Origin of the sequence: Candidatus Thiodiazotropha endoloripes (assembly GCF_001708965.1) — a bacterium.
GTDB lineage: Bacteria > Pseudomonadota > Gammaproteobacteria > Chromatiales > Chromatiaceae > Thiodiazotropha > Thiodiazotropha endoloripes.
The window spans coordinates 861,791-976,245 of record NZ_LVJW01000006.1 but is presented as its reverse complement, the minus strand read 5'-3'; the positions used below and the strand labels follow the sequence as shown (position 1 = coordinate 976,245).

The window sequence follows — 114,455 nt, the reverse complement described above, 5'->3', positions numbered from 1 at the left end:
TACCTACCCGGTTCAAAGACGGTTATGGCCCGGTCGGTGCCTGGTTCATGCTGTTCAAGTCAAAAGCTACCAATGCTTTTGGTGAGGCCTACATGGACCGCAACAAGGAGATGCTGGATGACTACCCGCCTTACGGAAATGCCGCCGTTCCTGCTTCCTGTCTGCGTAATCACCTGCTGCTGAAAGAGCTGCGCGAAGGTCGCGGTCCGATTTGGATGGATACCATAACCGCGCTGGGAAATCTCAGTGAAACCCTCTCTCCTCGCGAGGTTAAACATCTGGAGGCTGAAGCCTGGGAAGACTTCCTCGATATGTGTGTCAGCCAATGCGGAATCTGGGCCGGTGAGAATATCGAGCCTGAAAAGAAGAATTCCGAGCTGATGCCCACCGAACCCTACCTGCTGGGTTCTCACTCAGGTTGCTGTGGAATCTGGACTTCCGGTCCGGATGATGTAGGTGCGCCGACCGACGAGACCGAAACCGGCGTACCGGATCACCTGCCTAAGGGCTGGCATTGGGGCTACCGCGGTATGACCACCGTTTCCGGCCTGTTTACTGCCGGTGACGGTGTGGGCGCTTCCGGTCACAAGTTCTCTTCCGGTTCACACGCTGAAGGCCGAATGGCAGCCAAGGCGATGGTCAAATACATCATCGACAACAAGGATTTCACTCCCAAGTTGGATACCGACGTCGATACCCTGGTCGAAGAGATCTACCGTCCGGTGCGTAACTTCCTTGAGCACAAGGACTACACCACGGCGATCGATGTTAATCCCCACTACATCACACCTCGTATGCTGCAGTTCCGCCTGCAGAAGGTTATGGATGAGTACGTTGCCGGTATTTCTACCTATTACACCACCAACGAGCAGATGCTCGCACTGGCTGAGCAGAAGCTGAATATGCTCAAAGAGGATGCGCTCAAGATGCGTGCGAAAGATCTCCATGAGCTACTGCGTGCCTGGGAGAACTACCATCGAATCCTGACTGCGGAAGCTCACATGAAACACATTCAGTTCCGTCAAGAGTCCCGTTATCCCGGTTTCTATTACCGCATGGATAAGAACTTTGTCGATGAAGAGAACTGGAAGTGTTTCGTCAACTCTGTCTACGACAAAGAGAGTAAGACCTACAAGTGTTTCAAGCGTGCCCATGTCGATCTCGTCGACAAGTCCAAGCTGTTTAAGTAACTGCGGATCGCCCTGGAGCTTTTTCTGTCTTTTTGGCGTGGGTCGTTAGGGTTGAGAAACCTCAAATCTCTTCTACCCAGACAATACGCCGCATTCCCGGATGGTCATTCGGCGAATCCGTCGATGCAAATATCGGAGATCCATGATGAGTGAAAAATTCGATATTCCCTACAAGAGCAGTTTCGTACCTGCGGTTCTGGAGCCAAGTGCGAAGATTAAATTCAATTGCCATAAGGGGATATCCTGCTTCAATGCCTGCTGTAAACATGCGGATATTCAACTCACACCTTACGATATATTGCGTCTGAAAGAGAATCTGGGGATCAGTGCCACAGAATTCCTCAAAAATCACACGGTTCCCTTCGAGATGGACAAGGATGGGGTACCGGGTGTGAAGTTGCGCACCGATCATGGCGGTGCCTGTCATTTCGTTAGCGACGAAGGTTGCAGCGTCTACAAGGATCGTCCAACTGCCTGCCGCTACTATCCGATCGGTCATATGGCGTTGAAGGAGGTGGATGCCCCAGAGGATGAGACCCGCTATTTTCTGATTCAGGAGGATCACTGCAAAGGTCACGGGGAAGCGTGTGAGATCGCCGTCGACGACTATCGGGATGAGCAGGAGACCGGGCTCTACGACCAGGTCAACCGGGAGTGGCTGCAGCTGATGCTGAAAAAGAGATCGGCCGGACCCACCATCGGTCGCCCCTCCGATACCAGTCTGCAGTTCTTCTTCATGTGTTGCTACGATCTGGATCGGTTGCGACGATTTGTGCTGGCTGACCCATTCAAAGCTTCATACGATATGGAAGACGCTTTCTATGAGACAGTTGAGAAAGAGGATCTGGCACTGATGCAGTTTGGCGTCAGGCTGTTGAAACAGGTGCTGTTCGGCGACGTCACCATTCCGCTCAAAGAGCGTGCCGTGGAGAAGCGTGTCAAACAGCGGAGAGATATCCTCGAAATGCGTAAAAAGGCGGAGATCGAGCTGTACAAGCGTAAGCAGGAGCAGCAGATGAAGGATGCCCTCTCCTGATCATCCGTTGATTCAGGTGTGGCTTGCCGCGCTTTAATTAATCTTTTGCCGCCTATCCACTATACAACTGGTCGGTTTTCGCCGCCATGATGAAATCGTTGCGGTGCAGGCCTTTGATCTTGTGCGACCACCAGGTGACCGTGGTCTTTCCCCATTCGGTCAGCAGGGCAGGGTGATGGCCCTCATCCTCGGCCAGAATTCCCACCTTGTTGGTGAAATCCAGTGCGGCTACAAAGGTTTTGAAGGGGAAGACCTTCTCCAACTGCATGATTCCGTCCCGAACCTCGATATTCCAATCCGGAATGGCGCGAATCAGCTCAGCAAGCTCCTGATCGCTGACTTTTGGTGCGTCAGCGCGACAGGCCTCACACTTTTCCTGTGTCAAGGTTTCCATAGGAATATTTCCTCTAATGGTTTATGTCGGATATAGTTGAGTAACGGAACCTCTGAACAAGTCTGAAGCGACATCTTGTTGCCAAAATGCACCGCTTCTGCATTGCAGATCTTCGCAATAGCGGGCTATTACGTGCGATCTGCGCCTTGAATCGGCACATTTTGATCGACAATCTGTTCGGTCCAGACTTATTCAGAGGTTCCTAAACGGGCCGACGTTCAAATCGTACGGCTTGTACTATGGATTATCATGTAGTTTGCCGAAATAGCATACCTAGAAACAACAGGGGAAAGGATTGGCGTCGTGACGGGATCTCAGACAAAAAAAGCACTCATTGTCGATGACTCGAAAACCGCTCGGCAAGTGCTCTCTAGCAAGCTGCAGAAGTATGGCATTACAGTGGACGCAAGAGAGTCTGCGGCGGCGGCCATCGACTATCTCTATGAGAATGCGCCGGATGCGATTTTCATGGATTATGAGATGCCTGGTATGGATGGCTTTCAGGCACTCAAGGTCATTAAATCCAATCCAAACACAGCGGTTATCCCGGTGATGATGTACACCTCCAAAGAGGGTGGGCTGGCGCTCAGTCAGGCGCGGGCGCTGGGTGCTGTCGGGGTACTGCCAAAACAGCTCGAAGCCCAGGATTTCGAGGATGTTCTCAGCAGCCTGCATCTGATGCCGGAACAGGACTCACTGGTGCACGACTTCAAAAATGAGGGGTTGGATTCAGTGCGTCGTCATGTGCGTACAGATAATGTCCACCCGATCAGCGACCATGAGCGTCATAAACCTGCCAAAGTGGAGATGGTCGGACTGCCTCTGGATAGCTTTCAGGAGAGTCTCTCAGCCGGAGAGTCACTGAAGCGCTTTTTCCGCCGTGAGCAGAGCATGTCGGAAGAGCGGATGCAGCAGAGACTCGATAAGCAGTTTGCCGAGTTGCACAGCGAAATGTATGAGCTGGAAGCCATGCAGGAGGAGCAGAGTGCGCGTGGCTCACGAGCTTTCATGGGTGGCATATTGGGCGGCGTGTCTGCCCTGGCAGCCGTTGCGCTGCTCTATCTGGGCCTCAACGGGCAGGAGTTGCCATCCTCTACCAGCGGCGACAAACAGTTGGTAGAGATGATTGCGCAACAGAATGACAGAATCGAGCAGCTGGCAGCCCAACTCAATGGGCCGCAACAAGCTCAGGAGGAGGAGACGCAGACGGAAATTGTGTTGCCGTTGAAACTGATCGAATGGACGGCCAATCAGGGGGCTGAATTTGCCTATGGAGAGCGTCCGTTTGATGATCAGCGGGCCCTCTGGTTGTCGGAGCTTGTGGGGCAACTGAAAGAGTCGGGTTTTCAGGGTACCCTGGAGCTGAGGGCAAACCACGGTAACTTCTGTCTACGCAAAAATGCGGCGGGTGAGATTGCAGTGGCGCCCCGTGAAATGGCATTGGGCGAGTGTGTCTATGCGATCGACAACCGGAGCAACAACGAGTGGCTGAATGATCAGTCCGTTGCTTTCGCCAACTACATCAATGTGGAGTTGGCCAGGAGTGGTGGCGCGGTTGAGATCATACTTTTCAGCAACGGTTTTGATGAACCGTTGATGCCCTATCCAGCAGCTTATGATGCCTCAACTGCTGGTGAGTGGAATGATGTGGCGGCACAAAACCAGCGAGTAGAAGTGAGCCTCTACAGTAACTGACAACTCATTTCTTCCGATTGGTTGGGCTTGAGGGCCGACTGACGCCCGACCCCCCCGATCAGTACATCGGGTTTCCATGCTTACTCTTCTGCGGTATTGGCTGAATGGAATCCCAGTGCTCGACGATCTTTCCTGCCTGATCGAAACGGAAGAAATCCATCGTGACATACTCCTGATCGCCAGGCCAGCTCTGATGGGTATGCAAGGCAACCAGGTCACCTTCAGCTACGGCTCTGACAAACTCGATGCTTTTCTCCGGATAGCTATCTGCCATTTCGGTGAAATAGTCGATGAAGGCCTGTTTGCCGTTACCGACCAACGGGTTGTGCTGTATATAGTGATCACCGACGTAGAGATCCACCGCTTTGGCAGGATTACCCAGGTAGGCCATGCGATAAAAACTGATGGCGTTGTCTTTGTTGGTCTGTAGTGTGTCGTTCATGGTGATAGTCAGGGTTTATTTGAGTCGTGACAATATTATGGAGCCTGGCTGGCAGTCAGGTCTTGAAACATGACCTTGAGATGATCAGGGTTTGAGTGCCGATCTGGATTTTTTCCGGATCATCTCGATCTCTGCCTGACTGATGCCGATGGATTCAAGGAAGTCCTGATGGGCCTCTGGTGAAGTGGCCTCAAACTCCCGATGCCAAAGCCACATGCCGGATTCATCGAGCCCGGCGGCGCTTAACATATCAACCCACCTCTCTTTTGTAACGATACGGGTTTTGCTTAGGTTGTCCCGGTTGCTGATCAGGTTGATGATGACCTGTTGCTGATTTCTTAGGGTCTGAATCTCTCTATTTATGGTTAAGAGACGACTCTCCAGGGCGTTTTCAATCTCATCGAAACTCTGATCGATTAAAAGAGAAATATCGGCCAGGGGCATACCTGCGTTTCTGAGCAGAATGATGCGCTCGAGTTTGTTGATATCCTCAGCTGAATAGACCCGGTAGTTGGCATGATTTCTACCGCTCGGTTTTAATACACCTTTGTTATCGTAATAGAGCAGTGTGCTCCTGGATAATTGAAATCGTTTTGCAACCTGTCCGACTGTAAGCATGAGTTTTTCCAATCAAGAGCACATGGAATGACAATTTTTCTTAACCTATTCCATGTGCAGAGTGAATTAGGCAGAACGGATCTTAGTGATCTCTTCAGCAGAAATATCAATCCATTCTAGAAATTCCTGATGACCGTCAGGATGTCTACGCTCGAATTCCTGGTGCCACTGTTGCATTTTGGAATCCGTGAGTCCAATGGCTTGAAAGATTTCAATCCAGATTTTTTTGCTAACGAAATTTGATTTCATAATGAGTATCTCCAAAAGTGAGTTTGCAAAGATGGTATTGAGCCATCAATGGAGAGTATCAACTATGAAGTTATAGACAGCTCAAGCTCTGATTTGAATTAACTGGCTCTTATCTGTAGTGCGTTTTTGGAGTGGATGAAGCTGGTTGCGATTCGGTCATATTTATGTTGACGATAGAGACCGAATGAGTCTGGATAAAAACAGCGTAATGGGCTTAGTCGACGAGATACGGAACGCCGCCACCATCTGTTGTAGCGATGCGGCCATGCTTGAGAGTTCCTCACCGGTGGCGGAGGTCTGCTGTGTGCCGCTGGCATTTTGTCAAAGGGTGTTTGGTCAGGAAGGATCATCCAAATGAATTGCTTGTTTGGAGATATGGAATCTAATACTTAGAGAATCGTAACAACTGCTTATGAAGGCGTATTGGATGATTTGTTTCAGAAGATTGTTCTGAGGGTTTTCAGTTTACCGTATCAACTAACCAGCGCCTGTTTTTGCCAGTTTCTTGGAGCGATACATCTCCTCGTCAGCCATTTGAAGCAGTTGCTCAGGGGTCATATAGTCATCCGGACCGGTCTGAGCATAGCCGATACTCAACTTGGGATTGTCTGGCTGTTGTTCCAGGGCTTCACTGAGTCTTTTTTCCCAGGCATTACTCGCTTCCTGTTTGATACAGTTCGGCATGATGATGCAAAACTCATCGCCACCGTAACGAAAACAGAAATCATCAGTCCGGCTACTGCTCTTCAGGCCTCTGCCGACTCTCTGGAGTATTTCGTCTCCTTGTCGATGGCCTTGTGTATCGTTGATGTTCTTGAAGTCATTGATGTCGACATAGGCGACGGTAAGCGGCTCATTTCGCCGTTGTGCGGCACGCAGTACCTGGGTCAATATTTCATCGAAATGCTGTCTGTTCAGCAGTCCGGTAAGAGGGTCGGTTCTTGATAGCAGTTCAAGTTGCTTGGTACGCTCTTTGACCTTCTCTTCAAGTGCACTGGCATATTGTTCGGATTTGTCTTTGGCGATTTCAATTTCAGAAATCAGGCTTCGTATATAGGTGTCAAATACCAGCGACACATCGAGCATCAATAATTTTTCCAGTGCTGTTATGACGGCACCCGGGTCATCTTCAGCTGGAACGCTATCTTTGATGTGAGTGATGAGCAGTTGTTTGAGGGTCAGAATGGCAGCCAGGTAGAGTTTGGGTTCCACGCCGATACGTTTGTGAACCATGCCGATTCGCAAGCGATTATTTACATATTCAATATCGTAATAGCCTGAAAACAGATCGGTGATGTAAGCCTTTTGTGCGTTATGCAGTCTACTCAATGTATCGGCATCACCAATCAGCAGGGCGATGTCGGGTACCTCGGTCTGGTACTTGTAAAAGGTTTCGACGATGGAGTTCAGGTCAGCCTCGATATAGGGCTTGGCTTTTTTAAGTCTCTCTGCATCTTTAGCAGAGATGGAGAACAGACTTTTGCGGCTGGTGATCTCAAAATCCGTAATCCTCATCTGTTGAATGAGCGATTTTTCTGTGTTTTTCATAGGCATCCCATTTGTATGAACACCATTCATCCTGCGCAATAAGTCAGAGTATGATGGGTCTGTTGTTGTGTTTATATAATATGCGCATATTCACCGCTTTGTAATGGAGGGAACCCCTATTTGGGTGATGGATTTAGTCTGGTGGTTCCCCTTGGTAAAAGTTATTTGCCCATCCGTTTTTGAATGGTCAATGTTTGAGCTGAATAGGCCAATGGTCCCTGCTTGTCTGGTTTGACGCCGGTTGGATACCCATCGAGAGAGATGGTGTAAATCGGGGTGATTTCGTTCTGTGGGGAATAGAGACGAATGTTCATATGGGAACTGGACACGTCCAACGGCTGTAATGATGGTTATCACTATGATGTGTATAGTGGCAAATAACCTTACATATTTTTAGGTTTAGGCAGTAGGTGCCTGTTAGGGCCTGTTAACACTAATCAAATACAGACCCTGCCCTTCGGGTTGCGCCTGAAAAAGCGCCACTCGGCGTTGCTTGTCACTCATTTGGAACAACCAAACTACGCTCCTCGCACCTTGATTGGCGCTTTTTCATGCACAACAGGGCGTATTGGATTAGTGTTAACAGGCCCTAAGTAAATCATTTGCGGGAGAGGGGGAGTATCCACAGCACGCTCAACACACACAATCCACATCAATAGGATTGATGAGTTAATGCGTCTTACTCTTTCAGTTGCATCAATCGCTTGATGATCACACTCTCCCTACAAGGGAGAGGGGCTATTACGTCAACAGGGCAAGATGTCTCTCTATACTATTCTATAGACCAGCGGGTTTATCTCTTATCCATTACCAGCCTTGGCTTGACGCCGATGGCAAAGGCGGTAGAGTTAAACTACAACCCACGGATTCAGATTAAGTCTCTTACATGGGGGATATCAGGCTTATGGCGATTGACGCGACAGAAGTACCCGACCTGGTCGAACAGATGCCTGCGTTTCCCCAGGGGGTGACCAAGGTGCTGGATCTGGCCTCCCGTCCCGATTGTGCCCCCAAAGCTTTGGTTCAGGTCATCGAGCACGATCCAGTGATGACCATGAAGGTGCTGAAACTGGTCAATTCCGCCTACTTTGGTCTGTCACGCCCGATCAACTCAATCAACCACGGTGTGGTTTATGTGGGGATCAACACCATCAAGAATCTGGCCCTGTCGATTGCCGCCATAGGCATGCTGCCCAAGAGTAACAAGGCAGGGTTGGATATGAATCAGTTTCTCGCCCATTCGCTGGGTGTGGCTTCGGTGGCCAAGTTGCTGGCGACACACCTGGGGGTTCCGGATAAGGATGCCACGGATTTCTTTGTGGCCGGATTGCTACACGATTTTGGTAAAGTCGTGCTGGCGCAGTTCAAATCCGATGAGTTCCGTCTCTGCCTGGATCAAGCGGCAGAGCAAGAACGTAGTTTGCATGAAGTAGAGCTGGAGAGCCAAGGGATAAGTCATGATGAGATTGGCGGACGCCTGGCTGAGGTATGGAAATTACCCCCAGCCTTGGCGCACGCCATTCATCATCACCATCACCCTGAGCATGGGGCTGAAGATCTCGGTGATGGTATGTGCGAGGCGGTATTTGCCGCCAACCAGATCGTTCGTACCCTGGGCTTCGGTGATGCCGGCAATCCAGTGATTGCGGAGTTTCCGCCCTTGGTGTCTGAGCGGTTTGGCAATGATCTATCGGGTCTGATGTCGGTATTGGGAGATCTCAGTGGAGAGATGGAAAAGGCCCGATTGTTCACACAGCTTTAATTGATGGATAGTGGTGCTTGCTTGGTATTAGGACGTGAGCAAGGCCTCTGTTTTGTATCAGTGGGAAAGGATAAGCAAAGTGCATTTTAAATTTTGGGGTGTGCGTGGGTCGATTCCGGCACCCGGACCCAAGACCGTTCATTATGGGGGCAATACCACCTGTATCGAGGTGCGTGGCGAGAATAACGAACTGCTGATTTTGGATGGTGGAACAGGTATTTTTCCTCTGGGTCAAAGTCTGATTCCCGAGTTTCCCCTCAAGGTCCATATCTTTATTACCCATACTCACTGGGATCATATTCAGGGCCTGCCGATGTTTTTACCTATTTTCGTACCGGGAAACGAGGTCACCATACATGGCGCTGCCGACCCCATTACCCAGCGGGATATCGGTGAGGTGTTGGCCAGACAGATGGAATATGCCTATTTTCCGGTACGTGAGGCCGAACTCAACGCCAGCATGAGCTATCTGAACATTCAAGAGGGTCAGAGCGTACAGGTCGGTGGGGTCAATGTACGTAGCATGTTGTTAAACCATCCGGTACTCAATTTCGGATATCGTCTGGAATGTGAGGGCAAGGTGTTTGTCTTTACCGGTGACCATGAGTGGCCGTATAACATCTATAACAAACAAGATCCGGACTACCCCGATTACCAGCAGATGGTGGATGAGCAACGGAGCAGGGTACTCGAATTTTTCAGTGATGCCGATGTTCTGGTGATCGATACGGCCTATACCGAAGCCGAGTATCCCAGTCGCAAAGGTTGGGGGCATGGCACCTTTGCCTCCAGTATTGAGGCTGCACGGGAGGCAGGGGTGAAGCGGGTATTCCTTACCCATCACGAACCAACCCGTAGTGATGCGGATCTGGAGGTGGCATTCGATGAAGCCAGACAGAGCCATGATGTGGGAAGGGAAGGGGATCCACATTTTGAATTAGCGCGAGAGGGGGTGATGGTAGAGATCTGAGAGATTTTCTCAGCTAACAGGAAATATCGTATCGATGTAAGACCAGACCAACAGATAGTTTCGCCTTCAGCACAGGGAGCGAAGAAAAAAGCCACAACAGCCCACCCCCCTCCTACAAGCTGTGGCCTCGGATCAACTGCGAGGTAGTCATAGACAAAACATTAACTCTTCTCAAGTCCGGGGTTTGGTCACCAGAGCCCTGAGGGCAGTGATGAGTTGCGGTAGTTAACCTGGATGCTCCTTTCCTGACTGCCGCCATCTAGCCTGTATACTTAAGAATAAGGGATTACATCAACTCTCAGATTGGTTTAGCTGGAATGATCTCTGGTATGATCGGTATCGAAGGGGTTAAGTGATTGATAAATCAAATAAATAAACTCTCTTTTTTTTGCTTTCTGGGTGTGCTCTTTTCAAGTCTGACAACGACTTTCGCTGATGCGGATCTCTCATCCGAGATGGCGAGCCCGGCTGCAGGTCTTCAGCTAACCTCAGCAGAAAGGAACTGGATTGACCGAAATCAAACAGTCAGATTCACGGGTGATCCCAACTGGTTACCTTATGAAGCCTTTGACGAGGATGGCAACTATATCGGGATGGTGGCCGATTACCTTCACGTCATCGAACGCGAGACTGGACTAAAGTTCGTCTCCCTTCCCGTTTCAAGCTGGACTGAATCCCTGGATAGCGCCGCGCAAGGTAAGGTTTCGGTTATTTCCGGCGATGCGGCTGATGCCATCCTCAATCAGCATTTCAATCCGGTTGAGACCTATAGCCGGAATCCGATCGTCATCATCATGGATTACCGGCAGAATTTTGTTGAAAGGCTTGAGGACATTGACGATCGCAATATCGCGATCATCAAGGATTACGGCTACACAGCGGATCTGTTCGAACGTTACCCGGATATAGGTTTTATTGAAGTGGAGAATATCCAGGAAGGCCTTGAAGGTGTCTCTCAGGGACGATTCGATGCCTTGCTTGCGACCATGGCCCTGGCCGGCTATCACATTGCTGAGATGGGGATGCATAACGTCAAGGTGGTGGGTAAGACGTCAGTTATCATGGATCTGACGCTGTTTGTCGATAAAGATAGTCCACTACTCTTTTCAATCATCAATAAGACACTCAAATCCATATCTCAAACTGAGAGGCAGGAGATCCAGCAGGCCTGGGTGCGTACAAAATATGTGGAGAAGACCGACTATGGCCTGGTCATACAGATATCTCTCGGCCTGGCGGTTCTAATTATGCTTGTGCTGGTGTGGAACAGGCAGTTACAACGTGAAATAGACCGGCGGCATGAGACAGAACAGTCCCTCAGGCGTAGTGAGAATCTGCTCAAGAATGTTATCGATCAATTACCCGACGTATTTGTACTTAAAGATGGTAAGGGGGACTTCCTGCTCTGTAACAAGGCTGTAGCGGACCTCTACGACACAAAACCGGAAGCGATGGTAGGTAAGTCGGATCATGATTTTGGTGTCCCGGCAGAGCTGGCCGAGAAAATGCGGGAGAATGTGTTAGACATCATGGCCAAGGGTGAAACAGAGATCGTCTACGAAGATAGCAGGGACGCTGTAACCGGTGAGATCCGTAATTACCGGTCGATCAAAAAGCCGCTGAAAGATCAGGATGGGGATAACCAGATACTTGTTATTGCTCAGGATATATCTGAAGTGGTCAGGGCCCGTAACCAGCTTGCCGAGAGCGAAGCAAAGTTTCGCAGGATATTTGAGTCTACCGACGCCATTGCCGTACAGGGCTATAACGAAGAGCGTAAAGTGATTTACTGGAACAAGGCCAGTGAGCAGCTCTATGGATACCCAGCTGAGCAGGCGTTGGGTCAACAGCTTGAAGAGTTGATTATCCCGGAACCAATGCGTACACAGGTTGTTAAAGAGACCCAGGCCTGGCTGCAAGGCGGCGAGGCTATCCCTTCAGCTGAATTAACTCTGCAAAGGGCTGACGGTTCGAAGGTTCCTGTCTTCTCCAGTCATGTTATGTTGCGTGGTAAGGATGGGTCACCGGAGATGTACTGTGTCGATGTGGACCTGACCCAGTTGAAAACAGCTCAGGCGCAGATTCATCTTCTGTCACAAGCCGTTGAGCAGAGCCCAGTGTCAGTGATGATTACGGATAAAAACGGCAAGATCGAGTACGTCAACACTACGTTACAGAAGATCAGCGGTTACAGTGCTGAAGAGCTGCGTGGACAAAAGCCCAGCATCCTTAAATCGAATCTGACGCCGAAGCTGCTCTACAATGAGCTCTGGGATGCCATTACGAGCGGACGGACTTGGCAGGGTGAGCTTCAGAATCGTAAGAAAAACGGTGAGATCTACTGGGAGCATGTTTATATCGCCCCGGTGACTGGTAGAGCTGGAGGTGATTTTCACTATCTCGCGATTAAAGAAGATATCACTCTACAGAAAAAGCAGGCTGAGAAGATCCTGCAGCAGGCCCATTTCGATGGCCTGACTTCACTGCCGAATCGATTTTTGAGTCTCGACAGGCTGGGGCAGTTGGTGAAAGAGGCTGACCGGAACGGCAGCCGGGTAGCTGTGCTTTTTATCGATCTGGATGACTTCAAGAAAGTTAATGACAGTCTTGGCCACGAGATGGGCGATACCCTTTTGATTCAGGCGGCAGAACGCCTTCAGCAATCCATTCGCCAGGGTGATACGGTCGGCAGGCTGGGAGGCGATGAGTTCATCATCATACTGGCCGGACTTGAAGATCCATTGGATGCCAACTCAGTGGTGAAGCATTTGATCGATGATTTCCGTCGACCATTCAGTATCGATAATAGGGAGCTACTATTGACCACCAGTGTCGGTATCGCTGTCTATCCTGATGATGGCAAGCAGCCTTCGGAACTGTTACGTAACGCCGATTCGGCCATGTATCACTCCAAAGCGTTGGGGCGGAACACCTATTCTTACTTTACCGACTCAATGAATCGAAACCTTTCACAGCGACTTCAGCTGGAGGAGCAACTTCATGGCGCTCTGGACCGCAAAGAGTTCAGCCTTGTCTATCAACCACAGGTCTCAATCAGTAATCGACAGGTGATTGGTGTGGAGGCGCTACTTCGCTGGAAGAACCCTAAGTTGGGTCAGGTGGGCCCAGAGGATTTCATTCCCGTTGCAGAGCAGACGGGTATGATTGTGCCTATTGGAGAGTTTGTAATCAGGGAGGCGCTAGCCAAGGCGGTCGAGTGGCGTCGCTTGGTCTCTGGGCCATTCACGGTTGCCATCAATTTGTCACCGCGACAATTCAGAGATCCGAATCTGGTGGCTTTTATACAGCAGGTAATCACTGATCTGAAAGTCGCTCCCGAAACCCTCGAATTGGAGATAACCGAAGGTGTCTTGATGAGTGGCCTCTCCTATGTGGATGAAGCGGTCACCGCAATCAGCAAATTGGGTATCAGTATCGCCATGGATGATTTCGGTACAGGCTACTCTTCCCTAAGTTACCTGCGCAGCTACCCATTCAATGTATTGAAAATCGATCGCAGCTTTATCAATGATATTACCGTCGATGTTACCGATCATGAGTTAGTCAATGCTGCGATCGCCATGGCGCATGGTTTGGGCCTGAAAGTTATTGCGGAAGGTGTCGAGACTGAAGAGCAGTTCGATATGTTGGCACATCAGCATTGCGACTTTGCCCAAGGCTACCTTTTCAGTAAACCAAAAAAACCGGAAGAGATTACCCGGTTCCTGAAGACACAACATGAAGATCTGGCGCATGAATCCCTTACCTCTCCTGTTTGAGCGGAAGGGCTGGAATTACAGATAATCAAACTGATTGAAGGGTTAAGATCAGAGTGATATTAACCTAGGGCCTGTCCGGGCCAACTACTAGGACTCAGTTACTGCTTGGTAGGGAAAGCGTAAAGATAGCCCCGGCTTCTACCTGAACATACCAGTCATCAGGAAGTTGCTTATCCAAGGAGAGTGCATCAATCAAAGGGACAAATCCCGGATCCACCTCTGTTACATAAACCGGACCATCCGGAGTATCGAAAATAATTGAAAGCTCATCAAACAGTGTCGGTGTTGCACGGCTGATGGTGGCCTTGCTCAGGCTTTGCCACTGATACTCTCTGGCTGGAGTGGTGTGTTGATTGATCAGTGATTCTCTGACTCTATCTATTTTTACCAGTTCCATACTCGCTTACTCTACCAGGAATCACTGTTTGAGGTTCTAAAACCAGCTTTTAGCCCAGCCTATGGCTGCATCCACAGCCTTTTCGCCGGCAATGCCTCCCACGATCCCACCTATGACAGCACCAGCGCCAATGGTGATAGGATTGGCCCCCAGGGCACCCAACTTAGCACCGACCAGTGACCCGGCCGCGATACCCCCAAGTGCGCCCCCGGCAACCCGGGCAGCCTCTTCGGTCTTGTTGTCGGCTGTGGCAATGCGGGCTGCACCGAGGGCGACGCCGGCCACGGCAAAATCTCTACCGATGTTGCCCAGTCTGCCAGCCAGCTGGTTGGCTCCAATGTTGGTTTTGTTGGCAGAGGCTACTGATCCGGGCTTTGGCCCTAGTCCAGGTCGTGTGGCTTCGATCACAGTGCGCGTGGCAGGCGGTGTTGCTGCTCGTGCTGTGGCTTTGGCTGCGGTTCGGCCCTGCACATCTTTAGGGTCCATCTGGGATACGGCTGCATTGTATCCGTTGCGAGCACGTTCGGCGCCAATGCCTTCTCTCGCAGCCAAGGCTGAGAGACCCTGCAGGCCGGCTTCGGCTTGATCAGTCAGTCCACTGTTGTCGTTTGGTGCTGGAGCTTGACCGGCCAACTGAGTTGCTGGCGTTGGTGCGGTGCTTAACTGCTCTGCCGTTGTGGGAGCGCTACTGAGCAGATCTGCAGTGGTTGCTGACTGGCTAAGAGTATCTGCAGTCGTTGGGCTGTTTGCCAGATTGGAGCCTGTGGAGCTGTGGCAGGAGGTCTTGGAATCTTCCAAAGAGTTTCCGATACCGGAAATACCGGAATTCAATCCGCCGATACTCTCTGATGTGCTGCTGTCAGATCCCCCGCCCATGCCACTATCACCACCAATACCGGAACCGCCAGAAGATCCGCCAACACCACCTGCTGAATCTGACATGATCGGGTCTCCACAAAACGATCTTAAGGACCTCCATCCTAGCTGTTAATCCATATGGTGGTGTATTGGAGATATCCCTAGCTAGGGTTATTCCCAGCGTGCCAGTTTTTTTCATCTGTTCGGGTTTTTACAATTTTTATCCTGAGTGGGGATTTATGCTTTTTCCATCATCGGAGTATTGAAGGAGAAAAGCCATGTTACAAAATCCGAAAAAACACCTGGCCCTGATGGGGCTGTTCTCTCTGTCCATGAGTGTTTCCCTTGCTGCAGAGCAGCGAGTGGAATTCGGCGTGGTGGCCTCGGCCAATAGCAGTTTTTATGAGGATGTCGGCCAGGATTACTATCTGCTGCCGCTTCTGCTGGTCGATTATGACCGTTTCTATCTGCAGGGAATCGATGCCGGTTATCGCTTCTTTGAGGGGGAGACTCAGAGTCTGGCATTGGAGGTTCGCCGTACCTTCGATGGTTATGAGAGCGACGACAGTGATGCGCTGAAGGGCATGCGGGACAGGGATCAGGCCTGGGAGGCTGGTCTGGTCTATGAGGTGAGTCTGCTGGGCGGACAGACCAAGGCCAAGCTGATGCATGATATTTCCGATACGCATAACGGATTCACTGGTCGGCTTGAGTATGAGCGCTCGTTACTGACCAGTTCGACCTACATGGTCAACTGGTTTGGTGGAGCGGAATACTGGAGCCGAAAGAAGACCGACTACTACTTTGGCGTGACTGCGGATGAGGCGACTTCGGTGCGTCCAGTCTACACGGCGGATGAGAGTTACAACCTGTTTGCCGGTGTCAACGCTGTGAAGCGTTTCAATGACCGATACTCGTTGATTGCCAGTGCTGAATACCAATGGATGACGGATGAGATCAATGACAGTCCGTTAACCACCAGGCAGGATCAGTGGACTCTCTACGCTGGCATCTTTTATGAGTTTTAACCCGGCTTCGCATGTTTTTCTGGCGACCCGATTTTTGATAGAGAGGATGTGGCAATGAGTGAAAGATTTAACTATCAAGCGAAAAAATATTTTCTGACGGTGTTTGCAGGTACAGGAGTCTTCTGGAGTGTGGGCGGTGTCATGAGCTTCCAAGCTGAATGGATGGATTACTATATGCTGCCCATGCTGCTTGGATTGATGGTGCCGGCGATGGTTGCTGTTGTGTTGATATGGCGGCAGCCGGAGGATGCGTTGCGTAGGGATTTCAAATGTCGTCTGTTCAGTCTCAGACTGATCAGGCCCGGGGTATTTCTTCTTTCCCTGATATTGATGCCGCTCTCTGTGCTGTTGTCGATTGTGGTCTCGCTGGGTGTTGGTGGCTCTGTCGATCAGTTTCAGGTCTCGGAGGCGTTTTCGTTCAGCAGTGGTTTTGTGCCGGTATTGTTGTTGCTGTTTCTGGCCGCCCTGTTTGAGGAGTTGGGATGGCGGGGTTATGGATTTGAGAGTCTTGAGAAAGGGCGAAGCTTTCTTTCAGCTTCACTGCTGTTCGGACTGCTTTGGTCTGCCTGGCATCTGCCGCTGTTGTGGGTGAATGAATCGTATCAATATGAGATCTACCAGATTAGCCCATGGTATGCGGTTAATTTCTATGTTAGTACCGCAGTATTGGGTGTGATCATCAGCTGGGTCTGTCATATCAATCAGCGCAGTATCCTGGTGGCGATTCTGTTTCACTTTGTTGTCAATCTATCTCAGGAGATGCTGAGTATGACGCAACAGACAAAGAGTATTCAGACGATTGTGCTGATTGTCTTTGCTCTGGTGATTATCCGTAATCAATGGCCCCTGTTCATGCGCAAGAGAGAACCGGAAATCACCAGTACCAGAGATATTGGCTCTGTTGGTCAAAATTTGTTTTGAGGTATTGGCCGGGTGTCATGCCGGTGTAGCGTTTGAAATCCTTGATGAAATGAGCCTGATCAAAATAACCGCTGTGATAGGCCAGTTCAGTCAGATTGATGGACTCTCCTTTCGATAAGGTATACCAAAGTTGTTGATGGGTTTGCTGGAATCTCAGGTTGCTCTGGATCTGTTTGAAAGACATGCCATAGACTTCTGCGTAGCGTTTTTGCAGCCAGCGTTCACTCTTTTGATAATATTGCGCCTGTTCGGAAAGGCTCTGTTGCAGGCTTGGAAGGGGTGGCGTAAAACCCTTGGCAGTAGTGGTCAGATGACTGTTGCTGTCTGATGGTGAGATGCTGTTGATCTCGAGGCGTTGGTTGTTGATCTGTTGCCACAGATGTTGAAGGAAGTAGCGTTCAACTATCGCGATCAACGCCTGGCCGGTATCAGCGGCTTCCATCTCCTCCAACATCAGGCTGCTGGTGGTTTGACCTAAAAGATCGGCCAGTTGCAGGTCTTCTTGGTCGAACTCTCTAGGAGCATATTGAAAGAGTTCGTAGAAGGTTATCGGATAGAGGTCCACTTTAAGGTTCTTGATCGGCCTGGATTGTTTCTTACTGGCGAGTTGATAGATATCGAACCATTGCCCCAGACCCAGTTTGATGTAGGTGCGTTTAGCAATTTCGTAGCCTGCTTCTGATTTTGTAGTGGCTGAGGCTGGTCTTTTTAGCTGGGCAAAACCGTGTCCCTGTCCACGTATTTCACTCAGTCCACCAGAAAACTCGAAGTAGAGTTGGGTCATTACAGTGGGATAGGCACGAGTGATCAGTTTGGCTTCCTGCTCGTGCAGAGAGCCTATGGAGTAGGTGTAACTGGCTATGTACCGGTCTAACAGGGGGTGTGACGGTTTGGCTGATCCGTAATCGACCCAGGAGCGATGTTGATTCTCTTCGGCAAGTAGCTTCAGACGATCAGTGTCGGTGCTGCTAGGCATGGTTACACAAAGGCATGGATCAGAAATAGGCCAAATGCAGTGGCTATCAGGCCACCAACCCGGCCATAACTCTTTGCAATGGATAGTGCCCAGGCCATCAATCTGTGGAATCCTTTTCGACCGACTACGGTTAACACAACGGCGGCAACAATCGACAGCCAGCCGAGGATTTCAATGATCAAGGGATACTTCGATTGTGCTGCCTGGCTGATCAGAACTATTCCCAGGATCAGTCTGACAGTGACAGCCAGGATGTGAAGCCACGGCTTATCCTGATTGTTCTTTAGGTAATCTAAAATGATTTCCGGGCTGATCAGGATAATAAGACCTGCAATCAGTATCAGAGCTCCGAATATGATTATTAAAGATATCATCGTACAATCGTTTCAGCTTGGTATTGGTTGTGGAATATATGTTAACAGGCTCTAGGCAAATCCATCCATCAGCACAAAATCAAAGTTTGCCATCAGTTCTACTATGCCAATGTCAGTCGGGCGAAAATCAGCCAGCACCATCGGCCTGAGTATGCTGGGAATCCGTTGAAACAGAAAATCCTCACTGTTTTGCGCTTCTCCCGCCACATATATCTGAGTGACAAAGGGTCTCATGCCGTCACGGAAAACGGCAGCATGGATGTGAGGAGTACGGCCTGGGTAGGGTACTGGCCGGATGGTGCGAAAGCGGTAGCGCCCCTGATCGTCAGTTATGTTTCTGCCAAATCCCTGAAAGTTTCGGTCCATGGGTGTTGAGTGATCATCTTCACTGTGCCGGTAGCGGCCATTGAAGTCACACTGCCAGATTTCAACGATAACGCCGCTCAGGGGATTGCCGTTGATATCGATTACCTTGCCGTATATCTCGGCAATGTTGCCTTTGGCAATACCCTTCATGCCGGAGATTTGTGTCAGGTCATTATCATCGTCCAGCATGGGAAGGTCGGGGTAAAATGGACCGGCTGACTGGCGAGGGGTTAATAGCTGTTTGGCGTAGCAGGGTAGGCTAAGCAGGCCGGCACTACCGCCCAGTATCAGGTTGCGTCGGCGATTATTGATAAGCTCTGACATGGTTGATTCTCAAGTGCTTATTTAAAAGATGTTGGACAGCATGAAGCTCCAATAGTCACAATCATAGTGTAGAGAATAAAAACTAAGTTTTTAGATTAGTGTTAACAGGCCCTAGTTAGGTTGTGGATATTGCTTTTGTCAAAGAGTCCTTATAAGGATGCATATGGTTGCGAATTCTCATATGCGCTAATGATTTATATATCAAAGTGTTGCTGGTTAGTGTTGAACTGTTAGCCTGATTTGTGAAGCCAGGTACGTGAGTTTCTTACCCATATTTTTACAGTCGTATTTCTAGCGCTGCACTGGGTGGTGTCGGATCGGAATCCGGATGAAGAGGTGGTTTCTGTTGACGATGCTGAATCCGGTAGATGAGACAAGCAAAGCCTTTTGGCTGGCTGTTTAACTGCCGTAGTTGGAGAAGTGGTGGTGAAAGGTTCTGCTGCCTTCCATCAGCATCTGTTCGAACACCTCGCCGGGAACCGGCGGGCTGTAGAGATATCCCTGGCCCTCCTGACAACCCATCTTCTGCAGCAGGGATTGCTGTGCCATCGTCTCGATGCCCTCGGCGGTTATCCTTAATCCAAGGTTTTTGCCGAGAGAAATAATCGCCTGTGTAATTGCAACCGCATCGCTGTCGTGAGGCATGTCGCGGATGAAGGAGCGGTCGATCTTGAGCTTGTCGATCGGCAGCTGCTTGAGATAGGAGAGGGAGGAGTAGCCGGTGCCGAAATCGTCGATGGCGATCGATACCCCGAGCTTTTTGAAAACGTCCAGCACTGGTACGGAGTTCTTCATCTGCCCCATGAAGATTCCCTCGGTGACCTCAAATTGCAGCATATCCGGCGGACAGCCCGACTCGGCAATGATCTGCTCGAATCGCAGGATCAGATCGGTCTGCATGATCTGTCGGACTGACAGATTGATTGCCATGCGCCCCTGGAAAATACCCTGTTTATAAAGGTAACGGGTCTGCTGGCAGGCCTCGTTCAAAACCCAGTTGCCGATCTCATGGATCAGGCCCGACTCCTCGGCCAGGGGGATGAAGCGGGCCGGAGGAATGATCCCCAAGCGAGGATGGTGCCAGCGCAGCAGCGCTTCGGCGCCGGTCATCTCGCCATTTTTCAGTGAGATCTGCGGCTGATAGTAGAGCAGCAGCTGATCCTCTTTGAGGGCGCTGCGAAGCTCGGTCTCCAAAAGCAGTCGCTCGAAAGCGCTGCGGGTCAGTTCAGAGGTGTAGTATCGGTAGTTGTTGCGCCCCTGCTCTTTGGCCTGATACATCGCGGCATCGGCGTTCTTGGTCAGGTCGGCCACATCCCTGCCATCTTCAGGAAAGATGCTGATGCCGATGCTGGCAGTGACATGCAGTTCGCGACCGGCGATCTTGAACGGGGCCTTGAACTTGTCCTGGATCTTGGCAGCGACCACGGCTGCCTGGCTGGGATCTTCCAGATTCTCCACCAGTACCGTGAATTCGTCGCCACCCAGTCGGGCCGCAGTATCATCGTCCCGTAAGATGTTCTGCAGTCGTTTGGCGACCTCTTTGAGCAGTTCGTCACCCATCGCATGGCCGAGACTGTCATTGATGTTCTTGAATCGATCCAGATCCAGAAACAGTACCGCAAGCTGTCTCTTCTGACGTTTGGCCTGTGCCAGGGCGTGCTCCAGTCTGTCCTCGAACAGCAGCCGGTTTGGCAGATTGGTCAATGAGTCGTGATGAGCCAGATGTTCGAGCTGACTCTGGGTCTGCTTCAGACTGGTGATGTCGGAGAAGACCATCACATAGTGGAGTGCCTCTCCACGCTGGTCTCGAACGCAACTGATGGTCATCCATACCGGATATATCTCACCGTTCTTGCGCTGGTTCCACAGTTCGCCGCGCCAGGAGCCGGTGGATCTGACGTGATCCCAGAGTTCACTGAGAAATTCCGGGCTGTGTTTGGCTGAAATCAACAGTCTTGGATGGTTGCGGATGATCTCCGGTTGGGTATAGCCGGTGATCTCTGAGAATGCGGGATTGGCCGATTCAATGGTTCCATCGATATTGGTGATCAGCACCGCTTCCATGGTGTGTTCGATGATTTGTGCCGCCTGCTGCAGCTTGGCGTCCGACTCCTTGCGGTTGGTGATATCGGTAAATACCAACTGTATGGCCGGAGCTCCTTCATATTCAACCGGACTGATGAACACCTCAGTCTGTATGGTGTTCCCATCTGCACGTTTTAGGGTGGTTTGCAGTGGTTGATCGTCCTGCTCTGTACTGGTTTTAGCGGACCGTGAAGTCAGCAATGCGGCGGGGGCATCGATGAACAGCTCATCAGCCGGTCTATTGATCAGAGGTTGATCAAGTGAGGCCGACAGTGCCTGGCTGGCCGCTTCGTTTAGAAATACGATCCGCTCATTCTGCAGCAAGAGTATGGGGGTCGGGGAGTGGTCCACCAGTTGGCGGTAACGGTTCTCACTGCGACGCAGGGCCTGTTTGGTCTTTTCCGCCTCGCGACGTACCGCGGCCTCTTTCAGTTCCCGTACAACTGCGGGTACCAGACGGGTCAGATTGTTGAGGTTGATATAGTCATTGGCACCCGCTTTGAGCAGCGAGGCAACCTTCTCCTCACCAATACTGTCAGAGACCAGAATCAGCGGGATATCCAGTTGTTTTTCGCTCAGAAGTTTCAGCGCATCTTCAGGATTGAATCCGGGGTTATCGGTGTTGGAGAGAATAAGATCCCAATCGCTCTGTTCCAATGCCTGTGTCAGCGCCTCACGGGTTTCGATGCGACGGGTCAGAACATTGAGATCCTTGCGACGCAGGGCCTGGCATATAAATCCATATATGCGTTCGGATCCTTCAATGATGAGGATCCGGAGTTGTCCTGGCATTGACGTTCCCTGATACATTGCTTCAAATAAATCTACGGCTACTCTCAAGTCGGCCTCTACCGGTATGCTGAAATCAAAAGCACGACCGGAGAAGAGTTGTAACCCCCGTTCCCTGGCTAAGCCCCGTCCTCGAGTCTACTGCCGGGTAACTCGCTGGACAGAGCTTAATACTACCATGTTTGGATCTTAAGGCTTCCATTGCCTTAGGGTTATGCTGTGAGTATAAACGTATTGATTCTTCAATGTAGTGAAATAGGGATGAGATTTGGGATATGGGTCGGTGTATGGTAGGGATTTGCCGACAAATTAACAATTTCAGGACTTTAAGGGAGATCTGATCAAGCCCTGAGATGGTTGATCTGTGCTACCCGGGTCGGTTTCATGCTGCTTTAAGCAACTAAACCTCGGCGCCAACAAGGTAATTTTTAACTTTGCAGGATATCCGGGGTTAATCCTTGTCGCCAGTTGTTCAAATTCTGGTGGCTTCTGAGAGCTCGCTGAAGGTTGTAATCCTGAAAACTGAAGCCCCCGGGTTCGAACAGCAACCCTATGGCTTGGTATTTGATCACCTTCTCCTGCCATGATGATCTGAACCCGACCGATCGGGCCTCATGCTTGTTCATGGGCCAAAGCTGACGCTTCTCTATTCCTGGCCCTGTCAGCAAGATTCGTTTAGCTGTGGTTGAGAAGATCAGCTTGGGGCAGATCGTTTGCATACTCGGTGGCTGCTTCGCGGTGGAGTTCAACTTTCGTGATACCCATCGTGTCGATGAGAAGCTGGTTGAGACTGAGCGGCAGTCTTATATTCTCGATTGGGTGAGGTAATCGAGTCGAGTGTGGTTAGGGTAAAGGGTATCTATAACCGCTCAAGATTGTAGATATCTACTAGGGCCTATTGGATTAGTGTTAACAGTTCCTAAATAATCACTGACAGAATTTAGGGATTGGATGCGTCTATTGGGGCTGTGGCTGGACCTTAATAATATTAGCGAATTCGTGTTTTATCAGTTGTTAAATCGATCTAAAAAACTTGCTTTTGGCAGGTTGACTAGGCAACCTGCCATCAGGTCACAAAGATGATCTCAAACTACCACCGGAGGATGATTATGAAGAGAACCCTGATATGTTTGACGGCATTCGGCTTGCTGCTATCGAGCGGTGTTCAGGCAATGCCAGGCTATGGCCACTCACCTGCCTATCGAGGCGGAGCTGCAACCATGCAGCAGGAAGTGGGACCAGGGATGATATTGCGAGAGGGGGTGACCAAGCTGCTTAAGTTCATGCGTCAATCAGATCAACAAAATCCCCAGAAAATCGCGGCATTTTTAGAAACTGAGATCGCCCCCTATTTCGATTTTGACTATATGGCCGATTGGGCGGCTGGTCCTATGAAGCGCTATATGACGGAGCAACAGAAAGCGGAGCTTGGTCAGCAGGTCAAAGAGTTGTTACTGGGCACCCTGGCTAAGCGGTTGGGTGACTACAACAATCAGGATGTACGCTTCTATCGTCCTAGGTCGTCAGGCCGAAATGAAGTGAAAGTGCGCGTTGGTATCCTGCAGGCAGGTGGTTACCCGGCCAACATCGATTTTCGTTTCTATCGCAGTGAGTCTGGTTGGAAGGTCTTCGATGTAGCTGCGAACGGTAACAGTGCATTGGCTTACTATCGACAGCACTTTTCAAGTAAAATGCGTTCGCAGTCACCTAACCGAGGCTACCGTCGATAAAATCAGACTCGGTATTTCTTAGCGGCAGGTGGTTAGTCTGGGGTCGTCGCCTGCCGCTCATCAACTGCTCTGCCCGGCAGCTTTTTGCCACCTTGATACTCTCTCTTCCAGATAACTCTTATGCGCACCGGGACCTGTCTGCCGAATGGTGATGCCCAATTCGCTGGTTGAAATTGCAAAAAGCCACCTTATGTTATGAGTGTGCAGGCCCTGAATACGACATACTTGGTTGCCGGGAGAACAGAACCGGGCCAAATCAAAAAAGTTAACCGATCCAAACAAATTTGTCTGTTAACGGTCTATCCGAGTTATGAGTGAACAACAGAATTTCGGTCGTTGGATGATCATTGCGGCATGGGTACTGATGCTGGCGATGCTTACACTGCTGTTTTCTCAATGGCTGGAGCGCCAAAACAACCCCAATCGGCAGCTGAGTGTGACCACGAATCTCCAGGGGGAGTCTTCTGTGGTGCTGAAACGCAATCGCGCCGGTCACTATGTGGCGCCGGGTAAGATCAATGGTGTCGATGTTGTCTATTTGCTGGATACCGGCGCTACCCTGGTCGCTGTATCCTCATCTTTGGCTGAGAAGGCTGGGCTTCAGCCCGGTGCGCCGAGTCAGAGCCGAACCGCCAATGGGGTGGTGAGGAGCTGGTTGACTGAGATCGATCAATTACAGCTCGGTCCGATTACAATGCAGAATGTAAAGGCGTCGATACTGCCTAATATGCCAGCGCATGAAGTGTTATTGGGTATGAGCTTTCTAAAGCATCTCAAGCTGCAGCAGCAGGGTGATGAGCTGGAGATTTCATTGCCGGAGTAGTGCGGGGTGCTCAGAAGAGCGCACCAATGAGGGTGTTTGAGGTAGTTTGTTGCTGCCGTTACACCTGGGTAACGGCAGCAGACTGAATGGTCAGATTTTGTCTTTCAGTGCTTTCAGAGCAGTCAGCTTTACAACGGTTTTTGCAGGTTTGGCTGCGATCTTGATCGCTTCACCGGTTGCCGGGTTGCGTCCCATGCGGGCTTTGGTTCTTGGTTTTACAACGCGACGGACCTTGATGCCGCTATCCGGAATCGTGAATTCACCTGAACCTCTTTTCTGTAAGTGGCGGGTAACCAGGGTGTTCAGTGAGGAGAATACAGCCGCCACATCTTTGCGGGATAGACCGGTCTCTTCTGCAATGGTGCTTAAGATTTGAGTCTTGGTCTGCTTGGTTGTGATGGCTTTCAGGCGTGGTGCTGCAGCTACTTTCTTAGCAGTAACTTTCTTTTTTGCAGTTTTTTTAGCGGTCTTTTTAGCGGTCTTTTTAGCGGCTTTCTTAGCAACCATGTGGTTTGCTCCTTCTTACAATAGTGGGTAGGTTGTGTGTTAAAAATAACACAGTTTTTCAATAGGTAAACATAAAACGACCGTTTTTTACTGGCTTTTTTACAAAAAGTCTATTTTTTCTTTCATCTGAACGTGGAAAAGGTTCAGTGTCAGTTAAAATCCGGATGTTGATACAGTCATGGATTACTACCTTGTTTTGGATCATTGGTATATGACGTGAGTCATCTATCGATCAAAAGTCTTATTTGCTCTTGGTTGTATCTGTCAGGCAATCTATATTCAGCTTAACCTGGTGGCTGCGCATCATGAGTTACCCCAAATTAACTCCATAGCTTCCGTATCGGGCATGAATTTAGGCATCTATCGGCCAAGATTTGAAACAGTTGAGCGTTTAAGGAGAAAAAAATATGAAACGGTTATTGCTGCTGTGTTGGCTCTTGTCTCTCTTATCAATTGCAGTCGCAAAAGATGTTGCAGGCATCAATCTGGATGAAAGGATAGAGCGAGCTGAGGACGGTGTGACACTTGAGTTGAATGGTGCAGGGGTCAGGGAGAAGTTCTTTTTCGATATCTATGTTGCAGCGCTCTATCTGCCACAGAAGAGTAATCAGGGGTCTGAGATTGTGCAGAGTGAGGCTGCTGCGAGAGTGGAGATGAGGATGCTCTATTCAAAGGTTGAACGGGAGAAGTTCGTTCAGGGTTGGAATGACGGCTTCAGTGCAAACCTCGACGAACGGCAGTTGTCTCAACTTGCTGAACGACTGGATCAGTTTAACGGATGGTTTGAAACTCTGACAGAGGGAGAGGTGATTGAGTTGGACTACTTTCCCGATAGAGGTACCAGGGTGAAGATCAAGGGTGTTGAAAAAGGCGTGATTCCAGGGGTCGATTTTTTTCAAGCGCTACTGAAAGTTTGGCTGGGAGAGAGGCCTGTTACCAAGTCACTCAAGCAGGATCTGTTGGGACGGTGATAAACCCACCGGGGTAGTTAGCCTGATGATCCGTGACCCGTGCTTGTCATCGGTTGAAAAGTTGGCGCCAGACTCCACCCCGTCGCTCATCGCCGGAGCCTTCCAGTATGCCGTTGGATTTGAGAATGACGCTATGGGCACCACCGAAAAAGAGGTTCTTTCTCTTCCAGAGCTGCTGCTCTGGAAACTCATCCAGTAGTGCGTGGCATGCGGCTTCATCATAACCGGGCTCTATACTCAGCAGACCGTTTTCATAGTGTATGCGTGGTTTGGAGACCGCCGCATCAAGTGGCATATGGTGGTCGATGTGGTTGAGTATGATTTGCAACACTGCGCTTCGGATACGATTGGAGCCACCGGAGCCGGTGACCAGAGCATCGCCGTTCCGTTCAATGATCAGGGTTGGTGACATCATCGATGCCAGTCGGCTGTTCTCCTGCCAGTGATTGAAACCGCCGGGATTCAGGTCCTCTTCACCCAGCATGTTGTTCATCATGATGCCGCTCTGTGGGATGATATAACCGCAGCCTTCGCCGTTGGAGAGGGTCATGCTGGCGAGGTTGCCCTGGGTGTCTGCAATACTGATCTGAGTAGTCCCTCGTGTGGATAGGCCCCCGTTGTCCATTTGCCGGTGGTAGGCCTTGGCAATATCCGGGTTGAGAATTTGAGCCATGGAATCGAAGCGTTCCTGCCTGACCTGTTGGGTAAGTTTCATACAACGGGCGAGTTGTCTCAATGAGGATTCAGGGTCGCTGGTGGATGTCTGTGATGAATTTTCTGCCATCAAACCCAGAGAGAATGCGATCAATGTTCCGCCCAGTGAAGGGAGTGGGTTGGTGAACAGCTCAGTGCCGCGGTAATTGAGTTGCAACGGTGCTCGCAGGATGACCTGGTAATCGTTGAGATCCTCCATCTGCAACAGGCCACCCTGGGTCTTGCAGTCCCTGACCAGCTGTTGGCCAGCCTCCCCATTATAAAAGAGTCTCTCCCCTTCGTGCTGCAGTGCATCAAAGAAATCGGCCAGATCCGGTTGGCGATGAAGTTCACCTTCGGTGATCAGCTGCCCTGGGTTTGCCGGGGACTCATTTAAAGACATGACAGCCGGGGTTGCACGCAGGATAGGGCCGATGATCTGGGTGATCAGACTCTGAAAGTGGTTGAGCACAACACCCTCTCTTGCGAGGGTGATGGCAGGTTGGAACAGTTCGCTCAGGGGGAGTCTGCAGTGGTGCTGATGAATCAGAAACAGTCCACGGATGAATCCTGGTGTGGCGATTGAACCCAGGCCGATATGAAAGGTTTGCCGTGCCGTGCCGAAATTGGCCTCGATCGGATAGAAATCGAGATCCTCCAGTGGCTGTTTGCGTTTTGGTGTATGGGCGAAGAAGTCATATACTTGTGGTGATCGGCCTTCAGCCCGAGCGGTCAGAAATCCCCCTCCCCCTGGGGAGGCCAGTACCGGTTCGGCGACACAGGCGGCAAGCATAGCGGCGATTACGGCATCGAAGGCATTACCACCAGCCTTTAATATTTCGACAGCTGCATCAGCAGTTTCAGAATGGCCGGCTGCTACAACGCCATTTAATCTTTTCATAAGGTTTATAGCCTAGTGTTAACTGGCCTTATTTAGCTGTAACATGTTTTGTCTGCTTGAGCGTGCCTGCAAAGCATTGAGCCTCTGAGGCCACTGTAGCACGTATAGGAGATGGACCCCCGCATGCAGTCCCTGTGGTAGATACCGGTAAATCAAAAAATTTTGATTTATGTCGTTGAAATAAAACATTAAGATCGTTATGGTTTCTCGGCTCTGATGAAAATGCAAACCTGTTCAACCTTTGCGTTGGCAGGAGGGAGATTCCCATTCAGCTTTTTATTCAGGGTGCCGTTAAATAGAGGAGCGACGTTACCCTCTAAATCATAGGATCGATATTCCTGAGCGCAGAAAGTATGGCCGTGCCAAACAGTAAAAGTGACGATGTCCTACTAAAAAACCTGGTGCCTTTGAACACACTCTCAGAGGAGCAGCTTGGTCATCTGCTCAGCCAGATTGTGGTTGAAAAGGCAAAGAAGGGTGAATACCTTTTTCGTGAAGGGGACACAGATCACCAGAATGTCTACCTGTTGTCAGGTACTGTTGCCCTGTTGTCCGGGCAGAAAGAGATGGATCTGATCAGCAGCGGTACCCCGACCGCCCGCTTTGCCCTTGCCCATCAGCTGCCCAGAAAACACTCCGCACAGGCCAGAACGGCTGTGAACTACGTTCGCATCGACAGTCGTATGCTCAGCGATATGCTGGCACGCAGCCACAGCGCCAGTTATGAAGTAAAAGACATTGAGCAGCCCAGTAGCGGTGATTGGATGAGTCTGCTGCTGCAATCCCCGGTATTCCAACAGATTCCCCCAGCCAATCTGCAGCGGGTGATGATGCGCATGGAGGAGATCCAGGTACAGGCTGGAGACCTGGTTATCCAGCAGGGGGATGAGGGGGACTATTTCTATCTGATCAGTCGCGGTGAGTGTGTGGTATCCCGGCAACCCGAGAAGGGCCATGCACCAGTGGAACTGGCCCGGCTGAAGGCAGGAAAAGGTTTTGGCGAAGAGGCGCTGATCTCCGATAAACCCCGTGGCAGTTCGGTTGAAATGGTTACTGACGGGGTTCTGGTGCGTCTCAGCAAAAGTGACTTCATCGAGCTGGTGAAACAGCCCCTCTCCAGAACGCTGAGTTACTCGGAAGCGACTGGCTATATTGAGAAGGGGGCGCTCTGGCTGGATGTGCGCACCCCGGAGGAGTATGAAGAGGGGCACCTGCCCGGTGCGATCAATCTGCCTTTTTTCTCGCTGCGTTTTCAGGCATCGAGCCTGACTCTGGATCGGCCCTATGTGGTCTATGGTGAAGAGGTGGGACAATCTGCCACGGCCGCCTATCTGTTGACGGAGCGGGGTGCTGAGGTATTCGTTGTCGATATCAATTGGGCCGAACTGGCTGTGCTGGTCGGTCTTAAGAGCCGTGATGGTGATCAGCCGGCCAGCAATGTCATCGATTTCAATCGTGATGCCGATGAAGCTGTTGCTGAGACCTCTGAGGAGCAGATCGCGGCTTTCAACCGCCTGAAGCGTGAGCTTGATGAGACCCGTAACCATTTCAATCAGGAGCTGGAGCAGCGTCAGTCAGAAATAAAGCTGTTGCGTCAGGCCCTGGCTGCAGCAAAAAACAAGATTCAAAGCGGTGAGCAGGAAGCAACTGCGGCCGAGGGGCTTCAGCGGGAAGCTTCAGAACTGCGCGAGGCTCTTCAGGAGGCTCAATCCAGATTGACCGACTCAGAGCAGCTGGAGAGTGACCGCCAGCAGTTGCAGCAGCGTATTGAGACACTCGAGGCTCGCCTCGAGACCAGTCAGCAGGAGCTGGACATCGCCAGGCAGCATGCCACTGATGTGAAGTCCCACAGTGACGATCTGCATAAACAGCTGGAGCAGATTCATGGACGCCATGAGGAGAGTGAGGGGCGTCTGAAGGAGCAGATCACCGAGCTCCAATTCGAGCTTGATACTATCCGTGAGTCGAGTGATGAGCAGCTGCAGGAGAATCAGCGGCTGCTGACCGAGATGGAGAGCTTCAAAGGTGAGGCGGATGATTTCCATCATCAGGCCGAAGCTGGTATGGCGACAATTACCCAGGAACGGGATGAGCTGGCAAAACTGCAACAGGAGACTGAGGCCCGTCAGCAGCAGCTTGCGGATGACCTGGAGCGTCTGAAAGGCGAACGGGATCAACTCACAGACTCATTGAAAGAGGCTGAGCAACAGAACCAGTCACTGACTGAATCCGTCGACACGCTGACCGAAGAGCAGGCATCGCTGCAGCAGTCTCTGCAACAGGCGAACAGCGAGCTGGAGCAGGCTCGACAGCAACATGATGGGTTGGCCGGCCAGTTTGAGGAGCATCAGGCCCAGGTATCCGATAGTGAATCCCGCTATCAGCAGCAACTCGAAGCGCTGCAGCAAACTGTCGAGCAGACTGAACAGGAGCTGCAACAGCAGCGAGAGAAGACCAGTGAGCTCGAGAGCCAGCATCAACAGCAACTTGAAACACTGCAGGCGTCTCTGGATCAGGCTCAGCAGGAGCTGCAACAAAAGCAACAGCAGGCGGCAGAATCGGAAAGCGGATACCAGGGACAGATTGATGAGGTTCAGCAGTTCCTTAATCAGGCCCAGGAGGAGCTGCATCAGGAAAAGGTGCGTGCAGAGGATGCTGCCAATCAGCATCAGCAGCGAATCGAGGAGTTGGAGCAGAGTCTCTCTCAGGCTCAGGATGAGTTGCAAAATCAGCAGCAACAAGGTTCCGAATCCGAAGCCAGCTATCAACAGCAGCTTGAAGAGCTGCAGCACTCTCTGGCCCAGTCAAAGGATGAGCTGCATCAGCAGCAGGCACTCAATCAGCAATCTGTTGAGGATCTGAACAGTCAGATTGAGAGCCTGAACGAGTCAGCCAGGCTGACCGCAGAACAGGCCAGCGACGAGATCGCCGGTCTGCAGGAGTTGAAGCAGGATCTACAACATCAATATGATGAGTCGCAGACACGCACTGAGCAGCTTCAGCAGCAGATCGAATCACTTGAAGGCGAGAAGCAGGAGCTGGTCAGCGATCTGGACGCATTGCGTGCCGCCAGCGATGAGCTCGAGAAAGGACATGCGGATGCCATCAGCAGTCTGAAGTCTGAGCTCGAGCAGGTTAGAGGCGAGCTGGAGGGCCTGCAACAGGAGAAACAGCAGCAGGATAACATCCTCACAGAACGTCAAACTGCACTGGAACAGGCTGAGTCGAGTCTCGGTCAGACCCTGGCCGAAATGCAGGAGCAGCAGGACAAGGCGGCAGAAGAGATCAATCAGCTGCAGCAGCAGATCGTCGCGTCCGATCTTGAGAAAGAGCAGTCGGCTGAGCGTCAACAGCAGCTTGAGGAGGCTCTTGAAGAGTCCCGCCTGGGCAGTGATGAGGCTTTGGTTGCACTGCGCGAGCAGTTGCAGGAAGCGCAGCAGGCAACCCGTAAACAGAAAGAGAAACGGGTTGAGTTCGAAGCGCGTCTTGAACAGGAGCATCAGACTGCTGTATTCCTGAAACACTCTCTGGAGACAGCAGAACAGGCGGTTGAGGTCAGTACCGAGCAGCTATCGGAAATAGAGCAGGCCAAGCTCTCTCTGGAAGAGCAGCTGGCGGTCAGTCAGACCGAGCTGGAGCTGAGTCAGCAGCAATTGACTGAGCAACAGAATGAATGGCAGAGTCGAATTGACAGCCTGCAGGATGAGCTGAATGAGAAACAGCAGTCAGTTGAGTCCATTTCGGAGGATCTGGCGGCCGCGAAGGGCTCGCTGGATGAGCTCAATCAGAGTCATGAACAGGTAGCCAGTGAGCGGCAATCAGTGCTCGCCGATAAAGAGACGCTGGAGCAGCAGTTGGCTGAGCTGCAGGGTCAAATCGACGCTCTGCAGAGCCATAACTCCGATCAGCAGCAGGATGTGGAGCGTCTTTCCGCAGAACTGGCTGAGGCAAACCAGTCTCTGGAGGAGCTGAGCCGGGCACAGCAGCAAGTGGAAAGTGAGCGTGAGTCCCTGCAGAGTGACAAAGCGGCACTGCAAGAGCAGCTGGACGGAGCCCGGGCCGAACTTGAAGAGATCAGGCAGAGCCAGCAGAGTGCGTTGTCCGAACAGAGCTCGGCGGTTGAGGCGCTGCATGCTGAGCTGGCCGAGCAGAAACAGAATACCGAGTCGATTGCCGATCAGCTTGCAGAGAGTGAATCGAATCGTGATAACTTGAACTCTGAAAAAGAGGATCTGCAGCATCAGATAGCCAAGCTCAACTCCGAATTGGATCAGTTCAGACAGGATCAGCAGAATCAGCAGGCCGATCATGAGTCGTTGCTGGCAAATGTAGAGGCAGAACTGGCAGCCGAAAAAGAGCGCGTTCAAGCCGTCACCAACACCCTGCAGGAAGCGGAAACCAGTCGGGATTCTCTGAGTCAACAATTCAATGCGCTGGAGCAAGAGAAACAGCAGCTGCAGCAACAGCTCGATGAGAGCAAAGCTCAGCGGTCGACGCTTACTGAGGAGCTCGCTCGAGCCAATGAGTCCCTGGCGGAGGCGGCATCTGACGATGATCTGAAGAGTACACAGCAGGCGCTGAGTGAATCGGAAGAGACGATTATTAGACTGAAGCGGGAAGTCGAAGGCCTGAGAGAAGTCCAGTTGGAGATGGAGAGCCAGCTCACAGATGATGTGGACAGCGAGGTGAATGAGCTTCGCACCGCCCTTGAGGCAGAGCAGAAAAAGCGCGAAAAGAATGACAAGCTGGCAAGGCAGGCGGATGTACTGAAGCGGGAACGCGATGTTCAAGAGACCGCCATCGAAATGCTTGGTGAAGATCTTGAAAATCTGACCGAAGAGAAAGATCGCCTGCAGCAGGAACGGGACAGCCTGGCCAAACAGCTGACTGAGATGCGCGATCAGTTTACCGATCTGGTAAATGAGAACGATCATCTCAACTCCGAGATGAGCGGGATGCGGGACCATGTGTCAGATTCCAATCTGGCGGATGATCTGCTGGTACAGATGGAAGAGTTGCGTATCAAGGCTGAGAACCTTGAGACCGAGCGGGATGAAGCGAATGATGAAGCCATCCGCATGCGCCGGGAAGTCAGCGAACTGCGCAGTGTCATCGAAACCTATGTAGAGCAGATACAGGATGTACAATCCTTTGGCGTTGACGAGCAGGTCAATGCGCTGCGTACCGAACTGGATATGGTGCGTCGTCAGGCGGCTGAGGATCTTGAACATATGCGTCTGGAGCTTGAGCGCACTAAATCCAAACAGTCACTCTCAAGCAACCGGGATGTGGATGAAGTGGCAGCCCTGCAGGCCAGTCGTCAGGAGATGCTCTCCCTGCAACAGTCACTGAATGAAAAGGACCACCTGCTGAGGCTCTCACAAAGTCAGTGCCGCTCCCTGGAGGACTCGGTTGAAGACAGAGACAAGGAAGTGGATCAACTGAAACGCAAGCTGGAGTTGCTGCTGAGGAAGACCGGTGGACTGGATACCACGACTTCACCGGCACGGGAAACCCCCGAAGCCGCTTCACGGTTATCCGAACTGGGCCGGGAGCCGGGAGATGATGGAGATCCCAAGCGTAACTCGCTGGGGCGTCTGTTCCGGCGTAAATAATCCGGCTACTGCGGACGGTCGCATGTCGATTGCTGTCCATCGCCCCGACCGTTTCGGCCACACCATCCGTGACGACGTCACTCTATCCTTTTCAGACGTAACCCGAAGGGCTGGGGCTTTTTTGTACCCAGCGGTGTTATCAATCGCTCATATAGCCGGACCACACTACGCTCATTCTGCCTTGCTGGATACAAAAACAGTCCCAGCAGGGCCTATTGGATTAGTGTTAACAGGCCCTGGGAGTTAAACAATCTCCGATGCGAATTCTGGCAGTGGGGGTGGCAACCCTCGATATCGTCAATCGGGTCGAGGCCTATCCGCAAGAGGATCAGGAGATCAGGGCCATTTCACAAAGCCGCCGGCGAGGTGGCAATGCCTGTAACAGTTTGACGGTGTTGAGTCGCCTGGGGCATAGCTGCAGCTGGGCCGGTGTGATGGCGGATGATGAGGCGAGCCGATTCATCCTTGATCAACTGCAGGCTGTGCAGATCGATACCCGCTGGGTCCGGGTAGAGTCAGGGGGCATCACCCCAATCTCCTATATCACCTCCAGTGAAGCGAGTGGTTCCCGGACGATTGTTCACCATCGGCAGCTTTCCGAGTTCAGTGAGGCGGATTTTACTGAAATAGAGCTGCAAGGGTACGACTGGGTCCATTTTGAGGGCCGAAATCCGCAAGCGACCCTGAAGATGCTGAAGCAACTTAGGCAGCGGGCCGACCTGCCGGTATCGCTTGAGCTGGAAAAGCCCAGACCGGGTCTGGAGCAGGCACTGCCTTATGTGGATGTGGTGATGTTATCCCGCGCCTACAGCATGGCCAAAGGTATGGCGGATGCCCGGCAGCTATTCGACCATATCCGTCCATTGACCCGACAGGCGCTCTGTTACCTTGCCTGGGGTGAGCACGGCAGCTGGATGCTGGATCGGGATGGCGGGGTGCATTTTGAGCAGGCTGTCAAACCGGCAAAAGTAGTGGATACCCTGGGGGCCGGGGATGTTTTCAATGCCGGCGTGATCCATGCTCTGCTTGAGTGGGGGGATCCCCTGGAGGCACTGCGCTATGGCAACCGCATGGCCGGTGAGAAGTGTGGTCGGGACGGGATTTAGCGGTGAACTGTAAGCATATGTCATCGATACACAGATTATGCAGATTTGAACAACTCGAGGATCCGGGAAGCCGGGGTTTCAGCGTGGAACTGGAAGGTGATACACAGGAGATTCTGGTGGTACGCAAAGGGGAGCGGGTCTATGGCTATCTGAACCGTTGTCCTCACACCGGAATCAATCTCGAATGGCAGCCAGACCAGTTTCTCGATTTAAGCCAGAGTTACATTCAGTGTGTTACCCATGGTGCGCTGTTTCGCGTTGAAGATGGTCTCTGTCTGCGTGGTCCCTGTACCGGGGATGCCCTCTCGCCGATACAAGTGGAGCTGCGGGATGGTGAGATAGTAGCGATTCTGGATACTCTTTCCGGGGCATAAAAAAGCCGGGCCATGGGGCCCGGCTTTCAAGTCACGAAGTGAGCGCCTTATCCTGTCAGCTTATTTTTTCGATAAAGGCGTTTAGGTCCGCCACGACCAGCTCAGGCGGGAAAGCGCACTTCGTGGGACTCTCGGAAGTAACCGGTTGCAGGCCTAGCTCCAGTGCCGGCTGATCAAACTGTGAGGCGTTTTGAGGCGCAGAGTGAGTGGTAAGACCGGTTTCAATGATCTGGCCCGTACTCATATCATATACTCTCTTCATCTCACACCTCCTGGATCGTTCACAAACTAGGTCCTGTTACTTTTAATAACGGCCCTGAAAAAGCAAACTTTAGAGCCCCGGAACAGCCTTCAAGCTACATGGTTTTTGCCGCTTCTTGCTGCTTATGAACTGGTACGTCCGGGTAGTTTACTTGGTTTCACTTTGCCTAAGTGACGGATTTCATTCAACGTTATTGATTTCATGGTTAATTTTGACCATTCGGCCCGGTAAAGCTGATATGCTGGACCTCTTTAGTGAAGCCGCTTCTGGATTGATTCTCTTTTCGTCATCCCGCCCTAGGCCCGCTGCTGCTGCCGGTAAATCTGCTACAGCGGTCGCAAATCGGCAACGATCTACGCCGCAATGACGGATCATCGGGGGGTCCGTGGGTTGTGCAGGTGATGTCTGGTCTGGAGGCAAGATCAGCCTTGACGACTAATCGGTATCTTCCAGGTGATCCAGGGGGTTGTAGTGGGTGTCTCCGGCCGGGTGGTCCAGGTCGACCCCGTAATCATCCTTGGAGAGATCATAAGAGCCTGCCCAGTCCTCCGGTGGGGCTGTCGGTACAATCTGAAGCTCCTTGAGGTCTTCCAGGTCATACTCTTCCACTGTGCCATCGTAAAACTGGACCTCCACGACTCCCTCTTCCAGATCGTGAGCGACAACTTCGAACTGATCTCCGTTGACGGTCCTGAACCAACTGCCGATACGGATTCTTGGTGCATTCATTTTCATTCTTCTCCGCTGTTCAACTCAATCAGACAGTGTGATGGCACTGTTTTTTTCGCTATCTTTTTACAATAGACAACCCGCTTGGTATTGATCTTTTAGTCGGTCTCTTGATCATGACTTTAGCCCATTTTTTCCGTTGATCCTATGCTCTTTGTCATGGAAACAGGGTACTTTTTGTAAAGTTTCATGGACTTGGATTCGGCTGCTCTGTGTGGATCTTTTCAATACCTTCAAGTACTTCCCGGTCCAGGCTGAGATCGATGCTGGCCAGATTCATCTCCAGTTGCTGCTGGGTGGTCGCACCGATGATCGTACTGGTGACAAAAGGGCGGCTGGTGACATAGGCCAGAGCCATCTGTCCTGGATCCAATCCATGCTCCCTGGCCAACGCAACATAACGTTCGGTGGCAGCACTGGCCTGGGGATTGGTGTAACGGGTAAAACGGTCGAACAGGGTCAGGCGGGCGTTGGCGGGTTGCTTGCCCTCCAGGTATTTGCCTGACAGAACACCGAAGGCCATCGGCGAGTAGGCCAGCAGGCCACAACTCTCCCGGTGGGCAATCTCAGCCAGGCCGATTTCGAAACTGCGATTCAACAGATTGTAGGGATTCTGAATCGAGACCACTCTGGGCAGTCCCTTCTGTTCTGCGACCTGCAGATAGCGCATCAGGCCCCATGGGGTCTCGTTGGAGACGCCGATATGGCGGATTTTGCCGGCTTTTTTGAGATCCCCCAGGACCTCCAGGGTCTCTTCGATAGGGGTTGCTGACTCATGCTTCGGATGGCGATAACCCAGGGCTCCGAAATAGTTGGTTTTACGATCCGGCCAGTGCAGCTGATAGATATCAATGTAATCTGTCTGCAGACGTTGCAGACTCTGTTCCAATGCGGCCTCGATATTGGATCGGTCAAGGTGCAGATTGCCATCCCTGAGATAGCTGAGCCAGTCTGCCGGACCGGCAACTTTGGTGGCAAGAACCAGTTGCTCCCGTCGGCCACGGCGTGCCAGCCAGCTGCCGATATGGCGCTCTGTTTCGCCCTGGGTATTCGCTTTCGGCGGAACCGGATACATCTCTGCTGTGTCGATAAGATTAATACCGGCGTCAATTGCGCGGTCGAGTTGAACATGGGCTTCGGCCTCGCTGTTTTGTTCACCAAAGGTCATGGTGCCGAGTGAGAGAGCGCTGACTTTGATTTGGCTGTTACCGAGTGATCGGTAGATCATCAGGTTCTCCCCTGTCATTAATCTGCTGTATCAACAGCCGTCAGCATAGCTGAATTCGGCTGGGAGGAAAGGAAGGAAATCGATGGAATTGGATGGTGGTCTGTTTTCAACGCCCCTGCTGTTTTGGCTTGCCGGTCTCTGTGGTGCCGTGCTGATTGCCGCTTTGAAACTGGCTACCTGGCAGCGTCTGACACAACAGAATCTGATTCATGTGTTCCTGGGTGCCATTGTTTGCCTGATCGCGCTTTGGCATATGCGGGGTCAGATCCAGCCCGGCCTCTCGTTCCATCTGCTGGGGGTGACGGTGATCACTCTGATGTTCGGCTGGTCACTGGCGATTCTCGCTGCCAGCATCGCGCTGTTCGCGGTCAGTATGAATGCAGGTTATGGCTGGGAAGGCTATGTGGTCAGTTTCCTGACTGTGGTATTGGTGCCGATTACCCTGTCGCAGATCGCTCTGGTGCTGGTACGCTCCTGGTTACCCAGGCAGTTTTTTATCTATGTCCTGGGGAACGGCTTCTTTACCGCCTGGCTGGTGGGTTATATCAGCGGGTATCTGGCCATGCAGCTGCTGGTGTTGAGTGGCGCCTATACAATGGCGGAACTGCAGGTGACGATAATCCCCTTCTTTCCTCTGATGTTCTTTCCCGAAGCCCTGATCAACGGCTGGGTGATCACCATGCTGGTGGTGTTCTTCCCGGCCTGGGTCTACTCCTTCAGCGATGAGCAATATCTTCACGGTAAATAGCTTAAGCGGGGTCGGCTGAGGTATAGTTTGTCGATTGCGATGGTGATTGAAGGCCCTGAGTCTTGCTCTCACTGTGTGGATGAGTGTTAACAGGCCCTAAGTGAGGTACAGCCTTGAGTTGGTGGGGAAAACTGGTTGGTGGCGCATTTGGATTCATGCTCGGTGGGCCGTTGGGGGCTGTACTGGGCGCCGCCTTGGGCCACAAATTCGATAAAGGCCTGAAAGGGCTGCCGGACGATGACATCAGCTGGGGGCCAGGGGATCAGGAGCGGGTTCAGACCGCTTTCTTCACGGCGACCTTCTCGGTGTTAGGCCATCTGGCGAAGGCGGATGGGCGGGTCTCCCAGGACGAGATCCGGCTTGCCGAAAACCTGATGAGCCAGATGTCCCTCTCCAGCGAGATGCGACAGACCGCGATCAGTCTGTTTCAGGAGGGTAAATCGGAGCAGTTCCCCCTCGATGATGTGGTAACCCAGTTTCGTCAGGAGTGTCACCGGCGCCAGACACTGATTCAGATGTTTCTGGAGATCCAGATCCAGGCAGCCTATGCCGATGGTGAGATGGACCGGCAAGAGGAGCTGTTGCTGCTGCATATCTGTGAGCTGCTGAATATTCCGGAATTCACCTTCCGCCGTCTTGAACGTATGGTGCGTGCCCAGTCTCACTATGCCGGAGCGGGCAGTCAGCCACCGCCAAGAACCCAGGGTGTCTCGCTGAATGACGCCTATGCGATTCTTAATGTTTCCCCGGATGCATCCGATAAGGAAGTGAAACGGGCCTATCGTCGTCTGATCAGTCAGCATCATCCGGACAAACTGGTATCGAAGGGGTTACCGGAAGAGATGATGAAGATGGCGGCACAGAAAACCGATGAGATAAAGAAGGCCTATGAGCGAATCAAAGAAGCGCGCTCCATGGGCTGATCTAACCTGAATTCAATATCGCTTCTCAATCTCCCTGGGAGGGGAAAATGACCGATAGCCTAGATCCCATCCTGCTCAATTTCATCTATGTGATATTTGGCGGTGCGTTGACCATATTTTTTATGTGGTTCGGCTGCAAAGTGTTCAGCCATATTGTCAATTTCAGCATTCCTGATGAGTTGAAGAGGGGCAACATCGCCGTCGGTATCATGATCATGGGGATCTTTATCGGCATTGGCACAGCCCTGGGCCTGGTGATCGGTCTGGGGCTCAACTAGGGGCGGCACGGATGAGTGTGCTCTAGGCTCTCTATGTTGCGTTGTTGTCTACTGTTATTGCTGCTGCCCGGGCTGTTGCATGCCGGTCCTTTCAAGCACGTAAAGCACGATCATTGGAGTGATCGCTACGACAACTACTTCCGTAAGTACACCAAACACTATTTCGGTCCCCACATCGATTGGCACTGGTTCAAGGCGCAGGGCATCGCAGAATCAGGATTGCAACCAAAGGCCCTCAGTTCCGCCGGTGCAAAAGGGATCATGCAGATTCTGCCGGCCACCTACCAGGAGATCAAAGAGGACAATCCCCATTTCACCCATATCGAGGAGCCGCGCTGGAATATTGCCGCAGGCATCTACTACGATCGCATGCTCTACCGGAAGTGGAAAAAAGGCTTGCCTACCGAGGAGCGGCTGGCCTTTGCACTGGGGAGTTACAATGCGGGGTATGGCAATGTGTTACGGGCCTACCGCAAAGCGATTAAAGCCCATGGAGAGGTTAAGAACTGGTCTCAGGTGGAAACTTATGCGCCTGGTGAGACCCGGCATTATGTACGTCGGATCAAAGCATTGATGGTGACCAAATAACCCCCCTCAATTCTTTCCCTCGATCGTACTGGTGCGTTTCAGCCAGGTGTGAATACGCTGCTGCAGGCTCGATTGCATACCACTGAAGAAGTGATCTGCCCCATTCAGAACCTCCTGGCGATACCCCTCTCTGGCATTCGCTGAGGCGATCTGACGACGCTTGGCTGCGCTCCCTGTGACGGCTGGCAGGTCACGACTGCCATACAGATCCAATATGGGGATCTCTATCTGTGCTATGGCCTGGGATACCGGGTCGGATTCTTCGGAAGGATCGATGCTCAGGCCAATCGCTGCTATGGCGCTAACCCGCTGGTTGGGCTGTTTGGCAAGATGGTGCAAAGCCATAGCGGCGCCGAGTCCATGGCCTACCAGCACCAGATTGGGTTGCTGCTGGGGATCGAAGTAGTCGATTGCACGCTGGATCCTCGCTGAGGCCTTCTCCATCAGATTCAGACGGGCGGTTGCATCGGGGCTGGTATCGGTGGCCGGCAGTTGCAGCGCCAGGGTGTTCCAGCCCTGCCTGGCGAGATGTTTTCTGAGCGGTTGGACCACCTCCGCCCAATCCGCATGGGTTCCCTGATCGTGCAGTATCAGGGCTCCGCCAAGACTCAGTTTTGTTTCGCTCGGGCTATAGATAGTGAGAAAGCGGTTGTTTCCGTTTTCCAGCCAGACTGCCTTGCCCGACAGGCTGGGGCTGTCCAGAGCAGTGGAAATCCGCCGTTCGAGACTGAGGTTGGCTGCCTGAAGTGGCAGTGCAAGACCGATTACAAGCAGTAGCAGACCTGCAATTCCCGGCGCGGTAGGGTGGCGTTTTGGCATGGCTCGTCTCCTGGTCAGTTGGTCCATATTAACCTGCCAGCCAGCCGGATTGCAGAGTCTGCCCGCAGTCACGCTTCCACCCCTCCCGGATGGGATAGCTGAAAAGCGCAACGCTTTGGGGTAAAGTGGCCCTCCTTTTTGCAATCCGGCGCGAAAATGGGTTTGCGCCAACCTCAGCCTGGTCCGGCGTGGGGATCGAACAGTAGGAGATAAGAATATGGCCCGTCAGTCCGATAAGATCGCACCTTCCATCCTCTCTGCGGATTTTGCCAAGCTTGGGGAGGAGGTGGATAACGTCCTCGCTTCTGGCGCAGGGATCGTTCATTTCGACGTCATGGACAACCACTATGTGCCCAACCTGACGATTGGTCCGCTGGTCTGTGAGGCATTGCGGAAACATGGCGTGACCGCCGATATCGATGTTCATATGATGGTCAAGCCGGTGGATCGCATTATCCCCGACTTCGCCAAAGCGGGTGCAACCTACATTACTTTCCACCCAGAGGCTTCCGAACATATCGACCGCAGCCTGCAGCTGATTCGCAACGAAGGCTGCAAATCGGGTCTGGTCTTCAATCCGGCCACACCGCTGAGCCACCTCGACTACGTGCTGGACAAAGTGGACATGATCCTGCTGATGTCGGTGAACCCCGGGTTCGGTGGTCAGAGCTTCATTCCCGCCACCATGGACAAGCTGCGCGCCTGCCGCAAGCTGATCGACGACTCCGGTCTGGATATCCGTCTGGAGATCGATGGTGGCGTGAAGGTCGACAATATTGCTGAGATCAAGGCGGCCGGTGCGGATACCTTTGTCGCCGGTTCCGGTATCTTCGGTTTCCCGGAAGAGGGTGACGCCAATCGCTACAACACCATCGTCGGCAAGATGATGGATGAGCTGGCCAAGGTTTGATCCTTAGGGGTTAAAAAGCCGGATGGCGCTTACTTAAGTGCTATTTGGTGGGGCCGGGCCCCACCCGTCAGCCGTCCAACGGTGGGGTGGGGCTCTGCCCCACCAATACCTTCGATCAAACCAACTGCGTTCGGTTAAGAGCCCTTTTTGTCATGCCGGCAGTGGCCAGCATAAAGACAGATAGAGAGATCCCCTGATTTTAACGATTGAATTGTTCACTTGGTGATTGTGTAGGGTGCGGCCACTGCTGAGCTTGAATCCCCGCTTGGATTTGTCAGTGGATTAGTTGTTTGATTTTTAGCATGAGAGAGTTTGGCATGATCAAAAAACCAGAAATGATCCTCATTGATGTGGATGGCACCCTGGTGGACAGTGTCCCGGACCTGGCCTACTGTGTGGATGAAATGATGAAACGGCTCGGTCGTCCCGTACATGGCGAGGCAAAGGTGCGTGACTGGGTCGGCAACGGGGTGGAGCGTCTGGTTCGTCGGGCGTTGATCGGACAACTCAACGGTGAGCCCAATGAGGCAGACTTTGAAAAGGCCTACCCGATCTTTCTTGAGCTCTATGCGGAAAACACCAGTCTGCGTTCGGTACTCTATCCCGGCATACGTGAAGGTCTCGATTACCTGAAAGGTCAGGGTTACCGTCTGGGCTGCGTGACCAATAAAGCGGCCCAGTTCACTCTGCCTCTGCTCAAGGATCTGGGTGTCCACGACGACTTTGAGATCATCATTGCCGGTGACACCCTGCCGAAAAAGAAGCCGGATCCGATGCCGCTGCTGCATGCCGCGGAAAACCTTGGTGTCGATCCCACGGCTGCGCTGATGGTGGGTGACTCCCAGAGTGATGTCAAAGCGGCCCGCGCGGCGAGCTTTCAAATCGTCTGCATGAGCTATGGCTACAACCATGGGGAAGATATCCGTAACTACAATCCCGATGCGGTGATCGACTCGCTCACCGAGATCCAGGGGATTCTGGAAAACGCTGCTTGAGCTAAGGTGGCGTTTTCGAGTATGGTTAAGCCCAATCGAGGCTTTAACCCTTTAGTAGACAGCAATGATCCTGCTTTCACGCAATGAGACTTTGATGAACGGTGCACGATGGCGTTGGTGATGGCCAACTCTGAAGCAACTGTTTTGTCGTCTATTGTGTGGAGAGGAAAATGACCCCCCAAGAATTCAACGCTCTGGTAGAACAGGGCTACAATCGCATACCTGTCGTCTGTGAGGTCCTCGCCGACCTCGACACCCCCCTCAGTGTTTACATGAAGCTGGCCAATGGGCCCTACTCCTATCTGTTCGAGTCGGTACAGGGTGGCGAGAAATGGGGGCGTTATTCAATCATCGGCCTGCCCTGCAGAACCCATGTCAGGGCCTACGACAAGCGTGTTGAGGTCGTCACTGACGGGGCTGTGGTCGAACAGCATCAGGTCGAGGATCCGCTGGCCTGGGTCGAGACGTTTCAGCAGCGCTACCGGGCGGCTGAGCTGGAGGGGCTGCCCAGGTTCAACGGCGGCCTGGTCGGCTATTTCGGTTACGACATCATTCGCTATATCGAGCCAAAACTGGCCGATAGCGCCAATCCGGATCAGCTGAATACGCCGGACATTCTGTTGATGGTTTCAGATGAGGTTGTGGTGTTCGACAACCTCTCCGGTCGCCTCTATGTCATTGTGCATGTCGATCCTCACAACGGTGGTTCGCTGGATACCGCTCAGACCCGTATCGTGGAGCTGATTCGGGCGATGCGTCAGCCGGTACCCAAATTGGCGGCTGGCGATCCGCGCCAGGTGGATGAAGCGGATTTTGTCTCCGGCTTCACCGAGCAGGGTTACAAACAGGCGGTTGAGCGGATCAAGCAATACATCCTCGATGGGGATTGTATGCAGGTGGTGGTATCGCAGCGCCTGTCGATCCCCTTTCAGGCGCCACCACTGGATCTCTATCGTGCCCTCAGAGGTCTCAATCCCTCTCCCTATATGTATTTTCTCGATCTCGGCGAGTTCCATATCGTCGGCTCCTCACCGGAGATTCTGACCCGTCTCGAGGATGGTGAGGTTACCGTGCGACCGATCGCAGGCACCCGCCGACGGGGTTACAGCGAGGAGGAGGACAAGGCGCTCGAAGAGGAGCTGCTGGCCGATCCCAAAGAGCTGGCCGAACATCTGATGCTGATCGATCTGGGACGCAACGACACCGGTCGGGTGGCCAAGATCGGCAGTGTCACCCTGACCGACAAGATGATTGTGGAGCGCTACTCCCATGTCATGCACATCGTCTCCAATGTCACCGGCAAACTGCGGGATGACATGAGTGCCATCGATCTGCTGCGCGCCACCTTTCCGGCCGGTACGGTGAGCGGTGCACCGAAGATCCGTGCCATGGAGATCATCGATGAGCTGGAGCCGGTGAAACGCGGCGTCTATTCGGGTGCGGTAGGCTACATCTCCTGGAATGGCAACATGGATACGGCGATTGCCATCCGAACGGCGGTGATCAAGGAGAAGACCCTGCATATCCAGGCCGGTGCCGGAGTGGTTGCCGATTCCGTGCCTGAGCTGGAGTGGAAAGAGACCATGAATAAAGGCCGTGCGGTATTTCGGGCCGTGGCGCTGGCTGAGGCCGGGCTCGACCGCCATGCGTGTGACGAGGAGGCCTAATCATGTTACTGATGATCGACAATTATGACTCCTTCACCTACAACCTGGTGCAGTATCTGGGCGAACTCGGTATCGAGGTCAAAGTGGTGCGTAATGACGAGATCGGTGTGGCCGACGTGGGCGCAATGCAACCCGACCAGATCGTCATCTCCCCTGGGCCCTGCACACCGAATGAAGCCGGTATCTCGGTTGACGTGATCCAGACCTATGCAGGACAGATCCCGATCCTCGGTGTCTGTCTCGGCCATCAGTCAATCGGCCAGGCCTTTGGCGGCAATATCATCCATGCCCGGGAAGTGATGCATGGCAAGACCTCGCCGATTCATCATCGGGATCAGGGTGTCTTCCATGCACTGGAAAACCCGTTTCAAGCCACCCGCTACCACTCCCTGGTGATCGAAACCGAGAGCCTGCCGGAAGAGTTGGAGATCACTGCCTGGACGGAAAAAGCGGATGGCGGCATGGATGAGATCATGGGGGTAAGGCACAAGACATTACCTATACAGGGAGTTCAGTTTCATCCTGAATCGATCCTCACCCGGCATGGGCATGAGCTGCTGAAAAACTTCATTGAAGGGGTGTAGGGTAAAGTTCTGTTGATGCTATGCAGGCCGCCGGTAAGTATGTCGGGCCATCGGCAGTCCGGTAACCGGCATCTGATGTACACTGTCTAGTCTGAAAAACAATAATTCCTAGGGGGGAGAGCGCGTGGAAATGCAGCAAGCCATCAATAAGGTACTGGCCCGTCAGGACCTGACGGGTGAAGAGATGACCGGTGTGATGCGAACCATCATGACCGGTGGCGCCACGGCAGCACAGATCGGCGGTTTTCTGATTGGTCTGCGGATGAAAGGGGAGACTGTGGCGGAGATCGCGGCGGCAGCCTCGGTGATGCGTGAACTGGCCTCCGGGGTGTCGATCGGTGGTTTGAGTCACCCGGTGGATATCGTCGGTACCGGCGGTGACGCCTCCGGCACCTTCAATGTCTCCACCGCCTGTATGTTTGTCGCGGCGGCGGCAGGCTGTCATGTGGCCAAGCACGGCAATCGTTCCGTCTCTTCCAAGTCGGGCAGTGCCGATGCCCTGGAAGCGGCCGGAGTGCGGCTGGATCTCACCCCTGAACAGGTGGAGCAGTGTGTCCGCGAGGTGGGGGTCGGCTTCATGTTCGCCCCAGGTCACCACAGTGCCATGAAGCATGCCATCGGACCACGTAAGGAGATGGGGGTTCGTACCATTTTCAATGTGCTGGGCCCGTTGACCAATCCCGCCGGCGTACCCAATCTGCTGCTGGGTGTGTTCAGCAGTGAACTGCTGGAGCCGTTGGCAGAGGTCCTGCAGCGTCTCGGCAGTCACCATGTGATGGTGGTGCACTCACGCGACGGACTGGATGAGATCAGCATTGGCGACGCCACCGATGTGGCAGAACTGAAGGATGGTCAGATCCGACGTTTCTCCATCCAGCCGGAGGATTTCGGGATCACCCGTAACCCGCTGAAGGCGATTCAGGTCAACGATGCAGCAGAGAGTCTTAGCACCATTCGCGGGGTTCTGGAGGATAATCCGGGGCCGGCCAGAGACATCGTTATGATCAATGCCGGCGCAGCAATCTATACCTCCGGTAATGCCGCCACCCTGCAGGAGGGTGTTGATCGGGCCAATGAAGCCATTGCCAGTGGTGAGGCGCGCAACCGGCTCGACCGCCTGGTGGTACTGACCCAGAGTTTCGATTGATATCATAACAGTGCCGTTAACTTTGAGGATTGAGTATTAACTGACTCATCATCAGAATTGTCGTCAATCGACCAAATAAGCAGGCAAGGTGGCTCCCCTCTCCCCAACCCCTCTCCCTTAAAGGGATAGGGGTTAATCGAGTAGCTTCTTGGAAGATTGAGCGTTAATGAGATAGCAGTAGACTGAGATGAAAAATAGACCAGATATTCTGAAAAAGATCGTCGCCCGCAAACAGCAGGAGATTGCAGCCCGGCTGGAGAATCGCCGTCTTCAGGATCTGCAGGAACTGTTACTGGAGAGTTCCGCGCCGCGTGGATTTGCCAATGCCATTGCGCAGAGGATTCAGGCCGGAGAGGCCGGGGTGATTGCGGAGATCAAGAAAGCCTCCCCCAGCAAAGGGGTGTTGCGCGAGAATTTTCAGCCGGCAGAGATAGCAATCAGTTATCAGCAGGGTGGGGCGGCCTGTCTCTCAGTGCTGACCGATATCGATTTTTTTCAGGGCAGCGATGACTATCTGCGACAGGCCCGTGGTGCCTGCACGCTGCCGGTGATTCGCAAGGATTTCATCATCGATCCCTATCAGGTCTATGAGGCTCGGGCGATCGAGGCGGACTGTATTCTGCTGATTGCGGCCTGTCTGGATGATGCGCAACTCAAACGTCTGAATGATCTGGCCCACGAGCTGGGTATGGATGTGTTGATCGAGGTGCATGACGAAGCGGAACTGCAGCGGGCGCTGGCGGTGGAGAATCGCCTGATCGGAATCAACAATCGCAATCTGCGCAATTTCGAGGTCACCCTGGATACCACCCTTGGACTGCTGGATCAGATTCCAGAGGATCGGATTGTGGTGACAGAGAGCGGTATCCTCGATCAGCAGGATGTCAAACGGATGCGCGGCCACCAGGTGAATGCCTTTCTGGTGGGTGAGGCCTTCATGCGTGCAGAGGATCCCGGGGCCAGATTGCGGGAGCTCTTTTCCTGATCTGATTGGAGTGCACCATGCGCCGTGCGGACCGTCTGTTTCGCATTACTCAGGAGCTCAGTGCCGAGCGCTACATTACGGCTGAAAGCCTGGCCGCCCGGCTGGAGGTCTCGGTCAGAACCATCTACCGTGACATCGATGCACTCTCTGCGTCCGGCATTCCCATCGAAGCTGTTGCCGGCAGCGGCTATCGTCTGAGTAAAGGGTTTCGAGTCCCGCCGCTGATGTTCAACGAAGAGGAGTTGACCGCATTGATGTTGGGCATGCGCATGGTTCAGGGCTGGTGTGATACGGCATTGGCGGAGGCGGCATCCAGTGCGCTCGGTAAGGTGGCGGCGGTGGTACCGGAACGGATTCGCCCGGTGCTCTCCCACGAGGCGCTGCTGGTGCCCGATTTTCATATTCCTGCCGAAGTCAGGCAGCAGGTGGCCAGACTCCGCAAAGCGATCGCCCAACAGCGTAAAATAGAGATCGCCTACCGTCGTCGGGATGGGGTCCACTCGGATCGGGTGATCTGGCCGCTTGGCCTCTTCTACTGGGGTTCTGTCTGGACTTTGGCAGCCTGGTGTGAATTGCGGGAGGGGTTTCGTCAGTTTCGTGTGGATCGAATCGAATCTCTGCAGATGGCGAATGGGCGATACCCACAACTCAGTGGCCGGACTCTGAAGGATTACCTGATCAGTGTGGATGAGGAGGCGGATTGATCCCGGTTCAGGCAAGATTGACACTTCAGAAGAGAACCGCAAATTGCTTCAATCAACTTGAGTGATGTGGCCTCATTTTCAATACTGACACCCCGTTGTCAGCAGGCTGTGGATAGACTCCCACTCACCATAACATTCAAGGGAGTAGCGCCATGGAGCCAAGAATCAGTCTTATTACCCTCGGTGTGAATGACCTCACAGAGTCGATAGGGTTTTATCAGCAACTGGGACTGCCTCGCTATGATTTCGACAGCGATGCGGTAGCCTTTTTTGATCTGCAGGGCAGCTGGCTTGGTCTCTATCCGAAGCGGGCACTGGGTGAGGATGCGGGTGTCGAGTTCGGTCGGGCTGATAAGAGTCCGTTTACCCTGGCCCATAATCTGAGCAGCCGAGAGGCGGTGGACCGGGTTATGGCAGAGGCGTTGAGCGCGGGAGCGACCCTTATCAAGCCGCCTCAGGAGACCTTTTGGGGTGGCTATTCAGGCTATTTCAGCGATCCGGACGGGTTTCTCTGGGAGCTTGCCCATGTACCCCATTTCTGGATTGGACCGGAGGAGAACAAGAGGCTATGAAAACCGAACCCTGTCCCTGGTGTCTGGGAGATGATGAGTATGTGGAATACCACGATCGGGAGTGGGGGGTGCCATCCCGCGATCCACAGCATCTGTTTGAAATGCTGATCCTGGAGGGAGCACAGGCGGGTCTCTCCTGGTTGACCATTTTACGTAAGCGGGAGGGCTACAGACGGGCCTTTGAGGGCTTTGATGTGAACAGGATTGCTGCCTATGGGGCGGGGGATGTGAAACGGCTGCTGGCGGATGCCGGGATTGTGCGGAACCGGCTCAAGGTCAATGCGACGATTGGCAATGCCCAGGCCTTCCTCGAGCTCGAGGCCGGTGAGGGGTTCTCGGAGTTTCTCTGGGATTTCGTCGACGGTCTACCGAAGCAGAACCGCTGGCGTAAGCTGGAGCAGGTGCCGGCCAGTACTCCGATCTCAGATGCCATGAGTAAAGAGTTGAAGCGGAAAGGCTTCCGCTTTGTCGGCTCAACCATCTGCTACGCGTTCATGCAATCGGTGGGAATGGTTAATGACCATTTGACCAACTGTCCCCGTTATCCGGTGGTAGCGGAGATGGGGAGTTAGAGGGGAGTGGTGTTTTTTTGAGAGTAATTGCCGCAAATGAACACCAATCACCGCGAAGCTAGGCAGATAGTGGCCATAAATTAAAAAAAGACATTCGCTGTATTTTTACGCAACGAAGCCCAGCTATTCCGGCAGAATCGGCTTGAAAGTCTCTCAGGCAGGTGGCGTTCCACTCAGGCAAGAGAATGCCTTTCAAGGATTTGTGTTTTGGCAAGGGGGGTGTTGGGCCTGCAACCTTTCGGGTGCGGCTCGTCCGCACCCTACTCGATCAGGCCGGTGAGAGGTTCAGCGGGTGCCGAACACCACGATGGTTTTACCCTTAACACTGATCAGGCCCTGCTCCTCGAGGTTTTTCAATACCCGGCCAGCCATCTCTCTGGAGCAGCCTACGATCCGGCCGATCTCCTGTCTGGTGATGCGGATCTGCATCCCATCCGGATGGGTCATGGCGTCGGGCTCCTTACAGAGATCCAGCAGGGTGCGGGCGATGCGGCCGGTAACATCGAAAAAGGCCAGATGTCCCACCTTGTTGCTGGTCTGGTTGAGACGTTGGGAGAGCTGAGCCCCCATCGCATAGAGAATATCCTTGGTGTACTCCTTCAGATCATGGGAAAAGAGCTGCTCCAGCCGCTGATAACTGATCTCAGCGATCTGGCAGGAGGCGCGGGTGCGTACCATCACACTGCGCTTCGGTTCCGGGACGAACAGCCCCATTTCGCCGACAAACTGCCCTTTGTTGAGGTAAGTGAGGATGATTTCCCGACCATCTTCATCTTCGATGTAGACAGCCACCGAGCCTTCCGTGATGTAATAGAGGATATCTGCCGGGTCACCGATATGGATGATCTCGGTATTCTTTGGGTAGCGCCGGCGATGACAAAATGACAGGAATCGCTGGAGATACTCTGGTTCCTGCGGTGGCGGTTTTATGATCGTCATGATCTTTGGACTCTGAATTTATTAAACGTTATATGGTATAGAGATCAGCCTGCCGATTGAATCAGTCATCTGCCTGAGTGCAGTCGCTGCTGATCTGTATGGCAGTAAATCTGAGCCCATGCTTCGTATGATACGAAGTTCAATAGAAAGCGTAGGATCAAGTTTAGCAACCCTTATCAACTTGTCGAATTTACAGTCTTCTGTAGACTCGCATAGATATAGTGTAACAAAAAACAACAAGCCATAAATTTAACGTATGTCATGTTTATCATCTATTTCTAGAACACTTATGGCTGTTTAACTTGTTTACGGCCTGTATGGCTGTGACCTTAGCCTCAGTTTGATGTTCTGTATAGACGCAGAGTGAAAACCAACTTTGGAGTAATGAATGAAAGCACGGGTCGTATGGGTGGAGGCAGCCACCATGATGGGTGAGGCCGGGAGTGGCCATGCAATAATTATGGATGGTCCGCCGGATCATGGAGGCAGGAATCTGGGAGTCAGACCGATGGAGATGCTGCTGCTTGGCATGGGGGGGTGCACAGAGTTCGATGTGCTCTCCATATTGAGGAAGTCCCGCCAGCAGGTTACCGGTTGCGTTGTGGAGTTGGAGGCCAAGCGTTCTGAGGCTGACCCTAAGGTTTTTACCGATATTCACGCCCATTTTATCGTCACTGGACGGGAGCTCAGTGAAAAACATGTCTCCAGAGCCATCTCCTTGAGTGCGGATAAATACTGCTCCGCCTCGATCATGCTGGGCGCGACCGCGAAGATTACCCACGATTACGAGATACGTGATGAGTAGTGCCGCCAGTGATTTCGATGAGTTGGTTGCCGACTACTATCGCGCCTGGTTCCGCTTCCACCCATTGGCGGCTGTCTACGCCTCGGTTTCGGGCTACGAAGGTAAACTGACTGCGGATGGCGATGATGACAAAGGTGCCCTGGCGAACCTGATCAGCAACCTTCTGGTGAGCCTGGATAACCTCGATTTTGAGCAACTGGATGCGGATCGTCAGCTCGATCTGCAGTTGATTCGTGGGGCCGCCCTGGTGGAGCACCGGATGTTGCTGGAACAGGACTGGCGCTATCGTGATCCGGCGAAATATCTGCCACTCAACCAGCTGCAGGAGCTGGTGGTTCGTCAGTCGGAGCGGCTTTGTGAAGCGCTGATGGGGGTGCTGGAGCTTACACCCAACTATCTGCGGGATGCCCGGGGAAGGTTGTCTGAGCTGCCCGGCGTGGTCTCTACCCTGTGGCTGGCCGATGCCCTGGAAACCGCCGAAAAGGGGGTGCCCTGGCTGAAACGGCTTGGTCGCGATCTGCCGCAGACACGGGAGTGCTGTGCCGATCAGGGTCGGTTGCAGTCACTGGCCAGCCAGGCGGCAGAAGCCGTTGAGGACTACCAGCAGTGTCTGATCAAGAACCTGATACCGGTGGCTTCCGGTACTGCTGATTGCGGTCCGGAGCTGCTGAGCTGGTTTTTGCACAACCGGGATCAGGTTGAACTCCAGGTCGATCAGGCGCTGACATTTGCCAGATCGCGCCTGCACCAGACCTATGAATCGTTACGGCAGCAGGGTCTGGATGTTACCGATTTGAAGGCCTCCACAGGTGAGCGTCTCAGTGGAAACGAGCGTATCCAGGCCTATCAGGAGGAGGCACAGATTCTGCGGGGTTTCCTGCAGCAGCATCAGTTACTGCCCGATTCTAAGCAGCCACTTGCGATTCGCGTCACCGACAGCTGTTACCGCCAGCCGGATTGTGGCAGCTATCTGCGGACTCAGGAGGGTGGTGTATGCCTGATTCCTCACGATCAGCAGGTCGGGGGAGGTGAGAGCCGCGCCGCAATACGCATGCGGAATCTCTACAGCAGTTGGGCCGGGCGTCACTATCTGGCCTGGGCCGGTGGGATCTCGGCGCACAGTCTGGTGCGTCAGATCAATCCCTCGGCGGCCTTCAAGCGGGGCTGGGCTCACTATATGAGCCGTGTGCTGGAGTCACGGGGTTATTTCGACGAACAGGATCGTATCCTGCTCAATCAGAGGCGTCTGGCGCTGGCTGAACAGGCCTGCATCGACCTCGAGTTCCATACCGGTGAGCTCAACAGTCGGCAGGCCCTGGAGCGCCTGAAGCCCCTCTCGGATATTCCCTGTTGGGCTGAAGTCAGCCTGACGGCCATCTCCAGACGGCCGACTGATGCCTTCATGGCACTGCTCGGTGCCGATCTGATCGAGCAACTCTCCAAACACTATCTTGAACAGAACTCCGGGGCCTCGATCAGAGACCTGCATGAGCAGTTGCTGGCCCATGGGGCTGTTGCCCTGCCGCTGGTGGTGAAACGGGCACTGGGGCAGCAGCAGTGGGATCAGGCACTGAGTGAGGTGTTGTCGTGAAAAGACCGGGGAATCATATGGGGATGCGCCACGTGGCGCTGAATGTCAGGGATATGGCGAGCAGTGAGCACTTCTATGTGGAGCTGCTGGGGATGGGGGTCGAGTGGCGCCCGGATCCGGACAATCTCTATCTCAGCTCCGGGCCGGACAATCTTGCTCTGCACAAGACCGCCGCAGAGCAGTTCGATGAGGCGGCCCAGCGCCTCGATCACATCGGTTTCTTTCTGGCCACCCCGGAAGCGGTGGATGAGTGGTTTGAGTTCCTCAAGGCAGATGGGGTGAGAATGCGAAATGAACCCCGTACTCACCGGGACGGAGCGAGAAGTTTCTACTGCTACGACCCGGATGGTGTGGTCGTGCAGGTCATCTATCATCCACCGGTGGTGGTCTATGAGACTGAGAATCGGAGCTGATTTCCCAGTGCGGCCTTCCATTCCTCGCCCCTTCGGGGTCAGCTGAAGCTGATCGCCCTCGCTATGCTCGGTCGTCGAACCTCTGATCGGTTCAAATCCTCCATCCGGGGTGGTTTTAGCAAGCACTAAAAAAGCCCACACGATGGTGGGCTTTTCTTAGCGTTGGCTGGGGATGGAGGATTACTCGGCCAGTGGCCTCGCCCCTTCGGGGTCAGCTGAAGCTGATCGCCCTCGCTATGCTCGGTCGTCGAACCTCTGATCGGTTCAAATCCTCCATCCGGGGTGGTTTTAGCAAGCACTAAAAAAGCCCACACGATGGTGGGCTTTTCTTAGCGTTGGCTGGGGATGGAGGATTACTCGGCCAGTGGCCTCGCCCCTTCGGGGTCAGCTGAAGCTGATCGCCCTCGCTATGCTCGGTCGTCGAACCTCTGATCGGTTCAAATCCTCCATCCGGGGTGGTTTTAGCAAGCACTAAAAAAGCCCACACGATGGTGGGCTTTTCTTAGCGTTGGCTGGGGATGGAGGATTCGAACCTCCACATACGGAGTCAGAGTCCGTTGTCCTGCCATTAGACGAATCCCCAGTTGCAGACCTGGTGCAGGACGAAATCGTCCGCAACACAAGCCAGACTTAACGTTTGGAGAATTGAGGACGCTTACGGGCTTTGTGCAGACCGACTTTCTTACGCTCTACCGCACGGGCATCGCGGGTCAGAAAGCCTGATTTGCGCAGCACGCCATGCAGTGACTCGTCATAGGCGTCCAGTGCACGGGAGATACCGTGACGGATGGCGCCGGCCTGACCGGTGGTGCCGCCACCTCTGACCGTGACTTTGATGTCAACCTTGCCGAGGGTCTCGGTGGACTCCAGTGGCTGACGTACCACCATGCGGGCGGTTTCGCGACCGAAGTATTCGTCGAGCGGACGGTTGTTGACGGTGATGTTGCCGCTGCCGGTGGTCAGAAAGACTCGTGCAGTGGAACTCTTACGGCGTCCGGTTGTGATATGGGTGTCTGCCATGGTCTTAAACTCTTGCTTTAGATTTCCAGGGGCTGAGGTTGCTGGGCCTGATGGCTGTGCTCAGGGCCGGCGAAGACGCGCAGCTTCTTGAACATGACGCGCCCCAGTGGGTTTTTCGGCATCATGCCTTTGACTGCATGCTCGATTGCACGTTCAGGTGCCTTCTGCAGCAGCTTGTCCAGGCTGATGGATTTCATGTTGCCGACATAACCCGTGTGGTGGTGGTACATCTTGTCGGACATTTTGTTGCCGGTAACCCGAATCTTCTCTGCGTTGACCACGACGATGTAATCGCCGGTATCCACGTGAGGTGTATATTCCGGTTTATGCTTGCCGCGCAGACGTCGTGCAATCTCTGTGGACAGACGACCCAGGGTCTTGTCTGTAGCATCCACAAGGTACCAATTGCGGCGAACCTCAGCCGGCTTTGCGCTTAAAGTAGTCATCCGATGTCGCTCCAATGGAGAACTATTGTGCTTCGAAAAAGACGGCGGATAATACATGATCCCATGGGTTGGCACAAGGACTATTTCATTATCCTGGAAACCCGGGGTGCCCAGTTTGCCGCCAGGCAAAAAAAAAGCGCAACAGAGGTTGTTGCGCTGAATGAATATACCACCAAAGGAGGATAACTGAAACATAATGTATCAGTATGTTGGAATTATCTAATATACCGATATAATTGTCAAGCATCTTGTATTGGCTTTCTGCTATCATCTCAACCCTTTGATTATTTTCTTGTTGGCGCTATCGGCATGCCACCGGCTATCGATTGGTCTGCGGGTGAATGCCGATAACACTGTTTGGTAAATGGAGTAAAAGCACCAGGGTCTGTTATCACCAATCCAATTGGCCCTGTTGTGTTTGAAATAGAGCGCCAACCGAAGCGCGAGGAGAGAGAAGTTTGGTGATTCCAAGAGAACGACGAGTAGCCCCGTGTTGCGCTGTTTCCGGCGCAAGCCTATGGATAGGTGAGGAAAGGCCCTAGTTCATGTTGCTGTACAGTCTTTCCATTCTATTGGGTCTGGTCGTACTGGTTTGGAGCGCAGACCGGTTTATCAGCGGTGCCGCGGCATTGGCTGACAATCTGGGCGTATCTCCCATGCTGATCGGCCTTACCGTGGTTGGGTTCGGTACCTCAGCTCCGGAAGTGCTGGTCTCCGTGATGGCGGCTGTGAACGGCAATCCGGGGTTAGCGATCGGTAATGCGGTTGGTTCGAATATCGCCAACATCGGCCTGATTCTCGGGGTAACCGCCCTGGTGATCCCCCTCTCTGTCCACTCCAGCGTGCTGAAACGGGAGTATCCGATTCTGCTTGGCGTGACGGTAATCTGTATTCTGCTGATGCTGGATGGGGAGCTGGGTCTGCTGGATGGCGGGATATTACTTGTCTTGCTGGTCGGGGTGTTCGGTTGGATGATCTATACCGCCAAAACCGGTGAGGCTGACCCGATTGCCGGGGAGTACGATGCCGAGATCCCCCATGATGTGCCGACCCGTAAAGCGCTGATGCTTTTAACTGGCGGACTGGTTCTGCTGCTGATCAGTTCCAGGGTGCTGGTCTGGGGGGCAACCAATGTGGCTGTCGAGCTCGGTGTCAGCGATGTGGTGATCGGTCTGACGATTGTCGCGATCGGCACCAGCCTGCCGGAACTCGCCGCCAGTATCACCAGTGCGATGAAGGGTGAGGATGATATCGCCATCGGCAATGTGATCGGTTCAAACCTATATAATATGTTGGCTGTTCTGAGTATTCCCGGCCTGGTGGCGCCTGGCGCATTCTCCCCCTTTGTGCTGACGCGGGATCTGCCGGTGATGTTCGGTCTGACACTGTTCCTTTTCCTGATGGGCTACGGTTTTGGTAAACCGGGGCGGATCAATCGAATTGAGGGATTGGGGCTTCTGCTCTGTTTTATCGGCTACCAGTCCTGGCTGTTCTACTCGGTGGTGTTACCTCTTTGAGATGTCAAATCAAACCGTACATACTGTTCAGATGAAAAGATCCCCGATGCCCACCGAACAAGAGACGGCCCAGATGATCGAGCTGGGTCAGGCTGTCATTGAGACGGAGGCTGCGGCCGTCATGGCGCTGATTCCCCGACTGGGGGCTGGATTCGCCCAGGCATGCCACTATCTGCTCCATTGCCGTGGACGGATTGTGGTGATTGGCATGGGGAAATCCGGACATATCGGCAACAAGTTGGCGGCCACTCTGGCGAGTACCGGCAGTCCCGCTTTTTTTGTCCACCCCGGTGAAGCCAGTCACGGGGATCTGGGTATGATCACCCCGGACGATGTGGTACTCGCCCTGTCGAATTCCGGGGAGACCGGCGAACTGCTGGTGATTCTGCCGTTGCTCAAGCGGCTCGGTGTGCCACTGATTGCGATGACCGGTAAAGCCCACTCCACCCTGGCCAAAGAGTCGGAAGTGCATATCGATGTGAGTGTCGATAAGGAGGCCTGTCCTCTTGGCTTGGCGCCGACTTCCAGTACCACGGCCGCGCTGGTGATGGGGGATGCGCTGGCGGTTGCTCTGTTGCAAGCCAGGGGATTCACAGCCAAGGACTTTGCCCTCTCCCATCCAGGTGGCTCGCTGGGTCGGCGTCTGCTACTGCATGTGGGTGACATCATGCATAGCGGAGAAGCGCTGCCATCCGTCAGCCAGGATGCCAGCCTGCATGAGGCATTGGAGGTGATGTCTGTGAAAGGCCTGGGAATGACGGCGGTGGTCGATCAGCAGGGGCAGTTGGTCGGTGTCTATACCGACGGGGATCTACGCCGCACCCTGAACCGGCCGATCGATATCCACAAGATGCGCGTCGCAGAGGTCATGACTAAGGGGTGTAAACAGGTTCCACCGGAGATGCTGGCGGCTGAAGCATTGCAGATGATGGAAGAGAATAAAATCAACGGCCTGCTGGTTGTGGATGGGGAACGACGCCTGGTCGGCGCGTTCAATATGCATGACCTGCTGAGGGCTGGTGTTATGTAGTGAGATTCATCTGGCGACCGAATGGCTTGCTTTTAGCCACCGGGATTATAGATAACGCCACAGAATAAAAATTAAACATTAGGGGGGCAAAATGCAGGATATTCATGATAAGGCCAGAGCGGTCAAACTAGTGATCTTTGATGTTGACGGTGTACTGACCGATGGTGGACTTTTTCTGGGTGACGATGGTCAGGAGTATAAAGCCTTCCATTCCAGGGATGGGCATGGCATGAAAATGTTGCAGTACACCGGTGTGGTGATCGGCATTATCACCGGCCGTACTTCTGAAGTGGTGAGATTGCGTATGGAGAGTCTGGGTGTTGAGTATGTCTATCAGGGCAAGCTGGAGAAACTGCCTGCCTATGAAGAGTTGAAACAGAAGCTTGGCTTGTCGGATGATCAGATCGCCTATGTGGGCGATGATGTGGTGGACCTGCCGATCATGCGCCGGGTGGGATTGGCGATCGCTGTGCAGGACGCCCATCCGTTCGTGGTGCAGCATGCCCACTGGCAGACCCCTCATGGCGGTGGGCGGGGCGCCGCTAGAGATGTGTGTGAAATGATCATGCAGGCTCAGGATACCTTGCAGTCAAGCCTGGAACACTATCTTTGAACAGGCGCCTGCTCGGTCTATTGTTGATGTTTGCACTGGTATTGAGTTTGGCCTGGTGGGTTAACGAGTTGCAACGGCCGGAGATCAAAAGGCCTGAGATTGCTAGGGATACCCCTGATACCTATGCCGTCAACCTGCTGGTAAAACAGTATGATGACGATGGGCAGTTGTTACAGATTCTGCGAACCCCCAGAATGACCCATTATGAGAAGCGCGGTATCACTGAGCTCTCTCAACCGGTGGTGCAACGATTCAGGTCTGATCAACCTCCCTGGAGAATGTGGGGTGAAAATGGCCTGGCCGACCATCGTCAGGAGACACTGTTTCTTCCGGGCCAAGTGATAATCGAACGTGATGGGAAAGCTGAGTTTGCACCTTACCGGATTGAGACCGAGGATCTGACAATCCATGCAGAGGCGTCCTATGCCGAGACCGCTGAGGCAGTCAGAATCAACAGTGGTGTGGATTGGCTGTCGGCGATCGGCATGCAGATCTGGTTTGATGAACCGTCACGCTTGAAGCTGCTCGGTCAGGTACGAGGGCACTATGAATTTGAATAAAGGCAGGGGGTTGATCTGTAGTCTGCTGATGGCAGTTGCGATACCTGCCTGGGGGCTTGAGAGCGACCGCAATCAACCGATGTCGCTTGAAGCGGATAGTCTCTCCATCAACGAGTCCAGCGGCGTCAGTCTCTATGAGGGCAATGTGACTATCGTCCAGGGCAGTATGAAGTTGTGGGCGGATCGTCTCTGGGTTCACAGGTCAGCCGGCAAAACCGAAAAGATAGTCAGTGAGGGGCAGCCGACAAGATTCAGTCAATTGCCTGAGGTCGATGGCGTTGAGGTTCATGGTCAGGCGCAGCGTATTGAGATCCATCTGAATCGGAATGAGATGTTACTGATCGACGATGCCCTGCTCGAGCAGGGGGGGAACAGCTTCCGCAATGACCGCATCGTCTATAACCGGGCCAATGCACAGGTCAGAGCTGGCAGCAGTGTCCAGGGTAAACAGCGGGTGCAGGTGGTGATTGAGCCCCAAACCGGGAAAACTGAACCGTGAGTCAGTTGCAGGCTGTCGATCTGCAGAAGCAGTACTACAAGCGTAGAGTGGTGGATGGCGTCTCACTGAACCTCAACAGCGGGGAAGTGGTGGGGTTGCTGGGGCCCAACGGTGCCGGCAAGACCACCAGCTTCTATATGATTGTCGGCCTGGTGCAGGCGGATCAGGGGCGGATCTATCTGGATGGGGAGGAGCTGACTGATCAGGCGATGCACAAGCGGGCCCGTCTGGGTATCGGTTACCTGGCCCAGGAGCCCTCCATCTTCAGGCGATTGACGGTGGCGCAGAATATTCTGGCGATACTGGAACATCGCAAAGAGCTGGGTAGCCAGGCACGTAAGGCCCGATGTGACCAGTTGCTGACGGAGTTCGGTATCGAGCATCTGCGGGAGAGCATGGCGATGAGTCTCTCCGGTGGCGAGCGGCGCCGACTGGAGATTGCCCGGGCCCTCTCCATGGAGCCCGCCTTCATTTTGCTCGATGAGCCCTTTGCCGGGGTCGATCCGATTGCCGTGATCGATATCAAAAAGATCATCCAGCATCTGAAATCCTTAAAGATTGGGATCCTGATAACCGATCATAATGTCAGGGAGACACTCGATATATGCGACCGGGCCTACATCATCAACAGTGGTAAAGTGCTGGCGGAGGGAACCACCGAGGAGATCCTCGGCAACCAGGAGGTGCGCAGTGTCTACCTGGGTGAAAATTTTACGATGTGAGTCTATAACACTGTTTTTTAATGGATTAAACAGGCAGCGGCAGGCGCGCTGAAGGCGGTCTCAATCAGTATGGAATAAGTTGGAGTGTGGTGTGAACCCAGGAGAATCGACCCAGTGAAGAAGAATCTTTCCGTAGGCGGCTATTTTTAGCTAAAATGAGAATAAAGACATACAAATAACATACCAGGTTTAAAGATATCTCTGCTATGAAGCAGGCTCTACAGCTCCGACTCGGACAACATCTCACCATGACTCCTCAATTGCAGCAGGCAATCCGCCTGTTGCAGCTCTCTGCGCTCGACCTGAGCCAGGAGGTTCAGGAGGTGCTTGAGACCAACCCGATGCTTGAGGGCGAGGAGGAGTTCAGCACTCAGCTGCAGAAAGAGGGAGATGCCCAGGAGGCTGGTGAACAGACCCGGGAGAGCAAGGAAGTCGAGGGGTCGAATGACATCAATAACGAGCGGGAGATTCAGACCGACAGCAGCCAGCTGACCGAGGATCTGCCGGTGGACAGTGAATGGACCGATGTCTACGACAGTTACCTGCCGCCGGCCAGCAGCGGCGGAGATGCCGCAGACCATGACTATCTGGTACAGCGTAGCGGCGCTGTAACCCTGCATGACCATCTGGTCTGGCAGATGACCCTGACCCCTTTCACCGAACAGGATATCGTGATAGCCACCACCCTGATCGACAGTATCGATGAGGATGGTTACTTCAAAGGCGACCTGCAGGATATTCTGAGTTCGCTGAATGATGAGGAAGCGACCCTGGAGGATGTCGAGGCGGTACTGCATCGGATTCAGGCATTCGATCCACCGGGTGTCGGAGCCCAGGGCGCCCAGGACTGCCTGCTGATTCAGCTTCGTCAATTGGCGGAAGAGACCCCCTATCGGGATCAGGCGATAAAACTCTGCCGGGATCACTTCAATCTGCTCTCCGCCCAGGATCAGAATCAGATCATACGTCGCATGAAGGTGGATCAGCAGGAGCTCGCTGCCATCATGCAGCTGATCCGGACCCTGAATCCCCATCCGGGCACGGCAATCGCAAAAAGTGAGCCTGAATATGTGATTCCGGATGTCTTCGTCAGCAAGCGCAACAACCGCTGGGTTGTGGAGCTGAATGGGGAGGTTACCCCCAAGCTTCGGGTCAACAATGACTACGCCAGCCTGATCCGGCGGGCGGATCAGAGCGATGACAACACCTTTCTTAAGAACCATCTGCAGGAGGCGCGCTGGTTCATTAAAAGCCTGATGAGCCGTAATGAGACTATTCTGCGTGTTGCGAGTAAGATTGTTGAATATCAGCGGGGCTTTTTTGAGCATGGCGAGGAGGCTATGAAGCCGCTGGTATTGAGGGATATTGCCGAGGCACTGGAGATGCATGAATCGACCATTTCCCGGGTGACGACCCAGAAATATATGCATACCCCCCGGGGCACGCTGGAGTTCAAGTATTTCTTCTCCAGCCACGTCAACACCAGTGCCGGCGGGGAGTGCTCCTCCACCGCGATTCGAGCACTGATTAAAAAATTGATTGCCGCTGAAAACACAAGCAAACCGCTCAGCGACAACAAGATCGCCGCCATCCTATCGGAACAGGGCATCAAAGTGGCCCGCCGAACGGTGGCAAAGTATCGTGAATCGATGAGCATACCGCCGTCGAATGAGCGTAAACGACTGATGTAGGTGAATTGATCTACCGCTCAGGATGTCTATGAAAACAGGGGTTGTGGTTCCAGCCGAATCCGGCCTCATGGTCAGCCTGATCGATGGTTTCGGGAATCGATTCAGCGAGTCGGTCAGAGTGATGAGCCAACTCATCTAAGACAGGAGATAATTATGCAAATAAGCGTTACCGGTCATCATGTGGAAGTAACCGATGCCTTGAAAAGCTATGTAGATAATAAATTCGAACGTCTTGAGCGGCATTTTGATAATGTAATCAATGTGCATGTCATCTTGAGCGTTGAGAAGCTGAGGCAGAAGGCGGAAGCCACCATGCAAGTGAACGGTGCCAGCGTATTCGCTGATTCAGTGCAGGAAGATATGTATGCCGCCATTGATGGCTTGACTGACAAGTTGGACAGGCAGGTGATTAAACACAAAGAAAAGATGCAGAGTCATCGCGCCGGTAGCGGTGTGAAGTATGCAGTTGAGTAACTTTCGATAGATTGAACTGGCGAGGTCTCCATGTTTCCCGACGGATTTCTGCTTGAGGAACGTCTCGGCTGCGGTGTGGAGGCAGCCAGTAAAAAACGCGCCCTTGAGCAGCTTGGTCAGAGATTGGCCGATGCTGCTCCCGGGCTGTCACAGGATATTGTGTTCGATGCATTGCTTGAGAGGGAGCGACTCGGCAGTACCGGACTGGGCAAAGGAATTGCGCTACCCCATGCGCGCATGTCTCAGGTCACACAGGCCACCGCAGCGTTCATTCAGATGCCCAATGGTGTCGATTTCGACGCCATAGACAGTCAGCCGGTCGATCTGGCGTTCGCCATGCTGGTACCGGAACAGGCCACAGACGAACATCTTCAGCTGCTGGCGAAGTTGGCCAGAATGTTCGATGACCCCCCCTTTTGTACCGCACTGCGTGAGGCGGAAACAACGCAGCAACTGTTTCAGTTGATCAAGCAGCGAGAAACCATAACCTCATCAGATTGATGCCATCCAACTACACCATTCGCGATCTTTTCGACGAATTTGCCAGTGAACTTGAGCTCAGCTGGGATGGTGAGGGTGGTGAAGGAAATATCCTTCTGGACAGTGAGTCCCCGGACGGACAACAACCGGTAGGTCCACTTAACCTGATACGTCCGAACCAGATACAGGTGGTTGGCCCTCCGGAACAGCAGCATCTGCTGTATGGTGGCGATACCGGCTACCTGGAGTCTCTGAAAACCCTGTTCGACTCTTCCCCGCTTGCGCTGATCTTTACCGATGGCCTGCAGCCCAAGCCGGCTTGCCTGGAGTCGGCGAAAAACAGCCATACAGCCTTGATGTTTACCCCCAAAGGGGATAACCATGTCATCCATAGACTGCTGGAGAAATTCAGCCTGCCAGTTGGTGAGACCCTGTTGTTGCATGGGGTCTATATGGAAGTGCTGGGTAAGGGTGTGTTGTTGAGCGGTGATCCGGCAATCGGCAAAAGTGAGCTTGCGCTGGCACTGATCTCCCGGGGGCATCGTCTGGTTGCCGATGATGCAACCGAGTTCTATAAGACAGGCACGAACACATTGAGTGGGCGATGCCCGAAGGTGTTGCAGGATTTTCTTGAAGTTCGTGGGCTGGGTCTGATTAATGTCAGGGCTATCTTCGGTAATAGTGCTATAAAGCCGAATAAACAGTTACACTTGATCATAGATCTCCTCCACTTTGATGATGAAAAACTCGAAAATATGGATCGCCTGGAGGGGTGCCACTCACATCGGACCCTATTGGGTGTGGATGTTCCCCAGACGAGTCTGCCGGTTGCGGCAGGCAGGAATCTGGCGATCCTGGTGGAGACTGCCGTCAGGCAGCATCTGCTGAAGATGGATGGGTACAATGCAACCCAGGATTTTATCGAACGTCAACAAAACTACATCGATCAAGAATAGTCTTGGGGCCTGAGCGAGATGGCAAATGAGATAAAACTGCAGATTGTCACCGGACTTTCCGGATCAGGAAAGACCATCGCTTTGCATACCCTTGAAGATCTGGGTTACTACTGTATCGATAATCTGCCGGTCTCCCTGTTGGTTTCCGTTTCCGATTATCTAAACGATGAGCCAGAGGAGACTTTCAAGAAAACCGCTGTTGGTATCGATGCAAGGAGTCAGCCCAGTCAGATTTCCAATCTGCCGGAGGTGGTGAAGAGTATTCGTCAACGCGGTCTCGACTGTAACATGCTGTTCCTGGATGCCCAGCTGGATACACTGATCAAGCGCTTTAGTGAAACCCGGCGCAAGCATCCCCTGACCAATCAGCAACGCTCGCTCAGTGAAGCGATCCAGCATGAGCGGGATCTTTTGCAGCCATTGAATGAGGCGGCTGATCTTAGGATCGATACCACTCACACCAATGTGCATGAGCTTCGGGATCTGGTGCGCAATCGGATTGGCGGTGAAAGTGGTCAGGTATCGATTCTATTTGAGTCATTCGGTTTCAAGCATGGTCTGCCGAGAGATGTAGACTACCTGTTTGATGTGCGTTGTCTTCCCAATCCCTATTGGCAGACCGAGCTGCGCAGCTACACCGGGATGGATAGACCGGTGGCGGATTTTCTGCATGAGCAGGAAGAAACCAAAAAGATGGTGGCGGATCTGATCGATTTTCTGTCACGCTGGATACCGGCGTTTGAAGCGGATGGGCGTAGCTATCTGACGATTGCCATTGGCTGTACCGGTGGTCAGCACCGCTCAGTCTATGTGGTGGAGTGTCTGGTCAAACATTTTAAAGCGGCAGGACTGCAGGTGATGAGCCGTCATCGTGAATTGTCATGAGTATTGGCTTGCTGTTGATCACTCACAGTCGCATCGGTGATGCGTTGATCGAGACAGTCAAAAAGATGTTTGTGGAGTTACCGTTGCCGATCGAAACCTTGACTGTGAGCACCGAGTGTAATCCTGATCAGATGAAATCAGAGGCACACCGGCTGGTGGAGAATCTGGATGATGGTGATGGTGTGCTGGTGTTTACTGACATGTATGGCTCCACACCGAGTAATATCGCTTACAGCCTTGCAGATAGCGGGCGTGTAAATGTGGTTTCAGGGCTCAATCTGCCGATGCTGATACGAACCCTGAATTATCTCGATCTCGACCTGAAGTCGCTGACTGAAAAAGCGGTCAGTGGCGGCAGGGAAGGGATCCACTGCTGCGAAAGGCCAATTGAATAAATTCTGAATATCATGTTGCAACAAGAAGTAGAAATCATAAATAAACTCGGTCTGCATGCCCGTGCGGCAGCTAAATTGGTTAGTTGCGCAAACAGTTATGAGAGTGACGTTTTCCTCAATCGCAATGGGCAGAGAGTGAACGGAAAAAGCATCATGGGGGTGATGATGCTGGCAGCCAACAAGGGCTCGATGTTGAAGCTGGAAATTGAAGGTCGTGATGAGGATCAGGCAATGGAAGCGCTGATCGTGCTTATCAATGATCGCTTCGGGGAGGAGCAATGACACTATCCTGTCAGGGTATAGGGATCAAAACCACGCGGGAAGTCGCGATTGGTGAGGCCTACCTGTTACAGCATGGTGTTCCGGAAATCATTCATCGTGAAATTCCCCAGGAGCGGGTGGAAGCTGAAATTGATCGTTTCGAATCCGCACTCCTGACAACCACCAGCCATTTACGATCTGTTCGGGATCAGATCCCCTCTGATACGGCACAGGATATCAGTGAGTTCATCGATACCCATCTGTTGATGCTTGAAGACAATGCGATCAGCCAGGCGACGGTAAGCCTGATCCGGCAAAAACTCTATAGTGCTGAGTGGGCACTTCAGGTTCGACGGGATGAGCTGGTACGGGTGTTCGACGAAATGGACGACCCCTATCTGCGTACCCGCAAGGATGATGTGAACCACGTGGTCGGTCATGTGCAGTTCGTTCTGGCCGGTGGCAAACCGGAACAGCGGGGCGATCTGAAAGGGCGGGTTGTTGTTGCACGGGATCTGACGCCGGCAGAGACCATCATGATGAAAAACCAGGGGGTAGCCGCTTTCATCACCGAATTCGGCGGGCCTCTCTCCCATACTGCCATTCTGGCGCGCAGCCTGGGTATCCCGGCGGTGGTGGGTGTTCATCAGGCGACTGTGCTGTTTCGTCAGGGTGAGCCCCTGGTGGTCGATGGGGCCCAGGGTGTGGTGCTGGCCGATCCCACAGAACGGATACTCGATTACTACCGGCAACGTATCGAGAGCCGGCGAATTCGCGAGGTGGAGCTGAGGCAGCAGGTCGATCTGCCGGCATTGACCACCGACGGTGAACGAATCTCGCTCTACTCCAATATCGAGTTACCCGATGATATTCCTGTAACCATGGAGAACCGGGCCGATGGGGTGGGGCTTTTCCGCACCGAATTTCTCTATATGAACCGCACTACGCCACCGACTGAAGAGGAGCAGTATGGCGTCTATGTCGATGCAGTTAAGGGGCTGAATGGCATTCCACTGACGATTCGTACCCTCGACCTGGGTGTGGACAAAACCACCGATACGATGGCGGATTCTGGTTGTATGCCGGCGATCAATCCGGCTCTTGGTTTGCGCGCGATCCGTCTCTGTCTGAAGGAGCCTGAGCTCTTCATTCCCCAGCTCAGGGCGATATTGCGAGCTTCAGCTGAAGGGCCTGTGAGACTGATGATTCCCATGCTCTCCGGAGTTCAGGAGCTGAAGCAGGTGCTTGCCATCATCGACAAGACGAAACAGGACCTGATCGATGAGGAGGTGGCGTTCGATCGGGAAATACCGATCGGAGGCATGATCGAGGTACCGGCAGCGGCACTGGCGGCAAGACGTTTTGCCCACTATCTCGATTTTCTCTCCATCGGTACCAATGACCTGATTCAATACACCTTGGCTGTGGACCGTATGGATGAAGAGGTGAACTTTCTCTTCGATCCGCTCCATCCGGCCGTTCTGATGCTGATCCGTTATACCATCGAGGCGGCTCAGGATGCGGATATCCCGGTCAGTATGTGTGGTGAGATGGCGGGTGATCCCCGCTATGTCCGTTTGCTGTTGGGTTTGGGATTGCGGGAGCTCAGTATGCAACCCAGTGCACTGCTGGAAACCCGGGAACTGATCCGTCAATGCAACCTGTTTGACCTACAGCAGAAGACAAGGATCTTCATGGAAGAGTTGGAGGACAACGATGATGAGCATCTGTTCGACAGGATCTTTCTCGAGGTTTAAAGTCTGATCTGGGCGATACTCAAACCCTCCTCTGTCAGCAGCTACTTTCTCTCCAGGTTGATAATCAGGGTATTGAAACAATACTTACCAATCTATCCATACGAATTTTGATGGTGTGGCTGGTCTGTCCCTCCGGATGAAATGTGCTGTTTTTGAAAAATCAGGATTTTTGGTGAAAGCGTGTTGGCGGTGACGCTTTCGGACCGAAAATGAAAATAATGTACAACGTAAACCTAGTTTGAAGTGGCTGAATCTCTTTATCTATAGTGGTCATAACGCTAGGGCCTATTGGATTAGTGTTAACAGGCCCAAGATTGTTTTAAGGGCTAGAAAACATTCAGCCCATGATCTCCTGAATATGCTGGTTCAAAATTTCTGCTCCGACTGGTTTATGCAGAAGTTTCAGTCCCGAGTCGGCAAACTCCTGTGACATGGACATCTCCAGATCTCCGGTAATAAGCAAGGCAGGTATGTTAAAACCTAATGTTTGACGAATTTTCTTGATAAGCTCTATGCCGGTCTCGCCGTTTGGTAAACGGTAATCAGAAATAATGAAATCAAATTGCCGTAATTCATCCTTTATCATAGCCATTGCATCATGACTACTCTTTGTTCCCGTGACTTTGTATCCATAACTCTCCATCAAATAACTCAATGAGTGGAGAATGATGCTGTTGTCATCAATGATCAATAGTGATGTTGTTGAAATTTTGGTGTTTTCGAGGTTGTTGATTGATGTTTTTTTCGATTTGTTCGTTTGATAATCGATCAGTGGTGCATCAATCGAAAATATCGATCCATTTTTCCACGAATTAAGTGCTATCTTTTGCCCCAATAGTTTCGCGCTTCGTGCAGCAATTGCTAGGCCAAGTCCAAGGCCTTTGCTGTGGTCTCTGGCAGGGTTGTAGAGTTGATGGTAATCATCAAATATCTGTTCGCGTTGATTCTCTGGTATGCCAATACCCGTATCCCAAATCTCAAAACGCAACATCGATTTGCGGCGTCTACAACCGACCAGTACTTTACCTGAATCCGTATAGCGGATAGCGTTTGAAACTAAATTATCAAGGATTTGATATAACAGAACAGGATCACACCGGAGTGCTGAAGAGCAGTCGACCACCCGTAGATTCAGTTGCTTATCCATAGCGAGTGGACGATATGTTACATCCAATCGATTAAGCAGCTCGTTCGCATAAAATGTCTTTAGTTCAGGTTCAATTGAGCCTGATTCTAACTGACTGACATTGAGCAGAGTATTGAATAACTCAGTCATACTAATCAGGCAACTGGATAGATTGTTAACCAAATCAAGATTTTTTTTGTCAGTGAGTTTTCTTTTCAGTAAATCACTGATAGTAGTCATTGCTTGTAAAGGTTGGCGAAGATCATGACTTACTGCTGTAAGAAATTGTGACTTGGCTCTGCTCGCATCTTCAGCTGCCTGCCTCGCCTGTTTGTTGGTAACTTCAGTCTTCTTGAGTTTGGTAATATCGGTTATGAGGGTTAAGCATTGAAGCTTATCTTTCTCACCTCGAGGCTGTACCACGCTATCCATTTTGGCGAAAAATACTGTCCCATCGTTCAATGCAATTTTCACTTCACAGGTTTTTCTGATTTGATCTTTGAATACATGTTGGAAGTGTCGAAACAGTTCTCTCCGATATTCCTTGGTGACAAACGTATAGAAGAAGACCCCAGCCATTTGAAATCTGTTCATACCAAACATTTCACTACTCAGTAGATTGGTGCGAACAATCCGGCCTTTATTGTCAATTATCAGATAGCCTACAGGCGCAAAATCAAACAACTCTGCATATTGATCCCGGGAGGTTTCCAGTTCCATCTGGCTGCGTTGTAGATCTTCATTTTGAATCTTAAGTTCAATTTGATGAACTTCCAGTTCGTGGATCTGTTCGGCCAACTGTTCAGGCTGTATTTCCACTGAGTCATTCTTACAGTCTTGCAGCCGTTTCTCTGCCTGTCGGCGCAATTCTTTTAATTGGCTGTCTAAATCGCTCATGGAAATAAATCTAACCTCTCGATCCTCGTTATAGTTCTATTTAGATGAGGGCTTATGAATATTATAATAATTTAATTGTTAACTGGCTGAGCATTGCAGTTCAATTGTGGCGGGCGTTCTGGATCTCTATCTGCTGCAAAAGAGTGCAATTTTAAGTAAATATTCTTCAAATATTTGTCAGTTAAAGTGGCCTAATGGAATTGGTATCCACACAGATGGCTGTCCTAAAGGAGATGTTAGATTGTGATTTGTTTAGTGTAAAGCCTTCGATCCCCATGCCTTCGACTCAGCAATCAAGTGACTCCAGTAATAAATAGATAACTGACGTCAGTCAAGCATACGTAGAATTACGTAGGTAAACGCCCGAATTATTTTTCTTTACAGTTTCACTTAGAGTGTACATCAACCCTAAGGTATAACAATAAAATATAGGGTACCCTGAATTGTATAGAAAGATATCACTATATTCTAAACAATTCGTAGTCAATACTTATAACTGAAATGGATGGGGTCAATTATGGATCACCGATTTGGAAGCCGTATTGCTGCTCAAGTCATGGTTACGCTTGATCGCAATGGACATCATTTAGGGGTGTACAAAACACGTGATATATCAGCTACAGGGATTTTTATAGAGTCCGATAGTCTGGATCTCCATTTGGGGGCTTTAGTTGACTTGACTTTTGTGTTCAAAGAGAAACAGAGAGAAACTCACAAGTTCAGGGGTATGCTGGTACGGTATACATTAGAAGGTGCAGCATTCATACTCAATAACTCAGTCATTGAGATCCTGCCTTACCTGGAACAATCCAACACGGTGACTCTAGAGGTCAACTCCTAAAAACACGAAATATATGCGGGATCATACAACCTGCAAACTGAGTAAAGCCAGCCTTATTCTTATGTGACGAATTAGAGCGTGCTGACATCAAAGGGTTTGAAATGACAAATACTACGGAAAGCAGTGGGATCCCTGATGAAAAGATTATTATCCATGCTGCAAAAACATTGGATTGTAGTGCTCACGGTACTTTTGTAGAGGCATGTCAATGCGCCAGACAGAATCATATACAGGTCATGGTAGTTGATTTGAATGCGACTCAGAATATTCGAGCATCTGGCCTTGGAATACTGTTGAAGTTAAGTAAAAAAATGGAATATTCACCGTTTAAAATCCAGATTGAAAACTGTCAGCCTGATGTCAAGGTACTACTGAGTGAGAATCGATTGTTCTCTGGATTTTCAATATCCTGATTGAAACCTTCGTTCCATTGTCTAAATTCTGTCATGCAGACTCGTGTAATAACCGGTAGATTTATTGATGTTTGAAAAACTGTTCAACAAGGTCAGTAACTGCAAGTTCAAGCAAGCCGAGAGTACACTTTGTGTCATGTGTTGCCATGTATTGGAAAAAAATACGCCGATTTTATCAGTAGCACATGACATGGAAGATATTTGGCAATTTTTTTGTGGTGCCGATGGTCACGAGTACAATGACATAAGGATTGTTACATTGTCAGAGGTTACAGAGATCGATTCCTGCAGCAATGAATTAAGTGAAATACCTCTGGGTGCAGGTGCGATTAGAGCCTCTACCGAGGAGGCATGGAGACAATACACACTTGATGTAGAATAAAGGCATAATTGATCACAATTCAGATACTCATCTGTTCGTTAACACCTTCCACTTAGTGGTGTCCCTGAAATGTTCCAAACGGTTAGTTGGAATATTCAGAGACCCGCTACTCCTCATCGTCTATTGTTAATATCAATACTCTATTCATTTTACCTAGGGTTTATTAACACTAATCCAATATGCCCTGCTGGGACTGCTTTTGTCTCCAGCAAGGCAGAATGAGCGTGGTGTAGCTCGACTACATGAGCGAATGATAACGCCGCTGGGCGCAAAAACAGCCCCACCCCTTCGCGGTGCGTCTGAAAAAGCGTCACTCGGCGTTGCTCGTCACTCATTTGGAACAACCAAACTACGCTCCTCGCGCATTGATTGGCGCTTTATCAGGCACAACAGGTCCTAGGATTACTACTGAAGATTCTTGAAAATCACTATTATTAAGCGCTTTTTTGAGTATTGGTAGGAAAAAAATGTAGTATATTTCCATAGAGGGTGTTGCCAGTTGATTGTTTGTCTTCAAGCTGTATTAAGAGAGGCAACACACTGATAATCTTAATTATATTTGTGAAGTGTTCCGTTGTTGTGCCATCGCTTGTTCGTTGTTCTGTACCACCGGCATTAAGACTATGACAAAGAAACGTCAAAAGGTCGGATTATGTACAAGGACTGATATGCCAGTCTCAACAATATTTATTGTGGAAGACAACGTGATGGTGCGCGAAGCCCTGATATCACTGCTCACAAACGAAGGTCATGGCGTCAAGGCATACTCAACGGCTAATGATTTTCTTAATGCCTATCAACCTGAGACCCCAGGTTGTTTGCTGCTTGATATCAATCTACCCGGCATCTCGGGTATTGAGCTGCAAACACTGTTAGCTGAGCAACAGCTGAAGATCCCGATCATATTTCTAACAGGCCAGGCAAATGTGCCCATTACCATCCAGGCGTTCAGGAATGGTGCAATTGATCTCTTGGAGAAACCTGTTTCTAATGAGATATTGCTTGAGCGAATAAACGAAGCGCTCACAATTGATGCAAACATACGCACCAAAGCACTGAGCCAGTCAGTTATTTGGCAACGGGTTGAGCGATTGACTAAGCGGGAGAAGGAAGTGATGGCGCTTCTCGCTTCAGGTTATTCAAATAAACAGATGGCACAGGAGTTGGATATCAGTTCTAGAACAGTTGAGATCCATCGCCGACGAGTTTATGAAAAAACAGGCGTTGAATCACTCGCTGAACTGATAGATTTGTTGCATGTCATCGGATATTTAAAGCGAACCTTATTTGAAGAATAAACCGCTTACTGCATACTCTGGGTTTGTCGGGTTTACAGACTAGGCTCATCAGTCATCCTCCTCCTCCGGATATTCATGACAGAGAGTGCAACTCACTGCCGTACCCTTTGCCAGAAACAGGCTACGCTCACCGTCATCATCCCGCAGATAGGTTCTGTCAGTGGCGGTTTGTGAAAGTACCGTGCCTTGCAGATTGGCACCATGGCAGCTGCGGCAGCTGTCCGGGTCGGCCTCATAGAAATCTTCATGGTCCAGGTTCCAGCTCCGGCTGTTGACGTTATGCATGCCGTGGGGGCCGGAGAGGGTCAGAGGCAGGCTGGTATGGCAGGTGGCGCAGTCACTGACGGTCCCGGCATGGCCCTGTAGCTGGATCGAGGCCAGGTTGTCATTGGCCTGCGGATTGGCGTTGGGCCAGATTGCATGGGTGGAACCGTGGCAACCCTCGCAGGCGACACCACCGTGGCCAAGGCTGTTTCGATAGAGGCTGTTGTCGTTCTCTGCAAATCGCTTGTTGCTTGCGATGCGCGGTGTGGCTGTATCGATATCATCGGTCCAGGCCTGGCTGAGTCTGATGCTACTGCCCAGGTGGTTTGTGGCATCCCCGGTATGGCAGGACTCACAGCGTGGCTCATCAAGCCAGGGGGAGCGCTCCTCCCGACCCACCGCCAGCATACTGCCGTGACAATCGGCACACTCGATGCCGGCGCCGCCCATAGCCCCTCTGAGGCATTGGGTGACTTTGCCCGGATGGCACTGATAACAGGTCTGCTGCAGTGTGCCGTCACTGGGAAATATCGGTTCACCACTGCTCTCATCGGTCAGCTCTCCATGATGCCTGTGCATCACCTCTGACATGCTGTCCTGGTTAAGCTGACTGCCAGTTGGTCCGGATCCGTTCAGATCGAGTGCTGCTGAGTAGTGGCAGGATGCACAGAGTACCGGTTTGCTGGCCACCAGGTTGGTGGCGTGTTCGGCATCATGCAGCAGCAGTATGTTCTGTTTGGCAGCCTGGAGAACACTGTTGCTATCGTTGATGTCGTCGGGCAGTTCAAACGGAATTTCACTGTCGGTGGGTGCTGCGATCTCCCCGGCGGCATGGCAGTTTTGGCAGTCCGCCTCAGAGGCCACAGGTAGAACCACGTCGAGTGAGGCGAGTGAGTCCTCACTATTCAGTTCCTGTGCGCTCACCCTCATCAGTGGATAGGCGTTGAGTTGTCCGCTGTCATCGATGGGCAGGATGGGAATGCCTTCCGCAGAGAACCACTTTTTTGTTTCGTTGTAGTGGTTGAATGGCTGGGGATCATTGGCGCTGTATGGATTGAGAATGCCCGGCATGTTCTGTTCAAACATCAACCCTTCGTCAGGCGCAGGATTATCACCGAAAAGGTCGAATACAAAACTGTTGCCGGTATTCGGATTGGTGTCCCAGAAGTTGGTTTTATCGATGCTGCCGGCCAGGTTCTGGCTGGTGGAGTTGATTGAGCCGGATGGATCGGTCGTGGCCAGATAACTGAGCTGAACCTCACTGGAGTCGAGCAGACGGGGTGGGTTACCCCTGGCCACCACCTGACTGTGGATCACGTTAAAGGGGGGCAGGATGACGAAAGTGGAATAGTCCAGGTCGGCGCAATGCATGCCCAGGTCGTTGAACGCGAGAACCCGGTGAGTACCGTTTACATCACTGACACCAGGGCCGCTTTCATGATCATCGTCGTCATCCCCGTCATCTCCGCCACCGCCACCGCCGCCGCAGGCGATCAGAGAGAGGCTCAGCAGCAATAGGATCGTCCACCGGTTTTTACCGTGCATGGGTGTCACTCCCTAGTTGTCATATTTCCTGGATTTGAAATATATTGGGAATTATATCCCATATTACCCATTGCATCGAGGGTTACGTTTAACCCTCATCAGCGGGATACCGGTGAAACCTGCCAGATTTTTTCCGCATATTCACTGATGGTCCGATCGCTTGAAAAATATCCCATGCGGGCGGTATTGAGGATCGCCATACGATTCCAGGTGTCGGGCTGTTGATAGATGGTGTCGGCCTGATCGCTGATTCCAATGTAGGCATCGAAGTCAGCCAGTACCTTGAAATGATCTACATTCAACAGGCTGTCGGTGATCATTCGATAGCGTGTCGGCTCTTCAGGGGAGAAGAAACCGTTGGCAATCATGTCGATGATCCGCCTGAGTCTGGGATCCGATTCATAGTATTGTCTCGGTTGGTAGCCCAGCTGATTGAGCCGGGCAATGTCGTCGGTTTGCAGGCCGAAGATGAAAATATTCTCATCCCCTAGCTGCTCGCGCATCTCCACATTGGCGCCATCCATGGTGCCCATGGTCAGGGCGCCATTCAACGCCAGTTTCATATTGCCGGTGCCCGAGGCCTCCATACCGGCGGTGGAGATCTGCTGCGACAGCTCGGCGGCGGGAATGATATCGGTCGCCGTGGTGACATCATAGTTGGGAATGAAGATGATTTTCAGTCGGTCACTCACGGCGGGATCATTGTCGATCACATCGGCAACATCATTGATCAGTCGAATGATCAGCTTTGCCATACTGTAGCCCGGCGCCGCCTTGCCGCCGAACAGGAAGGTGCGGGGTACACAAGCACATCCCGGGTCATCCACCAGTCTGTTGTAGAGTTCAATGGCGCGAAACAGATTGAGCAGCTGGCGTTTGTATTCATGAATGCGTTTCACCTGAACATCAAACAGGGTGTGGGGATCGACCTGTTTTTCCAGGAAGTAGTTGATCAGTTTGCTGATATGTTTTTTGTTGGCCAGTTTGATGGCGGCGAATTTTTCCTGAAAACTATGATCCTCCGCAAAGGCTTCAAGCTGTTGGATCTTGCTCAGATCCTTCACCCATTCGGGGCCTATGGCATCGCTGATCAGCGAGGAGAGTCTTCGATTGGATAGATAGAGCCAGCGCCTTGGAGTGATTCCGTTGGTGATGTTGATGATCTTGCCCGGATAGAAGCGGTCAAAATCCCTGAAGGTGGCGTTTCGCAACAATTCGCTGTGGAGTGCAGAGACCCCGTTCACCTTATGGCTGCCGATGATGGCCAGATGGGCCATGCGGATGCGCCGTTCGCCTCTTTCATCGATGATCGAGAGTCTGCGCAGGATATCCATGTCCCCCGGATGCCGGTGTCCGAGCATCAGCAGAAAGCGTCGGTTGATCTCCAAAATCACCTGCAGATGTCTTGGCAGCAGTGTTTCAAAGGTTTTCACCGGCCAGGTCTCAAGTGCCTCTGGCAGCAGGGTGTGGTTGGTATAGGAGAAGACCCGGGTGGTGATCTCCCAGGCGGGTTGCCACTCCAACTGATGTTTGTCCATCAGCAGACGCATCATCTCCGGGATGGCGATAGCCGGATGGGTGTCATTGAGCTGGATGGCAACTTTATCCGGCAGTTCATGCAGATCGTCGTGGTCGGTGAAGAAGCGGCGTAATATATCCTTTAATGATGCGCTTACAAAAAAGTACTGCTGCTTCAGACGCAACAGTTTGTTCATGGTGGAGCTGTCGTTGGGATAGAGTACCTTGGAGATGTTTTCAGAGAGCGTCTTGCCGACTACCGCTTCGGTGTACTCCCCCTGATTGAATTGATTGAGATCGAAGGCTTCATGGGCTTTGGCGCTCCACAGTCTAAGGTTGTTCACCGTATCGTTATGGTAGCCCGGGATCGGTGTGTCGTAGGCCTGGGCGATGACAATATCCCCATCGATCCAATCGAAGTGTCGACGTCCGCTACTGTCCTGGTACTCCATGACTCTACCGCCATAACGTATCCGGTATGAGACTTCGGGGCGGGGGAATTCCCAGGGGTTGTCATGTACCAGCCAGTTTTCCGGCAGTTCGATCTGATTACCGTTATCGATCTGCTGGCGAAACATGCCATATTCGAAACGGATGCCGTAACCGTAGCCCGGAATGTTGAGGCTGGCCATGGAGTCGAGAAAGCAGGCGGCCAGTCGGCCCAGTCCACCATTGCCCAGGGCGGCATCGTGCTCCAGGCTGCGTAACCGCTCGAGTTCGATGCCGAGTTTTTTCAGTGCTTTGCCACAGGCGTTGTGGATATCCATATTCAGCAGGCTGTTGATCAGGCTGCGACCGATCAGAAACTCCATCGACAGGTAGTAGACCCGTTTCGCATCGTGTTTGTAATAGCTGCGCTGGGTCTCCATCCAGCGTTCTATGAGCCGGTCCCTGACCACATGGCTGAAGGCCATCATCCAGTCATGTTCGGTTGCGGTGAAGGGATCCTTGCCGATGGTGTAGACAAGATGGTTGGAGACTGATCTTTGAATCGCCTTGGAGTCAGAGCCCAGGTAGTCGTACTTGAATGCGCTATGTGTTACGTCATTGCTCATATGCTGTTGATATGGTTATGTTGTTATTGTGACCTTGCGGTTCCATGTTGCGTAAATGATGTAAAATTCAGATCCTCTGATTATTTCACTTTTTACCATCCCGATGCATGCACAGATTGATGAAATCCAATCACATCGATTGCCACCTCTACTGATTAGAATCCTTCACCGGTCCCCCCCCCGATCAAAGACAACAGGCCCAGTCCGATGCATGGTTCCGGATTCCATGGTAATTCAATAATAATACAGCACACGTGACAGGTCGGGTTCAGGGGTCGAGATTTTTGATCAGGCCTTTGCTGTTTTCTGTCGTAGGCGTTTGATCCAATTGATACGCAACAGCCCGGGTAGAATCATGCTGTAGATGATCAGGCCAAGCCCATCCGCTGCCAGGTCGAGCATGGAAAAGAAGCGATGGGGCAGAAAGGCCTGGACAGTTTCGATAAACAACCCATAGCCAAGCAGAGAGAGAGCTTTGGTGAAATTCCAATCTGCTTCAGGCCAGGAAAAGTCGCACAAAAGCGCGAGGTAGAGAAAGGCGAGAATGTGGGAGAATTTGTCGTTCAAGCTGCTGACAGCCGGTAACTGCAGCGGTGTGAAGGCCAGAAAACAGATTGCGACCAGGCTGATCGCCAAACCACCCCGTACCAGGGTGCTTGGCAGTCGTTGCCTGGGAATCTGTTGCTCAGCCACCATCCGTCGCCTGTTCCCTGGCGATGGCTCGATAAGCAATATCGGTACGGAAATAGACCCCATCCCAATGGATGGCCCGGGTCAGTTGATAGGCATTCTGCTGGGCCTGAGTGACTGTGTCTCCCAGTGCGGTGGCACAAAGTACGCGGCCTCCGGAGGTGACGACTTCGTCACCCTCCATACTGGTTCCGGCATGGAATACCTTAAGCTCATTGTTGTCACTCTCCGGTAGACCGGAGATCGGTAATCCCTTGTCGTAACTTCCAGGGTAACCGCCGGCTGCCAGGACCACGCCAACCGATGCCCTGGGGTCCCATTCGGTTGTCTGCTGGTCCAGGTTGCCATCCAGGGCGGCCAGACAGTGAGCGACCAGATCCGATCTCATGCGCAGCATGATCGGTTGGGTTTCCGGATCACCAAAGCGGCAGTTGTATTCGATAACCTTCGGTGTGCCGTCGGCCGTGATCATCAGGCCGGCATAGAGAAAGCCGGTGTAAGGCAGGCCCTCATCGGCCATGCCTTTGACGGTCGGCAGGATCACTTCGTCCATGATCCGCCGGTCGACGGATTGCGTGACCACCGGGGCAGGGGAGTAGGCCCCCATCCCTCCGGTGTTGAGGCCGGTATCACCATTACCGACCCGTTTGTGATCCTGGCTGGTGGCCATCGGTAACACATGCTTACCATCGGCCATCACGATGAAGCTGGCCTCTTCACCCTCAAGGAACTCCTCGATCACCACCCGGTGACCCGCTTCGCCAAAAGCGTTGCCTGCCAGCATCTCCTTGACCGCTGTTTCAGCGCTCTCCATCTCCATCGCGACAATCACCCCTTTCCCGGCAGCCAGGCCATCCGCTTTGATCACAATGGGAGCGCCACACTGGTGCAGATAGGCCAATGCCTTATCGATCTCCGTGAAGGTCTGATAGTCAGCAGTGGGGATGTTGTGACGGGCCAGGAAGTCCTTGGTGAAGGATTTTGAACCCTCCAGCTGGGCTGCTCCCTGGGTTGGTCCAAAGCAGCGCAGTCCGGCCTGCTGAAAGGCGTCGGTGATGCCCATCACAAGGGGGACCTCCGGACCGATGATGGTCAGGCCGATCCGCTTCGATTGTGCAAAGCTGACCAGTTGCTCGATCTCTTCAACACCAATGGCGATGTTTTCGAGTTTCTCTTCCAGCGCCGTGCCGGCATTACCCGGTGCCACATAGACCTTCTCTGCCAGAGGGGATTGTGCCGCTTTCCAGGCCAGGGCGTGTTCTCGGCCGCCCGAACCGATTATCAGAATATTCATTAGTGACGGAAGTGACGCATGCCAGTGAAAACCATAGCCATGCCGTGCTCGTCAGCCGCAGCGATGGCTTCCTCGTCGCGCATTGACCCACCGGGCTGGATGACGGCCGCAATACCCGCTTGCGCCGCATTGTCGATACCGTCGCGGAACGGGAAGAAGGCATCGGAAGCCATCACGGAGCCCTGGACCTCCAGTTTGGCGTGTTCGGCCTTGATGGCGGCGATACGGGCCGAGTTGACCCGGCTCATCTGGCCGGCGCCAACCCCGATGGTCATGCCGTTGCGGCCGTAGACGATGGCATTCGACTTGACGAATTTGGCCACCCGCCAGGTGAACAGCAGATCCTGCATCTCCTGCTCCGTGGGTTGTCGTTTGCTGACGACCTTGATCTCGTTACTCAGTTGCAGATCCGCATCCTGTACCAGCAGGCCGCCATTGACCCGTTTGTATTCGGTACGGTGGATCGATTCACTCAGCCACTCGCCACAGGCAAGCAGGCGTACATTCTTTTTACTGCTGACCGCTTCAACCGCAGCGGCAGAGACCTTGGGGGCTATGATCACTTCAACGAACTGCCGGTCGACGATGGCTTTGGCGGTCTCCCCGTCCAGTTCCCCGTTGAACGCGATAATGCCGCCAAACGCCGATTCAGGATCGGTACTGTAGGCTCGATCGTAAGCCTCGAGCAGATTCTCACCATAAGCGACACCACATGGATTGGCGTGTTTGACGATCACGCAGGCCGGTGCTCCATCGAAACTCTTGACACACTCCAGTGCTGCATCGGTATCGGCAATGTTGTTGTAGGAGAGCTCCTTGCCCTGCAGCTGTTGTGCAGTTGCCACACTGGCCTCCTCGATCTTGTGTTCGACGAAGAAGGCCGCCTTCTGATGAGGATTCTCACCATAACGCATGGTCTGACTCTGTTTGAACTGCATCGAGAGTGTGCGCGGAAAGTCACTGGTTTCGTTGTTCAGTCTGGCACCCAGATAGTTGGCGATCGCACCATCATATCGCGCGGTGTGCTCAAAGGTTTTGACCGCCAGATCAAAACGGGTGTTGTCGCTCAGCTGGTTCTCATTGGCAGCCATTTCGTCTGTGACCCGCTGATAATCGGCGGCATCCACCACGACGGTGACATCCCGATGGTTTTTGGCGGCGGCCCTGAGCATGGTTGGGCCACCGATATCGATGTTCTCGATCGCTGTGGGCAGGTCGCAATCCGGATTGGCCACGGTCTGTTCGAAGGGATAGAGGTTGACCACAATCAGGTCGATCGGGCCGATACCGTTCTCTTTCATCACCCCGTCATCGGTGCCGCGCCGACCGAGGATACCGCCGTGGATTTTCGGATGCAGGGTTTTAACCCGACCGTCCATCATCTCAGGGAAGCCGGTATATTCGGAAACCTCGATAACCGGCACGTCATTTTCAGTGAGAAGTTTGGCAGTACCTCCGGTGGAGAGTATCTCGACCTGTTTCTCTGCCAGTGTGCGGGCGAATTCAACGATGCCGGTCTTGTCTGAGACACTGATCAGTGCGCGTTTTATCGATGCCATGAGTGATACCGTTAGTTGTAGTAATGAACAGATTGTGAATAGATCACGATGTAATTCTAAAGGTGGTTTTATTAAACCCGGCGATCCAATAGTCCAAACGGGCTTTGAGCCCTTGTGAAGTGAAGGCTTCGGGTGCAACCTCAATTGTATAAGGCGTGCTCTGTAATCTATGCGATATTTCTACCCGACGTCAGGAATCGGTGATCAATCCAGGTCGTACTGGGATAGTTTTTTACGTAACGTACTGCGACTGATACCTAAAATGGTGGCCGCCTGGGTCTGGTTGCCGCCGGTATGTTTCATGACGCTTTCCAGTAGTGGGGCCTCGACCTCATTCATCACCAGACGATAAAGATTATTGGCGCCATGGCCATCCAGGTTGTTGAAATAGCGCTGCATGGCATCACTCACACACTGGCGCAAGGGTTCTGACTTCTTGCTGTGAGTGACTGTCAGATATTCTTCGCTCTGTTGGTCGGATAAAACCGCTTCTATCATCATGCTGCCAGATCCCTATTGTCACGCAGAAACTGAAAATACTCTTTGATCGCCTGGAGCTGCTCAGCAGGTGATTCCGAATAGTTTATTCTGTTTCTGAAAACGGCACCTTCAGGGTGCCCTTTGCTGTACCAGGCGATATGTTTTCGAGCTATACGTACGCCAAGGTACTCCCCATAAAATCCATAGAGCTGCTGAACATGCCGGGTTAGTATGTCAGCGACCCATTCTAGTTCCGGCTCTGGTAACAGCTGGCCGGTTGCCAAGTAACTGCTGATCTCATTAAAGATCCAGGGGCGTCCTTGCGCAGCGCGTCCGATCATCAGAGCATCGGCGCCGGTTTTTTCCAAGACCTCCGCCGCTTTTTGCGGGGAGTCGATGTCTCCATTTGCAATAACCGGTATGGTTACCTTTTGTTTTATCTTGCCGATCGTTTCATACTCAGCCTGACCTGCAAATTTACAGGCCCGGGTACGACCGTGTACGCTTAAAGCCTGAATGCCGGCATCCTCGGCGATTTCTGCAATTCGTTCACCGTTTCGGTTTTGCGGATCCGTGCCGGTGCGTATCTTTAACGTTACAGGTACCTCAACTGCATCAACCGTTGCCTTAAGTATGGCAGACACAAGAGACTCGTCCTTAAGTAGCGCTGATCCGGCTGATTTTTTACACACTTTCTTAGCCGGGCAACCCATGTTGATGTCGATGATCTGAGCACCCATGGCAACATTGGCTTGCGCGGCCTGGGCCATCACCTGAGGATCGGAACCCAGAATCTGTACGCTGATCGGTGCCTCTTCGCCATCGTGATCAAGTCGCTTGACACTTTTTTTAGTGCCCCAAAGTGATGCATCGGCTGAGATCATCTCTGACACAGCCAGGCCTGCACCCAGACTCCTGCAGAGCTGCCTGAACGGCCTGTCTGTCACACCGGCCATCGGCGCTAACAGCAGATTATTCGCAATCTCATAAGACCCAATGCGCATTAAAAATCGCCACTCTTCGGGGGCTGTTCTCAGGTGAAGGAGGGGTTGGGATACTACCTCTAAATCAGGGCGGAATCAAAGTTAAAATGGCGTTGAATTGATTCTGCACAGTTGCCTGAAACCTTTGACACTTAGCAATCGGCTGGAAGGGTGTTTAGTAAGCTATTCAATCTCCATTAGATATAGGGATTGCTTAAGCCTGAAATCCAAAAAGATTCAAAATGTAAAATTTTTTTATGAAATTAATTCCCTATCATAACTATGTATTATGTTTGTCTGTCCGGCGCGGGTTTGACTGCGCCTCTGATTACCGGCGAAAACTTGATTGGTTTAGTGGGTTGCTCGGGGATTGTTTAGGGCTTGTTGAAAGGTCCTAGAGGAAGTCGAAAGTAAAACCGGTAACCTGGCTGCCGGGGTCGACCAGCTCCAATTCAATCTCAATCGGTTTCAACTTGGGCATCAGCTGTTCACTATCCGCTGCACGGTCGAGGTACTCTGACTCGGAGAAGGTGCGACGGGCGACGAGCGCGCCCATATCGTTAAACAGACTCAGTTGCAGTTTGGGGTAGGGTTGTTCAAAGGGTGCGGTATTGACCACTTCAAGTCTCATGGCGAGCGTGTTGTCCTTGTCCGGGTGTGCAGCCAGAGAACGATTGGTTATCAGTATCTTCTCCCGGTCTATACGCTGAGGTGGTGTGCAACCGGCTACTGTGCAGACAGTGTTCAACAGCTGCCTGCCTACATCATGATGTATCAGGCTATCCCGAAACTGCCAGGTCATCTGTCCGATTAGAGGAATCAACAGTAACAAGGAACCGATCGCCCACCATGGTGAGCGGGGAGAACTTGGGCTTTGATCTTTCTCCTCCTCGAAGGTGAAGGGTAGTGCTTTCTCCAGCTCTGCTTCCTCTTCAGCTGTCAGGGAATCCTCAGTTAAAGCCGTATCCTCTTCAGAGGGTTGTTGTTCGTCAGTGAAATCCTCAAGGGATTCACTCTCTTCAAGGCTCGGGCTTTGCAACCCCTCAGCATGGTCGGGGGGTTGCTCTGATTCGAGCTCGGGTATATCCAGCTCGATAATCTCAGCCAGATTCGGGGCGGGCTTTTCCGAATCGAGCAGCAATGAAGCCGAGTCCTTGTCGAGCAGTTCCGACATCTGGGATTCGGTTCCGGATGCGTAGTAGTCGGGTTCGGTTTCCAGGCCATCATCCTGTTCATAGAGGAGCTGGCTGCTCTCTTTCAGCAGGCTCGGTTCATCGCCGTCAAGGTTTGAATCATCGGTCAAGGATGGAATCGGTGTGGAGTCGTCGGCCAGATCATCCAGGGACCGTTCGACCTCACTGTCGTGGATCAGCAGAGAGCTGTGTTCGTCCTGTTGTGGCGGGTAGTAGATCAGCTTGTCTTCAGAGGACTCCCCGTCGGTTGTGGGCAGCTCCTCTGACTGGGTGGTGAATGATATGGGGGATTCATGCAGATTCTCCAATGCATTGAAAGTCTGGTTGCATTGGCAGCATCTGACCTGACCTGCAGCAGCTTTAAGCTGCTCCGGTGTGATGCGGAACAGAGTTAGGCAGTGTGCACACTGGGTAAACATAGCTGAACTATCGTTGTTGCATAGGATGAGTGTCTATAGCCCCTGACAGGCCCCATGTAAGACTGTAGCAAAAAGCCTGACAATCCTGAATGCTCTCTTGTTATCCATTTTTGCGATTGACACCACTGATCAGAACCCACTCCTCCAGTTGCTTCACCGGGTCAAGCGATGCAAAGGGCCGATAGCGTTGGGCTAGCTCATCGGCCTGTTCGGTAAGAATGCCTGATAGGGCAAAATGACCATTTGGTTTGATGTGGTCAATCAGTTGTGGAGCAAGTTCTATCAAAGGCCCGGCAAGAATATTCGCTACCAGGTAGTCCGCTTTGTCTGCTGGCGCTTCATTTGGCAGGTAGGTTGCGAGTCGGTCGGCAACGCCGTTTTTCACCGCATTGTCCTGGCTTGCCTGCAGTGCTTGTGGATCATGTTCTATGGCGATTACCGAGGAGGCTCCCAACTTGAGCGCCGCAATCCCCAGGATGCCGGAACCGCAGCCATAGTCGATCACGGTTTTACCGGTTAGCGCCTGACTGTCCAGCCAGGTCAGACAAAGGGCGGTTGTCGGATGGGTGCCGGTGCCGAATGCCAGGCCTGGGTCCAGTTGAATGACCACTCCATCGGGTTCGGAGATCTGTTCACCGGCCGGGCATACCCATAAACGTTTGCCGAATGACATGGGTTTGAAATGTTCCAGCCAAACCCTTTCCCAGATTCGGTCCTCGATCCGCTCCCAGCAAAGGCTGTTGAGCAGCTCTTCGCTCAATGCCTGGCCAAGGGCCTGTTGTAGCAGTTGCGGATCCTGGCTCCCTTCGAACAGGGCAGTAACCCGGGTATGCTGCCATAGCTGCTCACTGGCGGGCGGTGTCTCAAGCAATGGCTGATCCCCCGCATCACCGAGGGTCACCGAGAGTGCTCCCAGATTCTCGAATACCAGCTCCAGGATCGGTGCCTGCGCCTCGCTGGTATCAAGTGAGAGTTGAAGCCATGACATCAGTAGACGAGCTTTAGAGTCCCAGTTTCTTTTCCAGATAATGAATATTGGCGCCACCCGCATTGAATGCGCTGTCACGCATAATATCCTGATGCAGTGGGATGTTGGTCTTGATACCGCTGATCACCATCTCCTGCAGTGCGATTCTCATGCGTGCGATAGCAACATTCCTGTCTTCACCATGGGCAATCAGTTTGCCGATCATGGAATCGTAGTAGGGCGGTACTTTATAGCCGTTATAGATATGGGTATCGACCCGAATGCCGGGCCCGCCTGCCGTATGCAGTTGTGTGATGGTGCCCGGGCTGGGCATGAAGTTGTCCGGATCCTCCGCATTGATGCGGCACTCCACAGCATGGCCCTGCAGCTTGATATCACTCTGTTTGAATCTGAGTGGTTCACCTGCGGCGATGAGGATCTGCTCCTTGACGATATCGACACCGGTGATCAGTTCGGTTACCGGGTGTTCAACCTGTACCCGGGTATTCATCTCGATGAAGTAGAACTCACCATTCTCATAGAGAAATTCGAAGGTGCCTGCACCGCGATAACCGATCTGGCGACAGGCTTCGGCACAGCGCTCGCCCACATCCCTGCGTTGCTGTTCAGTGATGCCCGGTGCCGGCGCCTCTTCGACAACTTTCTGATGGCGACGCTGCATGGAGCAATCCCGTTCACCAAGATGGATGGCGTTACCGTGGGTATCGGAAAGCACCTGGAACTCCACATGGCGTGGGTTCTCAAGAAACTTTTCCATATAGACGGTGGCATTGCCGAAAGCCGCATCCGCTTCTGCCTTGGTCATGGCCACGGCATTCAACAGGGTAGCTTCAGAGTGAACCACCCGCATACCCCGACCGCCACCGCCACCGGCCGCTTTGATGATCACCGGATAGCCGATCTCATTGGCCAGTTCTCTGGTGCGCTTGGAGTTGTTGTCGAGTGGCCCGTTGGAGCCAGGAACCGTGGGTACGTTGGCCTTGATCATGGCGTCAATGGCGGCGACTTTGTCGCCCATGACGCGAATCGTGTCAGCTTTCGGGCCGATAAAGATAAAGCCACTGTTCTCAACCCTTTCTGCAAAGTCAGCATTCTCTGAGAGAAATCCATATCCAGGATGGATTGCCACCGAATCGGTGACCTCTGCAGCACTGATGATGGCAGGTACGTTGAGATAGCTTTCTGTGGAAGGTGCGGGTCCGATGCAGACCGATTCGTCGGCAAGCAGAACATGTTTCAGGTCCCGGTCCGCTTCGGAATGAACGGCAACGGTTTTGATGCCCAGCTCTTTGCAGGCACGTAGAATGCGCAGCGCAATTTCACCACGATTGGCGATTACTATCTTGTCTATCATGGGGCTACTCAATCAATGATGTATAGGGGTTCGTTGTATTCCACCGGCTGACCGTTATCGACCAGGATCTTTCTGACGGTTCCCGTTTTGTCGGATTCGATCTGATTGAGGATCTTCATCGCTTCGATGATACACAAGGTATCGCCGACGCTGACCTGCTGGCCCTCTTCGACAAATGGCTTGCTGCCAGGTGATGGAGAGCGATAGAAGGTACCGACCATGGGTGAGCGTACCGCATGACCCTGGATCTCCTCTGATGGCTCACTCTCCACTGCCGGGGCTGCGGCCGGAGCGGCTGGGGCGGCGGCTGCGGCGGCGGGTGCCGCTACCGGTGCGGCAAGCGGAGCAGGCGTGGAACTGTTGCGACTGATGCGGACCGATTCCTCTCCTTCGTGGATTTCAATCTCCGCAACATCCGACTCCTCAAGCAATTCGATCAATTTCTTTACTTTGCGAATATCCATGATGTTTATTTTCTCTAAGATTGTTTATTTGTTGAGCCGCGCGGCAGCGGCTTGCAATGCAAGTTCATAACCCTGGGCGCCGAGGCCGGTGATGACACCTTCGGCCTTATCCGAGAAGTAGGAGTGTTTTCTGAACTCCTCTCTGGCGTGAACATTGGAGAGATGAACTTCGATATAGGGTATGCCGGTTCCCAGCAGGGCGTCCCTCAGGGCAACGCTGGTGTGGGTAAAGGCGGCCGGATTGAAGATGATATAGTCGACCTTTTGCTCATAGGCCTGGTGAATCCAGGTGAGCAGTTCGTGTTCAGCGTTTGATTGACGGAAGTCGACTTCGTGGCCGAGCTGGTCGGCCAGCTGCTTCAGATTCTGGCTGATCTCATTTAAGGACTCATGGCCGTAGTGTTTGGGTTCACGGACACCAAGCAGATTCAGATTGGGGCCATTTAGGATCAGAATGGTCGCCATGTTTCTGTGTTCCCGGACAATGAGTTATGAAGAAAACCGCCTATAGTTGTCCCGATTTTCGTGCCTGGGGATCGTTTTTGCGGTGTCTGTATGAGATGAATGTAATTCTGCAAGATCAGCGCGGTTTTGTCCAGTTTCAATGCAGAACTTATCAAGATCGTTACAATTTATCGGTGTGTAATAGACCTGTGCAGGCCCCTCAAAGCCCTGTTGCACCCGGATGGTGCAACTGTCGGCGTTTGGAATCCTGTTACTTTATCGCCTGTTGCGCGTGTTCTGCGAAGGCCTCAGCCGGTTTGAATCCGACTACCCGGTAGGCTTTACGCTCCTGACCGTCTGCACCATAGAAAATGATCGCTGGAGGTCCGGGCAGGCCGAAGTGCCCCTGTAGCAGTGCCTGGTCGATATCATCGTTGGCCGTGACGTCAGCCTGCAGCAGGACGGTATTACTGAGTGCAGCGATCACCCCCGCATCGGTGAAGGTGTACTTTTCCATCTCTTTGCATGAGACACACCAATCGGCATAGAAATCGAGCATCACCGATTGCCCGGCTGCTGAGGCTGAGGCGACTTCCTGCTGCAGGTCCTGCAGGCTCTTGATGCGCTTGAAGACCAGCTCCTGATGCGCAGAACCTGAACCGCCGCCGAGGGCTAATCCGCGCAGTGGTTGCACGGTGTCTTTGCCGCCGGCCGCAGCGCCGACCAGCATCAAGGTGCCGTAGACGAGGAACACAACACCCAGACCTTTCCACAGTTTCTGCCAGCCGCTGGCCTCAATCTGAAGATTACGCATTGCACCCATATAGACCGCTGAAATGATCAGCAGAATACCCCACAGCACCATGGCCACCTCGGCCGGAATGATACGTTCGAGCATGACAATCGCAACACCCAGCAGGGCCACACCGAAAACGGCTTTGACCGCATCCATCCAGCTGCCAGCCCTGGGCAGCAGCTTGCCGGCTGAAGTGCCGATGGCAATCAGTGGTGCGCCCATACCCATGCTGAGGGCGAACAGTGCCAGGCCACCCAGCAAGGCATCACCGGTCTGGCCTATGTAGATCAGTGCGCCGGCCAGTGGCGGGGCCACACAGGGGCCGACGATCAGGGCGGAGAGAAAGCCCATGATGGCAACCCCGGCAAGGGAGCCACCCTGTTGCTTGTTGCTGACTTCAGTGAGCCGGCTTTGCAGGCTGCTGGGCAGTTGCAGATCATAAAACCCGAACATCGACAGGGCGAGCAGCACAAACACCAGGGCGAATGAAGAGAGGATCCAGGGGTTCTGGAAATAGGCCTGGAGGTTCTCTCCGAACAGCCCCGCCAGAACGCCCGCAATGGTGTAGGTGATCGCCATAGCCAGGACATAGACCAGCGAAAGCACAAACGCCTTGCGGGTCGTGATCTGATCGCCATGTCCGGCGATGATGCCGGAAAGGATTGGGATCATCGGAAAGATACAGGGGGTGAAGGCCAGGCCCAGGCCAAGCAGAAAGAAGATACTGATGATCACCAGGGTCGAGCCGCCTTTCAGGGTATTGGTGATCTCGTCTGTCTCAGACTGGAGCTGTTCGGGGGGTGGTGCCGCGGAAGTGCTGGCCACTGCGGCGGTTGATTCCTCCGCCTGGGCGGCAGAGATGCCGGGCAGGCTGAGGGTGAACTGTTTGGTGATTGGTGGATAGCAGACACCGATCTCAGCACAACCCTGATATTTCGCTTCGAGTACGACCTCTCCCGGATCAGTGCTGCTTCTGACCAGGGGTACATTCAGCGCCACCTGGTCGTGATAGACCGCCACATCCCCGATCGTGCCATCGGGGCGGACCGAGTCCTGTTTGATCTCTGCCTGGGGTAATTCGAACTGGCCCAAAACGGCGGTCTGATTCTCCGCCAGGGAGAGTTTGATCTTATCCTGATAGAGATAGGTGCCCTCGGCAATTGCCCAGTCGAGTTGCAGGTGGGTACCATCCTCGACTCTTGCGCTCAGTTGGTAGGCCTGATCCGGCTCAAGCAGTTCATCCTCTCCGTCGTTGTCAAACAGGGGGGCGCTATCATCCAGAGCAAGGCTTGGGATGGTACTCTCTGCGGCGGCGTTCTCCACCGGCATCGGTAACAGTGCCAGGCGAACTTCCTGCATATGCGGCGGAAAGCAGATGCCCTGGTCCGCGCAGCCCTGGGAGCGTGCTTTCAACAGCAGGGTTTCAGTCGATCCCTGGATTCGTTTGAGTGGGATTTCGGCAACCGCTTTATTGCGGTAGATGGCTACCTCACCAAAGAACTCGTCCTGTTTTATCTTGGCCTTCGAGAGACTGGGTTCACCCAGTTCGATACCGATCGCTTCCGTATCGAAATGAATTTTGTCCCGGTACATGTAGTAGCCGTCAGCGATGCGCCATTCGACTTTAAGGGTGTCGGCTGTGACACTCTGTGCGGATATCTGGAAAGCCTGATCCGGCATCAGCAGCTCATCTTCGTTCCACTCAGCCGGGGTAGTACCCGCCAGCCCTGTAATCAACAGGAACAGGACGATCAATTTGATTGGTTTGTGCATCTCTCCACCCAGTTTACGTAGTCATCCAGCCCCTGTTCTACAGGGACTGCAATGATTTCCGGAAGTTCATAGGGATGTTCCGCCCGGAGTGCCGATTCACAGGCCTGGTAGCGGTCCTTTGTGGTTTTTATCAGTAACAGGACCTCCTCGGACTGCTCGGTTTTTCCCTGCCAACGATAGATCGAGGTAATCGGTGCAGAGAGATTGACACAGGCAGCCAGTTCCTGTTCTACCAGCATTCCGGCAAGACGTTCGGCAGTGCCACGGTCGGGGGCGGTACAGAGCATCAGCAGGAGTGAGGTCGGCATGCGCGGCAAAATACACTATCCGGCCGCTTCAAGCAAAGAGAAACGGCTTCTGTCGATTTTATCACCGTTGCGGTAAACCCTTGTCTTTTTAAGGGAAAAGCAATGATTATCTGGTTGTAAATCGGTGCTGATGTGAGGGTGGTCCAGCTGTTCGGTTGAGGATCTGCCTGACAGAGCCTTAGGGCATCAGCGACCGGTACCGGCCGGTCGCTGTGCATTTCAGGTGAATTGTCTATTCACCGACTTTAAGGCGTCCGCCTTTGCCCAGACCGCCCTTGACGGTTTGTGCTTTATAGTTACGTAAGGCATTGACCATCTGGTTGTATGAGTCGGCGAAAGCTGCGGTTACAACCTTACCTTCCGGGGTGTCGGTAAAGCCTTTCACGCTGCCCCATCCGCCACCACCGAAGAGGCCTCCCCAGAGATTGAAGTCAAAGTTCTGTGCACTGCCTACGGACGATGAAACCTGAACCCCAGAACGGTTGTCGATCAGCAGCAGGGTTGTGGCCGCTTCATTGGATTTCACTCCGCCCGCCAGTCGTCCGAGTCGATAGTTACCGAGCAGGCCACCGACTGTTGCTCCGAGACCTCCGGTGCCCTTTTCAGAGAACTGAATGCTGGGATTCATGGTGTAGTCGGCAGCGACCATCTGTCCCTTACCGAAATTGCTCCCCTGGCGCATCTCTCCGGATTGCATCAGCGCCCGCTCCTGCATCATGTTGTTCATGGCTCGGCCCCGCTCAACGACCACAAAGCAGTTGGACTGCTGGATCATCATGCGCAATACCGGCACGGTGGTGCCGAGGGTCGGGTAGCGTCTCCTGTAGGTGTACCACCAGGGAGCGGATTGATCTTCCACCACGGCCAGGGTACCGAGGGTTTCATCGCAGCTCTCCAGTTGGCTGTTGGCGCCGGAAGATGTCTCACCGCCCGCAGCGCCGGTTACCGTATTGCCTGAGGATCCGCCTAGGGTGGGCATGGTTCCGCCACAGCCAGTCAGCCCGATTAGTGCAGCAACCGTAATCCAGGTTGCTGTTTTGAAGGAAGTTAATAATTTACTCTGGAATTGCATACTCATTCTAATCCCCTGTGAAGTCCTGTCAGTTAAAGGTATAGCATTTCGTCACAATGTTAAGTGCGAAATTCACTGTTGCTTGTGTGACTTAATACGGCGGCGTAAGCTCTGCCCTATGAATCCCCTGTTACTCGTTTTGTTGTTATTTGTCGGCATCCCCCTTGTCGAGCTCTATTTTCTGATCAAGGTGGGTGGGCAGATCGGAGTGATCGCGACCCTCTCCCTGACCCTGTTTACCGCTGTGCTGGGTGGCTGGATGGTGCGTGCCCAGGGGGTATCCACCTTTGGCCGGGTGCGGGATGCCATGGATCGTGGTGAGGTACCGGCCATCGATATGATGGAGGGTGCGGTATTGCTGGTCTGTGGTTTTCTGCTGCTGCTGCCCGGGTTCGTTACCGACATCGTTGGATTCATCTTCCTCATTCCTTGGGTCAGACGCTGGTTGTTGACCGTGGGCCTACAGAGTAGTGGAGTCATGCGTCCGATGCAATCGGACCATTACGAGCCACAGAATGGTGAGCGGAAACGGGTGATCGAAGGGGAGTTCCGTCGCGAAGACGAGTAACTGTCGACGGCTATTGGTGGGGCGGGGCCCCACCCTGATGTCGGCCAGGCATCTCAAGGATAACTGGCCAGAGGATCGATAGGTTAGGGATAGACGTCCGGTACGAAAGTCTGATCGGTGATCGGTGGTCTGACATAGCCAGTGTTCTCCGTGCGTTGCGGCAGTTCGATAGACTCCGGTGTCAGGTCCTCATAGGGGATTTGGTCCAGCAGATGGGCGATACAGTTCAGCCGAGCATGCTTTTTGACGTCTGAGTGGACCACGTACCAGGGGGCCTGCTTAATATCGGTGTGGGCGAACATCTCATCCTTGGCCCTTGAGTATTCAAGCCAGCGGGAGCGTGACTCCAGGTCCATCGGACTCAGTTTCCAACGTTTGTGCGGCTCTTCCAGGCGACTTTGGAATCGACGTTCCTGCTCTTCGTCGGAGACTGAGAACCAGTATTTCAGGAGTATGATGCCCGAGCGCACCAGCATTCTTTCAAATTCCGGGCAGGAACGCATGAACTCCTGATATTCATCCTCATTACAGAATCCCATGACCTTTTCAACACCGGCCCGGTTGTACCAACTGCGGTCGAACAGCACCATCTCACCGGCTGCGGGTAGATGGGGGACGTAACGTTGAAAATACCATTGGGTCTGTTCTCGTTCGGTTGGGGCCGGCAGGGCGACAACACGACAGATGCGTGGGTTGAGGTGCTGGGTGATACGTTTGATCACGCCCCCTTTGCCAGCGGCATCGCGACCTTCGAAGATGACAACAACCTTCAGACCTTTGTGTTTTATCCACTCCTGGAGTTTGACCAGCTCCAATTGAAGCTTGAAAAGCTCTTTCTCATAGACTTTGTTGTCGATCTTCTTAGGCTTCTTAATTTTCTCTTTTTTCTCTGGCTTAGCTTCTGCCATGGTGATCTCCCGGAGTATGACTGATTGGTTGCACTGCACAGAATGGTAATGCAGGGTGATGGTATTGATATTGAAAATTTGCAAAATAACACGGTCGGCCATAGTGACTGGATCACGCCGGCTGCCTTGAATTGCCTCCCCTTATTGTTATTCAGCTCTCTATTATCACACAAAAAAGCGGTAAATTGATTCTGAACTGAAGCGGGAGCCTGAAAATATTTCCCGACGGTCTTGACTCTCGGAGTTTTGCCTCTATTATTAGCACTCAGTGAAGGCGAGTGCTAACAAGCTTGCCAACTGACAAATCAAATCATTCGATTAAAAACACCAAATACAGCTTAGGAGAAACAGTCGATGAATATTCGTCCGCTGCACGATCGCGTAATCGTTCGTCGTATGGAAGAAGAGCGCACCAGCCCGGGTGGCATCGTGCTCCCTGATGCAGCCACTGAAAAGCCCGTTGAGGGTGAAGTGCTGGCCGTGGGTAACGGCAAAGTAACCAACAGCGGCGAGGCCCGTCCGCTGGATGTCAAAGTCGGAGACAGAGTCCTGTTTGGCAAATACTCCGGTACCGAAGTGAAAGTGGGTGGCGAGGAAGTTCTTGTCATGCGCGAAGAAGACATCATGGGTGTGATCGAGGGCTGATCCCGTATCAGCGATGACCCGATCAGGCAGAGCCTGATGACGAATCTCAACATTTTCCAAGGAAATTAAGACATGAGTGCAAAAGAAGTGCAATTTGGTGATGACGCCCGTCAACGTATGATCAAGGGCGTTAACATCCTGGCCAACGCGGTCAAGGTAACCCTGGGTCCCAAGGGTCGCAATGTGGTCCTCGAGAAGAGCTTTGGTGCGCCGACTGTGACCAAAGACGGTGTCTCTGTGGCGAAAGAGATCGAACTCTCCGATAAGTTCGAGAACATGGGCGCGCAGATGGTCAAAGAGGTCTCCTCGCAGACTTCCGATGTGGCCGGTGACGGTACCACCACGGCGACCGTGCTGGCTCAGGCGATGGTTCGCGAGGGCCTGAAAGCGGTTGCCGCCGGTATGAATCCGATGGATCTGAAACGCGGCATCGACAAAGCAGTCGTGGCGGCGGTTGAAGAGCTGAAAAACATCTCCCGCCCCTGTTCCGATGACAAGGAGATCGCTCAGGTAGGCACCATCTCCGCCAACTCCGACGCCAATGTAGGTGACATCATCGCTGAAGCGATGCAGAAGGTTGGTAAAGAGGGTGTCATCACCGTTGAAGAGGGTTCCGCACTGCAGAATGAACTCGACGTGGTCGAGGGTATGCAGTTCGATCGCGGCTACCTCTCCCCCTATTTTGTCACCAATCAGCAGAATCAGGCTGCCGAGCTGGACGAGCCCTTCATCCTGCTGCACGACAAAAAGATCTCCAACATCCGTGACCTGCTTCCGGTGCTCGAAGGCGTAGCCAAAGCCGGTAAGCCACTGCTGATCATCGCTGAAGACGTGGAAGGTGAAGCCCTGGCCACACTGGTGGTCAACAACCTGCGCGGAATCGTCAAAGTGACTGCGGTCAAAGCCCCTGGTTTCGGCGATCGTCGTAAAGCCATGCTGCAGGATATCGCGATCCTCACCGGTGGTACCGTGATCTCTGAAGAGGTCGGTCTGTCACTTGAGAAGGCTACTCTGGATGACCTGGGCAGCGCCAAGAAAGTGACCATTACCAAAGAAGAGACCACCGTCATCGATGGTGCTGGCGTGGAAGGCGATATCAAAGCCCGCGTCGAGCAGATTCGTTCACAGATCGAAGAGACCTCTTCCGACTATGATCGTGAAAAGCTGCAGGAGCGGGTTGCTAAGCTCGCCGGCGGTGTTGCGGTGATTAAGGTTGGTGCCGCCACCGAGGTGGAGATGAAAGAGAAGAAGGCACGTGTTGAGGATGCCCTGCATGCAACCCGTGCAGCCGTTGAAGAAGGGGTAGTCCCCGGCGGTGGTGTTGCTCTGGTTCGTTCGCTCTCTGCACTGGCCGAGCTGCAGGGTGAAAACCACGACCAGGACGTGGGTATCGGCATTGCCCGCCGCTCTATGGAAGAGCCGCTGCGTCAGATCGTTGCCAATGCCGGTGGCGAGCCATCGGTGGTTCTGGACAAGGTGCGCGGCGGCGAAGGCAACTTCGGTTTCAATGCCTCCAATGACACCTATGGCGACATGATGGAGATGGGTATCCTGGATCCTACCAAGGTTACCCGTTCTGCGCTGCAGAATGCCTCTTCCGTGGCCGGCCTGATGGTCACCACCGAGTGCATGGTCGCTGATGAGCCCAAGGATGAAGCGGCTGCTCCTCCTATGGGTGATATGGGCGGCATGGGCGGTATGGGCGGCATGATGTAATTGCCTCTCAGCACTCTCGAGGCCTGTTAACAGGCCCCGAAATGGCTCGAAAAACCCCGTCTCCGCCAGGAGGCGGGGTTTTTTTTGTGAACTCTGTTTATGGAGCTAAATAAATTTCAGATTTTGCCGTTACGTCTTATGGCTAAGTAATTAACGCACAGGGACGCGCAATTCTCTCCTGAGGTGTTAAAAAATGTTCCGCAATATCGGCATTTCCGCGCGGTTTGTGATTGCTACCGTTGTTGCTGTAATGGTTGTTCTAGCTATTACCCTCGTCACCACATTCAACTACATGGGCGGTATCCTGAGTGCCTCCGAGAAGAATGAGATGAGTGAAATCTACCAGAATGTGGTCGCAGGTATCGATTCGGAAGGTCGCTTGGCGCGTGCCATGAGTGCCCTTGTGGCTGGTATCCCTGATGTGCAGGAGGCGTTTGCCGACAAGGACCGGGAGACCCTGCATGACCTGTTCGTGCCAGGTTTCGCCAAGCTGAAGAAGGAGTACGGGGTGCGCCAGTTCCAGTTTCATGAGCCTCCCGCCACCTCCTATTTACGTGTCCACAAGCCGGCAAAGTTCGGCGATGACCTTTCCAGTTTTCGTCTCACCGTAGTGGAAGGCAATAACAGCAAAAAACCGATTCAGGGATTGGAGGTCGGTGTTGCCGGTCTGGGAATTCGCGGTCTGGTGCCGGTCAGTAACCAGGGAAAGCATATCGGCACGGTCGAGTTCGGCATGTCCTTTGGACAGGCCTTTTTCGATGAGTATGCCCAGAGCCATGATGTGGATCTGGAACTCTACATCGACCGTAAAGGCAACATGGACCGCTTCGCCTCCACCATGGAGGGCAATGAGCTGATTGCCAAAGATCAATTGGGCCAGATACTGCGGGGTGACGGTCTCTATGGACGGGGTGAGCTGAAGGGTAAGCCGGTGGCTTACTATGCCGCGAATGTCACCAACTATTCCGGTGATCCGATCGGTGTGCTGCTGGTGGCGAAAGATCGTTCCGAAGCCGCTGAAGCGTTTACCCAGCTGACCTGGATACTGCTTGTCCTGGGGCTGGTATCGGTCGCGGTAATCGGCCTGCTGGTCTGGCTGATCAGTCGTGGTGTGGTGCAGCCGATCTGCAATGCCGCCGAGGCCATGGAGGGGATCGCCTCTGCGGATGGTGATCTGACGGTACGCATGGATGAGACCGGTGAGGACGAGGTGGCCCGTCTCTCCAAGGGCTATAACCGTTTTGCGGACAAAATCGAAGGTATGGTCAAGAACGTCTCCAACTCGGCGGGCAATCTGAGTGTGCAGATCGGTGAGTTTGCCAATCTGGCCGAGCATACCAACAGCGGTATCCGTAAGCAGCATGAACAGACAACCCAGGTGGCCACGGCAATGACCGAGATGTCGGCGACTGTGCACGAAGTGGCGCAGAACACCACCCAGACTGCCGAGGCGGCCCTTGAGGCTGACAAGCAGGCGAACTCCGGTCGCGAAGTGGTGATGGATGTGACCAAGAGCATCGATCGTCTGGCGACCGATGTGGGCAAGGCGGTTGATACGGTGCAGCATGTGGCCCAGGACAGCGAACGGATCGGTTCCGTGCTGGATGTAATCCGCGGCATCGCTGATCAGACCAATCTGCTGGCACTCAACGCTGCCATCGAGGCAGCGCGAGCCGGTGAGCAGGGACGGGGATTTGCCGTGGTGGCCGACGAGGTTCGCACGCTGGCCAAACGGACCCAGGATTCCACCGAAGAGATTCAGGAGATGATCGAGAGTCTGCAATCCGGAGTGCATGAGACGGTGGCCGTAATGGAGACCAGTCAGCAACAGGCCGCCGAGAGTGTGGATCAGGCTGAACGGGCTCATCAGTCACTTGAGGAGATTACCCAGGTAATCGACTCGATCTCCAGCATGAGTGCTCAGATCGCCACCGCGGCGGAGGAGCAGAGTGCGGTGGCTGAGGATATCAATCGCAACATCATCGAGATTACCCAGATCGCCGATGAGACCTCGAGGGATTCCGACCGCAGCTATGAAGCCAGCACCGATATGTCCTCTGAAGTGGACAAGCTGAGTCATTTGCTCGATCAGTTCAATATCGGCGATGGTAATGCCAAGCAGCTTCAGCAGGCGATGGTGGCCCATCTGAGCTGGAAGACCAAGCTGAGAGGGTTTCTGGATGGCAAGGGTGCGCTGGATGAGCGGGTTGCCTTCGATCATACCCAGTGCGGTTTCGGCAAGTGGTATCACACCCATGGTAAGCATGAGCTGAGCCATATCAGTGAGATCAATCAGATCGAGAAACCCCACAAAGAGCTGCACGATCTGATCAAGACAATCGCCGATCTGAAACGGAACGGCGACATGGCCGGCGCGGAAAGGGAGTATGAACGGGTTGGGCCGATGTCGGAGAATATCGTCAACCTGATGCGCAGTATCAAAGGCAAACTTTAAACAACCCCAGGCTTCAACCAGCGGGGTATCAATCTCCTGCTGGTTGAAGCTGGCATCCCCCCTTTGAGCTGATCCCGGCTCAATTGACAGAATCCCCCGCTATAGGCAGACTGAAGCTGTCTCCATCACCTTCATATGTTTCAACCTGGCGACTGAATTACTCCAGTCAGGGCTTCAGACATGCGCCTGATCAAGGCGAGGTTTGCAGAGAACGAGGGGCTCCCTTCGTCAGAGGGTGGGTAAAATTCCCCCTGATGGTATGGCCAGGCATGGTTAACTGTTTGCTGCTGCTCATAATTGTGTGTGGTGAGAGACAGCTTCAAACAAACGGATTAGTATTAGGGCCAATTGGATTCGTGTTAACAGGGCCCAACAGGCCGAACAATTGGATCATGTTGAATTACACCCGACTGAGAATGGGGTAGCCCGGTAACAAAAAGGGAGCTGTCGCCTTGAATTTGGCGCATTGAAACGCGCCATGAGCGTTCCGGGTGAGAGAGCCTGACTGATACCAATCCAGATATGAAAAAGATCCTCGTACTTCAATTTTCGCAAACCGGTCAGCTCTCCAATATTGTGCAGTCGATCAGTGCACCGCTACAGGAATCGACCGGAATTGAGCTGAAAACCGAGACGCTCCAACCGTTGGATCCCTATCCGTTTCCCTGGCCGTTTTTCCGGTTTTTGGATGTTTTTCCCGAATGCGTCTATCTGGATGCTCCTGAGTTGCAACCGTTGCAGATTGATACAGATTACGATGCGGATCTAGTGATCCTGGCCTATCAGGTCTGGTTTCTGGCACCGGCCCTGCCGATAACCGGCTTTCTGCAGAGCGAACAGGCTAAGCGGTTACTCAGCGGTAAACCGGTGATCACGGTCATCGGTTGCCGCAACATGTGGACTCGGGCGCAAGAGACGATGAAGGCCATGCTGGATGACTGTGGCGCCCGTTTAATTGATAATGTGGTGCTGACAGATCAGGGCTCTCTGCTGGCCTCCTTTATCACCACCCCAAGATGGTTGTGGACAGGTAAAAAGGAGCCCTTCTGGGGATTTCCGGCCGCCGGGGTATCCGATCAGGATATCCAGGCCTGCTGTCGCTTCGGTCAGGCGATAGAGCAGGGGCTCGGTGAGGATGCTGAGAAGACCGAAGGCCCAATGCTGAGGGGCCTGCAGGCCGTGGAAGCGGATGTGAGTCAAATTCAATCAGAAAAAGTGGGTTATCGTAGCTTTCTGATTTGGGGTAAGTTGTTACGCAGGATCGGCAAACAGGGTGATTCCAAACGGACACCTGTGTTGGCTGTCTACGTGGTATTTCTGATTCTGATGATTGTCACCGTGGTGCCGCTGAGCATGTTTCTGAAGGCGCTATTGGCGCCGCTGATGAAGCAAAGACACCAACAGATTAAAACATATTTTGAGGCGCCTTCCGGATCGGGGAGTGAGCGCATGGAAGAATTCGGTTGCGGTAAATGAGGGCATACATAACCAATACATCGGCTTTTCTGCCGAACCAACCTGTTGAGAATGAGCAGATCGAGGATGTACTGGGCATGGTGGGGGGTAAACCCTCCCGTGCCAAGCGTCTGGTATTGCGCAGTAACGGGATCAAACAGCGCTATTATGCAATCGATCCGGAGAGTGGCGAGCTGAGCCACAGCAATGCCGAGATGACAGCGCTCTGTGTGCGGCGGCTGTTTGCCTCCGAGGCCGAGCTCAATCAGATGCAGTGTCTGGTCTCCGGCACCTCCATTCCGGATCAGGTGATGCCCGGTCATGGCTTGATGGTGCATGGGGAGCTGGGGAATCAGTGTTGCGAGGTGATCTCCACATCCGGAATCTGTCTGAGTGGCGCAGCAGCACTGAAATATGCCTATCTGGCGGTGAAATGCGGCGAGTTCAAACAGGCGGTCTCCACCGGTTCGGAACTGGTTTCACCGGTGTTGCGGGCCAGCCACTTCGAAGGTGAGTCGAAGTACAAAATCGAAAACCTGAAGAAGAACCCGGAAATTGCCTTTGAGAAAGATTTTCTACGCTGGATGCTGTCTGATGGTGCCGGTGCCTTTCGTGTCGAGAGCGAACCCAACCAGCGGGCGGAACAGCCGGTAGTGGAGATTGAGTGGATTGAGATCTACTCCTATGCGAACGAGCTTGAGACCTGTATGTACTCAGGTGCGGAAAAGCTGGAGGATGGCAGTCTGGAGAGCTGGAAGCTCTACACCCAGCAGGGATTGATCGATCATTCGGTGATGAGCATCAAACAGGACGTCAAGCTGCTGAATGAGAATATCGTACCCATGGCGGTCAAGGAGACCCTGAAACGGGTGATCGCCAAAACCGGCCTGCAGGCTGATCAGGTGGACTATTTTCTGCCCCATATCTCTTCCATGTACTTTGATGAGAAGGTCTATGAGGCGCTGGTGGAGCTCGATTTCGAGATTCCCCGTGAGCGCTGGTTCACCAACCTGACCAACCGGGGCAATACCGGCTCCGCATCGATCTACATCATGCTGGATGAACTGCTAAAATCCGGACAGTTGAAAAGCGGTGAGCGGTTGCTCTGTTTTGTCCCGGAGAGTGGACGCTTCTCCAGTTCATTCATGTTATTGAGCGTGGTATGAAGATCAAAGACATTCCACAGGATAAGGCAGGGTCCCTGGGGGGAGAGACCAAGGTGATCTATGCGGAATCGGACACCGGCAGGATCGAGTCGTCCGAGACCAACGGCTGGGAGGTCGAAGAGATCGTGCTCGGCCAGGCGCTGGATGAGATCAAACGGCTGACCCTGGATGCCTATCAGCGGGCCAGGCAGGGAGAGACCTCGGCGCTTGAGTTTCATATGTACAATCAGCGTATGGACCTGCCGATGCTGGCCCAGGCGATGGGACGTTTTCAATGGATGGTGAAACGGGACTTTTCACCACAAAGGTTCGCCAGGCTCTCGGAGGAGAAGCTGGACGGCTATGCCGAAGTACTGGGCATCGATCGAGATACATTAAAACAACTTCCTGAAACGTATGAATAAACCACTCGAGCACCGGCATGCGGCGCATTGTGAGACAGGGGTTATGTCCGCCATGCTTCGCTATCATGGATTGGAGGTGTCTGAACCGATGGCCTTCGGTCTGGCAAGCGGTCTGACCTATGCCTATATCCCTATGGTAAAGATCAACGGTATGCCGTTGATCGCCTATCGAACCCCTCCGCGGATGATCATCCGGGCACTCTCCAGGCGGATCGGTGGACTGAAGATGACATTTCAGAAATTCCGCAAACCGGCTCAAGGGGAAGCTGCACTTGACCGGCTGTTGGATGATGGGCGGATTGTCGGATTGCAGACCTCGGTCTTCTTTCTGCCCTATTTTCCCGAGGATATGCGCTTCCATTTCAATGCGCACAATCTGCTTGTCTACGGTCGCGAGGGGGAGGCCTTCCAGGTCAGTGATCCGGTGTTCTCCCATCTGGTGACAGTGGACCGGCAGAGTCTGACCAAGGCGCGTTTTGCCAAAGGCGCATTGGCTCCCAAAGGTCTGCTCTACTACCCGGCCGAGGTACCGGCGGAAATCGATTTCAAAACAGTGCTGCCTAAGGCGATCCGCTTCACCGCCAAGATCAATGGCAAGCGAAGTCCGGTACCCATCGCCGGGTCGAAGGGGATACAACGGGTGGCTGGAAATATCCGCAAACTGGTCGATGCAGAGACGCGTTACGCCCATCTCTATCTCGGCCATATTGTGCGTATGCAGGAAGAGATCGGCACCGGCGGTGGAGGCTTTCGCTTCATGTATGCCGCATTTCTGCAGGAGGCGGCGGAGTTACTGGCATCGGATCAGTTGGCTGAAGCGGCGGATGAGATGTCGTCGATCGGTGATGAGTGGCGTCTGTTTGCCCTGATGTGCGCGCGCAAGAGCAAAGCCCGCTATGATGACACCTTTGACTCAATTGCCGACCAGCTGGATAAGATCGCCCTGCGCGAAGGAGCGCTGTTTGCCCGGCTCAGCGCTTTAGAATCAAAGTAACGGTCAGTCGTTCACTGCCTTCGGTACCGTTCAACATCCCCAGGCGTTCGCCGGGGCGGGCACCATCAAGCCAACGCTGCAGGTAGTCTGCGTTTTGTGTCAGGTAGTGCCCCTGGCTTTTGGTAACGAGCCGCTCTCCTGGCAGTTGAATATCACGCAAGGCTGATTCTCGCAGGAGATCCCCGAGCAGGTGGTGGCTGATCTGACGCTCACGTAAAAAATCCCCGACGCCTCTGCCGTCCCGCATCGGCCCGCAATATTCGATGGTGGCAATCGGGGACTCCTGCTGCTGCGGGTGGCCGCAGTGGAACCAGAAGCTGCCTTCAGCCAGTGGTCTAGTCGACGACATATTCAGACGTTGCCGGTGCTGTTGCGGATCATTGGGTATCTCATCGACCGTTCCCAGCAGGATGGGTGATGGGTCGCTCTGTTGCAAGCTGGCCGCGATCTGCAGGCCGGCCTCCAGTGAACAGTGGTCCCTGGATACACTGATCGCCTGGCCCTGGATACCCAGGCTGACAAAGAGATGGTAGGCGGTAGAGTTGTTGACGGTGTTGATGAAGCCGATCGGGTTGGGCAGGGTGCCACTGTCAAAGATCTGTTCAGTGTTGAGGATGGTGCTGTTGAGATTCGCGTCACCACTGGCCAGCACCAGATGAGTCCCGGCCTTGAAGCTGTCTCCGCCCGGTGTTTGGTGCAGGCCCAGCAGACAGAGCTGGGTCAGCCGGTCCGAGCGGCGGGGCAGCTTGAAGGATACCGCCTTCAGTGGTTCGTTCAGACCGGGTAGCTGCTGATCAACGGTATGGCTGTAGCCGCCATAGGCAAATAGAGAGAGGTTCAATTCCATTAGACCTTGTCCACTACGACGACGGTATTGCTACCGCCGAATCCGAAATAGTTGAGTAGATAGACACCATCCCTGGCATCAATCTCCTCATTCAGTGGAATGATAGGCAGATCCGGGTCGGGGGTTTCGAAATTGGGTGTTTTGGGTACATACCCCTGTTCGAGCGCCTCGGCAAACAGAATCAGTTCCAATGTGCCACATGCACCCAGGGTGTGTCCGACATAGGGTTTGATGGCAGTGATTGGTGGTGTCTCCTCGGGAAAGGCGGTGATTATCCCCTTCGACTCGGAAATATCGTTCATATAGGTCGCTGTGCCGTGGGTTTTGATCGCCACTACCTCGGACTTGTCGATCGCGGTATTTCGCAGCGCATTTTCCAGAGTCTGGGTAATCGTCGAGCCATCCGGATTCGACGTGGTGATACTGTATGGGTCAAAACAGCTGCCACCACCGCAGAGCATCAGGGAGGGTGCTGTTTTTCTGCGGGTGCCGATGATCACGGCGGAACAGGATTCACCGAGGATGATGCCGTCGCGGGATTTATCGAAAGGGGCAATACGTTGTTCGGCAATCAGCTGCAATCCGGCGAAACCGTTGATGGTGGTCTCGTTGTAGAGTTCGATACCCACTACCAGCGCATGTTCATAGTGACCCTGCCGGATCATGCTATGGGCCAACAGCAGGGCATTAGCACTGGAGGTGCAGGCCGAGTTGATATTGAATGGTTCGCTGTCGATATCAAACTTCCGGCAGATCGATTCCCCGAGTCGGTTGTAGCCGGTAAAGGGCATCGGTACAGCCGATGGATCCCCTGCCTCAAGCTTCTGCTGGTAAACGATTTCACTGTCGCGCAGATCGTAAGAGGAGGAACCGATAAAGAGTCCGGTCCGTCTGATCTCGGCAGGGCTCAATTGACTTCTCTGCAAAGCCTTTTCGATCACCTCGAAGAGGATGCGTTCGGTTCGCTCCAGTTCGTTAAACCGGTCGTCGATCGAATAGTAGGGCAGTTGCAGTGCTGTGGAATCAAGTTGCAGCCTGGGCGGTCCGAATCGCCCCGTTGCGCCACTCTGGCCCGACAAGTTACTCAGTGATTCGCCGAGGTGGGATGCGCAGGCATATCCTATGATGGGAAGCTTGTTTGATTCCATCTCCTTACTCTGGACGCAAATGGTCCGCCAGGTTGTTGATGGTGGCTAGAATCTCTCTTGATTCGGCGTCATTCTGGATGTGTACGCCGTAACGGTTTTTGATTGTGACTATGACTTGAAGCATATCGATTGAATCGAGTCCAAAGCGAGCCTCCGGCCCGGCCAGATATTCGTCATCCTTGATATCCTGAGGATCGAAATCATCTAACCGGCATTCGTCAACGATCATCTTTTTGAGTTCCAATTTGAACTGTGTATCCGTTGAACCTTTCATTATTTGATTTCCGTCAGGCCTTTATATGAATGGAGTGAAAGTAAAAACAAACAGCCGGAGAATGCCAGCAACTTGAGAATCTCGGGCCCGGCCATGGCCCATCCACCTTGTCTCAACAGGATGGAGAAGAAGCCTTCCAGCGCCCAGTTCATGGGTGACAGGGCGGCGATCTGCTGCATCAGTTCAGGCATTACAAAAGTCGGCACCATGATACCACCAATGGCGGCCAGAATAAGGTTACTGATTCCGCCCAGGGTGGTGGCTTGCTCAGTGGTCTTGGCCTGGGTGGCGATCAGCAGGGCGAAACTGATCGCCGACAGGCTGGTGGCGACGATCAGCGGCAGCAGCAACCAACTCTGCCCGTTGAGTTGCAGTCCCTCACCGGTCAGCAGCGGCACCAGATGGATGCCGATCAGCAGCATCAGTGCCGCCTGAATCAGGTTGATCCCCAGATAGGGTATCAGCTTGCCGATCAGCAGGTAGCTGCGGGGTACCGGCAGGGTCTGCAGGCGATGCAGGGTGCCTTGCTGCCGTTCCGTCAACAGGGTTGTCGAGATCGGCAGCACCACAAAAAACATGGCAAATATCAGCCACGCGGGAACACTCTGCTGAACTGAATTGGGCTGGGATTCCTTCTCGGTGCCATAGGTCTCTGTGACCACCAGGGATCTACCCAGCAGATGGTCGACCCGCTGCTGGCGTTCTGATTCACTGAGGTCGTCATGTTTGAACAGCTGATTGACCTGATAGGCGCCGAGGGCCTGCCGCACCGCACCCAGGATCGATCGACGCATTGAACCGGGGAGAGTGGCGGCATAGAGGACCCGCAGCTTTTCGCTGTGCTCGGTCACTGGGGATTGGATGATCTTCTCGAAACGGGCGGGTAGCATGACGCCGCCGATGATCTCTCCCTGTTGCAGGGCACGGGTCAACTCGGCCGGGCTTTCGAAGTTTTCAACCCGAACCCCTTCAAGTTGTTGGAAGTGTTGGCTCAGCTCACCGTTGAGGCGGTTGTCGGCTGCCATCCACAGGCCCACTGCGGGGCGGTCCTTGGATTCGCCACTCATCCGGTCCTGCAGTGCCAGGGACATGATCAGAATGAATACGATCGGCAGCAGGAACAGCACCAGCAGGGCATGGATATCACGGGATACCAGTAACAGCTCTTTTTTGATCACCGCAAACAGCATGCTTTCAATCTCTCAAGTGGGTTTGGGTCAGCTCGAAAAACAGCTTTTCCAGGGTATGTTTTCCGTAGGAAAGGTTGATCACAGACAGGTTGAGTGAAGCCAGGATTTGCAGCAGTTCGCTGATCTCTGTCTGATCTTTTGGATGACCGCTGATCGTCAGTTCAGAGAGATTGAAGCCCTTTGCCTGCAGGGCATTGCCCAGCTGGGTGTATCGGTTATGGTCGCTTATCGGCCCCAGCTCAACGATCAGTTGAGGGTCCCGCTTGAGGATCTGGTGTAACGGGCCGTGCACCAGGATCCTGCCATGATCCATGATCGCCACCTGGTCGCAGAGCTGTTCGATCTCTTCCATGTAGTGGCTGGTATAGACGATGGTGCTGCCTGCCTTGTTCAGTTCCCGGATCGATTGCAGAATGAAATGGCGGGACTGAGGATCGATCCCCACGGTGGGTTCATCGAGAAAGATCAGCTGCGGTTTGTTGAGCAGGCCGATCGCCAGGTTGAGGCGCCGTTTCAAACCACCGGAGAAGTGTTTCGCCAGCTTTTCCCTCCGCTCTGTCAATCCGGTCAGCTCCAGGGTCTGCTCGATCAGCCCGGCCCGGTCGTGAGACTGTTTCGGATAGAGACTGGCGAAGAACTGCAGATTCTCAAGCACACTCAACTGAGGATAGAAGGCATATTCCTGGGGTATGTGAGCCAGCTTCTGCAGGATCGATGTTCGTTGCGCAGGGTAGCTCTCCCCATCGATCTCGATCTCGCCGGCGGTAGGTTGCAGTTGTCCGGTCATCAATGAGATCAGGGTGGTTTTGCCTGCGCCGTTGGGACCCAGCAAGCCAAATAGAGCACCCTTGGCAATCGCCAGGTTCACCCCCTCGAAGAGCGGGGGGTGGTGTGGGTAGTGATAGTCTATTTGCTGCAGTTTGATCATGCCTGATCTGGTCTCTGGCGCCAATTTGTGAAGTGAGCAACCCTATGTGATTTGCTACGGCTTGGCAATTATCGTTATCCCCAACGATACCTGCCTGGCGGTTTGTGTTACGGCTGACGCAAGAACAGGTTGGTAGAATTCCCCTGCCGGTGTAATCTGAGCAGCACATTCTTAGATGCCGGGGTAGGCTCTATTCAGGCCCTGATAAAAATAAGTTAGATTAATGAGAAGAGGCGTGGAGCTAGATCAAGAGCACGAAAAACAGTGGCATCAGTGGTGTGAAAAGCTGGCGGATGCCGAACTGAGTCCTCCGCAAGACAGGGCCTTTATCACTCAGTTGAAGGCGGTCTGGGAGGGTAGTGATTTTGTCGTCCAGGTCGCCAACCGTTTTCCGGAACTGTTGCCGGAACTACATCAGCAGGGGCTGCTGGGGGGGCGATATGAGGCCGGTGAGATGGCTTCCCGTCTGGCTGATCGCCTCACCGGAATCAGTGATGAACAAGCGCTGGGTAAACAGCTTCGCCAATTCCGCCGTCTGCAGATGGTGCGCATCATCTGGCGTGACCTGACCGGACTGGCCGATCTCGCTGAAACCCTGGAGGATCTCTCCGCCCTGGCGGATGCCTCGATTGAACTGGCCCTGCAGCAACTCTACGACTGGTGTTGCAACGAGATGGGTGTGCCGAGAAACGAACAGGGGGAGGCTCAGCCCCTGGTGGTGTTGGGTATGGGTAAGCTGGGTGCCCGGGAACTCAACCTCTCCTCCGATATCGATCTGATCTTCGCCTATCCCCAGTCAGGCCAGACCGATGGTGCACGACGTCTGACCAATGAACAGTTTTTCATCCGTCTCTGCCAGAAGCTTGTTCAGGCACTGGACAACCATACCGCCGACGGCTTCGTATTCCGGGTGGATACTCGTTTGCGGCCGTTTGGTACGGTTGGACCGCTGGCGATGAGCTTTTCCGCCATGGAGAGCTACTACGGTTCCCAGGCCCGTGAATGGGAGCGCTACGCCATGATCAAGGCGAGGGTCGTGGCCGGTGATACGGATGCCGGCGATGAGCTGATGGGGATGCTCAGACCCTTCGTCTATCGCCGCTATCTGGACTTTAGCGCGATCGAGTCCTTGCGCGAGATGAAACAGCTGATCAGCAGTGAGCTGCACAAGAAAGGCATGGCGGCCAACATCAAGCTTGGACCTGGTGGAATCCGTGAGATCGAGTTCATTGGACAGGCCTTTCAATTGATCCGGGGCGGACGGGACAAGGACCTGCAGACCCGCCCCATACTCCCGGTACTGAAGCTGCTAAAGGAGCGAGCGCTGCTGCCGGAGTATACGGTGCGGGAATTGACCGAGGCCTACAAGTTTCTGCGCCTGGTGGAAAACCGAATTCAGGCCTGGCAGGACAAGCAGACCCATCTGCTGCCGTCGGATGAGCTGCTGAGACTGCGTCTGGCTCGCTCCATGGGATTTGACGACTGGCCGGGTTTCTCAGAGGTGCTGGAACAGCATCGCAAACGGGTGCAGGGCCATTTCGATATGGTTTTCGCCGCCCCGCAGGCAGAAGCGGATCAACAGAGCCAGCCATTTGTCGCGCTGTGGAATGATCTACTGGATGATGAGCAGGCTGAATCGGTACTTCACCAGTACGGATTCAGGGCACCGGATCAGGCACTGCACCTGTTGAACCATCTCCGCAACAGCCATGCCTGCCGTCAGTTGAGCAGCAAAGGCCGGGAGCGTCTCGATCAGTTGATGCCCCTGCTGCTGCAGGCGGTCGGTCAGTCGGAGAGTGCTGACGCCGCCCTGCCCAGGGTGCTCAATCTGTTGGAGGCGGTGGCCCGCCGAACCGCCTATATCGCCCTGTTGATTGAGAATCCCATGGTCCTCTCCCAGCTGGTCAAGCTGGCCGGTATCAGTCCCTGGGTGGCGAGCATGCTGACCCGTCATCCGATCCTGATGGATGAGTTGCTCGATCCGCGCCGGCTCTATTCACCCCTCAAGCGGGAAGCGCTCACAGAGGAGCTGGGCGATCAGTTGTCCCGTATCGATGCGGATGACCTGGAGAGCCAGATGGAGCGGTTACGCCAGTTTGCCCAGAGTAATCGCTTAAGAGTGGCGGCGGCGGATATCGCCGATCAGATTCCATTGATGGTGGTCAGTGACTACCTCACCTGGATCGCTGAAAGCATCATCGATCAGGTGATTCAGCTGAGTTACCAGGAGATGGTGCGGCGACATGGCCATCCGCCGGGAATCGAGCCGGGAGAGAGCGGCTTTGCGGTGGTCGGTTACGGCAAGCTGGGCGGTATCGAATTGGGCTTCGGCTCTGACCTGGATATGGTGTTCCTGCATGGCTGCGCCGATCGGAATGCCTATACCAATGGCAGGAAACCGGTCTCAGTGGACGTTTTCTATGCCCGCATGGCGCAACGAATTATCCATATCATGACCACCCGAACCCCATCGGGGATACTCTATGAAGTGGATATGCGTCTGCGGCCGAATGGCAATTCGGGCATGATGGTGGCCTCCCTGGAGACCTTTGAGACCTACCAGAAGAACAGCGCCTGGACCTGGGAGCATCAGGCCCTGGTGCGGGCCAGGGTTGTGGCCGGGGATGCCAGACTGGCCGAACGCTTCGATGAGATAAGGCGTGGCATCATCGGTGCCGAGCGGGATGGAGAGAAGCTGCGTGGTGAAGTTGTCGAGATGCGGGAGAAGATGCGCTCCGCCCTGGATAAAAGCAGCCAGGAGCTGTTTGACCTGAAGCAGGGCCGGGGCGGTATCGTCGATATAGAATTTATGGTTCAATACACGGTCCTTCGGTGGGCGCATCACCACCCAGAACTCTTGGTCTGGACGGATAACATTCGCCTGCTGGAGACGCTTTCCACACTGGGATTGCTCGATAATCATGCCGCGGATCGCATGATGGGGATCTACAAGGTGCTGCGGGCGGTCTACCATCGCAGTGCGCTTCAGGATCAGCCGGCGCTGGTGGAGAGTGAGAAGCTTGCCGAAGAGCGGGCACTGGTGCAGGATCTCTGGTCCTGTCTGATGCACAATGATGAGTTGAACGAGAGAAGTTTTCATGATGTCGACAATGGCTGACCGTGACGGTGTCATCTGGCTGGATGGCAAAATGGTTCCCTGGCGTGAGGCGAAAACCCATGTACTGACCCACACCCTGCACTACGGGATGGGGGTGTTTGAAGGGGTGCGCGCCTACCATGCGGAAAAGGGCACTGCGATTTTCCGTCTGCAGGAGCATACCGACCGACTGTTCCGTTCAGGTCATATCCTGAATATGACGATTCCCTTTGATCGGGAGACAATCAATGAGGCTCAGCGTGCGGTGGTGCGGGAGAACAATCTCGACTCGGCCTATATCCGGCCGATGTGCTTTTATGGCTCTGAGGGCATGGGACTGCGGGCGGACAATCTGAAAGTCCACTGCATGGTTGCCGCCTGGGAGTGGGGCGCTTATCTGGGTGCAGAAAACATGGAGAAGGGTATCCGCATCCGGGTCTCCTCGTTTACCCGCCACCATGTGAATATCACCATGTGCCGGGCAAAGGCCAATGGTAACTACATGAATTCCATGATGGCCCTGCAGGAAGCGCTGCATGACGGCTATGACGAGGCCTTGCTGCTCGACGCAGAAGGCTATGTCATGGAGGGATCGGGAGAGAACATCTTCATCGTCCGTGATGGGGTGATCTATACCCCGGATCTGACTTCGGCGCTGGACGGGATAACCCGCAAGACGGTGATCGAGCTGGCCGAAGAGCTGAATTACAAAGTGGTTGAAAAGCGCATTACCCGGGATGAGGTCTATATCGCTGACGAGGCCTTTTTCACCGGTACCGCAGCGGAAGTGACGCCGATCCGTGAGGTCGACAACCGGGCCATCGGTGCCGGTGGCCGGGGACCGATTACCGGGGAGCTGCAAAAGCGCTATTTCGACCTGGTACATGGTCGGTTGGCATCCCATCCGGAATGGCTCGACTATGTCTGATTAACAGCTCCGAGGAGAATCGTATATGACTCAGGCAGAAACACAATCCACCCAGCAGGAGATACACAAGGTCACCCGTAAGGACCTGCCCCTCTGCTGTCCTCGACCCGGCGAAACCCTGGCGGCACTCCACCCGCGGGTCTATCTGCCGATTGAAAAGACCGGCAGTGCCACCTGTCCCTATTGCGGCAGCCGGTATCAATTGACCGAATAATTGAGCCTGTTAATCCGGCAACCCAGGTCCAGTTGCCGGGTTGATCATGTCTGACAATCCACTGCCTCACGCAGGTTCGTTTCAACATCGGCAGGCCGATCTCCAGCTGCCTCCTCCGCGTTCAGCCGGATAGGGCTGTTCTGGCTTACCCATTCCCGTTCCATCCATCCAGCAGACCACCAATCTACAGATTTCCGGGTAATTGGACGATATAGACAGAGATGATTGATCAACGTCAGCTTCATAGGATGTGTATATGTCTTAGATCAATGTCGACAGCCGAACAAAATGGCACCATCTCCGGTCAGGGAGGACCGATACTCTGTCGGTCCAGGTGGGTTGTGAATGACCGACTGGATTACGGTTATGAACGAAAATCATATTTTGCTGGTTGAAGACAATCCCGATGATGAGCTGCTGGCTTTACGTGCGTTTAAAAAGTCAAAGATCAGTCATCGGGTCGAAGTGGCTCGTGATGGCAGTGAAGCTGTGAATTACCTTTTCAGGATGGATGAGAGCCAATCCCTGCCAAAAGTTGTACTACTGGATCTGAAGTTGCCGAAAATGAGTGGTTTGGATGTATTGAAAGCGATACGTGAATACCCGCGCACCCAGCTGTTGCCTGTGGTGGTGCTCACCTCTTCCGACGAACAACGGGATATGGTAGAGAGTTACCGGTTAGGCGCGAACAGCTTCATCAGAAAGCCGGTGGATTTCACCCAGTTTACCGATCTGATTCGTCAGTTGGTGGCCTATTGGATGACAATGAATATGACACCGGGGAATTGCTGACGGATGGACAAGCCGCCACTACGTCTGTTGTTGGCAGAGGACTCAGAAGATGATGCTCTGTTACTGCTGCACCATCTGAAGAAAGATCAGTGGACGATCGAGCATCATGTTCGTGTGGACAGCCCGGAAACCCTGGCCAGAGCATTGACTGATCCGTCCTGGGATCTGGTCATTACCGATCATAATATGCCCTCCTTCGACTCGGAAGAGGTGCTGAAGATGGTGAACGACGCGAATGGCGACATTCCGGTGATCATCGTCTCGGGAAGTATTGGAGAAGAGCTGGCGGTATCGATGATGAAGTGCGGTGCGGCCGACTACATCATGAAGAGCAATCTGACCCGCCTGGGCGCCGCCATCGAACGGGAGCTGCAAGAGGCCAAATCCCGTGAGGCCAGGCGTCTGGCGGAAGACCGATTGCTGCACATGGCCTTTCACGACTCTCTGACCAACCTCAAAAACAGACATGAACTGGAGCAGGCACTGCAAAAGGCCCTGGAAGAGGCGCGTGATGCGAATCAGTCCCACGCCTTCATGTATCTGGACCTGGATCAGTTCAAGGTGGTGAATGATACCTGTGGGCACATGGCCGGTGATGAACTGTTGCGTCAAATCTCTGCGGTATTGAAGAAACGGGTGCGGGAGAGCGATCTGCTGGCCAGGCTTGGAGGAGATGAGTTTGGTGTGCTGCTGCTCAACTGCCCCTTGGATCGGGCGGAGCAGTTGGCCAATATTCTGCGTGAAGCTGTGGAAGCCTTTCGGTTTATCTGGGAGGGGAGACCGTTCAATACCAGTGTGAGCATCGGCCTGGTCGACATTACACCGGTTACCAAGAGTGGTATCGAAGTTCTAAGCAGTGCGGATATGGCCTGTTTTGCGGCAAAGAGCCGTGGCCGTAACCGGGTACATATCTACACCGCGGAAGATGATGAGCTGGCCCTGCGGCGGGATGAGATGCAGTGGGTCAGTCGAATCAACAGTGCGCTGAGCGAGAATCGTTTTCTGCTCTACCAGCAGCCGATTGTCCCTTTGGTAGAGGTGGATGGGCCGAGCCATACCGAGGTGCTGCTGCGTATGCAGGGTTCGGATGGAGAGATTATTTCACCTGGTGCTTTCATACCAGCCGCAGAACGATACGATCTGATGCAGCGGTTGGACCGCTGGGTGGTCAACTCCATCTTCACCTATCTGGGAGAGCACAGGCAGGATCGGGATCAGGGGCAGTTGTTCTTTATCAACCTGTCAGGGACTTCGTTGAGTGATCCCGGCTTTTTCGAATTCATTCAGGAGCGGATGAACAGCCTCAAGGTGCAGCCCCAGACGATCTGTTTCGAGGTGACTGAGACCGCCGCCATCAACAATCTTGAGATCACAGAGTGCTTTATCCAGGAGATCCGCGAGATGGGGTGTTTCTTTGCGCTGGATGACTTTGGCGCCGGCCTCAGCTCCTTCTCCTATCTGAAATCCCTGTCGGTGGATTTTCTCAAGGTGGATGGATCATTCGTCAAGCAGGTGGAAGAGGATGAGATGAGTCGGGCGATTGTCGATGCGATCAACACCATCGGTCATGTGGCCGGCCTGAAGACCATTGCCGAATTCGTCGAACGGCAGCAGACCCGGGAGATGCTGCAGTCGATGGGGGTCGACTTCGCTCAGGGCTACGGGATCCAGAGACCGCAACCGCTTATCGATTCGCATAGCGCCTGTTAACACGAATCCAATAGGCACAACAGGCCCTAGTAGTAGTTAACCTCAAGCGCCAGCCAATAGGCCCGGCTGTCCAATGGGTACTCGTTGATGATGGTTGAGCTGGCGGGTTCAGCGATCTCGTCGTCCAGCAGATTCCGGATGCCGAATGCCAGATCCACATAGTCGATCAACTGTTTTTTACGCAGTGTCAGGTTGAGCAGATGATAGGCGTTGATATCGTCCCGATTGTCCCCTTCAGCCCGCTTCTGTTCTCCAATCCAGAACCACTGGCCGTCGAGTGACCAGTTCGGCAGAAACTGCCAATTGGCCCGGGCGTAGTATTGAAAGCCATGGGAGTTGGCCAGACGCTTGCCGCTATCGCTATCTTCACTGTGTTGCCAGGCGCCGTTGCTCTGCAGCCTGAGTTGCGTGTTCACCTGCCAGTCGATCTCGAATTCGATGCCATGTCCCCGCTGGTCCCTGGCGTTCTGATTGGTGTTGCTGGCGCCACCCTCATCGGGTAGCGCCTCGATCAGGTCCTGTATCTCATAAACAAACAGGTTGCTGGCCATTCTCAGGTCCGCAGTGGGGCGCCAGTCCAAGGCAAACTCCAGGGTGTCGATGGTCTCCGGATCCAGCTCGGTATTACCCAGTTGAACCGGGTTGTTCTGTGCATAGAGTTCCGAGAATGAGGGTGGGCGGAATGCCCGGCCATAGAGTAGCTTGGTGGTCAGGTCGTAGCGTGTCTGCCAGACCAGCGCCAGCCTGGGGTTGAATGTGTCGCCAAAGTCCGAGTAGCGGTCGTAGCGGGCACCGAGGGTAAGATCCCAATCCTTGGCCAGAGCCCATTCGTCCTGCAGCGAGATGAACCAGAGATCCCGTTTCTTGTTCGGGCTGTAGTTATAGGGGGTGCCGGTGACGCTGGTCAGAGTGCCATCCACCTCCTGTGGACTTCCATCGAGTACCCCCGGGCCGAAGTTCTGCCTTGCCCCGGCTTTGTACTCCAGGCTGTCATAGCCTGCTGAGAGGCGAATAAGATGGTGCGCCAAGCCATCATAGATGCCAATGATACTGTTACGGTAGATGCGGTTGGTGGCGGCCGGGTGGCCGATGTAGCCGTCACTGAAATGGGTGACCCCCACCGGGTTGTTGAAGTCCAGGTTACCGTCAGCACCGATGGGTAGGCTAGCGCCTGGCGGAAAGAGGTTGAACCTGCTCACATAATCGGCGTAGTTGTAGTTGAAGCGAAGTTCCAGATTCCAGTCCGGATGAAGATCCTGGTTCTGGTAGAGCAGATCGAGATTGTAGAGATCCTTGTCGTGTGAGCCTTCAGCATCCAGTACCGGGGCGGCGCCGACACCCACTCCGGCATCCCGTTGCCTGATACCCCAGAGGCGGGCGGTCCACTCAGCCTTGCGTAGGCCAAAATGGAAATTCAGCAGACGGTTGTCCAGATTCATGGCGCCGGGGGCCTGGGAGGCCTGGGTACCGAAACTCTCATCCAGAGTGGTTTGCAGATCCTGTTTTATGGTTCGCTGGTCATCGGTTCCCTGTTTCAGCGCCTCGATGCTGGCAACCAGATCCCAGCCCTGATGATTGCCACCATACTGCAGCCAGCCATTGCGGGTATCGAATGATCCCTGGCGATAACCGACACGCACGCCACCGATCTCCTGACCATCCTTGGTAATGATATTGATCGTACCGGCAAAGGCATCGGCGCCATGAATCGCGGAACCTGGTCCCCTGACCACCTCGATCCTGGAGATCATCTCCACCGGCATCTCAAAGCGGTGGCCGAGATTGCCGTTCCACAGATCCTTGACCGGTGTGCCATTGAACAATACCAACACTTGCGGATTCAGTGCGGTGGTGATCCCGCGAATGTTGATGTTGGTAATCAGTGGGCCGAAGTTGCTTGAGGGGGCGACATGGAGTCCGGCTACCGTCTCCAATACTTCGTACAGGCTCCTTGCCCCCATCTCCCGGATCGCCTGCTTGCTGACGACGCTCGTCACCGATGGTGCAAGAAACACAGGTTTGGCACTGCCGGTGGCCGTTACCAGCTCGGCATCGGTCCGGTAGTAGTCCTCTTCACCCGGTCCGCTGAACAGGCTTTCAGCCTCACTCATCTGTTGATCGGTGATCACCGGGGGGGTGGCCATGGCAGCAACAGAAAACAGCAGAGGGATGAGCGCGAAGAAGGAGACTGTTTTACGTCGATGAGTTAACGGAATAGCGGAGTGCGTCATAGATTGATTTGCAATTCTGCCCAGATCTCGCGTCCATTCATCGGATAGTCGTCGGGGATCACTGAGGTGCTCGGTTCCCTAACATCCTCATCGAACAGGTTGCGTACCGCCATGGCCAGGTCCAGGTGTTCGAAAAGGGCCTGCCGGTGCAGTGTCAGATTGGTGATTGAGTAGTCGTCAATCTGATTGCGGTTATCACCACTGGCCCGTTCCCGCTCTCCTATCCAGAACCATTGGGCATTGACCGACCAGTCCGGCATAAAGGTCCAATTACCTGCGAAATAGGCCTGCAGGCCGGGAGCGTTCGGTACCGGATCACCGGTCTGTTTGTCTTCAGAGTCCTGCCAGGCCATATTCGAAGTCAGCCTCAGGCTGTCAGTGAACTGCCAGTCTCCCTCGAGCTCAAGCCCGTGGCCTTTCTGATCCCGGGCGTTTTGCGAGGTGGTGGTTGCTTCACCCTCATCCGGTTCGAATGCGATCAGACCTTCAATATCGTAGACGAACAGATTGGCGGCGATCCGCAGATCGGCTGTTGGTCGATAGTCGAATACCAGTTCCAGGGTGTCCAGGGTTGCCGGATCCAGGTCCGGATTGCCTAAGCCGATCGGGTTGTTCTGTGCATGCATGTTGGCGAAGCTGGGTGCCCGGAATGCCCGTCCATAAAGCAACTTTGTGGTCATGTCGTAGCGGGTTTGCCAGACCAGTGCGGCTCTGGGGTTGAATGTCCCGCCAAAATCGGAATAGCGGTCATAGCGGGCGCCAAGGGTCAATTCCCAGTTTTTTGCAAAGCTCCACTCATCCTGGGCGGAGAGATACCAGAGGCGACGCTCCACATCCGGCATGAATATTCTGGGATCATCGGTGAGATCGGTCAGCGTCCCATCGACCACTGTCTGAGTGCCGTCGAGTACCCCTGGTCCCCAGTTTTGATAGGCTTTGAACACCACATCTGTCACTCGATAGCCCAAAGCCAGTCGAAGATGATGTTGGGGGAAGCCATCATACAAGGCTGTGGTCTCAGCGCTGTATTGATTTTGGGTGCGTGTAGGAAAACCGATATAGCCATCGGTAAACAGGGTGAGCCCGGCGGGATTGGTAAAATTGAGGTTACCGTCACTGCCGATCGGTAACAAGGCGCCGGGCGGGAATAGTTGCAGGTTGGTGGCCGTCTTGAGATAGAGATAGCTGAGACTGAAGTCGAACTGCCAATTGTTTAGCCATTCATCGTTGCTGTGTGAGACACCTGCCTGAAAAACATCGTTTTGCAATTCATTTCCATCAGCCAATGCATTCGCAAGTCCAGCATAGGATCCACCATCTCTCTCCTGCCATCCCCAAAGATAGATCTGCCAATCGGGGCGGTTGAAACTTAAGTAGGCGTTAATCAGATCATGCTTCGTATCCATTGCTTTGGGTGTGATAGAGGCGTTGGTAGCAAAGCTTTGGTCCAGCAATGATTGAAAATCCTCTTCGATGATGCGTTCGTCGTCACCCTCCGATTTCATCGTGTCCAGGGTCATGGCGATGTCCCAGCCCTGATAAGTTCCTCCATGCAGGGCCCAGGCGTCCTTACGGGAAAAGGAGCCGCCACGGTAACCGCCCTGTGAACCGGCAATCTCCTGTCCATCCTTGGTGATCACATTGACGCTGCCGGCAAAGGCGTCAGCACCATGAACTGCTGATCCCGGTCCTCTGATCACCTCAATCCGGGAGATCATGCTAACCGGTATCTGCAGGTGATTTGGACGCCCTCCCTGCAGCATATCCTGCACCGACTGCCCATTGATCAACAGCAGAACATGAGGATTGTCATTGGTATGAACGCCACGGATCGACCACTGTTTCTGATAGTTGGGTGATGGTGACATGTAGACATGCAAACCAGGCGCGGTCTCCAGAACTTCATCCAGCGTGGTGGCGCCCATCGCCTTGATCTCTTCCTTGGTGATCACACTGGCGACGGAAGGTGCCAGGAATACCGGCTTGGCACTGCCGGTGGCGCTCACCAGAACGGCATCGGTTCTGTAGTAGTCCTCTTCAACCGGTCCGCTGAACAGACGTTCCGCCTCCTCCATCTGCTGGTCCGTGATGAGCGAAGTCTCGTTTGCCTGGGTGGCAAGCGGGTAGCTTAAGATGAGTATTGGGATGAGGCTCTTGCAGGAAGTGCGTGGCATTTTGTTCCTATCATTACTCTGCATCATTTCCCCTCAGGGGATAGTGATTCGAGGTTGATATCAACGGTCAAATCTATAATGAAAGATCTAAACCTAGGAGGGTGATTGAGAAAAATCAAGAGAAAACGCATTCTTAGCTGACATGAAGCAATGTGCTATCTAAACTTGG

Annotated in this window: 108 protein-coding genes, 1 tRNA gene and 2 other RNA genes (1 of these 111 cut by a window edge); 63 read left to right on the top strand and 48 right to left on the bottom strand. The window is 53.2% G+C overall.

From position 1 onward, the window contains the following. Both aprA and A3193_RS15075 read left to right on the top strand, forming a co-directional pair. Positions 1 to 1,190 carry the 3' portion of an adenylyl-sulfate reductase subunit alpha gene (gene aprA, locus A3193_RS15080; RefSeq protein ID WP_069015201.1) on the top strand. 796 nt of this gene lie to the left of the window's left edge, so 1,190 of the gene's 1,986 nt are visible here — the last part of the coding sequence; its start codon lies beyond the left edge, outside the window; its stop codon occupies positions 1,188 to 1,190. 145 nt (positions 1,191 to 1,335) lie between these two features. Then, complete coding sequence (locus A3193_RS15075; protein ID WP_083218795.1) at positions 1,336 to 2,226, top strand: YkgJ family cysteine cluster protein; 891 nt, start codon at positions 1,336 to 1,338, stop codon at positions 2,224 to 2,226. A 52-nt stretch (positions 2,227 to 2,278) separates the two neighbouring features. On the opposite strand, the gene A3193_RS15070 is transcribed toward A3193_RS15075, so the two are convergent. Continuing rightward, positions 2,279 to 2,620 (bottom strand): 4a-hydroxytetrahydrobiopterin dehydratase, encoded by a 342-nt coding sequence (locus tag A3193_RS15070; RefSeq protein WP_069003449.1) that lies wholly within the window; start codon positions 2,618 to 2,620, stop codon positions 2,279 to 2,281. Between the two features lie 303 nt (positions 2,621 to 2,923). Here A3193_RS15070 and A3193_RS15065 point away from each other — a divergent pair, with 303 nt between their 5' ends. After that, positions 2,924 to 4,315 carry a response regulator gene (locus A3193_RS15065; protein WP_069003450.1) on the top strand — a complete coding sequence of 464 codons (1,392 nt, stop codon included), beginning with the start codon at positions 2,924 to 2,926 and terminating at the stop codon, positions 4,313 to 4,315. Positions 4,316 to 4,373: 58 nt separating this feature from the next. Here the strand turns inward: A3193_RS15065 and A3193_RS15060 are convergent, their stop codons facing one another. The 5 genes from A3193_RS15060 to A3193_RS20600 all read right to left on the bottom strand — a co-directional run bounded on the left by A3193_RS15060 (position 4,374) and on the right by A3193_RS20600 (position 7,501). Beyond that, on the bottom strand, positions 4,374 to 4,757 hold the full coding sequence (locus A3193_RS15060) for a nuclear transport factor 2 family protein (RefSeq protein WP_069015199.1): 384 nt from the start codon (positions 4,755 to 4,757) through the stop codon (positions 4,374 to 4,376). Between the two features lie 84 nt (positions 4,758 to 4,841). Continuing rightward, on the bottom strand, positions 4,842 to 5,375 hold the full coding sequence (locus tag A3193_RS15055; protein ID WP_069015198.1) for a MerR family transcriptional regulator: 534 nt from the start codon (positions 5,373 to 5,375) through the stop codon (positions 4,842 to 4,844). A 66-nt stretch (positions 5,376 to 5,441) separates the two neighbouring features. After that, a complete protein-coding gene (locus tag A3193_RS15050; RefSeq protein WP_069015197.1) occupies positions 5,442 to 5,624 on the bottom strand; it encodes a MerR family transcriptional regulator in 183 nt (60 codons plus the stop codon). A gap of 477 nt (positions 5,625 to 6,101) precedes the next feature. Then, on the bottom strand, positions 6,102 to 7,172 hold the full coding sequence (locus A3193_RS15045; protein ID WP_069015196.1) for a GGDEF domain-containing protein: 1,071 nt from the start codon (positions 7,170 to 7,172) through the stop codon (positions 6,102 to 6,104). A 161-nt stretch (positions 7,173 to 7,333) separates the two neighbouring features. Continuing rightward, positions 7,334 to 7,501 (bottom strand): hypothetical protein, encoded by a 168-nt coding sequence (locus tag A3193_RS20600; RefSeq protein WP_155523026.1) that lies wholly within the window; start codon positions 7,499 to 7,501, stop codon positions 7,334 to 7,336. Between the two features lie 575 nt (positions 7,502 to 8,076). On the opposite strand from A3193_RS20600, the gene A3193_RS15040 reads away from it, so the two are divergent. The 3 genes from A3193_RS15040 (at position 8,077) to A3193_RS15030 (ending at position 13,683) form a co-directional block, all read left to right on the top strand. Next, positions 8,077 to 8,934, top strand: coding sequence for an HDOD domain-containing protein (locus tag A3193_RS15040; protein WP_069004108.1), 858 nt, complete (start codon positions 8,077 to 8,079; stop codon positions 8,932 to 8,934). A 79-nt stretch (positions 8,935 to 9,013) separates the two neighbouring features. Then, a complete protein-coding gene (locus A3193_RS15035; RefSeq protein WP_069015195.1) occupies positions 9,014 to 9,904 on the top strand; it encodes an MBL fold metallo-hydrolase in 891 nt (296 codons plus the stop codon). 356 nt (positions 9,905 to 10,260) lie between these two features. Then, positions 10,261 to 13,683, top strand: coding sequence for a bifunctional diguanylate cyclase/phosphodiesterase (locus tag A3193_RS15030; protein ID WP_141694560.1), 3,423 nt, complete (start codon positions 10,261 to 10,263; stop codon positions 13,681 to 13,683). Between the two features lie 94 nt (positions 13,684 to 13,777). Here the strand turns inward: A3193_RS15030 and A3193_RS15025 are convergent, their stop codons facing one another. Both A3193_RS15025 and A3193_RS15020 read right to left on the bottom strand, forming a co-directional pair. Further along, the gene (locus A3193_RS15025) at positions 13,778 to 14,080 is read right to left on the bottom strand and encodes a hypothetical protein (protein WP_069015194.1); all 303 of its coding nucleotides are present in this window, start codon (positions 14,078 to 14,080) and stop codon (positions 13,778 to 13,780) included. A 36-nt stretch (positions 14,081 to 14,116) separates the two neighbouring features. Further along, on the bottom strand, positions 14,117 to 15,022 hold the full coding sequence (locus tag A3193_RS15020) for a hypothetical protein (RefSeq protein WP_069015193.1): 906 nt from the start codon (positions 15,020 to 15,022) through the stop codon (positions 14,117 to 14,119). Between the two features lie 194 nt (positions 15,023 to 15,216). On the opposite strand from A3193_RS15020, the gene A3193_RS15015 reads away from it, so the two are divergent. Both A3193_RS15015 and A3193_RS15010 read left to right on the top strand, forming a co-directional pair. Next, a complete protein-coding gene (locus A3193_RS15015) occupies positions 15,217 to 15,966 on the top strand; it encodes a MipA/OmpV family protein (protein WP_069015192.1) in 750 nt (249 codons plus the stop codon). A gap of 54 nt (positions 15,967 to 16,020) precedes the next feature. Continuing rightward, a complete protein-coding gene (locus tag A3193_RS15010; RefSeq protein WP_069015191.1) occupies positions 16,021 to 16,887 on the top strand; it encodes a CPBP family intramembrane glutamic endopeptidase in 867 nt (288 codons plus the stop codon). Here A3193_RS15010 and A3193_RS15005 read toward each other — a convergent pair. The 4 genes from A3193_RS15005 to A3193_RS14990 form a co-directional block, all read right to left on the bottom strand. Continuing rightward, positions 16,841 to 17,863 (bottom strand): helix-turn-helix domain-containing protein, encoded by a 1,023-nt coding sequence (locus A3193_RS15005; RefSeq protein ID WP_069015190.1) that lies wholly within the window; start codon positions 17,861 to 17,863, stop codon positions 16,841 to 16,843. The two genes, A3193_RS15010 and A3193_RS15005, sit on opposite strands and share 47 nt — an antisense overlap. A 2-nt stretch (positions 17,864 to 17,865) precedes the next feature. Beyond that, the gene (locus A3193_RS15000) at positions 17,866 to 18,237 is read right to left on the bottom strand and encodes a PigN domain-containing protein (protein ID WP_069015189.1); all 372 of its coding nucleotides are present in this window, start codon (positions 18,235 to 18,237) and stop codon (positions 17,866 to 17,868) included. A 51-nt stretch (positions 18,238 to 18,288) separates the two neighbouring features. Then, positions 18,289 to 18,927, bottom strand: a complete 639-nt coding sequence (locus A3193_RS14995) for a dioxygenase family protein (protein WP_069015188.1) — start codon at positions 18,925 to 18,927, stop codon at positions 18,289 to 18,291. A 399-nt stretch (positions 18,928 to 19,326) separates the two neighbouring features. Then, entirely contained in the window at positions 19,327 to 21,804 is a 2,478-nt protein-coding gene (locus A3193_RS14990) for an EAL domain-containing protein (RefSeq protein WP_069003462.1), read from the bottom strand. 696 nt (positions 21,805 to 22,500) lie between these two features. Here A3193_RS14990 and A3193_RS20925 point away from each other — a divergent pair. The 3 genes from A3193_RS20925 to A3193_RS14975 all read left to right on the top strand — a co-directional run bounded on the left by A3193_RS20925 (position 22,501) and on the right by A3193_RS14975 (position 24,354). After that, positions 22,501 to 22,629: a hypothetical protein gene (locus A3193_RS20925; protein WP_268804247.1), complete on the top strand. Its 129-nt coding sequence runs from the start codon at positions 22,501 to 22,503 to the stop codon at positions 22,627 to 22,629. Between the two features lie 281 nt (positions 22,630 to 22,910). Further along, on the top strand, positions 22,911 to 23,531 hold the full coding sequence (locus tag A3193_RS14980; protein ID WP_162272453.1) for an MlaC/ttg2D family ABC transporter substrate-binding protein: 621 nt from the start codon (positions 22,911 to 22,913) through the stop codon (positions 23,529 to 23,531). A gap of 310 nt (positions 23,532 to 23,841) precedes the next feature. Then, complete coding sequence (locus A3193_RS14975) at positions 23,842 to 24,354, top strand: retropepsin-like aspartic protease family protein (protein ID WP_069003465.1); 513 nt, start codon at positions 23,842 to 23,844, stop codon at positions 24,352 to 24,354. A gap of 90 nt (positions 24,355 to 24,444) precedes the next feature. On the opposite strand, the gene A3193_RS14970 is transcribed toward A3193_RS14975, so the two are convergent. Continuing rightward, the gene (locus A3193_RS14970; protein ID WP_069003466.1) at positions 24,445 to 24,861 is read right to left on the bottom strand and encodes an HU family DNA-binding protein; all 417 of its coding nucleotides are present in this window, start codon (positions 24,859 to 24,861) and stop codon (positions 24,445 to 24,447) included. Between the two features lie 407 nt (positions 24,862 to 25,268). Here A3193_RS14970 and A3193_RS14965 point away from each other — a divergent pair, with 407 nt between their 5' ends. Next, positions 25,269 to 25,832, top strand: coding sequence for a chalcone isomerase family protein (locus A3193_RS14965; protein ID WP_069003467.1), 564 nt, complete (start codon positions 25,269 to 25,271; stop codon positions 25,830 to 25,832). A 46-nt stretch (positions 25,833 to 25,878) separates the two neighbouring features. On the opposite strand, the gene A3193_RS14960 is transcribed toward A3193_RS14965, so the two are convergent. Beyond that, positions 25,879 to 27,426, bottom strand: a complete 1,548-nt coding sequence (locus tag A3193_RS14960; RefSeq protein ID WP_069015187.1) for a gamma-glutamyltransferase family protein — start codon at positions 27,424 to 27,426, stop codon at positions 25,879 to 25,881. 359 nt (positions 27,427 to 27,785) lie between these two features. On the opposite strand from A3193_RS14960, the gene A3193_RS14955 reads away from it, so the two are divergent. The 3 genes from A3193_RS14955 to A3193_RS14945 all read left to right on the top strand — a co-directional run bounded on the left by A3193_RS14955 (position 27,786) and on the right by A3193_RS14945 (position 34,521). After that, positions 27,786 to 33,041, top strand: coding sequence for a cyclic nucleotide-binding domain-containing protein (locus A3193_RS14955; RefSeq protein ID WP_235615010.1), 5,256 nt, complete (start codon positions 27,786 to 27,788; stop codon positions 33,039 to 33,041). A gap of 257 nt (positions 33,042 to 33,298) precedes the next feature. Beyond that, positions 33,299 to 34,147 (top strand): PfkB family carbohydrate kinase, encoded by an 849-nt coding sequence (locus tag A3193_RS14950; RefSeq protein ID WP_069015185.1) that lies wholly within the window; start codon positions 33,299 to 33,301, stop codon positions 34,145 to 34,147. A gap of 17 nt (positions 34,148 to 34,164) precedes the next feature. Beyond that, positions 34,165 to 34,521 (top strand): Rieske (2Fe-2S) protein, encoded by a 357-nt coding sequence (locus tag A3193_RS14945; protein ID WP_069015184.1) that lies wholly within the window; start codon positions 34,165 to 34,167, stop codon positions 34,519 to 34,521. A 55-nt stretch (positions 34,522 to 34,576) separates the two neighbouring features. Here A3193_RS14945 and A3193_RS14940 read toward each other — a convergent pair whose 3' ends face one another. The 3 genes from A3193_RS14940 to A3193_RS14930 all read right to left on the bottom strand — a co-directional run bounded on the left by A3193_RS14940 (position 34,577) and on the right by A3193_RS14930 (position 36,740). Further along, complete coding sequence (locus tag A3193_RS14940) at positions 34,577 to 34,783, bottom strand: hypothetical protein (protein WP_069015183.1); 207 nt, start codon at positions 34,781 to 34,783, stop codon at positions 34,577 to 34,579. Between the two features lie 435 nt (positions 34,784 to 35,218). Further along, positions 35,219 to 35,512 carry a DUF6763 family protein gene (locus A3193_RS14935; protein ID WP_069003473.1) on the bottom strand — a complete coding sequence of 98 codons (294 nt, stop codon included), beginning with the start codon at positions 35,510 to 35,512 and terminating at the stop codon, positions 35,219 to 35,221. Positions 35,513 to 35,699: 187 nt separating this feature from the next. Further along, positions 35,700 to 36,740 carry an NADP(H)-dependent aldo-keto reductase gene (locus A3193_RS14930; RefSeq protein ID WP_069004109.1) on the bottom strand — a complete coding sequence of 347 codons (1,041 nt, stop codon included), beginning with the start codon at positions 36,738 to 36,740 and terminating at the stop codon, positions 35,700 to 35,702. A gap of 82 nt (positions 36,741 to 36,822) precedes the next feature. Here A3193_RS14930 and A3193_RS14925 point away from each other — a divergent pair, with 82 nt between their 5' ends. The 4 genes from A3193_RS14925 to A3193_RS14910 all read left to right on the top strand — a co-directional run bounded on the left by A3193_RS14925 (position 36,823) and on the right by A3193_RS14910 (position 39,277). Next, positions 36,823 to 37,488, top strand: coding sequence for an energy-coupling factor ABC transporter permease (locus A3193_RS14925; RefSeq protein ID WP_069003474.1), 666 nt, complete (start codon positions 36,823 to 36,825; stop codon positions 37,486 to 37,488). Between the two features lie 113 nt (positions 37,489 to 37,601). Continuing rightward, the gene (gene djlA / locus A3193_RS14920) at positions 37,602 to 38,411 is read left to right on the top strand and encodes a co-chaperone DjlA (protein WP_069015182.1); all 810 of its coding nucleotides are present in this window, start codon (positions 37,602 to 37,604) and stop codon (positions 38,409 to 38,411) included. A 47-nt stretch (positions 38,412 to 38,458) separates the two neighbouring features. Continuing rightward, positions 38,459 to 38,689 carry a DUF350 domain-containing protein gene (locus tag A3193_RS14915; RefSeq protein WP_069003476.1) on the top strand — a complete coding sequence of 77 codons (231 nt, stop codon included), beginning with the start codon at positions 38,459 to 38,461 and terminating at the stop codon, positions 38,687 to 38,689. Positions 38,690 to 38,722: 33 nt separating this feature from the next. Next, positions 38,723 to 39,277, top strand: coding sequence for a transglycosylase SLT domain-containing protein (locus A3193_RS14910; RefSeq protein ID WP_069003477.1), 555 nt, complete (start codon positions 38,723 to 38,725; stop codon positions 39,275 to 39,277). Positions 39,278 to 39,283: 6 nt separating this feature from the next. On the opposite strand, the gene A3193_RS14905 is transcribed toward A3193_RS14910, so the two are convergent. Beyond that, a complete protein-coding gene (locus A3193_RS14905) occupies positions 39,284 to 40,096 on the bottom strand; it encodes an alpha/beta fold hydrolase (protein WP_069015181.1) in 813 nt (270 codons plus the stop codon). A 217-nt stretch (positions 40,097 to 40,313) separates the two neighbouring features. On the opposite strand from A3193_RS14905, the gene rpe reads away from it, so the two are divergent. From rpe to A3193_RS14860, 9 genes are all read left to right on the top strand, one after another. Then, entirely contained in the window at positions 40,314 to 41,006 is a 693-nt protein-coding gene (gene rpe, locus A3193_RS14900) for a ribulose-phosphate 3-epimerase (protein WP_069015180.1), read from the top strand. Between the two features lie 317 nt (positions 41,007 to 41,323). Next, the gene (locus tag A3193_RS14895) at positions 41,324 to 42,001 is read left to right on the top strand and encodes a phosphoglycolate phosphatase (protein WP_069004110.1); all 678 of its coding nucleotides are present in this window, start codon (positions 41,324 to 41,326) and stop codon (positions 41,999 to 42,001) included. Between the two features lie 170 nt (positions 42,002 to 42,171). Next, the gene (gene trpE / locus A3193_RS14890; protein ID WP_069003480.1) at positions 42,172 to 43,668 is read left to right on the top strand and encodes an anthranilate synthase component I; all 1,497 of its coding nucleotides are present in this window, start codon (positions 42,172 to 42,174) and stop codon (positions 43,666 to 43,668) included. Positions 43,669 to 43,670: 2 nt separating this feature from the next. Further along, positions 43,671 to 44,252, top strand: a complete 582-nt coding sequence (locus tag A3193_RS14885) for an anthranilate synthase component II (protein WP_069003481.1) — start codon at positions 43,671 to 43,673, stop codon at positions 44,250 to 44,252. 124 nt (positions 44,253 to 44,376) lie between these two features. Further along, positions 44,377 to 45,399, top strand: coding sequence for an anthranilate phosphoribosyltransferase (trpD, locus tag A3193_RS14880; RefSeq protein ID WP_069003482.1), 1,023 nt, complete (start codon positions 44,377 to 44,379; stop codon positions 45,397 to 45,399). Positions 45,400 to 45,586: 187 nt separating this feature from the next. Further along, positions 45,587 to 46,384, top strand: a complete 798-nt coding sequence (gene trpC / locus A3193_RS14875) for an indole-3-glycerol phosphate synthase TrpC (protein WP_069015179.1) — start codon at positions 45,587 to 45,589, stop codon at positions 46,382 to 46,384. Between the two features lie 17 nt (positions 46,385 to 46,401). Beyond that, positions 46,402 to 47,088 carry a helix-turn-helix transcriptional regulator gene (locus A3193_RS14870; protein ID WP_069015178.1) on the top strand — a complete coding sequence of 229 codons (687 nt, stop codon included), beginning with the start codon at positions 46,402 to 46,404 and terminating at the stop codon, positions 47,086 to 47,088. Positions 47,089 to 47,240: 152 nt separating this feature from the next. Beyond that, positions 47,241 to 47,660 carry a VOC family protein gene (locus A3193_RS14865; protein WP_069015177.1) on the top strand — a complete coding sequence of 140 codons (420 nt, stop codon included), beginning with the start codon at positions 47,241 to 47,243 and terminating at the stop codon, positions 47,658 to 47,660. Further along, positions 47,657 to 48,232, top strand: coding sequence for a DNA-3-methyladenine glycosylase I (locus A3193_RS14860; RefSeq protein ID WP_069015176.1), 576 nt, complete (start codon positions 47,657 to 47,659; stop codon positions 48,230 to 48,232). Before A3193_RS14865 ends, A3193_RS14860 begins: the two co-directional genes overlap by 4 nt. 285 nt (positions 48,233 to 48,517) lie before the next feature. Here the strand turns inward: A3193_RS14860 and crp are convergent, their stop codons facing one another. Then, complete coding sequence (gene crp / locus A3193_RS14855; protein WP_068989118.1) at positions 48,518 to 49,171, bottom strand: cAMP-activated global transcriptional regulator CRP; 654 nt, start codon at positions 49,169 to 49,171, stop codon at positions 48,518 to 48,520. A gap of 388 nt (positions 49,172 to 49,559) precedes the next feature. Here crp and A3193_RS14850 point away from each other — a divergent pair, with 388 nt between their 5' ends. Genes A3193_RS14850 through A3193_RS14840 form a run of 3 tightly spaced genes read left to right on the top strand, consistent with a single transcriptional unit; the run spans position 49,560 to position 51,980 of the window. Beyond that, positions 49,560 to 49,976 (top strand): OsmC family protein, encoded by a 417-nt coding sequence (locus A3193_RS14850; RefSeq protein ID WP_069003487.1) that lies wholly within the window; start codon positions 49,560 to 49,562, stop codon positions 49,974 to 49,976. Continuing rightward, a complete protein-coding gene (locus A3193_RS14845) occupies positions 49,969 to 51,567 on the top strand; it encodes a DUF885 family protein (RefSeq protein WP_069015175.1) in 1,599 nt (532 codons plus the stop codon). The genes A3193_RS14850 and A3193_RS14845 overlap by 8 nt, the downstream gene beginning before the upstream one ends. Further along, positions 51,564 to 51,980, top strand: a complete 417-nt coding sequence (locus A3193_RS14840) for a VOC family protein (protein WP_305782041.1) — start codon at positions 51,564 to 51,566, stop codon at positions 51,978 to 51,980. Before A3193_RS14845 ends, A3193_RS14840 begins: the two co-directional genes overlap by 4 nt. Positions 51,981 to 52,143: 163 nt before the next feature. Here the strand turns inward: A3193_RS14840 and A3193_RS14835 are convergent. From A3193_RS14835 to rplM, 5 genes are all read right to left on the bottom strand, one after another. After that, positions 52,144 to 52,271, bottom strand: a non-coding RNA gene (locus A3193_RS14835) — RtT sRNA. A gap of 45 nt (positions 52,272 to 52,316) precedes the next feature. Beyond that, positions 52,317 to 52,444: non-coding RNA, RtT sRNA (locus A3193_RS14830), on the bottom strand. Positions 52,445 to 52,489: 45 nt separating this feature from the next. After that, positions 52,490 to 52,563, bottom strand: a tRNA-Gln gene (locus A3193_RS14825). 47 nt (positions 52,564 to 52,610) lie between these two features. Beyond that, positions 52,611 to 53,000 (bottom strand): 30S ribosomal protein S9, encoded by a 390-nt coding sequence (rpsI, locus tag A3193_RS14820; RefSeq protein ID WP_069003490.1) that lies wholly within the window; start codon positions 52,998 to 53,000, stop codon positions 52,611 to 52,613. 17 nt (positions 53,001 to 53,017) lie between these two features. After that, complete coding sequence (gene rplM / locus A3193_RS14815) at positions 53,018 to 53,446, bottom strand: 50S ribosomal protein L13 (RefSeq protein WP_069003491.1); 429 nt, start codon at positions 53,444 to 53,446, stop codon at positions 53,018 to 53,020. 27 nt (positions 53,447 to 53,473) lie between these two features. Between rplM and A3193_RS20595 the strand changes: the two genes are divergently transcribed. The 15 genes from A3193_RS20595 to ptsP all read left to right on the top strand — a co-directional run bounded on the left by A3193_RS20595 (position 53,474) and on the right by ptsP (position 65,286). Further along, positions 53,474 to 53,632 carry a hypothetical protein gene (locus A3193_RS20595; RefSeq protein ID WP_155523059.1) on the top strand — a complete coding sequence of 53 codons (159 nt, stop codon included), beginning with the start codon at positions 53,474 to 53,476 and terminating at the stop codon, positions 53,630 to 53,632. A gap of 359 nt (positions 53,633 to 53,991) precedes the next feature. Next, a complete protein-coding gene (locus A3193_RS14810; protein WP_069003492.1) occupies positions 53,992 to 54,963 on the top strand; it encodes a calcium/sodium antiporter in 972 nt (323 codons plus the stop codon). Positions 54,964 to 55,009: 46 nt separating this feature from the next. Then, positions 55,010 to 55,993 (top strand): KpsF/GutQ family sugar-phosphate isomerase, encoded by a 984-nt coding sequence (locus A3193_RS14805; protein WP_275531599.1) that lies wholly within the window; start codon positions 55,010 to 55,012, stop codon positions 55,991 to 55,993. Positions 55,994 to 56,084: 91 nt separating this feature from the next. Continuing rightward, positions 56,085 to 56,606, top strand: coding sequence for a 3-deoxy-manno-octulosonate-8-phosphatase KdsC (gene kdsC / locus A3193_RS14800; RefSeq protein ID WP_069003493.1), 522 nt, complete (start codon positions 56,085 to 56,087; stop codon positions 56,604 to 56,606). Continuing rightward, entirely contained in the window at positions 56,603 to 57,166 is a 564-nt protein-coding gene (lptC, locus tag A3193_RS14795) for an LPS export ABC transporter periplasmic protein LptC (RefSeq protein WP_069003494.1), read from the top strand. The genes kdsC and lptC overlap by 4 nt, the downstream gene beginning before the upstream one ends. Further along, positions 57,153 to 57,665 carry a lipopolysaccharide transport periplasmic protein LptA gene (lptA, locus tag A3193_RS14790; protein WP_069003495.1) on the top strand — a complete coding sequence of 171 codons (513 nt, stop codon included), beginning with the start codon at positions 57,153 to 57,155 and terminating at the stop codon, positions 57,663 to 57,665. The genes lptC and lptA overlap by 14 nt, the downstream gene beginning before the upstream one ends. Next, positions 57,662 to 58,387, top strand: a complete 726-nt coding sequence (gene lptB, locus A3193_RS14785; protein ID WP_069015174.1) for an LPS export ABC transporter ATP-binding protein — start codon at positions 57,662 to 57,664, stop codon at positions 58,385 to 58,387. The genes lptA and lptB overlap by 4 nt, the downstream gene beginning before the upstream one ends. Positions 58,388 to 58,593: 206 nt before the next feature. Further along, positions 58,594 to 60,078 carry an RNA polymerase factor sigma-54 gene (locus tag A3193_RS14780; protein ID WP_069015173.1) on the top strand — a complete coding sequence of 495 codons (1,485 nt, stop codon included), beginning with the start codon at positions 58,594 to 58,596 and terminating at the stop codon, positions 60,076 to 60,078. 153 nt (positions 60,079 to 60,231) lie between these two features. Continuing rightward, entirely contained in the window at positions 60,232 to 60,552 is a 321-nt protein-coding gene (gene hpf / locus A3193_RS14775) for a ribosome hibernation-promoting factor, HPF/YfiA family (RefSeq protein ID WP_069015172.1), read from the top strand. A gap of 30 nt (positions 60,553 to 60,582) precedes the next feature. Then, positions 60,583 to 61,053 carry a PTS IIA-like nitrogen regulatory protein PtsN gene (ptsN, locus tag A3193_RS14770; RefSeq protein WP_069003499.1) on the top strand — a complete coding sequence of 157 codons (471 nt, stop codon included), beginning with the start codon at positions 60,583 to 60,585 and terminating at the stop codon, positions 61,051 to 61,053. Beyond that, the gene (gene hprK / locus A3193_RS14765; protein ID WP_069003500.1) at positions 61,053 to 61,988 is read left to right on the top strand and encodes an HPr(Ser) kinase/phosphatase; all 936 of its coding nucleotides are present in this window, start codon (positions 61,053 to 61,055) and stop codon (positions 61,986 to 61,988) included. The genes ptsN and hprK overlap by 1 nt, the downstream gene beginning before the upstream one ends. A gap of 18 nt (positions 61,989 to 62,006) precedes the next feature. Then, complete coding sequence (gene rapZ, locus A3193_RS14760; RefSeq protein WP_083218166.1) at positions 62,007 to 62,873, top strand: RNase adapter RapZ; 867 nt, start codon at positions 62,007 to 62,009, stop codon at positions 62,871 to 62,873. Beyond that, positions 62,870 to 63,268, top strand: coding sequence for a PTS sugar transporter subunit IIA (locus A3193_RS14755; RefSeq protein WP_069015171.1), 399 nt, complete (start codon positions 62,870 to 62,872; stop codon positions 63,266 to 63,268). Before rapZ ends, A3193_RS14755 begins: the two co-directional genes overlap by 4 nt. Before the next feature lie 12 nt (positions 63,269 to 63,280). Continuing rightward, complete coding sequence (locus A3193_RS14750) at positions 63,281 to 63,550, top strand: HPr family phosphocarrier protein (RefSeq protein ID WP_069003502.1); 270 nt, start codon at positions 63,281 to 63,283, stop codon at positions 63,548 to 63,550. Then, a complete protein-coding gene (ptsP, locus tag A3193_RS14745) occupies positions 63,547 to 65,286 on the top strand; it encodes a phosphoenolpyruvate--protein phosphotransferase (protein ID WP_069003503.1) in 1,740 nt (579 codons plus the stop codon). Before A3193_RS14750 ends, ptsP begins: the two co-directional genes overlap by 4 nt. A 337-nt stretch (positions 65,287 to 65,623) precedes the next feature. Here the strand turns inward: ptsP and A3193_RS14740 are convergent, their stop codons facing one another. Further along, a complete protein-coding gene (locus A3193_RS14740) occupies positions 65,624 to 67,309 on the bottom strand; it encodes an ATP-binding response regulator (RefSeq protein WP_069015170.1) in 1,686 nt (561 codons plus the stop codon). A 517-nt stretch (positions 67,310 to 67,826) separates the two neighbouring features. Here A3193_RS14740 and A3193_RS14735 point away from each other — a divergent pair. The 4 genes from A3193_RS14735 (at position 67,827) to A3193_RS14720 (ending at position 70,243) form a co-directional block, all read left to right on the top strand. Next, the gene (locus A3193_RS14735) at positions 67,827 to 68,150 is read left to right on the top strand and encodes a PilZ domain-containing protein (protein WP_162272454.1); all 324 of its coding nucleotides are present in this window, start codon (positions 67,827 to 67,829) and stop codon (positions 68,148 to 68,150) included. Between the two features lie 101 nt (positions 68,151 to 68,251). Further along, on the top strand, positions 68,252 to 68,563 hold the full coding sequence (locus A3193_RS14730; RefSeq protein WP_069015169.1) for an STAS domain-containing protein: 312 nt from the start codon (positions 68,252 to 68,254) through the stop codon (positions 68,561 to 68,563). A 67-nt stretch (positions 68,564 to 68,630) separates the two neighbouring features. Beyond that, positions 68,631 to 68,945, top strand: coding sequence for a hypothetical protein (locus A3193_RS14725; RefSeq protein ID WP_069015168.1), 315 nt, complete (start codon positions 68,631 to 68,633; stop codon positions 68,943 to 68,945). A gap of 623 nt (positions 68,946 to 69,568) precedes the next feature. Continuing rightward, positions 69,569 to 70,243 (top strand): response regulator transcription factor, encoded by a 675-nt coding sequence (locus A3193_RS14720; protein WP_083218789.1) that lies wholly within the window; start codon positions 69,569 to 69,571, stop codon positions 70,241 to 70,243. A 48-nt stretch (positions 70,244 to 70,291) separates the two neighbouring features. Here A3193_RS14720 and A3193_RS14715 read toward each other — a convergent pair whose 3' ends face one another. From A3193_RS14715 to A3193_RS14645, 15 genes are all read right to left on the bottom strand, one after another. After that, a complete protein-coding gene (locus tag A3193_RS14715) occupies positions 70,292 to 72,052 on the bottom strand; it encodes a cytochrome C (RefSeq protein ID WP_071938101.1) in 1,761 nt (586 codons plus the stop codon). Between the two features lie 98 nt (positions 72,053 to 72,150). Next, positions 72,151 to 74,625 carry a glycogen/starch/alpha-glucan phosphorylase gene (locus A3193_RS14710; protein ID WP_069015166.1) on the bottom strand — a complete coding sequence of 825 codons (2,475 nt, stop codon included), beginning with the start codon at positions 74,623 to 74,625 and terminating at the stop codon, positions 72,151 to 72,153. Between the two features lie 288 nt (positions 74,626 to 74,913). Further along, a complete protein-coding gene (locus tag A3193_RS14705; RefSeq protein ID WP_235615009.1) occupies positions 74,914 to 75,318 on the bottom strand; it encodes a VanZ family protein in 405 nt (134 codons plus the stop codon). Further along, the gene (gene purD, locus A3193_RS14700; protein WP_069015165.1) at positions 75,311 to 76,609 is read right to left on the bottom strand and encodes a phosphoribosylamine--glycine ligase; all 1,299 of its coding nucleotides are present in this window, start codon (positions 76,607 to 76,609) and stop codon (positions 75,311 to 75,313) included. Before purD ends, A3193_RS14705 begins: the two co-directional genes overlap by 8 nt. Then, the gene (purH, locus tag A3193_RS14695) at positions 76,609 to 78,168 is read right to left on the bottom strand and encodes a bifunctional phosphoribosylaminoimidazolecarboxamide formyltransferase/IMP cyclohydrolase (RefSeq protein WP_069003512.1); all 1,560 of its coding nucleotides are present in this window, start codon (positions 78,166 to 78,168) and stop codon (positions 76,609 to 76,611) included. Before purH ends, purD begins: the two co-directional genes overlap by 1 nt. 204 nt (positions 78,169 to 78,372) lie before the next feature. Continuing rightward, positions 78,373 to 78,669 carry a DNA-binding transcriptional regulator Fis gene (gene fis / locus A3193_RS14690; RefSeq protein ID WP_305782040.1) on the bottom strand — a complete coding sequence of 99 codons (297 nt, stop codon included), beginning with the start codon at positions 78,667 to 78,669 and terminating at the stop codon, positions 78,373 to 78,375. Further along, entirely contained in the window at positions 78,666 to 79,652 is a 987-nt protein-coding gene (dusB, locus tag A3193_RS14685; protein WP_069003513.1) for a tRNA dihydrouridine synthase DusB, read from the bottom strand. Before dusB ends, fis begins: the two co-directional genes overlap by 4 nt. Before the next feature lie 373 nt (positions 79,653 to 80,025). Continuing rightward, positions 80,026 to 81,243 (bottom strand): zinc-ribbon and DUF3426 domain-containing protein, encoded by a 1,218-nt coding sequence (locus A3193_RS14680; protein WP_069003514.1) that lies wholly within the window; start codon positions 81,241 to 81,243, stop codon positions 80,026 to 80,028. A gap of 100 nt (positions 81,244 to 81,343) precedes the next feature. Continuing rightward, the gene (gene prmA / locus A3193_RS14675; RefSeq protein ID WP_069015164.1) at positions 81,344 to 82,231 is read right to left on the bottom strand and encodes a 50S ribosomal protein L11 methyltransferase; all 888 of its coding nucleotides are present in this window, start codon (positions 82,229 to 82,231) and stop codon (positions 81,344 to 81,346) included. A 13-nt stretch (positions 82,232 to 82,244) separates the two neighbouring features. Then, positions 82,245 to 83,585, bottom strand: coding sequence for an acetyl-CoA carboxylase biotin carboxylase subunit (accC, locus tag A3193_RS14670; protein ID WP_069003516.1), 1,341 nt, complete (start codon positions 83,583 to 83,585; stop codon positions 82,245 to 82,247). Between the two features lie 8 nt (positions 83,586 to 83,593). Then, positions 83,594 to 84,049 (bottom strand): acetyl-CoA carboxylase biotin carboxyl carrier protein, encoded by a 456-nt coding sequence (gene accB / locus A3193_RS14665; protein ID WP_069003517.1) that lies wholly within the window; start codon positions 84,047 to 84,049, stop codon positions 83,594 to 83,596. Positions 84,050 to 84,073: 24 nt separating this feature from the next. Further along, a complete protein-coding gene (gene aroQ / locus A3193_RS14660; RefSeq protein ID WP_069003518.1) occupies positions 84,074 to 84,514 on the bottom strand; it encodes a type II 3-dehydroquinate dehydratase in 441 nt (146 codons plus the stop codon). 250 nt (positions 84,515 to 84,764) lie between these two features. Then, positions 84,765 to 87,062 (bottom strand): protein-disulfide reductase DsbD, encoded by a 2,298-nt coding sequence (gene dsbD, locus A3193_RS14655; RefSeq protein ID WP_069015163.1) that lies wholly within the window; start codon positions 87,060 to 87,062, stop codon positions 84,765 to 84,767. Continuing rightward, a complete protein-coding gene (gene cutA / locus A3193_RS14650; protein ID WP_069003520.1) occupies positions 87,041 to 87,370 on the bottom strand; it encodes a divalent-cation tolerance protein CutA in 330 nt (109 codons plus the stop codon). Before cutA ends, dsbD begins: the two co-directional genes overlap by 22 nt. 232 nt (positions 87,371 to 87,602) lie before the next feature. After that, complete coding sequence (locus A3193_RS14645; protein ID WP_235615008.1) at positions 87,603 to 88,448, bottom strand: CsgG/HfaB family protein; 846 nt, start codon at positions 88,446 to 88,448, stop codon at positions 87,603 to 87,605. A gap of 112 nt (positions 88,449 to 88,560) precedes the next feature. Here A3193_RS14645 and A3193_RS14640 point away from each other — a divergent pair, with 112 nt between their 5' ends. After that, positions 88,561 to 89,010, top strand: a complete 450-nt coding sequence (locus tag A3193_RS14640; protein WP_069003521.1) for an FxsA family protein — start codon at positions 88,561 to 88,563, stop codon at positions 89,008 to 89,010. Between the two features lie 83 nt (positions 89,011 to 89,093). Here A3193_RS14640 and ppk2 read toward each other — a convergent pair whose 3' ends face one another. After that, a complete protein-coding gene (ppk2, locus tag A3193_RS14635) occupies positions 89,094 to 89,918 on the bottom strand; it encodes a polyphosphate kinase 2 (RefSeq protein WP_069004115.1) in 825 nt (274 codons plus the stop codon). A gap of 354 nt (positions 89,919 to 90,272) precedes the next feature. Between ppk2 and groES the strand changes: the two genes are divergently transcribed. The 7 genes from groES (at position 90,273) to darH (ending at position 98,753) form a co-directional block, all read left to right on the top strand. Beyond that, positions 90,273 to 90,563: a co-chaperone GroES gene (groES, locus tag A3193_RS14630; protein WP_068989238.1), complete on the top strand. Its 291-nt coding sequence runs from the start codon at positions 90,273 to 90,275 to the stop codon at positions 90,561 to 90,563. A 72-nt stretch (positions 90,564 to 90,635) separates the two neighbouring features. Next, positions 90,636 to 92,279, top strand: coding sequence for a chaperonin GroEL (groL, locus tag A3193_RS14625; protein WP_069003522.1), 1,644 nt, complete (start codon positions 90,636 to 90,638; stop codon positions 92,277 to 92,279). A 193-nt stretch (positions 92,280 to 92,472) separates the two neighbouring features. Continuing rightward, positions 92,473 to 94,734 carry a methyl-accepting chemotaxis protein gene (locus tag A3193_RS14620; RefSeq protein ID WP_069015162.1) on the top strand — a complete coding sequence of 754 codons (2,262 nt, stop codon included), beginning with the start codon at positions 92,473 to 92,475 and terminating at the stop codon, positions 94,732 to 94,734. A gap of 522 nt (positions 94,735 to 95,256) precedes the next feature. Continuing rightward, entirely contained in the window at positions 95,257 to 96,210 is a 954-nt protein-coding gene (locus tag A3193_RS14615; protein ID WP_069003524.1) for a hypothetical protein, read from the top strand. Then, positions 96,207 to 97,355, top strand: a complete 1,149-nt coding sequence (locus tag A3193_RS14610; protein ID WP_069015161.1) for a beta-ketoacyl-ACP synthase III — start codon at positions 96,207 to 96,209, stop codon at positions 97,353 to 97,355. Before A3193_RS14615 ends, A3193_RS14610 begins: the two co-directional genes overlap by 4 nt. Further along, positions 97,352 to 97,759 carry a DarG family dialkylresorcinol biosynthesis protein gene (locus tag A3193_RS14605; protein WP_069003526.1) on the top strand — a complete coding sequence of 136 codons (408 nt, stop codon included), beginning with the start codon at positions 97,352 to 97,354 and terminating at the stop codon, positions 97,757 to 97,759. Before A3193_RS14610 ends, A3193_RS14605 begins: the two co-directional genes overlap by 4 nt. Beyond that, entirely contained in the window at positions 97,752 to 98,753 is a 1,002-nt protein-coding gene (gene darH / locus A3193_RS14600) for a BtrH-related acyltransferase DarH (RefSeq protein WP_069015160.1), read from the top strand. The genes A3193_RS14605 and darH overlap by 8 nt, the downstream gene beginning before the upstream one ends. Here the strand turns inward: darH and A3193_RS14595 are convergent. The 5 genes from A3193_RS14595 to A3193_RS14575 are packed head-to-tail and all read right to left on the bottom strand — an operon-like array spanning position 98,731 to position 103,140. Further along, positions 98,731 to 99,600 (bottom strand): hypothetical protein, encoded by an 870-nt coding sequence (locus A3193_RS14595; protein WP_069015159.1) that lies wholly within the window; start codon positions 99,598 to 99,600, stop codon positions 98,731 to 98,733. The two genes, darH and A3193_RS14595, sit on opposite strands and share 23 nt — an antisense overlap. Beyond that, a complete protein-coding gene (locus A3193_RS14590) occupies positions 99,600 to 100,748 on the bottom strand; it encodes a beta-ketoacyl synthase N-terminal-like domain-containing protein (protein WP_069015158.1) in 1,149 nt (382 codons plus the stop codon). The genes A3193_RS14595 and A3193_RS14590 overlap by 1 nt, the downstream gene beginning before the upstream one ends. Before the next feature lie 4 nt (positions 100,749 to 100,752). Then, positions 100,753 to 101,022, bottom strand: coding sequence for a phosphopantetheine-binding protein (locus A3193_RS14585; RefSeq protein WP_069003530.1), 270 nt, complete (start codon positions 101,020 to 101,022; stop codon positions 100,753 to 100,755). Further along, a complete protein-coding gene (locus A3193_RS14580; protein ID WP_069015157.1) occupies positions 101,022 to 102,212 on the bottom strand; it encodes an ABC transporter permease in 1,191 nt (396 codons plus the stop codon). The genes A3193_RS14585 and A3193_RS14580 overlap by 1 nt, the downstream gene beginning before the upstream one ends. A 4-nt stretch (positions 102,213 to 102,216) precedes the next feature. Beyond that, positions 102,217 to 103,140 carry an ABC transporter ATP-binding protein gene (locus tag A3193_RS14575; protein WP_069003532.1) on the bottom strand — a complete coding sequence of 308 codons (924 nt, stop codon included), beginning with the start codon at positions 103,138 to 103,140 and terminating at the stop codon, positions 102,217 to 102,219. Between the two features lie 235 nt (positions 103,141 to 103,375). On the opposite strand from A3193_RS14575, the gene glnE reads away from it, so the two are divergent. The 5 genes from glnE to A3193_RS14550 all read left to right on the top strand — a co-directional run bounded on the left by glnE (position 103,376) and on the right by A3193_RS14550 (position 109,881). Next, positions 103,376 to 106,258: a bifunctional [glutamate--ammonia ligase]-adenylyl-L-tyrosine phosphorylase/[glutamate--ammonia-ligase] adenylyltransferase gene (gene glnE, locus A3193_RS14570; protein WP_069003533.1), complete on the top strand. Its 2,883-nt coding sequence runs from the start codon at positions 103,376 to 103,378 to the stop codon at positions 106,256 to 106,258. After that, positions 106,242 to 107,165: a branched-chain amino acid transaminase gene (locus tag A3193_RS14565; protein ID WP_069003534.1), complete on the top strand. Its 924-nt coding sequence runs from the start codon at positions 106,242 to 106,244 to the stop codon at positions 107,163 to 107,165. The genes glnE and A3193_RS14565 overlap by 17 nt, the downstream gene beginning before the upstream one ends. A 25-nt stretch (positions 107,166 to 107,190) precedes the next feature. Then, positions 107,191 to 107,379, top strand: a complete 189-nt coding sequence (locus A3193_RS14560; protein WP_069003535.1) for a zinc-finger domain-containing protein — start codon at positions 107,191 to 107,193, stop codon at positions 107,377 to 107,379. A 366-nt stretch (positions 107,380 to 107,745) separates the two neighbouring features. Continuing rightward, positions 107,746 to 108,171, top strand: coding sequence for a response regulator (locus A3193_RS14555; RefSeq protein WP_069015499.1), 426 nt, complete (start codon positions 107,746 to 107,748; stop codon positions 108,169 to 108,171). Positions 108,172 to 108,174: 3 nt separating this feature from the next. Continuing rightward, entirely contained in the window at positions 108,175 to 109,881 is a 1,707-nt protein-coding gene (locus A3193_RS14550) for an EAL domain-containing protein (protein WP_069015155.1), read from the top strand. Between the two features lie 26 nt (positions 109,882 to 109,907). Here the strand turns inward: A3193_RS14550 and A3193_RS14545 are convergent, their stop codons facing one another. Beyond that, positions 109,908 to 112,112, bottom strand: coding sequence for a TonB-dependent receptor plug domain-containing protein (locus A3193_RS14545; RefSeq protein ID WP_069015154.1), 2,205 nt, complete (start codon positions 112,110 to 112,112; stop codon positions 109,908 to 109,910). Next, positions 112,109 to 114,286: a TonB-dependent receptor plug domain-containing protein gene (locus A3193_RS14540; protein ID WP_069015153.1), complete on the bottom strand. Its 2,178-nt coding sequence runs from the start codon at positions 114,284 to 114,286 to the stop codon at positions 112,109 to 112,111. The genes A3193_RS14545 and A3193_RS14540 overlap by 4 nt, the downstream gene beginning before the upstream one ends. Positions 114,287 to 114,455 lie beyond the last annotated feature (169 nt).

Bases quoted from the DNA above. Each gene is read 5' to 3' on its own strand.
- A3193_RS15075 (WP_083218795.1), top strand. From the start codon at position 1,336: ATGAGTGAAAAATTCGATATTCCCTACAAGAGCAGTTTCGTACCTGCG.
- A3193_RS15070 (WP_069003449.1), bottom strand. From the start codon at position 2,620: ATGGAAACCTTGACACAGGAAAAGTGTGAGGCCTGTCGCGCTGACGCA.
- A3193_RS15060 (WP_069015199.1), bottom strand. From the start codon at position 4,757: ATGAACGACACACTACAGACCAACAAAGACAACGCCATCAGTTTTTAT.
- A3193_RS15055 (WP_069015198.1), bottom strand. From the start codon at position 5,375: ATGCTTACAGTCGGACAGGTTGCAAAACGATTTCAATTATCCAGGAGC.
- A3193_RS15050 (WP_069015197.1), bottom strand. From the start codon at position 5,624: ATGAAATCAAATTTCGTTAGCAAAAAAATCTGGATTGAAATCTTTCAA.
- A3193_RS15045 (WP_069015196.1), bottom strand. From the start codon at position 7,172: ATGAAAAACACAGAAAAATCGCTCATTCAACAGATGAGGATTACGGAT.
- A3193_RS15040 (WP_069004108.1), top strand. From the start codon at position 8,077: ATGGCGATTGACGCGACAGAAGTACCCGACCTGGTCGAACAGATGCCT.
- A3193_RS15025 (WP_069015194.1), bottom strand. From the start codon at position 14,080: ATGGAACTGGTAAAAATAGATAGAGTCAGAGAATCACTGATCAATCAA.
- A3193_RS15020 (WP_069015193.1), bottom strand. From the start codon at position 15,022: ATGTCAGATTCAGCAGGTGGTGTTGGCGGATCTTCTGGCGGTTCCGGT.
- A3193_RS15015 (WP_069015192.1), top strand. From the start codon at position 15,217: ATGTTACAAAATCCGAAAAAACACCTGGCCCTGATGGGGCTGTTCTCT.
- A3193_RS15010 (WP_069015191.1), top strand. From the start codon at position 16,021: ATGAGTGAAAGATTTAACTATCAAGCGAAAAAATATTTTCTGACGGTG.
- A3193_RS15005 (WP_069015190.1), bottom strand. From the start codon at position 17,863: ATGCCTAGCAGCACCGACACTGATCGTCTGAAGCTACTTGCCGAAGAG.
- A3193_RS15000 (WP_069015189.1), bottom strand. From the start codon at position 18,237: ATGATATCTTTAATAATCATATTCGGAGCTCTGATACTGATTGCAGGT.
- A3193_RS14995 (WP_069015188.1), bottom strand. From the start codon at position 18,927: ATGTCAGAGCTTATCAATAATCGCCGACGCAACCTGATACTGGGCGGT.
- A3193_RS14990 (WP_069003462.1), bottom strand. From the start codon at position 21,804: ATGCCAGGACAACTCCGGATCCTCATCATTGAAGGATCCGAACGCATA.
- A3193_RS14980 (WP_162272453.1), top strand. From the start codon at position 22,911: ATGAAGAGAACCCTGATATGTTTGACGGCATTCGGCTTGCTGCTATCG.
- A3193_RS14975 (WP_069003465.1), top strand. From the start codon at position 23,842: ATGAGTGAACAACAGAATTTCGGTCGTTGGATGATCATTGCGGCATGG.
- A3193_RS14970 (WP_069003466.1), bottom strand. From the start codon at position 24,861: ATGGTTGCTAAGAAAGCCGCTAAAAAGACCGCTAAAAAGACCGCTAAA.
- A3193_RS14965 (WP_069003467.1), top strand. From the start codon at position 25,269: ATGAAACGGTTATTGCTGCTGTGTTGGCTCTTGTCTCTCTTATCAATT.
- A3193_RS14960 (WP_069015187.1), bottom strand. From the start codon at position 27,426: ATGAAAAGATTAAATGGCGTTGTAGCAGCCGGCCATTCTGAAACTGCT.
- A3193_RS14950 (WP_069015185.1), top strand. From the start codon at position 33,299: ATGCGAATTCTGGCAGTGGGGGTGGCAACCCTCGATATCGTCAATCGG.
- A3193_RS14945 (WP_069015184.1), top strand. From the start codon at position 34,165: ATGTCATCGATACACAGATTATGCAGATTTGAACAACTCGAGGATCCG.
- A3193_RS14940 (WP_069015183.1), bottom strand. From the start codon at position 34,783: ATGAAGAGAGTATATGATATGAGTACGGGCCAGATCATTGAAACCGGT.
- A3193_RS14935 (WP_069003473.1), bottom strand. From the start codon at position 35,512: ATGAATGCACCAAGAATCCGTATCGGCAGTTGGTTCAGGACCGTCAAC.
- A3193_RS14930 (WP_069004109.1), bottom strand. From the start codon at position 36,740: ATGATCTACCGATCACTCGGTAACAGCCAAATCAAAGTCAGCGCTCTC.
- A3193_RS14925 (WP_069003474.1), top strand. From the start codon at position 36,823: ATGGAATTGGATGGTGGTCTGTTTTCAACGCCCCTGCTGTTTTGGCTT.
- A3193_RS14915 (WP_069003476.1), top strand. From the start codon at position 38,459: ATGACCGATAGCCTAGATCCCATCCTGCTCAATTTCATCTATGTGATA.
- A3193_RS14910 (WP_069003477.1), top strand. From the start codon at position 38,723: ATGTTGCGTTGTTGTCTACTGTTATTGCTGCTGCCCGGGCTGTTGCAT.
- A3193_RS14905 (WP_069015181.1), bottom strand. From the start codon at position 40,096: ATGCCAAAACGCCACCCTACCGCGCCGGGAATTGCAGGTCTGCTACTG.
- rpe (WP_069015180.1), top strand. From the start codon at position 40,314: ATGGCCCGTCAGTCCGATAAGATCGCACCTTCCATCCTCTCTGCGGAT.
- A3193_RS14895 (WP_069004110.1), top strand. From the start codon at position 41,324: ATGATCAAAAAACCAGAAATGATCCTCATTGATGTGGATGGCACCCTG.
- trpE (WP_069003480.1), top strand. From the start codon at position 42,172: ATGACCCCCCAAGAATTCAACGCTCTGGTAGAACAGGGCTACAATCGC.
- A3193_RS14885 (WP_069003481.1), top strand. From the start codon at position 43,671: ATGTTACTGATGATCGACAATTATGACTCCTTCACCTACAACCTGGTG.
- trpC (WP_069015179.1), top strand. From the start codon at position 45,587: ATGAAAAATAGACCAGATATTCTGAAAAAGATCGTCGCCCGCAAACAG.
- A3193_RS14870 (WP_069015178.1), top strand. From the start codon at position 46,402: ATGCGCCGTGCGGACCGTCTGTTTCGCATTACTCAGGAGCTCAGTGCC.
- A3193_RS14865 (WP_069015177.1), top strand. From the start codon at position 47,241: ATGGAGCCAAGAATCAGTCTTATTACCCTCGGTGTGAATGACCTCACA.
- A3193_RS14860 (WP_069015176.1), top strand. From the start codon at position 47,657: ATGAAAACCGAACCCTGTCCCTGGTGTCTGGGAGATGATGAGTATGTG.
- crp (WP_068989118.1), bottom strand. From the start codon at position 49,171: ATGACGATCATAAAACCGCCACCGCAGGAACCAGAGTATCTCCAGCGA.
- A3193_RS14850 (WP_069003487.1), top strand. From the start codon at position 49,560: ATGAAAGCACGGGTCGTATGGGTGGAGGCAGCCACCATGATGGGTGAG.
- A3193_RS14845 (WP_069015175.1), top strand. From the start codon at position 49,969: ATGAGTAGTGCCGCCAGTGATTTCGATGAGTTGGTTGCCGACTACTAT.
- rpsI (WP_069003490.1), bottom strand. From the start codon at position 53,000: ATGGCAGACACCCATATCACAACCGGACGCCGTAAGAGTTCCACTGCA.
- rplM (WP_069003491.1), bottom strand. From the start codon at position 53,446: ATGACTACTTTAAGCGCAAAGCCGGCTGAGGTTCGCCGCAATTGGTAC.
- A3193_RS14810 (WP_069003492.1), top strand. From the start codon at position 53,992: ATGTTGCTGTACAGTCTTTCCATTCTATTGGGTCTGGTCGTACTGGTT.
- A3193_RS14805 (WP_275531599.1), top strand. From the start codon at position 55,010: ATGCCCACCGAACAAGAGACGGCCCAGATGATCGAGCTGGGTCAGGCT.
- kdsC (WP_069003493.1), top strand. From the start codon at position 56,085: ATGCAGGATATTCATGATAAGGCCAGAGCGGTCAAACTAGTGATCTTT.
- lptA (WP_069003495.1), top strand. From the start codon at position 57,153: ATGAATTTGAATAAAGGCAGGGGGTTGATCTGTAGTCTGCTGATGGCA.
- A3193_RS14780 (WP_069015173.1), top strand. From the start codon at position 58,594: ATGAAGCAGGCTCTACAGCTCCGACTCGGACAACATCTCACCATGACT.
- hpf (WP_069015172.1), top strand. From the start codon at position 60,232: ATGCAAATAAGCGTTACCGGTCATCATGTGGAAGTAACCGATGCCTTG.
- ptsN (WP_069003499.1), top strand. From the start codon at position 60,583: ATGTTTCCCGACGGATTTCTGCTTGAGGAACGTCTCGGCTGCGGTGTG.
- hprK (WP_069003500.1), top strand. From the start codon at position 61,053: ATGCCATCCAACTACACCATTCGCGATCTTTTCGACGAATTTGCCAGT.
- rapZ (WP_083218166.1), top strand. From the start codon at position 62,007: ATGGCAAATGAGATAAAACTGCAGATTGTCACCGGACTTTCCGGATCA.
- A3193_RS14755 (WP_069015171.1), top strand. From the start codon at position 62,870: ATGAGTATTGGCTTGCTGTTGATCACTCACAGTCGCATCGGTGATGCG.
- A3193_RS14750 (WP_069003502.1), top strand. From the start codon at position 63,281: ATGTTGCAACAAGAAGTAGAAATCATAAATAAACTCGGTCTGCATGCC.
- ptsP (WP_069003503.1), top strand. From the start codon at position 63,547: ATGACACTATCCTGTCAGGGTATAGGGATCAAAACCACGCGGGAAGTC.
- A3193_RS14740 (WP_069015170.1), bottom strand. From the start codon at position 67,309: ATGAGCGATTTAGACAGCCAATTAAAAGAATTGCGCCGACAGGCAGAG.
- A3193_RS14735 (WP_162272454.1), top strand. From the start codon at position 67,827: ATGGATCACCGATTTGGAAGCCGTATTGCTGCTCAAGTCATGGTTACG.
- A3193_RS14730 (WP_069015169.1), top strand. From the start codon at position 68,252: ATGACAAATACTACGGAAAGCAGTGGGATCCCTGATGAAAAGATTATT.
- A3193_RS14725 (WP_069015168.1), top strand. From the start codon at position 68,631: ATGTTTGAAAAACTGTTCAACAAGGTCAGTAACTGCAAGTTCAAGCAA.
- A3193_RS14720 (WP_083218789.1), top strand. From the start codon at position 69,569: ATGACAAAGAAACGTCAAAAGGTCGGATTATGTACAAGGACTGATATG.
- A3193_RS14715 (WP_071938101.1), bottom strand. From the start codon at position 72,052: ATGCACGGTAAAAACCGGTGGACGATCCTATTGCTGCTGAGCCTCTCT.
- A3193_RS14710 (WP_069015166.1), bottom strand. From the start codon at position 74,625: ATGAGCAATGACGTAACACATAGCGCATTCAAGTACGACTACCTGGGC.
- purD (WP_069015165.1), bottom strand. From the start codon at position 76,609: ATGAATATTCTGATAATCGGTTCGGGCGGCCGAGAACACGCCCTGGCC.
- purH (WP_069003512.1), bottom strand. From the start codon at position 78,168: ATGGCATCGATAAAACGCGCACTGATCAGTGTCTCAGACAAGACCGGC.
- fis (WP_305782040.1), bottom strand. From the start codon at position 78,669: ATGATGATAGAAGCGGTTTTATCCGACCAACAGAGCGAAGAATATCTG.
- dusB (WP_069003513.1), bottom strand. From the start codon at position 79,652: ATGCGCATTGGGTCTTATGAGATTGCGAATAATCTGCTGTTAGCGCCG.
- A3193_RS14680 (WP_069003514.1), bottom strand. From the start codon at position 81,243: ATGTTTACCCAGTGTGCACACTGCCTAACTCTGTTCCGCATCACACCG.
- prmA (WP_069015164.1), bottom strand. From the start codon at position 82,231: ATGTCATGGCTTCAACTCTCACTTGATACCAGCGAGGCGCAGGCACCG.
- accC (WP_069003516.1), bottom strand. From the start codon at position 83,585: ATGATAGACAAGATAGTAATCGCCAATCGTGGTGAAATTGCGCTGCGC.
- accB (WP_069003517.1), bottom strand. From the start codon at position 84,049: ATGGATATTCGCAAAGTAAAGAAATTGATCGAATTGCTTGAGGAGTCG.
- aroQ (WP_069003518.1), bottom strand. From the start codon at position 84,514: ATGGCGACCATTCTGATCCTAAATGGCCCCAATCTGAATCTGCTTGGT.
- dsbD (WP_069015163.1), bottom strand. From the start codon at position 87,062: ATGCACAAACCAATCAAATTGATCGTCCTGTTCCTGTTGATTACAGGG.
- cutA (WP_069003520.1), bottom strand. From the start codon at position 87,370: ATGCCGACCTCACTCCTGCTGATGCTCTGTACCGCCCCCGACCGTGGC.
- A3193_RS14645 (WP_235615008.1), bottom strand. From the start codon at position 88,448: ATGAGTATGCAATTCCAGAGTAAATTATTAACTTCCTTCAAAACAGCA.
- A3193_RS14640 (WP_069003521.1), top strand. From the start codon at position 88,561: ATGAATCCCCTGTTACTCGTTTTGTTGTTATTTGTCGGCATCCCCCTT.
- ppk2 (WP_069004115.1), bottom strand. From the start codon at position 89,918: ATGGCAGAAGCTAAGCCAGAGAAAAAAGAGAAAATTAAGAAGCCTAAG.
- groES (WP_068989238.1), top strand. From the start codon at position 90,273: ATGAATATTCGTCCGCTGCACGATCGCGTAATCGTTCGTCGTATGGAA.
- groL (WP_069003522.1), top strand. From the start codon at position 90,636: ATGAGTGCAAAAGAAGTGCAATTTGGTGATGACGCCCGTCAACGTATG.
- A3193_RS14620 (WP_069015162.1), top strand. From the start codon at position 92,473: ATGTTCCGCAATATCGGCATTTCCGCGCGGTTTGTGATTGCTACCGTT.
- A3193_RS14615 (WP_069003524.1), top strand. From the start codon at position 95,257: ATGAAAAAGATCCTCGTACTTCAATTTTCGCAAACCGGTCAGCTCTCC.
- A3193_RS14610 (WP_069015161.1), top strand. From the start codon at position 96,207: ATGAGGGCATACATAACCAATACATCGGCTTTTCTGCCGAACCAACCT.
- A3193_RS14605 (WP_069003526.1), top strand. From the start codon at position 97,352: ATGAAGATCAAAGACATTCCACAGGATAAGGCAGGGTCCCTGGGGGGA.
- darH (WP_069015160.1), top strand. From the start codon at position 97,752: ATGAATAAACCACTCGAGCACCGGCATGCGGCGCATTGTGAGACAGGG.
- A3193_RS14595 (WP_069015159.1), bottom strand. From the start codon at position 99,600: ATGGAATTGAACCTCTCTCTATTTGCCTATGGCGGCTACAGCCATACC.
- A3193_RS14590 (WP_069015158.1), bottom strand. From the start codon at position 100,748: ATGGAATCAAACAAGCTTCCCATCATAGGATATGCCTGCGCATCCCAC.
- A3193_RS14585 (WP_069003530.1), bottom strand. From the start codon at position 101,022: ATGAAAGGTTCAACGGATACACAGTTCAAATTGGAACTCAAAAAGATG.
- A3193_RS14580 (WP_069015157.1), bottom strand. From the start codon at position 102,212: ATGCTGTTTGCGGTGATCAAAAAAGAGCTGTTACTGGTATCCCGTGAT.
- A3193_RS14575 (WP_069003532.1), bottom strand. From the start codon at position 103,140: ATGATCAAACTGCAGCAAATAGACTATCACTACCCACACCACCCCCCG.
- A3193_RS14565 (WP_069003534.1), top strand. From the start codon at position 106,242: ATGTCGACAATGGCTGACCGTGACGGTGTCATCTGGCTGGATGGCAAA.
- A3193_RS14560 (WP_069003535.1), top strand. From the start codon at position 107,191: ATGACTCAGGCAGAAACACAATCCACCCAGCAGGAGATACACAAGGTC.
- A3193_RS14555 (WP_069015499.1), top strand. From the start codon at position 107,746: ATGAACGAAAATCATATTTTGCTGGTTGAAGACAATCCCGATGATGAG.
- A3193_RS14550 (WP_069015155.1), top strand. From the start codon at position 108,175: ATGGACAAGCCGCCACTACGTCTGTTGTTGGCAGAGGACTCAGAAGAT.
- A3193_RS14545 (WP_069015154.1), bottom strand. From the start codon at position 112,112: ATGACGCACTCCGCTATTCCGTTAACTCATCGACGTAAAACAGTCTCC.
- A3193_RS14540 (WP_069015153.1), bottom strand. From the start codon at position 114,286: ATGCCACGCACTTCCTGCAAGAGCCTCATCCCAATACTCATCTTAAGC.